This is a genomic window from Nesterenkonia sp. Act20 (assembly GCF_019173455.1).
Classification (GTDB): Bacteria; Actinomycetota; Actinomycetes; order Actinomycetales; family Micrococcaceae; genus Nesterenkonia.
Genome location: NZ_JADPQH010000001.1, coordinates 975447 through 1089379, shown reverse-complemented (window position 1 = coordinate 1089379; position 113933 = coordinate 975447). Strand labels below are relative to the sequence as shown.

The following is a 113933-nucleotide window of genomic DNA, read 5'->3' as shown; positions in this document are numbered from 1 at the left end:
CCTGGTCGAGACCGCCCGCAAGGCGCTCCCGCAGGATGTCAACGCCGCTCGAGTCTGAACCGGCACACCGTGAGAAGGCGCCGTCTCCTGTCGGGGACGGCGCCTTCTTCGTGCCTCGGCGGTTCTCCGGTGAGGTCCACCTCGGCGCCGCCCCCGCATCCCCCGTGCAGTAGGAGAAGATAGAGACATGTCTCAGCCCCTTGACCCCGAGCTCGTCGACAACCCCCGGTCCGACCGCGTGCGCCGCGTGGCGGGTCTTGCGAGCCGCTCCGCGCGGACCAAGCAGGGACTCTTCCTGGCCGAGGGGCCTCAGCCGGTGCGTGAGGCGCTGACGGTCTGGCTGCGCCAGTGGGAGCAGGAGCAGGGCGAGCAGCCCTTCCCGGCGCTGGACGCCCTCTTCTTCGACCCCGTCGCCCTGGAGAAGCATCCAGATGTGTTGGCGCTGCTGGACCGGGTGCGTGGGGTGCTCTTCAACCCCGAGATCAAGCTGCCCTCACAGGCCAGGATCTTCCTGCGTGAGGCCACCCCCGAGGTGCTGCGCGTGATGGGCGATGCCGAGACCTCTCAGGGCATGCTCGCCGTCTGCCGCATCCCGGCCAGAGTCTCGAAGCTCGAGGCACTGGATGCGCTCCTGGAGCAGCTCTCGCAGCGCGAGTCTCCGGCGCTGATCGCCTCCATGCTGCGTCTGCAGGATCCGGGCAACGCCGGCACGATCATCCGCACCGCCGATGCCGCGGGAGCCGGCGCCATCATTCTCAGCCCCGGCACGGTGGACCCCTGGAGCCCCAAGGTGGTCAGGGCCGCCGCAGGATCCCACTTCCACCTGCCGCTGTTCACCGGAATCGAAGCCTCGGATCTCGTCGACGCCGCACGGGCCCGCGGATTCCAGGTGCTCGCGGCAGACGGACGAGGGGAGACCTCTCTGCCAGAGGTCCAGCGCCCGGCGGCTCCCACGCTCTGGCTCCTGGGACACGAGGCGCACGGCCTCACCCACGCCGAGCGCGAGCTTGCCGATCAGCGGGTGTCCATCCCGCTCTTCGGCGCCGCGGAGTCGCTCAATGTCGCCACCGCCGCAACGGTCTGCATGTACTCCACGGCGATGGCGCAGCACGAGAGCCCCGCGGCCCCCGCCGCCGCTTCTGCTGAGACGCCTGTCCTCGCCGCACCTGAGGCTGATCCGAGCAGCACAGACTCATGAGCAGAGAGGCCGAGAACACCGGCTTCGACTGCATCCACTGCGGGCACCCGATCCCGAAGCAGCTCGGCGGCAGCTATCGCAACCACTGCCCGCGCTGCCTGTACTCCAGACATGTGGACATCAGCCCGGGCGATCGCGCCGCGGACTGCGGCGCACCCATGGAGCCGGTGGGTGTGGACCACACCGGGAAGAAGGGCTTCCTTCTCCTGCACCGCTGCACGGCCTGTGGGCAGGTCGATCGCAACCGTCTCGCGCCGGACGATGACATGGACCGAGTGATCGAGCTTCAGCGGCCCCGCTGAGCCAGGCTTCTCGGTTCAGGCGGGCTGGTTGGTGAAGGAGACTCCTGAACTGCCACGACGGTGGGAACCCACAACGTGCGTGTCCACCATGCCGATGGCCTCCATGAGGGCGAAGGCCGTGGTCGGGCCGACGAAGCGGAACCCTTCGGCTTTCAGGCGCTTCGCCAGCGCCGCAGACTCCGTCGATCGGGTGGGCACCTCCTCGAGCCTCCGCGGCACGGGGGTCTCCGCCGGCTTGAAGGACCAGATCAGCTCCGAGAGTCCGCCATCGGCTCGCAGGGCCAGCGTCGCCTGGGCATTGTTGATGGTCGCGGTGATCTTACCGCGGTGTCGAATGATGCCGGCATCGGTGAGCAGACGCTGGACATCCTCCTCGGTGAACTCAGCGACCAGCTCCGGGTCGAAACCGGCGAAGGCCGTTCGGAAGTTCTCCCGCTTGCTCAGGATCGTCGACCAGGACAGGCCGGACTGGAAGCCCTCCAGGCTCAGCCGTTCGAAGAGCCCGCGCTCCTCACGGATCGGCAGCCCCCACTCGGTGTCGTAGTACCGGCACATCATCTCGCTGCCCAGCGCCCACGGCGTGCGAGGTAGGCCGTCGGGACCGATCACCAGCCCGGGAGTCTGATTGGGGGCGGTGTCCTCAGGTGTCGCAGTCACTTCACCAGGCTACCTCCGACCCGCCACACGGTAGTTGTAATATGCAACCATGTAACGCAGATTGCTGGTAGAACAAGGGCATGACACAGCACAGCGAGGACCTCTTCTCCGATCTGGACCAATACATCACGCACCCCCGGCTCAGCGGTCTGGCGCTCAGCCCGGACGGAACGCGTCTGGTCACCACGGTCTCCGCAGTCAACTCTGCCGGGGACGGCTATGTCGGCGCACTCTGGGAGATCGATCCCACCGGTGCGGCACCGGCCCGCCGACTCACCCACAGTGCGCAGGGGGAGGAATCACCAGTATTCACCGCTTCGGGAGACCTCTATTTCACCTCGGCCCGGCCAGGCGTCGAGTCGCAGGAGAAGGACCCGGCGCTCTTCCGGCTCCCGGCAGCCGGCGGCGAAGCCGTAGAGGTGCTCCGCCGCGCGGGTGGCGTGACCCGGGTGCACTCTGCCGAGAACGCGGAGCTGACCTTGGTCAGCGCGCCACTGCTGCCCGGCGCCGCCACTGAGGAGGAGCAGCGCCAGCTGCATGCTGGCCGCAAGGATGCCTCCGTGGACGCGATCCTGTACACCGGCTACCCGGTTCGATTCTGGGACCACGACCTCGGTCCCGGACGCCCGAGCCTCTTCGCCCTGGACTCCTCGGTCTCAGCACCGCAGCACAAGGCCGACGACGGCGGCGCAGCCGACACCACTGACTCGCCGCAGGCGCGCCTGCGCCATCTCACCGCGGGCCTGGGTTCCCGATTCGGCGGTGAGGTGCAGCTGAGTCCGGACGGCACGGCCGCGCTGATCAGCATCACGATCCCGGAGGAGCGCGCATCGCAGCGCAGCGCGCTGGCCCTGGTGGACATCGCCACCGGAGAACGCCGGATCATCGCAGACGAGCCGGGCTATACCTTCAGCGCCGGGCCGATCAGCCCGGATTCCAGCAGCGCCGCCGTCGTGCGCTCCGCACAGCCGACCCCTGAGCAGGCCCCGCAGCCCCAGCTGCACCTGATGGACCTGCAGACTGGAGACCTGAAGCGGCTCGGCGGGGACGCGGATCTGTGGCTGACCCCTGCCGCCTGGCTTTCGGACGGCTCAGGGCTGCTCGCACTGGCGGACCAGGGAGGCCGTGGCCCGGTCTTCGAGGTCTCGGCGCAGACCGGCGCCGTGCGCCAAGTGACCACCGAGGATGCCGCCTACTCCGCGGTCCTCGCCGCCCCTCAGGGCAGGACCGCCTACGGGGTGCGCTCCAGCTATGCCCACCCCGAAGAGGTGGTCTCGATCGATCTGGACAGCGGGGAGACCAGGCGCCTCCAGAATCCCGCTCCGCGCCCCGAGCTGCCCGGCAGGCTCACAGAGGTGCAGAGCACCGGGACCGACGGGGCCCCCGTGCGCGCCTGGCTCGCGCTTCCCGGCGAAGCCTCCGCAGATCAGCCCGCTCCGCTGCTGCTGTGGGTCCACGGCGGCCCGTTGAACTCCTGGAACGCGTGGACCTGGCGGTGGAACCCGTGGCTGATGGTCGAACAGGGCTATGCGGTCCTGCTGCCGGACCCTGCGCTGTCCACCGGATACGGCCAGGACTTCGTCCAGCGCGGCTGGAACTCCTGGGGCGGGCACCCCTTCACGGATCTCATGGCGATCACCGACGCCGCCGAAGCTCGCGAAGACATCGACGCCACCCGGACCGCGGCGATGGGCGGATCCTTCGGCGGGTACATGGCGAACTGGATCGCCGGACAGACTGATCGGTTCTCGGCGATCGTCACCCATGCCTCGCTCTGGGCACTGGACCAGTTCAGCCCCACCACGGATATGGCCTTCTACTGGCGCCACGAACTCGATGAGACGATGGCGGCCGAGCACTCTCCGCATCACCACGTGGAGAAGATCGTCACGCCGATGCTGGTCATCCACGGGGACAAGGACTACCGGGTGCCGATCGGGGAGGGGCTGCGGCTCTGGTACGAGCTGCTGGCGAACTCAGGGCTTCCCGCCGATGCCGACGGGCAGACCCCCCACCGTTTCCTCTATTTCCCCTCGGAGAATCATTGGGTGCTCAAGCCGCAGCACGCGAAGCTTTGGTATCAGGTGGTCTTCGGCTTCCTCTCCGAGCATGTGCTCGGCGAGCCCCGCGCGCTTCCGCCAGAGCTCGGGCTCGCGATGCCCGATTCAGCGAAGCCCGAGGCCCGCTGACCGAGCGCGGGGCAGAACGCAGAAACGGCCCTGGGTCCAAGGACCCAGGGCCGTTCTGTGTGACGTGGAGAGTCGATCAGCTCCCGGCGGGAGTGAAGTCTCGGCTGCCCAGGTGCTCCGGGCGGGGTTTGGAAGCCGCGAAGGGCTCCTCCTCCGTGAGGTTCTCGACCGAGTTGTAGACGATGAAGACATTGGACCGGGAGTAGGGGGTCACGTTCCCGTTGGAGGCGTGCATGCAGTTGCTGTCGAACATGATGGCACCGCCTGCGGGCCCTTCGAGGACGTCGATGCCGAATCGGTCGGCGAACTCGGTCAGCGTGGCCTTGTCCGGCACGCCGGCCCCCTGCATCACCAGGGACTGCTCGTGGTTGTCGTCCGGTGTGGCGCCCACGGCACTGATGTAGTGCTTATGCGACCCGGGCATGATCATCAGCGGACCGTTGAAGGAATAGTTGTCCGTCAGCGAGATGGAGATCGACACCGCGCGCGGACCTGGCATGCCGTCCTCGGCGTGCCATGTCTCGAAGTCGGAGTGCCAGGTGAAGTCCTTGCCGGTGAAGCTCGGCTTGTAGTTGATGCGGCTCTGGTGGATGTAGACATCCGAGCCGAGGATCTGGCGGGCGCGCTCGACCACACGCGGGTCATGGGCGATCTTGGCAAAGATCTCGTTGGTCCTGTGGATGTCGAAGACGGAGCGCACCTCATCGGACTTGGCCTCGACGATGGTGCGATGGTCCTTCTTGACCTCGGGATCCTCGGCCAGTCGCTTGAGCTCGTTCCTGAACAGCTCCAGCTCATCGCCGCTGATGAGCTGATCGATGGTCAGGTAGCCCTTGTCCTCGAAGGAGCGGAGCTGTCCGCCGTCCAGCGGGCCGTCCTGTTCGGAGCCGTGGACCACGGGATCTTCGCGGGTGAGCACGGCGGGGCCGGTCTCACCACGGGTGGGGTAGCGGTCCACTGCGTCGGCGGGTGCGGTGTCGTGCCGGGTGCGTGAATTTCTGGTGACAGTCGTCGTCAAATGCAGACCTTTCGTGCGTTTCTTGAGGGATGTCTCTGGTTTCGTATGGATCCGGTATTCATCGCTCGTCGGCCCACTCCACGCCCCTCGAGGGACGTCGGTCACGAGATGGGGGCCGTTGCAAGCTGTCCTTCGACCGTAGCAGGACTATCTCACGGGGCAACCGAAACCTGTCTCAGCGGCGAATCTCGAAGCCGCTGCGCGGGAGCGAGGCAAGCTCCTCGGAGGTGGCTTCGCGCTGCGTGACCTCGGTGACCTGGGCCGATTCGGGACCCTCCTCGGCCCAGCGCAGCAATGAGTCCACGGCGGGGCCCGCGCCTCCGACGAGGAGCTCGACACCCCCGGATTCGGTGTTGCACACCCAGCCGACCAGGCCCAGGTCGTCTGCCTCGGTCTTCGCGGCCGCGCGGAAGGAGACTCCCTGGACGTCGCCGGAGATGTTCGCATGGGTTCCGACGGTGCAGCCCGACGGGGAGAGGGGCTGTTCGGACTCGGATGCAGAAACTGGTTCAGTCATGCGCCCAGTCAAACACCTGAGACCGGACCCCACCAGGGCCGGACCCCCGAACGCAGACCGGGTTCGCCGGGAAGGCGTCGGTCTAATCCTCCGCGTGGGTGTAGACCTGTTCCCCGTCGATCCACGTGCGCAGCACTCGGTTGCGGGTGTCCAGCGGGTCCCCGGACCAGAGTGCGAGGTCTGCATCCTTCCCCGGCTCCAGCGAGCCGATGCGGTCCGAGACCCCGAGGACCTCGGCCGGGTTCAGCGTCACCGCCTTCAGTGCCTCCGCCGGGTCCATGCCCTCCCGGACTGCAAGCGGGGCCCGCGCAGGCAGGCTGATGAGAACGCAACTCACTTCGACTCGCAGCTTAGGAGATCGGTGCCCGACGCAGGAGAATGGTTCCACGATGCATTCTCATGACCATGGCGGTTCATCCGCCGCGCCCGCCGACGGCGGAGGCTCGCACCGACGCCGGCTGGCGATCGCCTGCGCGATCACCGTGGGAATCGTGGTGGCGCAGGCCACCGGGGCCTGGCTGACAGGTTCTCTGGCCCTGCTCACTGATGCCGTGCATTCGCTCACCGACAGCATCGGCCTGGTGGTCGCGCTCATCGCGGCATCGCTGATGTTCCGCGCCGCCACCGCGCAGCGCACCTGGGGCTTCCGTCGCGTGGAGATCCTCGGCGGTCTGGCCCAGGCCGCCCTGCTGTTGGGCATCGGCATCTATGCCGCGGTGGAAGGCATCGCACGGCTCAGCTCCCCGCCCACCGTCATGCATCAGGAGCTGCTGCTCTTCGGCGCAGTGGGACTGCTGGGCAACATCGTGTCGCTGCTCGTGCTCTCCGGCGGACGCAGCGCGAATCTGAACATGCGCGCGGCGTTCTTGGAGGTCGCCGCCGACGCGCTGGGATCGCTGGGAGTCATGGTCGCCGCCGTCGTCATCTGGACCACAGGATGGCAACAGGCTGACGCTGTCGCAGCGCTTGTCATCGCCGCGCTCATCGTGCCGCGGGCGGCGCTGCTGCTGCGCGAGAGCGCCCGCGTCCTCCTGGAATTCACGCCGCGTGGACTCGACCTCGAGCAGGTGCGGCGGCATATGCTCGCCCAGGACCACGTCCAGGAGGTCCACGATCTGCATGCCTCGACGGTGGCCACCGGTCTGCCTGTCATCTCCGCCCATGTCGTAGTCGATGACGAGTGCTTCAAGGATGGCTGTGCCCCCGAGACGCTCAGCCGGCTCAAATCCTGCGTGGCCGAGCATTTCGATCTCTCCGTGGAGCACTCGACGTTCCAGCTGGAGACCCGCGGCATCGCCGCCAGCGAGACCCACACCCACGCCTGAGCCGACCGCGCGTGCCTGCCACCGACTCGTGGGGGAGAGACGCTCCCGGTAAGCTGTGCGGTCATGAGCATTCCACGTGTCAGTTCCTCCTCGCGCCGGACCGTGCTGCCCTGGACCGGGATTGCGCTGATCGCGGCTCTGGCACTGAGCGGATGTGGAGACTCCGCCGAGTCCGAGCCCGCCGCGCAGAACGAGGACGACGCTGCCCAGGTTGACGAGGACGCCGAGCAGGCGGGCGACGAGGCCGGAGACGACGACGGCGACGCGGCGGCCGACGAGGAGCCCTTCGCCACCGCCGAGATGACCGATATGGCGCAGAACGGCATCGGCACCGTGAGCTTCACCGAGAGGGAGGACGGAGTGCTGATCGAGGCGGAGGTCCATGACCTTCAGTCCGGTTTCCGTGGCATCGCGATCCACGAGAACGGGGTCTGCGAGCCGCAGTCCACCTCCGAGACCGGCGTGGTGGGAGACTTCGAGTCCTCCGGCGGGCATCTGGTGGGGAACGCGGAGGGCGATGCCGGCGTCGTCGAGGGTGAGGAAGCCCCCGAGTCCACCGAGCCCGACCTCGATGACCTCTCCGAGGAGGACCCGCTCCAGGAACCGGCACCCGTGGATCACCCCGACCATGCCGGTGACCTGCCCAATCTTCTGGTCAACGAGGACGGCACCGGGTGGCTGAGCGTGGTCAGTGATCGACTGGTTCCCGAGGACCTGCTCGCCGCCGAGGGCGCCTCTGTGATCGTCCACGCTGCGGCAGACAATCACGCCAATGTGCCGGAACGCTACAACGGCTATGGTCCGGATCAGGAGTCACTGACGAGTGGCGACGCGGGCGCTCGAGTGGCCTGTGGGGTTGTGGAGGAGCAATAGGGATCAGGTTGTAGCACGGAACCATCCGGCGCGCGGACAGTCGTCCAGCATGCAGACTCGATTGCTGAGTGATCGACTCGATGGATATAGTCAGTCACTGGTGTGCCGGGAAGTCTGGTCGGCGATTGAGCTTCACCGCGCCGTCATATCCGCACCGACTGGAGGCACCATGCATTCGCGAACGCCTTTCCTGCGCCTGGGTGCGCCGGCGGTGGCCCGCCGATGACCCTCACGGTGCTGCTCCTGCTGACTCTGGCCCTGGTGCCCATCTCCGTGCTGGTGCATCGCGCGCTGGGCCGGGACACCGGGTTCTTTGCCGCAGTGGCGCTGACCGGGATCGGAATATCCGCGCTGCCATGGATGCCCACATTGCTGGAAGGCGGCGTGATCCAGGAGCACCTGCCCTGGATCCCCACCATCGACGTCGGCCTGAGCTTCCGTCTGGACGGGCTTGCGATGGTCTTCCTGCTGCTGGTGATCTTCATCGGCGCCCTGGTGATGGCCTACTCGGCGCGCTACTTCTCCGTGCAGAAGAAGACCTCGGACTACTACCTGTGGATGCTGCTCTTCGTCTTCGCGATGAGCGGGATGGTGTTGGCAGATGACCTGATCCTGCTCTTCGTCTTCTGGGAGTTCACCACGCTGTGCTCCTTCTTCCTGATCAACCGTTCCGGAGAGAAGGCGCCCGCCCCCGCGCAGCGCACCCTGCTGATCACCGCCGCCGGCGGCCTGGGACTGCTGAGCGTGGTGCTGCTGATCATCGTGGAGACCGGCACCACCCGGATCTCCGAGGCGCTGACGCACAGCGCCTGGCAGGACAACGCCACCTTCACCTCCGTGGTGGCAGTGCTCATCGCCTTCGCCGCGTTCACCAAGTCCGCGCAGTTCCCCTTCCACCTCTGGCTGCCCGACGCCATGGTTGCGCCGGCTCCGGTCTCGGCGTATCTGCATGCCGCAGCGATGGTCAAGGCGGGGATCTACCTGCTCCTGCGCTTCTCGCCGGTGTTCGAGGACTCCACGCTCTGGCAGGTGCTGCTGATCAGCGCCGGGCTGACCACCGCACTGATGGGTGCGCTCTTCGCGCTCCAGCGCCACGACATCAAAGAGATCATGGCGTACTCCACCGTCTCGCAGCTGGGGTTCCTGGTCGCCGTCATCGGGATCGGCACACCCACTGCCCTGGTCGCCGCGACCATCCACGTGATCGCACACGCCCTGTTCAAGTCGGCGCTGTTCATGATGGTGGGCATCATCGAACATGAGGCGCATTCTCGTGACATCCGTCGGCTGCACGGGCTGAGCCGGACCATGCGCGTCTCGCTGGTCATCACGCTGATCTCATCGCTCTCCATGGCGGGTGTGCCTCCGCTGCTGGGCTTCGTCTCCAAGGAACACCTGCTGACAGGCTTCCTCTCCGCCGATATGCCGGCCCCGCTGACCTGGACGCTGACCCTGCTCGCGGTGCTCGCGGCCATCGGCACCTTCGCCTACTGCGGTCGGATCGTGCTCGGCGCCTTCACGACCTACACCGGAGCCGGAGCCAAGGACGAGGCGCATGAGCTGATCGACCCGACGGAATCCCATGAGGCCCCCGCTTCCTTCTACCTGCCCGCGCTGATCCCGGCCGCCGCCGGACTGCTGCTGGGCTTCGTGCCCTTCGTCTTCGACGGCCTGGTCACCCAGGCGGCCGACGCCGCCCACACCGAGACCTATGAGGCGCATTTCCTGCTCTGGCATGGATTCACCGTGGAGCTGCTGCTCTCCGCGGTGATCATCGTCGGGGGTCTGTTCGCCGTGCTGATGCGCGCGCGGCTGGACAACCTCATTCCCCGCACGCTGCTCCCCTTCACCGGCGTTCAGGTCGTGGAGGCCATGCGCTCCGGCGCGATCAACTTCGGGCGCCGCGTCGGGGACATCACCCGCTCAGACATGCATGGGCTGCATCTCGCCGCTCCGGGCATTCTGCTCGCCGGGCTCTTCATCGCGGGCCTGGTGAATGCTCCAGAGGTCGGGGAATTCGATCCGGGCCACACCCGCATGACGGACTGGGTGCTGATCATCCTGCTGGTCTGCTTCCTGGCAGGCACCGTCGTCTCGAAGAACCGGGCCGCCGCCGTGGTGCTGGCCGGTGGTGCCGGGTTCGTCGTCGCCGCCTGGTTCTTCGCCCTCGGCGCCGTCGACGTGGGGATGACCCAGCTGCTCGTGGAGATCCTCACCGTGGTGGTGCTGGTTCTGGTGCTGCGCAAGCTGCCCAAGACGTTCCACAAGATCACCCGCAGGCGCCAGTTCCTCGCCATCGCGGTGGCGCTGGGCTTCGGCGTGATGGCCTTCGGTGCCACCTTCGCGCTGACCGGGCGCCGCGGGCAGTCACCTGCCTCGCAGTGGTACATGGAGAACACCTACGAGACCACCGGCGCGCTGAACGTGGTGAACTCGATCCTGGTGGACTTCCGTGCGCTGGATACCTTCGGCGAGCTCACCGTGCTCGGCGTCGCGGGATTCGCGATCCTGGCGCTTCTGAACTCCGCGTTCTCCACCTCGGACAACGAGCCGCCCGACTCGCGGCAGTGGACCGGGACGCCGCTGGATCACGCCGGGGACAACACCACCGCGATGCGCAGCGTGTTCAACTGGATGGCGCCGTTCATCGTGCTGCTCTCGCTGATCCTGCTGCTGCGCGGCCATTACGACTCCGGCGGCGGATTCATCGCGGCCCTGGTGGCCGGCGGCTTCTTCGCGTTGCGCTACCTCGTCGCCCCCTCGGACTCCGCGGTCAAGCTGCGCTTCGACTATGCGCTGGTGATCGTCGGCGGCGTGGTGACAGGCGCCGCCATCGGACTGGCCGGCTACCTCGAGGGTTCCTTCCTCCGCCCCGTGGTGATCGCCGAGGGGCTTCCGCTGCCCTGGGGCTCCGACGCCGGCTTCTCCTTCACCACGGCGCTGATCTTCGACGTCGGCATCTACCTCGCCGTCATCGGCGCCGTGCTCGTCGCGCTGGACCGCCTCGGCCAGGCCCAGCGCTACCCGGCGGAGCTGCTTCAGGCACACCGCCGCGCTCACGGCACCAGCGAGGCTGAGCTGTCTACGCTGAAGGTCCCCGCGGGGTACCACGCGGACCCCGGGGACCTGCCCTTCGAGGTGCAGTCCGGTGAGGCTGCGCCGGGGATCCACGCAGACATCGAGCCGAAGGGGGTGAATGACCGATGAGCATCGCCATCGCCGTCGGACTGCTCACCGCTGCGGCCGTGTATCTGTTCATGCAGCGCGGCATGATTCGGATCGTGCTCGGGTTCGTGCTGATCAGCCATGCCGCGAACCTCGTGCTCTTCGCGGCCGGCAACACCGCCTTTCGCGGGGTCTCCTATATCGGCTCCGGGGATCCAAGCCAGCAGGCGGACCCGCTGCCGCAGGCCTTCGTGCTCACCGCCATCGTGATTGCGTTCTCCATCTCCATGTTCATGGTCACCCTGGCGATCACCACCACCACCGATGACGACACCGAAGATGTCGAGGCCTCACCGGCCCGGCTGCTCGCAGCGGACCGCGGTGATACCAACGACGCCGGCTACTACGGTCTGACCACCGAGTCTGGTGACATCGTGGTGGACCACGGCGAGGACGAGACCGGCGACCCCTGGCCGGAGAAGGCCTCAGGGGTCGAGAATTCCGAGCCGGCCGCCCCGAGTGCCGCAACGCCGGACGTCGCAGCCCCAGAGGCTGCCCAGACCAGGGAGGGGGAGACCCGATGATTCAGACGCTCCCAGCCCTGCTGCCCCTGCTGGTGGGCATCCCGCTGCTGCTCGGCGCGGTCGGCGTGGCGGTGCGCAAGAAGCGCATCATTCGCCATGTGCTCAGCCTGGGCACGCTGATCTCGATGTTCGGTTTCGCCGTCGTGCTGGTGATCGCCACCAGTGACGGCACCATCCTGGCTCATCAGGTGGGGCTGTGGGATCAGGGGATCGCCATCCCGTTCGTCGTGGACTCGCTGTCCGCGCTGGTGCTCATGGTCATGACCGTGCTCGCGATCGCCAGCGTGCTCTTCGCCATGGCCACCCATGAGGCGCGTGCCCGCTTCTTCCACCCGTTCGTGCTGATCCTCATGGCGGGGGTCTCCGGGGCGCTGATGACCGGAGACATCTTCAACCTCTTCGTGTTCATCGAGGTCATGCTGCTGCCCTCCTATGGTCTGCTGGCCATGATGGGTGCCAAGCTGGGGGCCCATGGCGCACGGATCTATGTCTCCGTGAACCTCTTGGCGTCGACCCTGCTGCTGGTGGGCATCGCGCTGGTCTACGCCACGGCAGGAACGGTGAACCTCGCGGAGCTGCATGGGGCGGCCAAGGAGGACCCCGCCGTCGCCCTGGCCGGGGGAGTCGTGCTGACCGCCATCTCTATCAAGGCGGCCGTGGTCCCGGTGCACGGCTGGCTCACCCGTACCTACCCGATGACCTCACCTGCAGTCACCGCGCTCTTCTCCGGGATCCACACCAAGGTCGCGATCTACGCGATCTACCGCATCTACTCGCTGCTCTTCGACGGCGACGAGCGGTTCCTCTGGGTGGCGCTGGTGATCACCTCGGTCACCATGCTCGTCGGTGTGCTCGGCGCGGTGGGGGAGAAGACCACCCGCTCGATCCTGGTCTTTCACATGATCAGCCAGATCGGCTACATCCTGATCGGTGTCGGACTCTTCACGATGCTCGGACTCACCGCGGCGATCTTCTATCTGCTCCACCACATGATCGTGAAGGCCTCGCTGTTCCTCTCCACCGGCGCCATTGAGGAGACCTACGGCACCGGCGAGATCGACAAGCTCGGCGGCATGCTCAAGCGCGAGCCGCTGATCGCGGTGACCTTCATGGTCGCCGCGCTCTCGCTCGCCGGGCTGCCGCCCTTCTCCGGCTTCGTGGCGAAGTTCGCGATCATCCAGGCGACGCTGGCCGAGTCCCACTACGCGGTGGCCGCGGTCGCTGTGGTGGTCTCGATCTTCACGCTGCTCTCCATGTTGAAGATCTGGACCGGCGTCTTCATGGGGGCCGAGCCCGACGACCTGCAGGAGCGCGCACTGACCTACCAGCAGCGCATGCATGGCAAGCGGTATCTGCGAGTGGAGGCCCAGGCCGAGACGCCCACACTCACTGTGGGTCCTCCGACCGCGACGACCTCCGCGGTGCTCGCGGGCAGACAGGCCGTGAAGGTGCCGTTGAAGCTGATCATGCCGGGGATCCTGCTGGCCTGCATCACGCTCTTCTTCGGGCTCGGGGCGGAGCTGCTGATGGGCTGGTCCGCCACCGCTGCCGAGAATCTGCTCAACCCGATGGACTATGTGAGGGCGGTGAACGGAGCATGATGAGCTGGCCCTTCCGGATCATCGGATTCCTGGCGTGGTATGCCAAGGAGTTCCTGCTGGCGAACCTTTCGGTCACCGCCGATGTGCTGCGTCCGCGTCGCCGGATGAAGATGCGTCCGGCCATCGTCGCCGTGCCTGCGGCCTCGCGGACCGACAGCGAATGGACGCTGATCTCCTCGCTGATCACGCTGACTCCCGGCACACTGACGATCACCATCTCGCGTGAGCATGGCATTCTCTACGTGCACGGCATGTTCGTGGATTCCCGGGAGCAGCTCGTGGCCGAGATCCAGGAGATGGAGGATCGGCTGCTGCACGCGATGCGCCGAGAGCCCGGAGACCTGTCACGTCCCACCGAACGTCCCGTGGTCCGTCCGCTCGACGAGGCCGCCCCGCCGTCGGGGACCCCCGGGGCGTCTGCGCACCCGCCCACCGGGTCAGGTGAGAACCCATGATCTCCGAATGGACCCTCGAGGTCGCCCTGTTCCTGCTGGCCATCGGGATGATCATCGCCTCCGTGCGAGGTTTTCTCGGACCCCGGACCATGGACCGTGCGGTGGCTGCAGATCTGATCTTCTTCGCCACGATCGGCTTTGTGGCCTTGATCGGACTGCGCACCGGCATCGACGCACTCTTTGACATCATCCTCATCGCCACGCTGCTGGGCTTCATGGCAGCCCTGTCCATGGCACGACTCGGGTCAGGAGGCCGTCGCTGATGGAACTCATCGACATCATCGAGGCCCTCGGCCTGGTGTTCATTTTCCTGGGCATCGGCACGATCGTCGTCTCAGCCATCGGGCTGTTCAAACTGCCGGACCTCTACCTGCGTGCTTCTGCGGTGGGAACCTCGGCGGGCCTCGGCGTCGCCTCCATCGTGCTGGGTGCACTCCTGATGGATTTCAGCGGGCTGAATCTGCTCAAGGCGGTCATCGCGATCATCGCGCAGCTGCTCACCTCCGCAGTGGGATCCATGGCCATCGCCCGAGCCGGATACCTCAACAACGCGCTGCCGGCTGAGATCACTCATATCGACGAGCTGAGGCTGACGCGGCGCAGTCCAGACAGGAGCTGATCCCCAGTTGGTGTTGTGCTGACATCCGGATAGTTTGAGTCCATGAGCACTGATTCGGACCCGCAGGGTCGACCATCCAATTCCGATACGCGCGAGCGCGTCGAAGGCGTCCTGCGGGCGCACCGCGAGCGTCGGCACCCGATTGAGGACCATGGGGCTCCCAGCTCCTCACCCACCTATGCAGATCAGCTGCAGGTCGGCACCATCTGGGCGGCCGCCGATCAGCCCTACATGGTCAAGAATCGTCAGCGCGAAGACTATGCGGAGGCACGGCAGGCCACAGAGGCCTCCGGTGCCGAGCGGAGGCTCAAGCGCCGCAAGCTCAAGTCGCCGACCAAGCTGACAGGGACCACCTGGAAGTACAGCATCAAGCGCACCTTCGCGGAGTTCGGCCGCGACGGCTGCACGGACCTGGCTGCCGGGCTGACCTACTACACGGTGCTCTCAGTGTTCCCGGCGCTCATCGCCCTGGTCTCCATGATGTCGGTGATCGGCCAGGGCGAATCCACTCGAGACTTTCTTCTGGAGACCGCCGCCGGTCTGGTCGAATCCGACACGATGCAGAAGGTCCGTCCGGTCATCGAACAGATCACCAGCGTCCAAGGGGCTGGACTGGGGCTGATCCTCGGCATCCTGACCGCCCTGTGGACGGCCTCGAACTACGTCAACGCCTTCTCCCGGGCCATGAACCGGATCTATGAGGTGGAGGAGGGCCGGTCGATCCTCAAGCTGCGCCCGTTCTTCTACGTCATCACCGCCGCCCTGATCGTCCTCGTGGCCGTCTCGGCAGTGCTGCTTGTGGTCTCCGGCCCGGTCGCTGAATCCCTGGGCAACACCGTGGGACTCGGCAGCACCGCGCTGACGGTCTTCAACTGGGCGAAGTACCCCGTGCTGCTGCTCGTCATCGTCCTCTGCATCGCACTGCTCTACTACGCCACCCCGAACCTGCGGCAGCCCGGTGTTCGCTGGATGTCGGCCGGGGCCGTGGTGGCGATCGTGGTGATGATCCTTGCCACCGCGGGTGTGGCGTTCTACATCACCAACTTCGGCAGTTACCAGGCCACCTACGGCGCGCTGGCCGGCGTGATCATCTTCCTGATCTGGATCTACATCATGAACCTCGTGATCCTGCTCGGGGCAGAGTTCGATTCCGAGCTCGAACGTGGACGCCAGCTGCAGAGCGGGATCGAGGCCGAGCGCACCATCATGCTGCCCCCGCGCGATATGAGCACGGCAGAGAAGAAGTCCAAGAAGTACGAAGAGCTGGTGGCTCAGGGACAGGCGCTGCGCGTCACCAAGGGAGAGACCTCGGATCCGGAGGCCTCCTGGCGGCGCTGAGGTGCGGCAGAGCCCTCCGCAGAGGTTTCGTAACAGTCTGACTTATTCGCAGGTCGGCGCCATCTACCGGTGGGTAGCAAGCCGCGAAGGCCCGTGTTAACACAGGGTTTCATCTGTTCGTGTGGCGGCGGTCACAACCTCTACGGCGAGTCCGGGATCCCGGGCTCTCCTCGGCGCCACGTCCACGTGATTCCGCGGCGGGGCTCTGATCGCTGAGCTTTTTCTGCTCGTGTTACAGGCTCGGCACGTCGCTGCGGCTGTGATCTTTCGCGTCGCGCAATGTGTGTCGCGGGTCAGGGTGTGGGAGCGCGTAGGAAATGAGTGGGACGCGCCAGGGTTAACGCAGGCTGAACTCAACCTGGGAAATCGCCCTGCTAGGCTCACTGCCACAGGTGACCCATACAACACTCTCGTACAGGTCTCCGATGTGCCCATGAAGCTCGCATTCCTCTGAGGAGAAACAGAATATGCACGTGAAAAACTCTTCCCGTCGCCGACGCGCGACGGGTGCGGTCGCCGTGACCGCAGCGGCAGCCCTGGTGCTGTCCGCCTGCGGCGGTGGCGATGACAACGGCGGCGGCGACAACGGCGAAGCTGCGCAGGGCGTCGAAGGCGGCGGCACCGTCTCCGCATACAACTGTGAACCGCAGTTCCTGGTGCCGGGCAACTCCACCGAGGTCTGCGGATCCTGGGTTCTGGACTCCCTGTTCACCGGACTGGTCCAGACCGATCTCGAGACCAACGAGCCCATGCCGGGCGTTGCTGAGTCCTGGGACACCGAGGACAACCAGACCTGGACCTTCACCCTGGGTGAGGACTGGACCTTCCACGACGGTGAAGAGATCACGGCTCAGACCTTCGTGGACACCTACAACTGGGTCGTCGATCCGGACAATGCGCAGCAGAGCGCGAACTTCTTCGACAACTTCGTGGGCTACCAGGAGGTCGTCGACGGCGATGCCGAGGAGATGGAAGGCGTCCGTGCAGTGGACGACTACACTCTCGAGATCGAGCTCACCGAGCCCTTCTCTCCGCTGCCCGACATGCTGACCTACACCGCGTTCTACCCGATGCCCTCGGTGGCCTACGAGGACATCGAGGCCTTCGAGCAGGCGCCGGTCGGCAACGGTCGGTACATGATGGACGGCGAGTGGGAGCACGACGTGCAGATCGCCGTCGAGCGCTTCGAGGACTGGGCCGGTGAGGATCCGGGTCTGCCGCAGCGCATCGAATGGAAGATGTACACCGATATCGAGACTGCCTACCTGGACGTGCAGTCCGGCAACCTCGACATCCTCGACGCCGCGCCGCCGAACCGCCGCGCGACCGTGGAGTCGGACTTCGGCGAGAACTACGCCGACTTCGACACCTCCTCCTTCACCTACATGGGACTCCCGCTCTACCAGGAGGAGTTCCAGGACGTGGACGTGCGTCACGCGCTGTCCATGGCGATCGACCGTCAGGCCATCATCGACGCGATCTTCGACGGCGCGCAGACACCTGCCGCGAACATCATCCCGCCGGCTCTCTCCGATGCCGGCGAGGGCAACTGCGAGTTCTGCGAGTACGATCCCGAGGCCGCTAAGGAGCTCTATGAAGAAGCTGGCGGCCCCACTGACCTGACCATCTACTTCAACTCCGGTGCAGGTCACGAGGAATGGGTGGAGGCAGTCTCCAACCAGTGGCAGCAGAACCTGGGCGTCGAGAACGTCGAGTTCGAGTCCCTGGACTTCGCCCAGTACCTGGCCCTTCATGACGAGAAGGAAGTCACCGGCCCGTACCGTCTGGGCTGGAGCCTCTCCTACCCCAGCGCGCAGTACGCCATGGAGCCCATCTACGCCACGGGGGCTTCCTCGAACTACGCGGGCTACTCCAACGAGGAGTTCGATGACCTGATCAACGAGGCCAACGCCGAGACTGATCCGGACACCGCAGCCGAGATGTACACCGAGGCCGAAGCGATCCTGCTCGAGGACATGCCGGTCATCCCGATGTGGTTCTCGAACTACCTCGTGGTGCACAGCGACCGGGTCGATGGAGATTCAATCTTCATGGACCAGGCCACCTACACCCACCTTGAGGACGTCGTCGTCACCGAGGAGTAATCCTCAACGGCACAGGCGCGGCCTATGCGGACACCGTGTAGGCCGCGCCTTTCCGTGTCGGATCGTCGATTCAGCAGAATCGCTCCGACTCCCTATCATTGATCGCGGCCTCGACCTCGGCATTGGAGAAGACCTCTCCGTCGAGCCAGTCGCTCGGTGCACCCGCGCCACCGCCCGTACCCACAAGGACAGCAATGACCCGCTATATCATTCGGCGTCTGCTCCAATTCGTTCCGGTCATCCTGATCTCCACGTTGATCGTCTACGCGCTGGTCTTCGCCATGCCCGGGGATCCCATCCGGGCCCTCGCCGGTGATCGCCCGATGAGCGACGCCGTCAGAGAGACGCTGCGCGAGCAGTACAACCTGGATGACCCCTTCTTCGTCCAGTACGCCAAATACCTCTGGGGCATCATCAGCGCTGGAGACTTCGGCACGACCTTCAACGGGCGCCCGGTCTCCGACCTGATCGCCCAGCGACTGCCCGTCACCGCGACACTCGCCCTGGTGACCTTCGTCATCCAGACGATCATGGGCATCATCGCCGGCATCCTGGCCGCGCTCTACCGCGACCGCTTCTTCGACCGATTCGTCCAGGTGGCCACGGTGACCATGGTGGCTCTGCCCACGCTGGTCATCGCCTTTCTCATGCAGCTGGTCTTCGGGCTGAACCTGGGTCTTTTCCCGATCGCCGGGATCAACGACGGCCTGATCAGCTATATCCTTCCGGCGCTGGCCATGGCCTCAGTGTCCACCGGCATTCTTGCGCGGTTGGTCCGCAGCGAGCTGCTGGATTCCCTGACATCCGATTACGTCCGCACGGCCACGGCCAAGGGCATGAAGCGCACTCGGGTGGTCACCCGCCACGGCCTGCGCAACTCCCTGATTCCCGCCGTCACCTTCATCGGCGCCGACCTGGCGAGCATGATGGCTGGGTCGATCGTCGTGGAGGCGATCTTCAACCTGCCGGGACTCGGTGAGCAGGTCTATCGTTCGATTCAGGCTCAGGAGGGCACCGTCGTCGTCGGCATTGTGACCCTCTTCGTGATCTTCTTCGTGCTGATCAACCTGATCGTCGACATCCTCTATGGCCTTCTCGACCCAAGGATCCGTTATGAGTGAGATGCATAAAGCCGAGGCGCGCACAGCGCCGATCGACTCCCAGCTGGAGACCTCAGGAAAATCAGAGCAGAAGACCGAGGAGGCCAGTCTGCTGGCCGACGCCTGGCGTTCCCTGCGCAGGAATCCCTGGTTCATCGTCTCGGCGGTGCTGCTGCTGATCTTCCTGACCATGGCAGTGTTCCCGCAGCTGTTCACCAACACCGACCCGCGGGAGTGCCTGCTCTCCAGAAGCCGACAGGACCCCTCCGGCGAATTCTGGTTCGGCACCGACGTTCAGGGCTGCGACTATTACAGCCGAGTGATCCACGGCGCGCGGAACTCCATCGCGATCGGGTTCATCGTTGCCATCGGCACCTTCATCGTTGCGGTGCTGCTCGGGCTGGTGGCCGGCTACTCCGGCGGATGGGTGGACGCCCTCATCTCCCGCATCACCGATATGGTCTTCGCCGTGCCTTACATCCTCGGGGCGCTGGTCCTGCTGAACGCACTCCAGGCCTTCCAGGCCCAAGGCGTGCGTGAAGTGTCCTTCGTGCTGATCATCTTCATGTGGCCCACGATGACGCGTCTGATGCGCGGCTCGGTGATCTCAGTGGTGAACTCCGACTTCGTGATGGCGGCTCGAGCCCTGGGCGCGGGACCGATCACGATCATGCGTCGGCATATCCTGCCGAACTCGCTGGGACCGGTCATCGGTTATGCCACGGTCTTCACCGGCATCATCATCGGCGCCGAGGCCGTGCTGACCTTCCTCGGCGTCGGCCTGCAGCTCCCGGCCATCTCCTGGGGCCTGCAGCTCTCAGATGCACGACAGTATCTGCAGACCTCACCGCACCTGTTGCTGTTCCCGGTGATCTTCGTCGGGCTCACGGTGTTCGCGTTCATGACCATGGGTGACGCCGTGCGCGACGCCCTTGATCCCAAATCCAAGAAGTGAAGGGCTGGATCTCATGACTGAATCCCAGACCTCGACCCGCATCGCCCCCGGCACCCGCCCCGGCGACGCCCCGTTGCTGGAGGTCAAGGACCTGCACGTGGAGTTTCGCACCAAGGCTGGCGTCGCGGAGGCGATCAACGGGTTGAACTTCACCCTGCACGCCGGCGAGACGCTGGCCATCCTCGGCGAGTCCGGCTCGGGGAAGTCCGTGACGGCACAGACCATCATGGGCATCCTGGACATGCCCCCGGGGCGGATCGCCGGTGGCGAGATCCGCTACCGCGGCGATGACCTGCTCACCATGAGTGAGGAGTCCAGGCGCAGGCTGCGCGGGGGCAAGATCGCCATGATCTTCCAGGACGCGCTCTCCGCGCTGAACCCCGTCATGCCGGTGGGCTGGCAGATCGCCGAGATGTTCCGCGTCCACCACGGCATGAAGCGCAAGGAGGCCAGGGTCAAGGCCGTGGAGATGATGACCCGAGTGGGCATCCCCGCGGCCGAGGAGCGTGCAGGGGATTACCCGCATCAGTTCTCCGGCGGCATGCGCCAGCGCATCATGATCGCCATGGCCATCGCCCTGGACCCGGATGTGCTGATCGCCGATGAGCCCACCACGGCCCTGGACGTCACGGTGCAGGCCCAGGTCATGCGACTGCTGAAGGACCTGCAGAAAGAGTTCAACATGGGACTCATTCTGATCACCCATGACCTCGGCGTGGTCGCCGACGTCGCGGACAAGATCGCGGTGATGTATTCCGGTCGTGTGATGGAGGCCGCGGACGTCTATGAGATCTACGGCAAGCCGGGACACCCCTACACCCAGGGTCTGCTGTCCTCGATCCCGCGGATCGACGACGAGGGCGGACGCCTGCGCGCTATACCGGGGCTGCCGCCGTCGTTGACTGACCTGCCCTCAGGTTGCCCGTTCAGCCCGCGCTGCGAATTCGCCACCGACCGGTGCCGGACCGAGCGTCCCGAGCTGCGACTGATCGCCGAGGGGCATCTCTCGGCCTGCCACTATGCCGAGGACGTCTACGCCGGCACCGCCACACGCACGCAGCGCCCGTCACCCACGGGCGCCGGCATGATCCCCGTCTCCGAGGAGGCACCAGAATGAGTCTCTCAGTACCCGCTGCGGCGGATCCGTTCGCGGACAAGAAGTCCGTGCTCCAGGTCGATGGCCTGGTCAAGCACTTCCCGATCACCCAGGGCATCGTGTTCCAGCGCAAGGTCGGCGCCGTCAAGGCGGTGGACGGCGTCAGCTTCAACCTGCGTGAGGGCGAGACGCTGGGCATCGTCGGGGAGTCCGGCTGTGGCAAGTCCACGCTGGCGAAGCTGCTGATGCGGCTGGAGGAGCCCGACGCCGGCAGCGTCAAGTTCCGCGGAGAGGACTTCCTCTCCGTCAAGGGAGATGAGCTGCGCCGACTGCGGCGCAAGATCCAGATCATCTTCCAGGACCCCTACACCTCACTGAACCCGCGAATGTCGGTGGGAGACATCATCGCCGAGCCGTTCAAGCTGCACCCGGAGGAGAAGCCCAAGCAGGGCATCCGCAACCGGGTGAAGGAGCTGCTGGACCTGGTGGGGCTGAACCCGGAGCACATCAACCGCTACCCGCACCAGTTCTCCGGCGGCCAGCGCCAGCGCATCGGGATCGCCCGCGGCCTCGCGCTGAACCCGGATGTCATCATCTGCGATGAGCCGGTCTCCGCACTGGATGTCTCAGTGCAGGCGCAGGTGATGAACCTGCTCGATGATCTGCAGAAGCAGTTCGGGCTCAGCTACATCTTCATCGCCCACGATCTCTCAGTGGTCCGGCACATCTCGGACCGGGTGGGTGTCATGTATCTGGGCAAGCTCGCCGAACTGGGCACGCAGGAGGAGATCTACAACGCTCCCGCCCACCCCTATACCCAGGCGCTGCTCTCCGCCGTGCCGCTCCCGGATCCCACGCTGCGCGGCGAGCGCGAACAGATCGTGCTCCAGGGGGACCCGCCGAACCCGGCGAACCCACCCTCGGGCTGCCGCTTCCGCACGCGCTGCTGGAAGGCCACGGAGATCTGCGCCACCCAGGAGCCCGAGCTGATCTCACGCGGTCGGATCACCCAGGCGGCCGCCTGCCACCACGCGGCGCCGAACGAGCGAGTGGCCCCTGCGCACCACTAGAACCGAGCCCTGATCTCCCTGGTGCAGCACGGCCAGGGCCCCTCATCCGCGAGACCGGTGATGCAACTCATTGCCGGTCTCGCGGTGTCAGGCCGTACACTTGAATGGTGTGGTCGCGACACAGCCGCGTTGCTGTGCGCTCTGACCCACCCGAATCCACACTGAAGAACACTGTTGAACCACGACGTGACGCGGACGAGTCAGCCCATGACGCTGACGTCCACGAAGTCACATCTCCTCTATGGAAGGCGTTGCCCCACTTATGACCACTGCCGCCGCTCGCGCACTTGCAGGCACTGACGAGCGCCAGGATCTGCGCAACGTCGCCATCGTCGCCCACGTCGACCACGGCAAGACCACGCTGGTCGATGCCATGCTCACCCAGACCAAGTCTGTCGGTGGCCACGGCGATCTCGAGGACCGGGTCATGGACTCCGGTGAGCTCGAGAAGGAGAAGGGCATCACGATCCTGGCCAAGAACACCACCGTGTTCTACTCGGGCCCCGCCGCCAAGGAGCGCGCGGGCACCGATGAGGTCACCATCAGCGTCATCGACACCCCCGGTCACGCCGACTTCGGCGGCGAGGTCGAGCGCGGCCTCTCCATGGTCGACGGAGTGGTCCTGCTGGTGGACGCCTCCGAGGGCCCGCTGCCGCAGACCCGCTTCGTGCTGCGCAAGGCACTGAATGCTCAGCTTCCTGTGATCCTGGTCGTCAACAAGACCGACCGCCCCGATGCACGCATCGACGGCGTCGTTTCCGACACCATGGACCTGCTGCTGGGCCTGGCCTCCGACGTCGCCGAGGAGAACCCCGAGCTGGACCTCGACTCCGTGCTGGACGTGCCCGTGGTCTTCGCCTCCGGCAAGGCGGGCCGCGCCTCCAAGACCCAGCCCGCCGACGGCGGACTGCCCGACAGCGAGGACCTCGAGCCGCTGTTCGACACCATCCTCGAGCACGTCCCCGCCCCCAAGTACGACGCCGAAGAGGTCCTCCAGGCCCACGTCACGAACCTGGACGCCTCGCCGTTCCTGGGTCGTCTGGCCCTGCTGCGCATCTTCAACGGCACGCTGAAGAAGAACCAGCAGGTCGCCTGGGCCCGCAAGGACGGCTCGCTGAAGACCGTCAAGATCACCGAGCTGCTCGCCACCAAGGGCCTGGAGCGCGTCTCCGCTGACTCCGCCGGACCCGGCGAGATCGTCGCCGTCGCCGGCATCTCCGACATCATGATCGGTGAGACCCTGACGGACCTGGACAACCCCAAGCCGCTGCCGAACATCGTCGTGGACGATCCCGCGATCTCCATGACCATCGGCATCAACACCTCTCCGATGGCCGGCCGCGTCAAGGGCGCCAAGGTCACCGCCCGCCAGGTGAAGGATCGCCTGGACAAGGAGCTCATCGGCAACGTCTCGCTCAAGGTGTTCCCCACCGAGCGTCCGGACACCTGGGAGGTCCAGGGTCGTGGTGAGCTCGCGCTTGCCATCCTGGTCGAGCAGATGCGCCGCGAAGGCTTCGAGCTGACCGTGGGCAAGCCGCAGGTCGTCACCCGGGAGATCGACGGCAAGCTGCATGAGCCGATGGAGAACATGACCATCGATGCCCCTGACGAGTTCATGGGCGCGATCACCCAGCTCATGGCTGCTCGCAAGGGCACGATGGTCACGATGACCAACAACGGCACCGGCTGGATCCGCATGGAGTTCCTGGTGCCGGCTCGAGGGCTCATCGGCTTCCGCACCAAGTTCCTCACCGACACCCGCGGCGCCGGCATCGCCTCCTCCTATGCGGCCGGCTACGAGCCCTGGAAGGGTGAGATCGAGTACCGCGTCTCCGGTTCGCTGATCTCCGACCGCACCGGCACCGCGACTCCGTTCGCGATGATCAACCTGCAGGAGCGCGGCACGTTCTTCGTGGACCCGCAGGAAGAGGTCTACGAGGGCATGGTCGTCGGCGAGAACGCTCGCCACGACGACATGGAGGTCAACATCACGAAGGAGAAGAAGCTCACCAATATGCGTGCAGCGTCTGCTGACTCCTTCGAAGGTCTGACCCCGCCCACCAAGCTGACCCTCGAGGAGTCCCTCGAGTTCGCCAATGAGGACGAGTGCGTGGAGGTCACCCCGCACTCCATCCGCATCCGCAAGGTCATCCTGAACTCTTCGGAGCGCATGAAGGAAACTCGTAAGAAGAAGAGCGCGGCACAGTAGTGTCCGCGGCGCAGGACACCGGGCATCCCGAGACCCCCGCGCGGCGACGCCGCTCCCTCAGCCCAGTGCTGATGGGAGTCTGCTTCTCCGCCGGGGTGGTCCTCGGGATCCTGGGCACCGTCCTGCACGGCAACATCCTGGTGCTCGGTTCCACCGAGACCGGCACGGTCATCCCCTGGGGTGCGCTGCTGGCGCTCGTGATGTGCCTGATGGCGCAGCTCTGGGCGGGGCTGAAGAGCGGGTCCCTGGCCGAACCTATGGTCATGGGCGTGACCACCTTCACGGTGGCCACCATCGCCTACCTCTGGCCCGGCCCCGATCAGCTGGTGGTCCCTTACAGCCCCGAGGCCATGGAGCTGCTTCCCGGCCCCACCCTGGCCTCGTTGATCTGGTGGCTGGGCGCAGCCGTGGTGACCCTGCTCGCAATGGTCCTGGTCAAGTGGATCGTTGTGCGGGACCGCGCCTCATCTCGGTAGACTCTAAGCACGCACTCGTAGAAAGACTGAGGAGTCCATGACGTACATCATCGCCCTTCCTTGCGTGGATCTGAAGGACAAGGCCTGCATCGATGAATGTCCTGTGGACTGCATCTATGAAGGTGACCGGATGCTCTACATCCACCCGGATGAGTGTGTCGACTGCGGCGCCTGCGAACCTGTCTGCCCCGTGGAGGCCATCTATTACGAGGACGACACCCCGGAGCAGTGGTCCGAGTACTACCGCGCCAACGTCGAGTTCTTCGACGACATCGGCTCGCCCGGCGGCGCCGCAAAGGTCGGACTGATCCCGAAGGATCACGAGATCGTCGCCGCCCTGCCCGTCCAAGAGCACTGACCATCCACCCCACCGGCCACCTCCGCGAAGGAAGCCATGCTCACTCTTCCTGAGTATCCCTGGGACGCGATGGCTCCCTATCTGGAGCAGGCCCGGGCTCACCCCGACGGTGCCGTGAACCTCTCCATCGGCACGCCGGTGGACCCCACGCCCGAGGTCATCCGGCAGGCCCTCGCCGGGGCTGCGGATGCACCGGGCTATCCCACGACCCACGGCACGCTCGCGCTGCGCGAGTCCATCTCCGGGTGGTTCGCCCGCCGTCGCCGGGTGCCGGATCTCGACCCCGAGCACGTCCTGCCCACGGTGGGATCCAAGGAGCTTGTGGCGTGGCTTCCCACCCTTCTCGGACTCGGCGCCAGAGCTGGAGCTGGAGCCGCCGACGTCGTGCTGCGCCCGCTGGTCGCCTATCCCACCTATGACATCGGCGCACAGATCGCCGGGGCGACGCCGATCGCCACCGATGACCCGTTCAGCCTCGACGAGGAGACGCTACAGCGGGTCAAGCTGATCTGGATCAACTCTCCGTCGAACCCCACCGGCGCGGTCGCCAGTCTCGAGTGGATGCGCTCGGTGGTAGCCCTGGCACGACGGATCGGTGCCGTGGTGGCCTCCGACGAGTGTTACGCCGAACTTCCCTGGGAGGTGGAGGGGGACGACGTCCCCTCGATCCTGGACCCCCGGGTCTGCGGCACGGATCCCGAGACCGGTGCCAGCGATCACCGCGGGCTGCTCGCGGTCTACTCCGCCTCCAAGCAGTCGAACCTCGCCGGGTACCGAGCAGCGTTCGCCGCCGGCTGCCCGGAGCTGATCGCCGGTCTGGTCAACACTCGCAAACACGCCGGCATGATCGTTCCGGCCCCGATCCAGGCCGCTTTGGCCGCCGCACTGGACGACGACGCCCACGTGAATGCTCAGCGCGAGGTCTACCGTCGGCGTCGAGAACTGATGGTGCCGGCACTGCAGGCCGCCGGGCTGCAGATCGAAGACTCCCACGCCGGGCTGTACCTGTGGTGCCGCTCCGCGACGACTGATCCCGCGCGGGCCACCGCCGAGGAGACCTGGGCCCTGGTGCGCGCCATGGCGGAGCGGGGAATCGTCGTCGGCCCTGGGGTGTTCTATGGCGAGCGCGGCAACGGCTACATCCGCGTGGCGCTGACCGCCACGGATGAACGGATCGTCGCTGCAGTTGCTCGACTGATGGGTTGACCGGCGTAGGTTACACCCAAATCCGTGAACCAGGACACAACTGGCAACCGGCCGTGACCTCACGGTAGGTTTGTCATGATGTCCCCCGAGTGTGTCTGATAAGGAGACCCATGACTGAGCAGACTCCTGCCCGCCTGAGCTACCAGGGGGGCGATCTGGAACTTCCCGTGCAGTCCTCAGTCGAGGGCAACGACGGCCTCGATATTGCTCCGCTGTTGAAGACCACCGGTGCGGTCACCTATGACCCCGGGTTCATGAACACCGCAAACGCCAAGTCCGCGATCACGTACATCGATGGCGATGAGGGCATTCTGCGCTACCGCGGATACCCGATCGAGCAGCTCGCGGAGCACTCCAGCTTCCTCGAGGTCTCCTACCTGCTGATCTACGGCGAGCTGCCCACTCAGACGCAGCTGACGGACTTCGACCAGGTCACTCGGCGCCACACCCTGCTGCACGAGGAGCTGCGTGACTTCTTCGGCGGATTCCCGCGCGATGCGCACCCGATGCCGGTGCTGTCCTCGGCGGTCTCCGCGCTGTCCACCTACTACCCGGACTCGCTGGATCCCTTCGACAAGGACCACGTGGAGCGCTCGACCTACCGGATGCTCGCGAAGGTGCCCACCATCGCGTCCTATGCCTATAAGAAGTCCATCGGACAGCCGATGCTCTACCCGGACAACAACCTCACGCTCACCGAGAACTTCCTGCGTGGCTGCTTCGGCGTACCCGCAGAGCAGTACGAGCTGGACCCGGACATCGTGAAGGCCCTGGACACGCTGCTGATCCTGCACGCGGACCATGAGCAGAACTGCTCCACCTCCACCGTGCGCCTGGTCGGCTCCTCGCAGGCGAACCTCTTCGCCTCGGTCTCCGCCGGCATCAACGCCCTCTACGGCCCCGCCCACGGCGGCGCCAACGAGGCCGTGCTGAAGATGCTGCGCCAGATCCAGTCCGGCGACGTCAGCCCGGAGGCCTTCATGGAGAAGGTTAAGAACAAGGAGGACGGCGTCCGGCTCATGGGCTTCGGACACCGCGTGTACAAGAACTACGACCCGCGTGCCCGCGTGGTCAAGGGTCTCGCCGATGACCTGCTCGCCAAGCTCGGCGGCGATGACGAGCTCTTCGACATCGCCCAGCGACTGGAGCAGAAGGCCCTGGAGGACGACTACTTCATCGAGCGCAAGCTCTACCCGAACGTGGACTTCTACACCGGGCTGATCTACAAGGCGATGGGCTTCCCGGAGAAGATGTTCACCGTGCTCTTCGCGCTCGGTCGGCTTCCCGGCTGGATCGCTCAGTGGCGCGAGATGATCGAGGATCCCTCCACCAAGATCGGCCGGCCTCGCCAGATCTACATCGGCGAGCCCGAGCGCAACTACCCAGGAGTCTGACCTCTTCCCCTTTTCGTTGAGCGGCGGATTCTCCGACCAGTTGAGTGCCTTCTAGGCCCTAACTACCCGGAGATTCCGCCGCTCAACGCGTGTGGGGCGTCAACGCGTGTGGGGCGTCAACGCGTGTGGGGCGTCAACGCGTGTGGGGGCGCCGCGCTCACTCGCGGGAGAAGCCGATCTCGACGGCGTCGTCGCTGACCTTATCCACGCGCTCCCAGCGTCCGGTGTCGCGCTGCCACTCGTGCGTTCCCGCGTGCACCGACTGCACGCCGTAGGTCTCTGCCGCCGCCACCGCCCACTGTGCCACCAGCCAGAGCGGGTCCCCGCGCTCGGCGGAGTCTCCATCGACCGGATCGTGGACCCCTGCGTCGGGGCCCACGTCCGCGATCGACACGCTCATCGAGCTGTTCTCTCCGGAGCCTTCGACGGCGATGGCCTCCTCGCCGAGCAGGTTCGGCAGCGTGGCCTGCAGCTCTTGGCTGAGGCCCTCCGCGTCGGGTCCGGGAACGTCGATCTGGCTGAGCTGGCAGGTCATCCCCAACGGCTGCATGCCGGTCAGCGGACGAGCGAAGGCACGCGCAAGCTCACCATGCTGCGGGTAGAAGCTGGAGTTGTGCGGACGGCTCAGCGCTTCGGCAGCCTCGTCCAGACCCAGCTCAGCGGACCACTGCGCCTCCGAGGCGCCCTCCCCGCGGCTGCTGTTCGAGAGCTCCTGATAGAACTCGTCCGCGGTCCGCGGCGTGGGATTCGAAGCGTCCACGGCATCCCACTGGGCACCGCCGGCGGCGAAGAGGATCGGCGCCGGCGCCTCGGCGGCCTCGTTCTCGCCGCTCTCCTCCGCGCCGGCATCTTCTGCGCCGCCACCGTTCTCGGCGCCCGCCTCCTCAGGATCTGCGCGGTTCTCCAGATCCGTCTCCTGCAGCGAGATCGCCAGCGCATCGATCGCTGCCTGCACCGGCATGTCCCGATCAGCGGCACCGGCGGCAAGATGGGCGGCAGAGTAGGTCTGCGCAGGAGTGAGCCGGTGCTCGGTCTCACCCACCGTCACCTGGCAGCGCTCATCGAGGAGGTATTCGTTCTCCTCGATGAACTGCCAGGCCCCGTATCCGGTGGCGGCGACGACGGCGGCGACCACCGTGATCGCCATGACCGCCCGGGCGCGGCGGCGACGCCGGTGGGCCTTGCGCGTGACGGCGATGGGAGGATCAGCTCGCGGGCTCATCAGGACCTCTCTGTGCTCTCTGCTCAGTTCTTGTGCAGAGCCGCATTGAGCTCCACCTTCTGGCCCTTGCGGGGGACTGCCTGCACCGCGCCGGTGACCGAATCCCGCCGGAAGAGCAGATTCGGCACGCCGCTGAGCGCGGAGGCCTTCACGGTGTCCTCCACGCTGCGGTCATCGCCGAGCACCGAGACCTTCGTGCCAGCTGTGACATAGAGGCCTGCCTCGACCACGCAGTCATCGCCGATCGAGATGCCCACACCGGAGTTCGCGCCCAGCAGGACCCGCTCGCCGAGGGTGATCTTCTCCTTGCCGCCGCCGGAGAGAGTGCCCATGATCGAGGCGCCGCCGCCGATGTCGGTGCCGTCGCCGACCACGACTCCTGCTGAGATGCGTCCTTCCACCATGGAGGTGCCCAGCGTGCCGGCGTTGAAGTTCACGAAGCCCTCGTGCATGACGGTGGTGCCCTCAGCCAGGTGCGCACCCAGCCGGACGCGATCGGCGTCGCCGATGCGCACGCCGGACGGCGTCACATAGTCGACCAGGCGGGGGAACTTGTCGATGGAGTAGACGCTGACGTGGCCGCGGGCGCGCAGGCGCAGCCGCGTGGTCTCGAACCCGGCCACCGCGCAGGGGCCGAAATTCGTCCACACCACGTTGCTCAGATGGCCGAAGATGCCGTCCAGGTTGATGGTCCGCGGCTTCACGAGCCGGTGCGAGAGCAGGTGCAGACGCAGCCACACATCCGAGGCAGAGGTCGCCTCAGCATCGAGGTCCGACTCGACAGAGACCAGCTGGATTCTCACCCCGCGGTCAGCGTCCTCGCCAGTGGCGGCCTGCAGGGCGGCGGTGAGTGCGGCGTCGTCGTTCTCGCTCAGCGGGGACAGAACGGGGTTCGGGAACCAGGTGTCCAGGACAGTTCCGTCGGCGGTCACGCTGGCAAGACCATGGCCAGATGCAATTCGGGATTCAGTGCTCATGGCCTCCATCCTACTTTTTCCCGCTGACCGCGGGTCCGACGGCGCCGCCCCGCGCGTTCCCCGCCTAGGCTGGAGACATGGATATCCGTGCCCAGCTCTCCGGCGACGTCGCCGTGCTCACCGAGGCGATCATTGCCTGCGAATCCGTCTCTGGAAACGAAAAGGCCTTGGCCGATGCCGTGGAGTCCGCCCTGACCGGGCTCAGCGGCCTGAGCCTGCACCGCGACGGCGACACCATCATTGCGCGCACCGACACCGGCGCGGGACAGCGGATCATCCTCGCCGGGCACCTCGACACGGTGCCGCTGCCGACCACGGAGGGGTCCCGCGGGACGGTCCCGCCGCGCTGGGAGGACGAGCAGGGCGAGGACGTCCTCTACGGCCGCGGCGCCACGGACATGAAGGGCGGAGTGGCGGTGCAGCTGAAGCTAGCCGACGACGTCGCGGCTCACCTGGACGCCGGGGGATCCCTGGATCGGGACATCACCTGGGTCTTCTACGACCACGAGGAGGTCGAGGCCAGCAGATCCGGACTCGGCCGGGTGCTGGCCAGCGTCCCCGAGCTGCTCGATGCTGATTTCGCTGTGCTGCTGGAACCCACCCACGGGGTAGTGGAGGGCGGATGCAACGGCACCTGTCGCTTCGAGGTGACCATCCCCGGGGTCGCCGCGCACTCCGGCCGCGCCTGGATGGGGACGAACGCGATCCACGATGCCGCCGGGCTGCTGGGCGTCCTGCGGGATTACGCGCCGCAGACCATCGGTGTGGAGGGGCTGGACTACCGCGAGGGGCTCAACGCAGTGCGGATCCACGGGGGAGTGGCCGGAAACGTCATCCCGGATTCCACCGTGGTGGAGATCAACTATCGCTTCGCCCCGGACAAGACCGAGGAGCAGGCCCACGCCCACGTCTACGAGGTGCTCTCCGGTGCGGGCATCACCCGGGATCAGGTGCGGATCACCGACAGCTCCGCAGCCGCTCGTCCGGGACTGGATCATCCCGCCGCGAAGGCGTTCGTCTCCGCGGTGGGTGGGGAGCCGATGCCCAAGTACGGATGGACCGACGTGGCCCGGTTCTCCGCCAGGGGAGTGCCTGCGGTGAACTTCGGCCCCGGCGACCCGCTGCTGGCGCACACCGACGACGAACACGTCAGCGCCGACGCGCTGCGGGCCTGTCACCAGGCGCTGCACCGCTGGCTGATGGGCGGCGTCCTCTAAGCTGAATCCATGACCGAACAGTCCAGCCCCGTCGCCGCGTCCACCCAGTCCTCCAGCTTCAAATCAGCACGGCCGGTCGCGCTGATCACCGGCGCGTCCCGAGGGATCGGCAAGGCCATCGCGGAGGAGCTGGGCCGGGAGCACCACATCCTGGTCGGCGGCACCAACCCGGAGACTGTGAACGCCGTGGTGCAGGCCCTGCCAAGCGCGGAGCCGTTCCTGGTCGATCTCACGGACCTCGACGCGATCGCCCCGGCGCTGGAGGCCGCGGGACTCAGCCGGCTGGACGTGCTGGTCCACTCCGCCGGACTGGCCTGGATGAACACGGTCGCAGAGACCTCCCCGGCGCAGTTCCAACAGATGTTCACCGTCAACGTCTTCGCCGTGGCCGAGCTGACCCGTGCCGCACTTCCGCTGCTGCGCGAGTCCTACGGCCAGGTGCTGAGCATCAACTCCGGGGCCGGGTACACCGCCGGGCCGGGCAGCTCCATGTACTCCGGCACCAAGTTCGCGCTGCGCGCGATGACCGACGCGCTGCGTGAAGAGGAGCGCGGGCGCGTCAAGGTGACCTCGATCCACCCCGGCCGCGTGGACACCGACATGCAGGTGGCCCTGCAGGAATCCATGGGGAACGAGAACTACGACGGCGGCATCTACATCTCCCCGCGAGCCATCGCCGAGGCGGCGCGCACCGTGGTCGACATGGAGGACGCCTCCATGGTCGAGACCCTCTCGATCCGACCCGTGCAGAAGTAGCGCCGGCGTGAGTGAGCAGGACTCGCTGAACGGGCCGGTCGAGATCATCGACCTTCCCAACGACCTGGTGGACGCCGCCGTCGTCCTCTGGCAACAGGTCGGCCTGACCAGACCCTGGAACGATCCGCACGAGGACTGTCGGCGCGCGCTCGCCGGAGCCGAGTCCACGGTGCTCGCGGCAGTGGACGCCCGCCACCGGCTGCTCGGCACGGTGATGCTGGGCCAGGACGGGCATCGGGGCTGGATCTACTACACCGCGGTGGAGAAGTCGCTGCAGGGTGGTGGGATCGGCAAGCGTCTGCTGGCCGCGGCGGAGGACTGGCTGCGCGCTCGCGGCGTTCCCAAACTCATGCTGATGGTGCGTCAGGAGAACGCGGAGGTCCAGGAGTTCTATCGGGGCCTGGGCTACACGGATCAGGACACCGTCGTGCTGGGGCGGTGGCTGAATTCCTGACCGTCAGATCGCAGGAGTCCAGGCGCGAAGCGCAGTGATCAGGTCCTGCGGATCCGCGCTGATGACCAGGGCGTCGCGGCGCGCGGGGGACATGAACCCCTCGGCCACCATGTGCTCGACCATTCTCAGCAGCGGGTCCCAGAACCCCTTCACGTTGTAGAGCCCGACGGGCTTGGCGTGCAGGCCGAGATACTGCCAGGTCCATACCTCGAAGAACTCCTCGAGCGTTCCCATACCTCCGGGCAGGGCGATGAATCCGTCCCCCAGCTCGGCCATCCGAGACTTGCGGGTGTGCATGTCTGGGACCAGCTCCAGCGACGTCAGACCCTGGTGGGCCACCTCCCGGTCCATCAGCACCTCAGGGATGACGCCGTGCACCTCGCCGCCGGCCCCCAATGCTGCATCAGCGAGGTGTCCCATCAGCCCGACCATGGCGCCGCCATAGACCACGCTGATCCCGACGGCTGCCAGCGCGGAGCCGAGCTCTCTGGTTTCTGTCGTGTACTCCGGGTCGGTTCCTGAGGCGGACCCGGTGAAGACGGTCAGGCTGCTGAACGCGGCTTGGGACGCGGGGGCACGCGGAGGAGTGCCTGCAGAGGCATCTGCCGGAGTGCCTGCGAGGATGTGTGCTGGGGTGCTTGCTGGGGTGCTTGATGGATCGTGGCTCACGAGGAGATGATGTCACAGCGCCCGTCGGCGTATCCGCCTCGGGATTTCCCAGCGACCCGGAACCCCTGCTAGACTTTTCCAGTCGCAATCCTCCATAGCTCAACGGCAGAGCACTCGACTGTTAATCGAGCGGTTGTTGGTTCGAATCCAACTGGGGGAGCAGATTCGCCCTCGCCCATCTGGGCGGGGGCGTTTTTCATGCCCTGTTTCGTGTCATAGTGTCCTTGGCGCGGCGCCGTCTGCCCGCACTGACCTGGCGAGCCTGATTCGGAGACTTGATGAGCACCCCTGAGACCCAGCCGTATGACATCGCCCGATTGATCATCTCGTGCCCGGATCAGCCAGGAATCGTGGCTGCGGTCTCAGAGCTCATCGCAGACATGGGCGGCAACATCATCAGCCTCGACCAGTACTCCACAGGCGTGGAAGGGGGGCGTTTCTTCCAGCGCACCGTCTTCCATCTGCCGGGTCTCGCCGCCGCCAAGCCCGATGTGGAGCAGGCGGTCCAGACGAAGCTTGCCGATCGCTTCTCCATGGACTTCTCGCTCACCGCCGCAGATCAGCCCAAGCGGGTGGCGATCTTCGCGTCTAAGACTGATCACTGCCTGCTGGACCTGCTCTGGCGCCACCGCCGCGGCGAGATTCCGATGGACATCGCAATGGTCATCTCGAATCACGCTGACCTCGCCGAGGATGTGCGGCCCTTCGGCATCCCGTATTTCCACGTGCCCATCGTCGACGGGGACAAGGCCGCCGCCGAGGCCAGGCACCTGGAGCTGCTGCGCGGGAATGTGGACATGATCGTCCTGGCGCGTTACATGCAGATCATTTCAGAGAACTTCCTGGAGGAGGTCGGCGCCCCGGTGATCAACATCCACCACAGCTTCCTGCCGGCCTTCATCGGTGCGGGCCCGTACCAGAAGGCCAAGGACCGGGGCGTGAAGCTCATCGGCGCGACTGCGCACTATGTGACCCGTGATCTCGATGAGGGCCCGATCATCGAGCAGGACGTCATCCGGGTTTCCCACAGCGACGACGTCGCCCAGCTCACCCGCTTCGGCGCCGACGTCGAGCGCGCTGTGCTCTCCCGTGCGGTGAAGTGGCACTGCGAGGATCGTGTGATCCGCAACGGCAGCACCACGATCGTCTTCTAAGCCGACCCCCTACGTTGAGGGGCGGAATCTCCGGGTATCTGACCCCGTTATCGGGCCAAACTAGTCGGAGAATCCGCCCCTCAGCGGTGGTGGTGGTGGCGGCGGGTCAGGAATCGATCACCTGCTGGCGCTCGGTGGAGGAGACCTGGATCTTGCGCGGCTGTTCAGCGGCGTAGACCCCGGCCACCCGGACCTTCAGCACCCCGGACTCGTAGTTCGCGGTGATGGCGTCACCGGAGACCTCGCTCGGCAGGGTGATCGTGCGGGAGAAGGACCCGTAGCGGACCTCGCGCAGCCCATCGGCCTCGGTCTGGCTGCGGCGCTCGCCGGAGACCGTCAAGGTGCGTCCGGTCAGTTCGACAGAGACGTCCTTGTCCGGATCGATGCCCGGAAGATCGGCGCTCAGCACCAAATCTTCGCCGTCCCTGTGGGCGTCTACCGGTGGAACGAAGCCGGATTGACGCTGCGTCGCGTCCATTGCCGGGGTGCGCATGGTGCGGAACACGTCATCGATGAGGGTGAACGGATCCAGGCGGGTCAGAGAGGTGTTCATCACAGCAATCAGCTCCTTCAACTCATTGCTCAACGGGTACGTTTCATGCCTTGCGGCATCGATTCCAACGGAACCTGCTCTGAGTATATTCCAAAGTTGAGCATGGTGCACTCAACTTTTTTCGACGCCGAACTGGAAGGGTGACCGGGTGCGCGCGTCAATCGGGCAGAACATGCTTGCGTAATAGTCCAGCCTCCGGCTGAGGGGAACCTGACCTGAGCTCGAAGAGTGGATTAGAGTGCGCTGGTGTCCAAGACGAAGAAACCACGCGTGCAGCATGTGCTCCGCGTCGAGACCAAGAAGCAGCTCAGCCCGCATATGATCCGGGTGATCTTCGGCGGCCCCGGCTTTGATGCCATCGAGTTCAAATCGGTGGGAGATTCTCCAGCGACGGACCAATACATCAAGCTGCTGTTCCTGCCGGACGCCCTCCACGAGGATGCTGGCGCGCAGCAGGACGTGGACCTGAGCCGCCCCTTCGACATGGAGGCGCTGCGCGAGCAGCTGCCCAGCGAGCTGATGCCGGTCACGCGCACCTATACGATCCGCCACGTGGATCACCTGAACTCGCAGATCTGGGTGGACTTCGTGGTCCACGGCGATGAAGGTCTCGCCGGAGTCTGGGCGCAGAACGCGCAGCCGGGAGACCTGCTCAGCTTCTTCGGTCCCGGCAGCGCCTACGCGCCGCGAGGCGAGGCCGACTGGCACCTGCTCGCCGGGGACGAGGCCGCCCTTCCCGCGATCGCCTCCGCCCTGGAGTCCATGGACGAGGACGCGCGTGGAGTCGCCGTCGTCGAGGTCCGGGATGAATCGGAGCGTCAGCCCTTGACCGTGCCGGCAGGCATGGACCTGGTGTGGCTGCACCGCGAAGCCGATTTCAGCCCGGAGACGACCATGCTCGCGGACTACCTCGAATCGCTGAGCATCCCCGAGGGTGATGTGCAGGTCTTCGTCCACGGCGAGCGTGAGCAGACCAAGCGGATCCGTCGCCTGCTGGTCGAGGACAAGGGCCTGCCGCGTAAGGGGATGTCACTCTCGGCATACTGGGCCCACGGGCGCATCGAGGACCAGTTCCAGGCGGAGAAGCGCACTCCGGTCGGGCAGATCGACCCCGACTGAGATCATCGACCCCGGCGGAGATCACCCCGCCGCTGGTGGAGGTCACCGTGTCGCGGCTCGCTCAACCGGTGACCCCGGCGCTGGTGCCGATCATCAGGGAGATCATCAGCACCAGGGCCAGCAGGATCACCGTGATGGCGGCGCAGAGCCCGGCCCGCTCACGGTGGCCTGCCAGCCGGAGGTCCTCCCTGTCACGCATCGACCCGGTGAGCAGCATGATCAGATCGATCAAGGTCCAGACGAACACCACGGTCATGCAGAGCAGCCCCAGAGTCTGCTGCGCCGCGACCAGAAGGACGACGCCGGCCAGGGTGGTCAGCAGCATGAGCAGCGCCGAGACGCGCCGGGTCAGATACCACCGATGGGCGCCGGTGGGGCCGAGGAAAAGTGTCAGGGCCCAAGCTGGCACAAAACGTTTCTTCGATGCCGGCTCAGACTCGTGCGCCAGCTGGTCAGCAGCCGTATAGGTATTGGCGTAGAGCTCTTCGAAATCGTACTGATCAGCCATATCCCTCATGGTATAGGTGGTAGTTTGTAAGCAACTCACCAGTCACCCACAAGCATGGAGGCGCTGACTTGTCTCAGCCAGAAACTGGCCGCACCACGGGCACGGCGCCCCGCACATCGCTGCTCGATGTGATCAAGGTCGTTCTGCGACTCGGCCCCAAGCAGATCAATGACGAGATCCAGCTGGCCATCAGCCAGATGAAGACCAAGGGCGTGGCCGCCGGCATCGCCGTTGCGCTCATGATCGTCGGAGCGGTGTTCCTCGCATTCCTCGTGGTGGCGCTCATCGTCGCCGCAATCGCCGCCCTCGCCCTGATCTTCAAGCCCTGGGCCGCCGCGCTGATCGTCGCGGGCGTCTTCCTGATCATTGCGCTGATCTTCGCGCTGATCGGGCTGTTCAAGCTCAAGAAGACCATGCCGCTGCTTCCTGAGGACGCCATCCGCGGGTTCCGGCTGGACCTTGGTGTGGCCCGTGAGGGCACCAGCTTCGACCCGCAGAGTCTGGACCGCGAGGACGCCGAGCGTCGTCGCGAGAAGGAGGAGTCCAAGCGGGCGGCCGCCGAGCAGGCCAAGAAGGACTCTAAGACCCCCGGCGCCGGCGAGCCCACGGCGCCGACCTACAGCGAGCTGCTGCGCCGGACTGCACTGCGCCGTGAACACCTCGCCTCGCTCCAGGACCAGATCACCACCGGGACTCGACAGATCAGCGAGACGGTGCGTGAGAAGACCAGCCGCGACAAGACCAGCCGACAGAAGCCCAAGCCCAAGCGCAGCGCAGGCACGGGCGGTGCGGCGAAGGCCGCTGCAACCCCGGCAGAGAGTCGCAGCCCGGGATCGACCGACTCAGCTGCTCACGAGTCCGCCGCGCACGCGGCCGGAGAACACGTGGCGGCGCGGTGGAAGCCGCTCGCCGTCGTCGCCGGGTCTGCCGCTGCCGGAGCAGTCTTCCTTCGCGAGCTTGTGAAGAAATAAACTGCGCAGGTGAGATTCATCGGTGCCGGGACCCGAGAGGGTTTCGAGTACACCATCCATGAGGGCTTCTGGACCGCGCCCAATGTCGTGACCGTGCTGCGCTTCCTGCTCATTCCGGTGTTCGTGGCGCTGGTCGCGCAGGATCGCTTCATGACGGCCTTCTGGGTCCTGGTGGCACTCTCAAGCACCGATTGGATCGACGGCTACATCGCGCGTCGCTTCGACCAGCTCAGCACGGTCGGGCGATGGTTGGACCCGCTGGCAGATCGGCTCTCACTGATCATCGTCACGGCGACGCTCGTGGTCTTCGACATCGCGCCCGTGTGGGTGGTGTTGGCGATCGTCATTCCCGACGTGATCCTCTCCATCAACACGTACGTGCTCTTCAAGGGTCCCCCGGACCTGGAGATTACCCTGCTGGGCAAGGTTCGCACCGCCTGTCTGCTGATCGGTCTGCCGTTGGCGCTGCTCGGTGCGAGCCTGCACCAGGGCATGTTCCCCGACATCGCCGTGGTGCTCCTGGCGGCGGGCTCGGGGATGCATATCATTGCTTCAGCCGACTACTTCATACAAGCCCAGAACAAGGCGCGGCGGCAGCGACGCGAACAACGCCGGCCGGGCATCGAGGAGGATTCGACCGCCTGATGGTCAACGATGTGCCCGCCGAGGCTCCCCGCAGTGAGCCCAAACTCCGCATCCTGATTGCCGCCGACACCTACCCTCCCGACGTCAACGGGGCCGCGGTCTTCGCCCATCGTCTCGCGAAGAACATGGCAGCCCGCGGCCACGAGGTCCATATCGCGGCAGCCCGCACCGGGCGTGGCCCGGACATGGTCGAGCACACCGAGGAAGCCACCGTGCACCGGTTCAGGTCCTTCAAGGCGCCGACCCACGAGTACCTCCGGCTCTGCCTGCCGTGGCTCATCGAGCCGGCTATGGCTCGGCTCATGGACGAGCTCCAACCCGACGTCGTCCACGTCCAGTGCCACTACATGATCGGCAAAGCAGCCATCGACGCCGCGGTCGACCGTGGTCTGCGCACCATCGCCACCAACCACTTCATGCCCGAGAACCTGGACCCGTTCCTGCCGTTCCCCGCCTGGTTCCGCCGAATCGTCGCCAAGAACTCCTGGCGCGATATGGGCAAGCTCATGGGCAAGGCGGCCGTGGTGACAACCCCTACGCCACTGGCGGCCCGCACCATGATGGAACGCGCGGGATTCAAGAACGTCCTGCCGCTGTCCAACGGCATCGATCTCGCGCACTACCGTGTGCAGCCCGGTGAGGTGCTGACCCGTCCCGAGCGGCCGACGGTGCTATTCGTCGGGCGGCTCGCAGTGGAGAAGAACGTGGATGTGCTGATCGACGCCATCGCAAAGACAGACCCGGCGCTGGACATCGGCCTAGACATCGTCGGCGATGGGGAGCAGCGCGACGTGTTGGCCGAGCAGATCGCCGCCCTCGGGTTGGGGGATCGGGTGCGCATGCGGGGGCACGTCTCGGAGGAGGATCTGCGTCTCGCCTACCTGCAGGCGGATATCTTCTGCCAGCCCGGCACTGCCGAGCTGCAGTCGCTGGTCTCCCTGGAGGCGATGTCCGCGGGCCTGCCGGTGGTGCTCGCCGACGCGCTGGCCCTGCCGCATCTGGTCGATCAGGGGGTCAACGGCTATCTCTTCGAACCCGGCAATGCCCAGGAACTGGCGGAGCGCCTGGTCAGTGTGCTCTCGCGTGATGCGTCGGAGCGGGCGGCGATGGGGGAACGCAGCCGAGAGATGGCGGGCCGGCACAGCATCAAGACCACGATGGATGCCTTCGAGAAGCTTTACCGCGGTGCCGACTGGGTGGAGAACCAATACAGGAACAGCGGCCAGTAGAGCATCCTGCGCTGAGCGGACTTTCGCCGACGCTGCCTAGTCCGGGGGAGTCAGGCGCAGCAGTCCCGCCCCGTCTCCGTCTTCGACGACCCAGATGCTTCCATCCGGCGCCTCTTCCACATCCCTGATCCGCGCGCCCATATCCCAGACCTGCTCTTCGCCGGCTGAGTCGCCCTCCAGGTCCACGCGCAGCAGCGCCTGACCGGAGAGCGCGCCCAAGAAGGCGTCGCCGGTCCAGTCGGAGAAGAGCTCGCCCTGATAGATCATCAGGCTGCCGGGGGAGATGGACGGCGTCCAGGAGGCGGCCGGCGCGGCGAAGTCATCGGCCTCGCTGTGATCGGGGATCTCACCCCCGCCGTACTGCGAGCCGTTCGACGCTTCGGGCCAGCCGTAGTTCTCGCCCGCCTGCAGGAGGTTGAGCTCGTCGCCACCCTCTGGACCCATCTCGGAGATCCACAGCTCGCCATCTTCGGCGAAGTCGATGCCCAGCGGATTGCGGTGACCCCAGGTGAAGATCTCCGCCGAGACGCCGCCCTCGTCCGCGAAGGGATTGCCGTCCGCGGGCTCACCCTCAGGAGTCAGTCGCATGACCTTGCCGAGCCCGCTGGCGAGATCCTGGGCCGGACTCATCTGCTGCCGGTCCCCGGAGGTGACGAAGAGGTGCTCGCCGTCGGGGCTGAAGGCCAGCCGATGGGAGAAGTGCCCGGAGCCGGAGGTCTTCGGACGCTGTTCCCAGATCACGGTGAGGTCCTCCAGCTCGGCCGAGGAGCCGGAGGCGACCAATCGCGCGTGACCGACGACGGCGCCTGTGCCGCCCTCACCGGAGGAGACCCAGCTCAGGTAGACTCGCTGGCTCTCCTCGAAATCAGGTGCGACGACGACGTCACCCAGACCGCCCTGGCCGTCGACGACGATGTCCTCGGGAAGCCCCTCCACGCTGATCTCGGGTGCCTCGGCTGCCTCGGCTGCCTCGGCGGAGTCTTCGGTGCTGCGGAGCAGGAGCTCGCCGGTGCGTGTGGAGATGAGCATCTGCTCGGTTCCGGGGAGGAACTCCAGCGCCCAGGGCGAGTCATAGCTGCCCTGCTCCTCGACGATGAAGGGTTCGCCGTCCTCGGAGGCGGCGCTTGAGTCAGAGTCCGATGGCGAGGCGGCATCTGAGGTTGAGTCTGAGCCCGACCCTGAGCTCTGGTCTGTGTCCGCTGAGGCGGAGGGGCTCGCCGCGCCGTCGTCGGAATCTGACTCGACACCCGGGTCTGCGTCCGCGCAGCCGGCGAGGAGGATCACGGTGCAGAGCCCGGCGGTGATGGCAGGAAGACGTCCCATGACCCGACCCTAGTTCATCGCCCCCGGGCCAGTCCTTGCGATGACGGCCGACGACGGAGGATGTTCAGGAGCAGTTTGTAGGGCGTCTGGGACTTGAACCCAGGACAAAAGGATTATGAGTCCTCTGCTCTAACCAACTGAGCTAACGCCCCTCGTGTCCTCCGCCGTACGGCCTGAACCGGCCAGCCGAGGACACTGAGACATACTACCGAGCCGGTCCGGCTAAAGCTGAACCCACACGGAGGCTCGGGCACGGGGATGTTCCTCGGCCTCCACCTCGATCGCGCTGAGCCCGTGCTCGGCCGGGAGTCCGGCGGCGAGGCTCTGCGCGATGTGCTCGATGATCACCTCGGTGGTGGTGAACCGGTCCTGAAGCTCCGCGAGCTCGTCCAGGTTCTTATAGCGCAGCGGCTCGAGGGTGCTGGCGAGCAGCTCCGAGGCTGCACCGATGTCCATCACAACCCCGAACTCGTTCAGGCCGTCACGGAAGAAGCTGGCCTGGATGCTCAGGGTCGCGCCGTGGAGGTTCTGGGCGGGCCCGAAGAACGGGTCGTTCAGGCTGTGCGCGATCATGATGTGATCGTCTACGGTCAGGCGGAAGCGGCTCATGGTTCTCCTTGAGGATTCGTCGTGGTGGGTGCGTGATGGAGGTGTCAGCCGAAGGCGTGATTCTCCGTCAGCGGGTAGTCGATGAGGTGCAGGATCTGGTCGCGTGTCCAGGGCGCCCCGGTGGCGACGTCCTGCATCACGCCGGGGAGCTCGGCCAGGGACGAACGACCGCTGATCAGCATGTCGAAACGCGGATCCAGCATCTCCAGCGCCGTGGCCAGACGCTGCCCTCGGGTCCGGCGCATCCTCCGTGAGCCAGGAATCTCGCCGACCTGGGTGGCGACGATCCGCAGCCGCCGCGCATGAAAGTCAGCGCCAAGAGCGATGTGCTGCTCTCCCGTGCCGTACCAGGACTGCTCCACGATCACGGCGTCGTCCCCGGCGATCTGCAGTGCGGTGGCCAGGCCGGCTGAACTCGCTGAACTGTGGAGCACCGCGTCGTTGTCCGCGGCGGCGTCCTCGGGTGCCACCGCGTCCAGACCGAGTTCACGGATGAACTCCCGACGCTCTGCGTCGATCTCCACGACCTGCAGGCGCTGCAGCGGCAGCTTCGAGGCGAAGAGCGCGGTGGTCAGACCGATCAGTCCGCCGCCGACGACGGCGACCCGGTCGCCCGCCAACACGGGTGCCTCCCAGAGCGCGTTGAGGGCGACTTCTCCGACGCCGGCGAAGACCGCGCGTTCGGAAGGGCAGTCCTCGGGCAGCACGTGACAGTCCGCCTCCGGCACGACCACATGTTCGCGGTGGCCGGCAAGGGTGAAGACCGTCCGGCCCAGCAGCTCCTCGCTGCCCTGACGGACCACTCCCACGTTGAGGTAGCCGTGCGAGACCGGGAAGGGGAGCTGGCCGAGCTGAAAGGGCGCCTGCATGATCGCGGCGACGTTCTCCGGGACCTCACCACGGTGCACGACCGATTCGGTGCCACGCGAGATCCCGCTGTGCAGCGTCTCGATGAGCGCCTCCCCGGAGCCGGCCTGCGGGAGGCGGACCTCACGCAGCGCGCCGGTGTGCGCAGCCTCCGTCCAATACTGGCGAGAGGTCCTGGGCAGTGCGGACGCACCCTGTTCGTCCTGACTGACACCGGTGACACGTGGCTGGCTCATGACTGTCATCATGCCAGAGCTGTCCACCCGAGATGATCTCAGGGGCTGTGCCAGAATCAGGGGGTGCTGAAGCTCTTCTTCGACTGCCGGTATACCCGCACCAGGGTCCACGACGGCATCTCTCGGTTCACCGCATCCCTTGTGGAGGCTGCCGCGCAGAAGGCCGATGTCACGATGCTGATCCATGACCCGGAGCAGCTGAACCTGTTGCCTGACCTGCCGCACCTGCGCATCTCTTCGCCCACCTCGGCGAGGGAGCCGTGGGTGGCCAGACAGCTGAACCCGCACCGACCGGATGTGGTGTTCTCGCCGATGCAGACCATGGGCGGCATCGGGCGCTCATATCCGCTGATCCTCACGGTGCATGACCTCATCTACTACGAGCACCCCACCCCTCCGAGGAACCTTCCCGCTTCGGTGCGGCTCGGGTGGCGGGCCTATCACTGGAGCTACCTGCCCCAGCGGCTCGTGCTCAACCAGGCCGACGCGGTGGCCACCGTCTCGGAGACCACCCGGGGGCTCATCCGCGAGCACCGCCTCACCCGCCGTCCGGTGGAGCTGATCTCGAACGCCCCGCCGACGGTTGCTCATCCACGAGACCCAGAAGCTTCCCCGAGCCGGGAGCTCGTCTATATGGGCTCCTTCATGGGGTACAAGAATGTCGAAGCCGTGATCGCGGGGCTGAACCGGCTCCCGGAATACAGGCTTCACCTCTGCAGTCCGATCGCGGCGAACCGTGAGGCCCAACTGCGCGCGCTCGCCGCGGATCCCGAGCAGCTGGTCTTCCATCACGGCATCTCCGAGCCGGACTACCGTGGACTGCTGCAGCGCGCGGCCGCGCTGGTCACGCTCTCCCGCGCAGAGGGCTACGGCCTCCCGGTCGTGGAGGCGATGGCCCACGGCACACCGTGCGTCCTCTCCGAGCTCCCTATCTTTCACGAGATCGGAGGGTCCGCAGTGGTCGAAGCAGGGGCACAGCTGGTGCCGCCTCAGGATTCCCCGGCCTTCGCCGCCGCGGTCCGGAGGCTCGAGGATCCGGCCCAGTTCGCCCGAGCCTCCGCCGCGGCACGACGGCGCAGCCTTGAGTTCTCCTGGTCGGCCTCGGCAGATCGCCTCGTCGCCCTGGGGGAGCGGCTTGCACACCGCCGTTAGTGGGTGACCTGAGGGTTCTCGGATGATCCGTCGCGGGCCGCACGCGCTGAGGCGACATCATCGACGACGACGACGATATGACGCACGCTGGCGATCAATGAGCCGTACATGGGCCAGGACTGACTCGGAAGCCCGTGACCCTCGGACAGCTGGGTAGACAAGGAGGTCAACCTCTCGTGCAGGGGCGCGACCTCTCGGTCTGGATCCGCGATCGCTCGGCCTGTCGCGCCGACGATCTCGGTCCACTGCTCGCGGAAGTCCTCGTCCCAGTCGCCTTCGGAGTACGAGGCCTCGCGCAGAGTCCGGGCAAGGTGGCGCAGGTGCGAGACTCCCTCGTCGGCGCGTTCGAGGATCTCCTCGTAGCTCGCCTCATCGGCGTTCCAGCTGCTCTGCGTCAGAGAAGTTTTCCCCTGATGCCCACGGGGATTGGCGCGGCGCGACTCCCTGGCGAAGCGCACCACCGCCCAGGCCGAGTTGAGCTCCTGGGTCATGGATTCGGTCTCCTGGAACCACGACTCTGCCTTGTCGGTGTCCCAGGAGTCTGAGAATTCCTCGGAGATGCTGACCAAGACGCTTCCCATGCGCTCGTTGACGCTGTCTACGTACCGACCGGCCTGCTTGTCCCGCAGCGGAGGGAGGATCAGCAGGTTGACCAGGACTCCTGCGGCCACGCCGATGGCGACTTCCAGGATGCGGTCGTTCAGCAGCGGGGCCTGATCATCGAAGCCGCTGCCGAGGACGAAGATCGCAGTGGTGGCGATCGCGACCCCTTCGTCACGGATCCACGAGATCCGGGCCGCAGTGACGCCGACCAGCAGAGCGAGCGCAAACGTCCAGAGGCTCACCCCGAGGAAGTAACCGATGAGAAAGGAGAGACCGACACCGAGGCTGGATGCGATGGTCGTCTGGATGCCTCGGGAGAGTGAACGGTGCACCGTTGCATGAACCGTGAGCAGAGCGGTCCAGGGAGCAAGGAAGGCCAGCTCCGATTCCAGCACCGCCGTAGAGATCCACCAGGCGAGAGTGCCGGCGATCACGGTCTTGATGATCTGCAGCACATCGGTGAGAAACTCCGGGCGCTGGAACAGCGTTCGAGCCTGGGTGGTGCGCGCGCGCAGAGCGGGCATCCGCTCAGGCTTGCCGTTCTCGTCAGGCTGAGGCTGCTGACCGTGCTCTGTGGATCGTCGGGACACTCGTGCTCCTTCTGTTCAGACGTTGATGAGATCACTGGGACGGTCTAGACATTCTGGCACTGCTCTTGGGCAGGGAACAGGGGCGGTCATGAGGCTCGGTGGAGGGTCACTGCTGTCCCAGCGGAAGCAGCACCGACGGTTCGAGGTCGCCGGTGAGCAGCAGCGGGTTGATGTACTCCCCATGCAGCCGCACACCCCAGTGCAGGCAGGACGCTTCGCAATGCCCATTCCCCGGTGCGGTCAATCCCACCTCAGTCCCTGCGGAGACCGCAGCGCCCACCTCGAGGATCGTCTCCACCGGTTCAAAGGAACTGATGTAGCCCCCGCCGTGGTCGATCGAGAGCACAGGGCGGTCCACCACCCTACCTGCGAAGCTGACCTGACCATCCGCCGGGGCGCGGACACTCGTGCCGAGGGCCAGGGGTCCCAGATCCACCCCGCGATGACCAGCGCCCCAGGGAGCGGGTCTTTACCGCGAGAGAATTCTGGGTAGTCAAGAAAGATGTCAGGTCAACTCGATACGGCTAGGTCGACAGCGACGCAATGGCTCCGTTATCGGCCCATTGGATACTGAGCTCCGGGTGATCCAAGGCTTCGGATATTGTGAGCCTCTAGAACCTATGTTGGCACACGACGCGCTGATATCTTCTTAGTCCCACGTTCCGGCTCCCGCCCCAATGAGGTCTGGTCATGTCCACCAAGAAGACTCCATTGCCCGACGATCAGGTCCCCGGTGAATCCAAGTTACTGCGGCGTTGCTACGAGGAATCTAGGCACACGGTGCCCGAGCTCGCTGAGCTCACCGGATTGTCGACCGCAACCATCCACATCGCGATGCAGGGGTTCCGATACCGCCAGGGAGAGGTGCGTCGAGCGGTGCCCCACCCGGATACGCTGGCGAGGCTTGCAAGCGCGTTGCGGATATCTCCTGGGCAGTTACGTGAGGTCAACCGCACCGATGTCCTGGACATGCTTACGGAGGCATCTGAGGACCAGTTGACTGTTGCCGAGCATAAAGCCCGAGCTGTCGGCTACGACGCACTGGAACGTCAGGTGCTGGCCGTGTTCTCCACCGACGAGCTGCGTGAGGAGATCGCGCGCCGAGAGCCGTAGCGGGGCTCGTCTGAGACGGGATGAATTGTTTGAATCGTCCGAGGATTGGCTCGGTGGGGACCACTGCGCGATGATGACGTTGCCTGTGTGTAGCCTGAACGGATGGATAAAGCCCGTTCGTTCGAGGAGATCTACCGCCAAGCTGACCAGTTCGTCTTGAACTGGAAGGACGCTGCCGGGGACGAGCGGCAAGAGGCTCAGATGTTCGTGCGAGATCTCCTCTCCGTCTACGGTCTCTCGGGGTCTCGCGCCGCGCTCTATGAGCGTCGCGCTCAGAGATCCTCCACCGGGGCACAGGGCTACATCGACGCGCTGGTCCCGGGGATCCTCGCGATCGAGATGAAATCTGAAGGGAAGAGTCTCGCCAAGGCCGAGGAACAGGCCCTGGATTACCTCCAGGGGCTTCCAGACGCAGAGTTCCCCGGTTGGGTGCTCACAAGCGACTTCAAGACCTTCCGTCTGCTCAACCTCAAAGAAGGCAGCGACACCCACGCCGCAGAGTGGGACATCCAAGACTTTCATGAGCACGCCGACAAGCTGTCGTTCCTGGCTGGGTATGGCCAACGGGTCCTCTCCTTCGAGGAGCGGGAGGCCGCGTCGGTCAAGGCGGCCCAGCTCATGGCCTCGCTCTATGAAGGACTGTCCGACTCTGGGTATGACGACCACTCGGCCAGCGTGTTCCTGGTCCGATCACTGTTCATGCTCTACGCCGACGACACGGCCCTATGGGGCGAACGAGACCTCTTCCTAGAGTTCCTGGAGAACCGCACCTCTGAGGATGGTGGAGACCTCGGTTCCCAGATGAATCTCCTCTTCCAGGTGCTGCGCACTCCCGTGGAGAAGCGACAGAAGAACATCACCGGGCTCTTGGCCAGGTTCCCGTACGTCAACGGCGGCCTATTCGAAGAAGTGGTCGAGATCCCCTTCTTCGACGCCGACATGCGAACCCACCTCATCGAGGCCTGCTACTTCAACTGGTCAGCCATCAGCCCCGCGATCTTCGGTTCCCTCTTCCAGGCGGTCAAGGACAAGGCCGCTAGGCGTGCCTTGGGAGCGCACTACACCACCGAGAGGAACATCCTTCGGGTCATCGGACCGCTGTTCCTTGATGAGCTCAAGGCTGAGTTCGAAGCGAAGAAGGACTCCGTACAGGGGCTGCGGAACATGCGCAGCCGGCTCGGTGAGATGCAGTTCCTCGACCCGGCCTGCGGCTGCGGAAACTTCCTGATCATCGCCTACCGCGAGATGCGGGCACTGGAGCTGCGCATCATTGAACGGATCCAAGAACTCGATCAGGGTCGCAAGTCGACCTCGGTGCTGGACCAGGGCTTGTTCTTCCTGGGCGACCAGGTCAGTGTTCGGGTCAGGAACTTCCACGGGATCGAACTGGAGGACTGGCCCGCCCGCATCGCCAACACGGCATTGCACCTGGTGGAGCACCAGGCGAACCAGGAGATGCAAGCCCGCCTCGGGACTGCCCCTGAGTTGCTGCCTCTGGACAAGGTCGAGACCATCCATACAGGCAATGCGCTGCGCACCGACTGGAACGACATCGTTGCTCCCACGGACACTCTGGTTGTCCTGGGGAACCCACCGTTCATCGGAATGAACGGCATGAGCAGAGAACAGCAGGAAGACAACCGCGAGATCTTCACCCTGGTCGACAGCACAGGACTTCGTCCTGGTCGCCTCGACTACGTCGCCTGCTGGTACGCGAAGACGATGGACTATCTCAAACAGACCAGATCAGCCCGCGCCGGCTTTGTCTCGACCAGCTCTCTCACCCAAGGTGAGCAGGCCCGCACCATGGTGCCCCTGCTTGAGCGCAACGGGTATGAGATCGACTTCGCGCATCAGACCTTCAGATGGACATCAGAAGCCCCGGGAGCGGCCTCAGTCCACTGTGTGATCGTCGGTTTCTCGGCGACAGAACGGCCTGACCGACGACGCCGACTATTCACATACAGCCACATTGCGGGCGAGCCTATTGAGAAGTCGGCTAAGCGGATCAACTTCTATCTCGCAGAGGGCCCCAACGTAGTTCCTAGCAAACTGCGTGAACCCGCTACGGCGGGTATGCCAAACGCTCATAAAGGAAGTCAGCCCACCGATGGAGGGCATCTGCTCGTTGATGAGGGCGAGTACGACGAGGTGGCCGCGGACCCTCACGCGAGTCCGTATTTGCGACGCTTCGTGCAAGGGCGGGACATGCTGCAAGAACAGGAGCGCCGGTGGTGTCTCTGGCTGAAGGACGCGAACCCTTTGGACCTGCGTTCCTCAGCCATCCTGCGACACCGAATCGAGGGCGTTGAAAAGTCGCGTAGCGCTTCCAAGACTCGGTCTGTACGTGAGTTCAATAATTCGAGAGCGTTCACGCAAGACCGTCAGCCAGATACTAGCTATTTCGCTCTGCCAGAAGTTTCCTCATCGAACCGCGAATGGATACCCGGACGGATGTATGGTCCGGAGGTCATCGCCGGTAATAAGCTCATCATCTTCCCAAAGGCTCAACCCTGGCACGCCGCACTGCTGCAATCGTCCATGTTCATGGCATGGATCAGCACGTTTGCTGGTCGTCTCAAATCAGACTTCGCGCTCTCGCCGGCACTCTCCTACTTCCCTATTCCGTGGCCGAACGTATCCCATGACCTCGAAGAAGACCTGACCGACGCCTGGCACGCCATCGCTGACACCAGGAGCCGGTACGAGGGCGCCACGCTTGCGGACCTCTACGATCCCTTGGCCATGCCCGACCCGCTACGGAAGGCGCATCGCGAGTTGGACACGGTCGTCGATAGATCTTTTGGTGTCCGTCGCAGGCTCAGCGACAACACAGAGCGTCTGGAGGTCCTGCTCAAGCGCTACGCCGCATTCTAGAAAGGCGGGTCGACCGAGGACCAAGTGCATGACTTGCCGGTCCAGACCTGTCCTACCCTGTCCTCCCTGGAGAAGACGGGTGTCCAAGTGCTACTGTGAAGGCACAACCCCTGTTCCTCTGGATCAGGCCCAAGGCCCCGCACTCGTGTGGGGCCTTGCTTTTTGCCACGACGTGGGCCGATGCACCGGCTTCCTCGTCGCCTGGACGACGTCGGGAAGCTGGTTGCGCTCCGCGTAGGACGGGTGCAGATACAGGCTGAAGTCGACGCCGGCCTGATCGTAGAGCTTGGTCCTCGCATCCCGCGGATACAGCGCTCCCACCCGGACCCCGAACCTCTCCTTGGCCACCTTGATCGGGTGTGCCAGGTCTGAGTCGGAGGAGATCACGACGTAGGTCTGGGCGAGCTCGTCGAGTGAGTCCATGAGCAGCTGCGTCGCGAGCTTCACGTCCGAGCCCTTCTCCTGGACCTTGTAGACGTGGTGGTAGGTCAGCGGAGGCTGCTCCTTGCCGTCGACGTACTCACGGGCATGCCCGTTGTGCACGGCGAAGAGAGAGTCGTCGTGGACGGTGAGGCGATCAAGCGTCTTCAGGGCCCGGATATAGGCGTCTTGTCGGTAGGGCGCCTGCGGATCCTCCGGGTTCATCTTCCCCTTGATGCGTGCCGTGAAGTAGTGGACATGCTGCACATCGAAGTCGTGGAGGACGTCGTCGAAGAGCGCGACCAGGTCGAGCCACTTGTTCTCGGGCCTCTTCTCTAGCTGTCCCTTGTACAGATTGAACCCGTCGACGTAGACGATCGCCGTCGGTTTTCCCATCTCTCAAGCATGACTGATGAATTGATCACTTCGTCTAGCAATCGAGCCATCTATCTATCGGGCCATCTATGGAGCTATCGAGCTATCGGGCTATCTGAGTTCGCCTCTCTGCTATGTTGCGACTAATACAACTCGGGAGGGATCTCATGACTGTCGATCTGGATGCTGTGTACCAGGCTCGCTGGAAATATCTGCGTGAGAGTTCATCTCAAAAGTTCTTCAACCCTGATCGGCACACTCCGCTCCTGGAGTATCTTGACGCCATCTTTCCATCCGTGCCGGTTGACGAATGGGTGCATGACGCTCGTATTCCAAAAGAAGTTCAGATTGATCGAGGGGGTACGGATAAGCGTCGAAGCTTCATGCCGGACTACCGCTCGGAGTCTGAATCCTTAATCGTCGAGTTCGACGGGCGCCAGCATTATCAGGACCTGAAGCGCATTATTAAGGACCAGGAGGCTGACGCGTTTTACAGGTCGCTCGGATATAACGTTGTCCGGATCCCTTATTTCGTGCAGCTCTCGTCTGTCAATATTGATCACTACTTCGATGTAGTTCTCCCTGACATGTGCGAGTTGCGCTACTCGTTCTACGACTCCGAGGACAACATCGGAATATCCCCTGGGGCGATGAGCCTGGCTGGGTTCGAGCGGTTTAGGCGGGAATACGCTACTCTCCCATCTGACACCAGGCAGGCTATCGATGCAGACCTAGGCGAGCTCCGACGGGAATGTCCCGCAGCTGTTCCTTTTCCGTGGAAATAGATTCCAGCTGATGGTTCCAAGCAGGAGTAATATAGGCGGTCTGTCACACTGGGCGTTATTCCGGCGGATCCGAGGAGTGAAGAAGCGCCTCTACCCGCTTTAAGACTCGGATCTGCGCCGGGTGGTAGACCTCAACTACCGCATGCGCTAGACCATTGCCGGCAGTTTAGGGGTAATACGGTGAGGCCTCCAGTGGAGCGGCCGGCCAGAGCTGATCTTTCCTTTGGCGTTAGATCATGGAAACCACCCGCCTTGCTAGATGGTCGACCTCATCTTGAACGGCGTCTTCGGGAACCTGATTAAAGTCTTCGTCGATCTGTCGCTCTTCCTCCGAGCTAGTCAGCAACATGCGTTCCTGGCTGCTGACTAGCTCGGGACTGAAGAATCGTTACTGTGTGTCCTGTAGGGGCTGGGGGCCCTGACTGACATTCCCTTGTTGCGTAGAATCTAGGCGCATGCAACTCCTCAGTCAATCTGTCGGCCTGGGCAAATACGGCAGTAATCGTCGCGGGACCATTAGGGCGTGTCTGAGACATTAGTAGGTTTTTGAGACACCTAGAAGACTGTTTGGTGCCTACTCCAGGGGTAGCGGAGATGGCAAGGTTCCTGCAGTTTTCCGTGGCGCGTCGTGGACCCCGGACTAACCTGGTTCCGTGCAGCTTTAGGAAGTCGAGGTCGACCCACCACGCACCCGGGGGAACTCGGACGTCTGCCTGATGATGACGCTTGCGTCAACTAGCGCCCCACGGTTAGATTAGGCTCAGTTCGAGAAGTGTCTGACCTAGGGGCACGCTGGTTCATGACCAAGCACTTCACAGAACCGGTTGATCTGGGTTCGAGTCCTGGCGGCTCCATTGGAGACGTAGCTTAATTGGTAAAGCCACCGGCTGTTTTGCGAAGAGGAGTTGACCTAAGAGGTCAGCTCCTCTTTGTTTTGAGTTACACCCGTTCGGGTTTTGGCAGCTTCTAGTTCGACTTTCGTGAGGCTTAAGGGTCCGTAGTGCCTTCTCGAGATCCCGAGTAGCTGTCTGCTTTGCTGGGAGGCGTTGCCTGGCGTCCGGTTGTCTAACCAGTCCAGTACCGCGATGTCTGCCCAGGTGCTTCTCGGCAGTGCTCGTTGCAATAGGCGGTTAGCCTCTTCGGCGAGACGCTTCGTGACGGCCAGGATGCCGATAAGTTCCGAAAGACCAAGTCGTACTTCATCACCCACCTGGTAGGCAGGCAAGCTGGTCTTTGTGATGGTCTCCCACACCTCAAGAGCCCGTGCGTCGGTTGATGCGACAGCGTTAACAAGGGCTGGACTCGCCTTCGCTCCGTTGTGTATGTGGGTGTTTCTTGCCAGCCTAACCAGATGAAATAGATCCAATGAGTCTGTGCTGAAACGTCCACCAGTCGCCGATTGAATTGCTTCATGAGCATTGACAGCCCTAACGTTCCTCGAAATATTGCCAAGGGTCGTCAGATTCTGCTCCAGGAGCTCGAGCATTCCGACTAGCAAGTGCTCTTGCAAAGCAATCACCTGTGGAACGGCAAGAACTCCAAGCAATGTCTCGGCTTCGTCAAGGACTTCCCGCGCTTTGTCTGTTCTCAGATTGAACCGACGGACGTGCTCAACGCCAGGAAAGATTTCGCTCATGAGCAGGTTGGAACCGCTGGTGAGCGTCAGCGTCTGCGACGCGAGCTTCGACCCAGCGAGTAGACCCATCATGGTGTCATTGGTTTGCACCCGCTGACGTTGGTGTTCCCGGTACTCGGGGTAGTGCACTATTCCCATCAGTCGATAGTTTCACAAGGGCCTTGGTCTGTGGTGACCGTGGGCCCTGCCCTGCCACGGATTGCGTAGCCACCATTCAGCGTTCATAGGTCGGTAACGATCGGCCTCGACCACGCGAGAACACGCGCCGGACGCACCGCCGAAAATTTGAAGACCTGTAGTCGGCCCCTGGAGTCGAAGCTCTTTCTGGCTCTCGCAGGAACCGCTGAGTTTATGGGATAGGAAGTTGAATTTTTATTTATGTCCAAAGCACCCACGTGTCTCATAGTCTGCCGCATTAGGATGGATGTGTTAGGAGGGTGCTGACCGTGACTGCCCCCAAAGTGCTCCTCGATACGAATATCGTTATTGCTCATGTCAACGACGAAGATGTCGACAACATCAACGCCGAAGCCGCACACCAGCTCATCGACCTCGTCTTACGCCTGGGCTTCATCCCGACAGTAAGCCATGGAACAGTAAGCGACTTCGACCGGGTGGAAGGAGCGAGGCAACAGCGTCGTTACGACCGTCTCAAGCATTATCTGGTTCTCGAAGGAGTTCCACTCAATCCGGATGTCACTGAGGTCTTCCCCTGGGCGCCAAGGGTCCAGGACTGCGCTGATATGGAAGTTCTTTCTGCCCATGCCAGTGGAGTGAGCTCATGGCTAGTCACCGAAGACCGACGGATGCGGCGACGGGCCGAACGAGCTGATCTTGCCCCTACGCTTTCCATCCAAGATGCGCTGGACTTCTTCTCGAATCTCCTCGATCCGGGCCTCGACCATGTTCCCGACGCGAATCAGGTGGAGGCCTATAGGTTGAATCTATCGAGCCCCTTCTTCGACACATTAAAAGCGGACTACTTGGGTTTCGAGAACTGGTGGCGAAGTAAAGTCGTGGCGGGTGGACGTACCTGCCTCGCACTTGGGGATGAAGAGTCTTTTGAAGGTCTAGCTGTGCTAAAACCTGAGCTTGACCAACACCCTCACGGACTTGGATCCTCCGTTCTCAAGGTGTGCACGTTCAAGGTGGAGGATGGCCAAGCCGGGAACCGGCGTGGGGAGCTGCTACTCCGTGCTGTCATCGATCACGCACGGCACAAGCATTTTCAGCAGCTGTACCTCAGTGCGCTTGAGGACAAGGAGCCACTTCGGAACTGGTTGCCCAGGTTCGGTTTCTCCGAATTGGAGGACAGAAACGAGAAGGGTGAAATTCTCTTCGTCAAGGATCTTGTCCCCGGTGCGAATTTGGCTACGCTCCACCCGTTAGAGGTAGCTAAGCGTTACGGGCCAGGAGTCGTTCGTGTGGAGCGCGCCTATGCGGTACCTATTCAGCCGCAGTTCCATCGCCTGCTGTTCCCCGACATCGAAGAGCAGCAAGCGATCTTGCCCAACGAACCATGCGGCAACGCTATTCGGAAGGCGTACTTGTCCAGGTCCGGGATAAAGCGACTTGTCCCTGGGGATCTTCTAGTCTTTATCCGCACCGGAGGAAAAGGGTTGACGGGTCCCACGGCGGTGGGGGTCGTGGAATCTGTGGACCGTTCTGATGATCCTTCGGAGATTGCGGAAGCGGTGACAGGGCGAACGGTCTACTCTTACCGTGACATTCAGAAGCTATGTGATTTGAGTTCTGTGTTGAGTGTACGATTCCGTTTCGATCGTCGTGTGGACAAGATCTGGTCTATGGCGGATTTCGCGACTCACGCAGGTATGGCCACCGCGCCTCAATCCATCGCCAAATTCTCAGAGGAGGGAACTTGCTGGATACGGCACCAACTGGACGCGTCGCTCTGATGTCTATCCATCCCGTTTACGCAGAGCAGATCCTGTCAGGGCAAAAGCGCGTGGAGTTCCGGAAGCGGCCTGTCGCTGGAGATGTCACCCATGTGTTGATCTACGCCACGGCCCCCGTTCGAAGAGTCGTTGGTGTCTTCAGCGTAGAGGAACAAGTGTCAGAGTCACCACGAGAGCTTTGGGGGGCTTTCAAAGAGGTGGGTGGGATCGCCTACAGGGATCTCATGAAGTATTACCGTGGGCACTCCGTAGGCACTGGAATCCGAGTGAAAATGGCATATACGGCTTCGACTCCTCTGTGTCTGGCCGAAGATCTAGGCATCAACCATCCGCCCCAGAGCTACCTGTATCTCGAGGCCGATCTGGCTCACCGAGCCCTTTCGCTACTGCTTCCGCAGTTGACCGACACTAAGGTCGCCGCAACTTCGCTGGCGACCGTGTCGGCGTAGCTGACTGGGCACGCCTCGAACTTTCCGGGTTCACAACTAGGGATGCGGGTGGCTGGCCGGCCATGGAGCTCGAAATCGATGCTCCTCGCCATTACGGCACAGTCGGGTGGGTGAGGAACTTAGGCCTCTGGCTGCGCCCGCTGGAGCTCCCGGTAGACGGTCGCGCGGGAGACATCGAACAACTCTGCTAGCTCAGACTGGGTATGCGTTCCTGCTTTATGGGTCGCGAGAAGGTGTTTCCGCTTCGAGGGGGAGAGCTTGGGCTGCTTCCCGCGCAGACGCCCTTTCGATTTCGCAATCGCCATGCCCTCTCGAGTTCGAGCCCGGATGAGGTCGGCCTCGAATTCCGCCACCATGCCCAGGACGTTGAAGAGCAGTCGGCCCACCGCATCGTTGGGATCATAGAGACTGCCGCCGATACTCAAAGTCACGCCCTTCGTGGTGAGTTCATCGGCGATGTTCCTAGCATCAGGCAGGGATCGAGCAAGGCGGTCGAGCTTCGTCACGACCAGGGTGTCGCCGGAGCGGACGGCTGCGAGGGCTTCGCGGAGCCCGGGTCGGGTGCGGTTGGTGCCGGTGAGTCCGTGGTCGACGTAGACCTGATCGGCGTCGACCCCGAGGTTGATGAGGCCTTCGCGTTGGGCAGTGAGGTCTTGTCCGGTGGTCGACACGCGGGCGTATCCAATTTTAAGTCCAGTCATGCCCTCAAGTGTTGCAGATAGGGGACCTTCATCGTGCTTTAAATCGTTCGGGGTAAACGTGCACTCTGAGCCCAGTATCTGTATGGGCCGGTTTTGGGGTGGGGGAGTGCACGGTGAGCGACCGGCTTACGGGCACTGCCCCACGCCCAGTCCAGCACTGTTTTCGAATGCCCCGTACCCTTCGATCTCTTGAGAAGGTCATCGGTCGCTGATTGTCACGGAGGTCTGCTCGGCAAGGGCGGTCTTGTCCCGGTGGCGAAAGATCTAACTCAGTGTCCCCAGGATGGCCGCAGCGTCCGTCGAGTCCCGTAGAGCGGGTCACCAGACCGGCCGCGATGCTCGCGGGTGTCCTGTTGGACTCGCTGTTGGCATCGACCCAGGGCGTCTCCTGCGAGGGCGACCACTTGGAAGGGACCCATCACCGCCGTGGCGGGGGAGTTCACGGCACGCGCCGCAAACCGAGACGAATGTGATTCGGATCATACCCGCTTGACTCTGCAAAGCATTTAGATAGTCTAACTATCAGTTGTTTCAAATTTTTACTACTGGCTCGTTCTCGTTGGTCACCTTGCACCGGTAGGACCCGAGAACTGAAACTAAGGACCGTTCCCCGTCATGCCTGAACAAGATCGGGCGAAAATCACGGCTGTGATCCCCGCCCACAATGAAGTCGGCGCACTTCCAGGAACGATCGCCTCGCTTCGCGCGCAGACCCGCCAGCCTGACCGGATTCTCGTGGTGTCCGACGAATCCACCGACCACACCGTGGCGATTGCTGAAGCATTTGGCGTGGAGGTCATGGAGACCGTTGACAACACTGCACGAAAGGCCGGCGCTCTGAATCAGGCCCTAGAAATCGTGGAGCCCCAGGGATTCGTGTTGGTCATGGACGCTGATACGCAGATCGTCCCCGACTTCATAGAGCGCGCATTGGAAGAGCTCAGGGACCCTGTCGTGGGCGGGGTGGGAGCAGTGTTCTACGGTGACCGACCCACCGGCTACTTGGAGCTGTGTCAATATCTCGAATGGGTGCGGTACGCCGAGCAGCTTGAACGCACCGGCAAGACATTCGTCATGTCGGGGACCGCGGCGCTGATCAGATGGGCCGCATTGAAAGACGTGGAGTCCCGATTCGGATCGATTTATGACGAAGCGACGATCACCGAAGACATGCGTTTGACGATGACGCTGAGGGAGTGCGGATGGCAGGTGCGTTCCCCCGCCGAGTGTCAGAGCACGACTGAGACAATGCCCAATGTGCCGACCTTGTGGCTGCAGCGGCGACGGTGGTACCTCGGAGCTCTTCAGAACATCTCTGAGATGGGCTGGACTCGCGTGACCCAGCGCTACATCGTCCAACAGTTCATGCTGGCTCTCTCGGTCGTATTGATGAGCACCTTGGTTGTCCTGACCACGGCGTCGTACGCCATCAATGGTTTCGTGTGGGTGGAGCCCGCGTGGTTGCTGATCGGTGGCATCTTCGCACTCGAGCGTGTGGTCACCGTCTGGGACCAGCCCTGGCGCTACCGCATCTTCGCCGCCCTCGTGCTCCCTGAACTGATCTACGCCCTGATCCTGCAGAGCGCTTACGTCGGTGCGGTGTGGCAGAAGCTGAATTCCTCACAGGGGGTGTGGGCCCACCTGGGCGCACCCCGCATGACAGAAGGCGGAGTATAGATGTACGGAGCCGATATGACCCAGGCCTCTCAGATTGCCCTCTCCGGATTCGTTGCCTTCGGGGTGGGATGGAATGTGCTCGCGGTGGGTGTGCTGCTGATGGCGACACTCACCATGGCAACTATTGTGTCGGTGATCGTTCACCGGCTGCGCAGCTCTCCATCTGTTGCCTCTCAAGGTGTCCGGCAGCGGGCGGTTCGCAGCCCGCGTTGAGGCACTGACTCTCGTAGGCAGATGTCCGATGGACCGCGTCTCGAGTGCGTCGACGGCGAGGGGGTTTCGCACAGTGGCGTCTCGGAGACCTCCCCTAGAGGGGCACGTCTCCGACGCAGCACCTCAGGTGCCGACCCCTCAGGAGTCACTCACCTTCCAGGGGCTCCACGTCAAGCAGCCTGGACACGTGAGCCAGTGATCAGGGACGGGGTCAGATGGTGACTCAAGAATCCCGTCGGACCACGACTACAGTGACATCGTCGAGGGCCTGAGTTTTTCGGGCACGTCGTAGGGTTTCCTGCACGGCCCCGTCGACGCTGTATTTGGCAAGGAGTCCATCGGCCTGGCTGAAAGGGTCCTCCAGGTCGAACAGGTCCAACACTCCGTCGCTGCAGCACATGAGCGCATCACCGGGGTGTAGCTGGGCGGTGCCGAGCTCGTGGGGTTGACCCATGCCCATTGCCAGCGGCAGCCCGGTGGAGTTCAGATGCTCCCAGCTGCCGTTGGCACGGCGAATGAAACTCAGGCTATGCCCACCATCGACATAGCTGACGTGGCCGGATGCGGTGTCGAGGTCGGCGCAGAACAGGGTGACGAACATGTTCAAGTCCCCGACGTCCTGCTCGAGAAGCGCGTCAGTCTCCGAGACGGTGGCGAGCAGTGAACGCCCAGGGGTGGTGCGCATGGACGCCCGGACTGCCGAGGCGATGATGCCAGCGCCGGTGCCTTTGCCCATGACATCAGCCAGGGTGACGCGCAGGCGACCCTCTCGGAGTACCACGTCGTGGAAGTCGCCCGAGACGCAGCCCGCGGGAACGGTGCCGGCCGTCACCGTATAACCGGCCGGCTGGGGCAGTTCGCGAGGGGTCAGCGCGCGCTGGATGACAGCGGCGTGGTCGAGCTCCTGCTGCTGGGCCAGCTCGGTCTGGACCCAGTGGGCAAGATCTTCCAGCAAGTCGCGCTCATGCTCATCGAGCTGTCGCGGCTTGGTGTCCATCAGGCACAGGGCCCCTACATGTTCGCCGCCGGGGGCCTCAATGGGGTGTCCAGCGTAAAAGCGAAGATTCGGGGCCTCAGTGACATAAGGGCTGGACGCGAATCTCTCGTCTTCTTCGAGATCCTCGATGACCAGAGTCTTATTCTGGTTGATGGTGACTTCGCAGAACGCGCCTTCGCGGGGCTCTTCTGGGGCATCGAAACCGGCCGAGGATTTGCTCCACTGGCGCTCTCGATCTAAGAGATTCACGCTGACCATCGGCACGTTGAAGATCTGCTGGGCCATCCGCGTGATTCGGTCCACGCGCTCATCGGGCGGAGTGTCGAGGACATTGAGTGAGTCAAGTGCGAGTTGTCTGCGTGCTTCATTCAGCACAATGTGCCCCCATTCGCCATGCAGACACGTGTCCACTTTGTTCATGTCAAAAGTTAGCACGGGAAAATGCTTTTAGAGACTTTTGTCCATAGTTTGGTTGTTTCGAATTCAAGCGAGACGCTGCGACTGCTCCCTGGTCACTCCTGGAGGGGCGCGTCGCTGGAGTTGAACGGTGTCTCGTGGAACCCATGGCAACCGGTGGGCTCCCCGGAGAAGAGCCCTCCCACTGAATCGTTTGGCGCGCCGCTCGGGGCGTCTCGCCTCGAGGGGACGCGAGATTCGTCTCTGGCGGGTGTGGACCGGAGCCGTCTTGGTGGTGCTGTTGTCGGCCCATCTTGTAGCCGATACCGGGGCCGAGGAATGCTCCAAGGGCTATCCACGGTAGTTGTCCTGTGAACACGGTGAGCACCGCGCCGCCCAGAAGCCGGAGTATCAATCCCTTCTCCCAGGATTCTATTGAACGCCAGGCGTCTTTTTTGAACAGCCTGGGTCTGCTGACGATTTAGTCGACCCCTGGCCTGGGGTCGCAGCCCCTAATTTGGTGCTCGCTGAGGGTCCGGCTTGCGGGCACTCGAACTCCCGTCGAGGGCCCGATGCGCGCTGAGGGATCGGCTTGCGCGCAGCGATAGCGATCCTTCAATGGACGGGAGGGGTGCCGCTACATCGCTTTCGCCGAGATCGACGCGGAGAAAATTACGGTCACCCCGATGGGCGTCTTCGAACGCTGTGTCGCTAGGTCCTCTGAACGTGGAGTCACAGTCGAGTGCGACATGTTCGGCAGCGGGGTCCGATCTGCCGCAGGGATTCGGCTTACTCGGGGCTGTCGAATCTTGCCATAATAATCACACTGTCATCGTCATCGCCCGCACACTCAGTCGGGAGCCCGGCTTCAACCGCATACGAGTCCGATGCGTCCGAAGCTAACCCTGATCCCCAGACCTCTTCACCAATGCGGATCAGTCCAGACGGGGTCCTGATTCCCTGGTCACCTTCCACGTCAACACCTTCAGGAAAGACGACTGGCCTGAGAACGCCCGAACCGTCAGTGGGTTCAACGCCATAGCAAACCCCTTCAATCAGGGCGAGCCGTCCACCGACAGCCATCTCTGCCCCTATGGCTGAGGTGTCGGCGGTGTAGACCGTCGGTGACGTTGGCATTTCGGCGTCCGGGGTACCCGGCGTTTCGGAATCGGCCGGCGAAGGAGTTGGGTTTTCTTGATCCTCAGTCGGTTCAGATCCGCAGGACGCCAGTAGAGGGAGGGCTACGAGCGCTGCTACAGCTAATCGCGTTGATCGAGACATCCCGAATTGTCCTCTCCGGTGGGTTAGTTCGTCAGGGTACAGATCGGCATCGAATTTTGCGACTGTTGGATGGGCGTGTAAACAGATCGAATCTTCGACTCGAAACCGTAGGCGAGGCTGCGGAATCTCCGGGATTTCAGTGTGGACAGTCATGGCGGTCAGTCCAGCGTCCCTCATCACTGCGAGTCACAGACTCCAGTTGGTCGGAGACCAGGGATTGCCCTGTGAGCGAATCGCTACCACTGCCCGATAGTCGGGCGTCTTTCGGGCTCAAATACTCCAGTTGTGCACTCGATGCACGCCGGGGGACCGGCTTACGGGCACTGTGCAGCGTCAAAGAACAACTACCGTGCATCACCGAGAGCGGAGATCCCACCACGGCGTCCCTCAGCGACGCTTCTCGCTAGCCATCCTGGTTTTTCAGTGGCTCAGGCACCGCGTTCAAGCCTCCGGCGAGGCTGACGACGTTAGAGAACCCCATCTGCCGCAGCGCATCCGCAGCCAGAGCCCCTCGGTTACCACCATTGCAGTAACAGACCACAGGAGCACCCTTATCCGGCAGATCGGTCTCAGCGCGCTCCGAGAACTTATCCAGGGGGATATTCACCGCCCCTGCCAAATGTCCCTGGGCATACTCGTCCTCTCCGCGGACATCCATCAGGATCTGATCCGCATGGTCTGGTCGAAGCGCGTCCTCGGCTGACACCTCGCTGATGCGGGCACGAGCCTGCGCTGTTCGACGCAGGAAATCCTCGCTGTCGGTTCCAGTCATGTTGTCTCTCATCCTTTCGGTCAATGAGTCGATGCAGTTCGGTGTGCGATAAGTTCGATGCGCTCGGCGATCTCGCAAAAGACCCGCTCATAGGCGTCCTGAGACTGGGATCGTCCTGGATTGGGCACAGCCCAATGACGACGACCACCTGTCCTGCTCACGGGTGGAAGCTCTTCATAGGCGCGGTCACACAAGACGATCGTCTCCACCCCCGGCTGGTCCGCTGCGACAGGACTTGGCGTGTGTGCGGAGAGATCCACGCCGAAGCTTTGGGCGACCTCAACCGCTTTCTCAGACACCTGCGGTGCCGGGTGAGTCCCTGCTGAGCTGGCTCGCACCCCCTTAGATCCTTGCTGCCTGTCACGGTTCCAGAGGGCCGCGGCAAACGGAGACCGCGCAGAATTTCCCGTACAGATGAAGACAACCTCTCTCGAATCCGGAGAGTCGCCTGCTGAGCGGACGCGTTCCCAGGACAACATTCTGTGCACCTCTGGCCTCAGTCGCACGTAGCTTCGCCGTCGATCACCTTCAGAGCGCAGCCGATCCACCACACCTGCTCGTTCAAGCACCCCAAGATGATGAGCCAGCAGGTTTGAAGAGACCCCCAGAGCTTCGCGGAGTTCTGAGGAGGACAGATCCGAGTCCATGACCAGGTCCGTGATCCGCAGACGCATCGGATCTGCCAGGGCAGCATGTCGCGAGACCCGGTGCCCCAGACTCACACCCGATGCATCCCGCAGGGATGGTTGCTCAATGTTCATTGAGGCAATATTGACTGAAGCGTCCAGCCTTGGTCAAGATGAACGTCGTGACTACCGCAGCGCCGCAGCCAGCCCCTAACCGCACACTCCCCGGCAATCCGTGGGAGGTCTTCGTCGTCTTCCTTCGCCTGGGGCTGACCAGCTTCGGTGGGCCCGTCGCACACTTGGGCTACTTCCGGGAAGCGTTCGTGGAGCGGCGTAAATGGTTGAGCGAGAAGGCCTACGCGGACCTGGTCGCGCTGTGCCAGTTCCTGCCCGGTCCGGCGTCCTCCCAGGTAGGCATGGCGCTGGGACTTCAGCGAGCCGGGTATCTGGGCATGTTCGCCGCGTGGTTCGCGTTCACCATGCCCTCCGTCGTGTTGCTCGTCGCCTTCGCCTACGGCATCAGCACCGTGGGCGATCTCTCTGAGGCCGGGTGGGTTCATGGACTGAAGGCCGCAGCGGTTGCGGTGGTCGCTCACGCAGTCCTCGGGATGGCCAGAACCTTGACACCAGATGCCCCCAGGGCCTCCATCGCCGCTATGGCCATGATCGTGGTTCTGCTGCTCCCGAGTCCGTTCATGCTGGTCCTCGCGATCGCCGTCGCGGGTGTCATCGGCCTGGTCTGGCTGAAGCCAGACTCCGATCAGCCGAAACCAGAGGATGCGTTCACAGTCCGAGTATCGAAACGGGCTGCCGGTCTCTCCCTCGGTCTGTTCGGGCTGCTGTTGGCCGCGCTGCCGGTGGTGGCGTCTCTGACAAGCAATGGCTACGCGACGCTGACTGATCTGTTTTACCGAGCAGGCTCTCTAGTATTCGGTGGTGGACACGTCGTGCTTCCGCTGCTTCAGGCCGAAACCGATGGACTGGTCCCGGCAGAGACATTCCTGGCGGGATACGGCGCGGCCCAGGCCGTGCCGGGGCCGCTGTTCACCTTCGCCGGGTTCTTGGGTGCTTCCACGACCGAGGGGCCCACCGGGGTCAGTGGCGCACTGATCGCCACGGTCGCGATCTTTCTACCCGCTGCCCTGTTGGTGATCGGGGCTCTTCCGTTTTGGGAGACCCTGCGCAGCAACAGGCACGCCCGCAAGGCGCTGCTGGGGGTCAACGCCGGTGTCGTCGGGGTGCTCGCGGCGGCTTTGTATGACCCGGTCTTCACCGCTGGGGTCCTCGACGTCGGGCTGAACGCCCTTCTCCTGGCTGTCGCGGCGTTCGTCGCTCTCAATAGCTGGAAGACCCCAGCCTGGGCGGTCGTCCTGGCAGCTGGCCTACTGGGATGGATCATCCTCTAGAACGTTCCCACCGAGTGGATCCATACCTGAGAGTCACACGGGACGTAGTGATCTGTTCACAGGGCCGAAGGTCGCGCCGATGCCCGTAAGCCGGTCCTCTTACGGGCATGCATCCTCCCATTGAGAACTCAGTGCACGCTGAGGGGTCCTCTACCGTGCGTGTACTTCTCCACTTTCCCGCTGCCGATTGCTAACTCCAGGGAGTACGCAGGCGACGACCACGGCGTATCCAAGAAAGCTCTCTAGTGTTGTGAGTACCTCTTGAAGGTGCGAGTGATTCAGTAGACCCCGCGTTCGGAAACAGTGTTCCCCTCACACTCCGGCCGCGGGGTCTACGCGTACCTTCGGGCGCGCGCGTGATCTCGGCGCCAGGACAGTGGGCAGCATTCCCCAGCGTCCACTCCGACATCCCCCTCGAACGTTCTTCAGCGCAAACTTGTGCAGAGGCGTCTCCCGACTCAGGGTGAGTACACGAACACTGCCGAGACCCGTCTCAGGATCAGCCGTAGACCTCAGGTCGATTCGATCGACGAGCTAGTCGGACTCACCTCGACCAGGGCAGCCACGTGGTTCAGCGCCCAGGTCAGACTCACCGTCATGTGGGCGAATGCCTCCAGTGGCGCCATTCCATCGATGCCGAGCCTGGCGCGAGCCGCGCCGGCGTTTGACCCGCCAAGGTGAGCGACCCCTCCTGCGGAACGAAAAGCCTGGAGGGCGGCGAAGACCTCTGCAGCGTCTTGAGTGTCACCCAACGACGACAGCAGGCGGCGCAGGAGTGCGATTGACTTCTCACCAGACTCGCTTCCACCAAGGAACTTCTTCAAAGGTGCAGGATCTATTCCGTCGACCAGTGACTTGGTGAGAATGATCGTCGGAGCGGTCAGTGCAGACGGGTCGTTGCTTGTCGGGCCAAGGAGCGCCTCGAACTCGGTAGCCGCCTGAGGATCAAGGTCGCGCCAGACCGGTGAACCGAGCAGCCCACGGGTCGCGTCGGCTGCCCTGTGTCGGGCTCGCCGAAGGTCGCCCCCCGGGTCCGGTGACCCAACGGACTGGTTCAAGAAGTCTCGCCGGAATCGCCCCTCGTCCATCTCCCCCTCGGGAGGGACATTGTGAGCGAGCCAGTGTGCCTGTTCACTCTCGGATAGTGCACCTAGTTCGCCGAGGTAGACCTCAATCAGTCCAGCAGTGTTGGTGCTGATGTCGAGGCCCCAGAGATCCAGGCACGAGATGCGATTGGCCGTCACCTGGTAGCGGTTGGGTTCGCTCGCATATCGGTTGAGCACTTCGCGGCTGAAGTAAACGGGAGTCATCGAATGCAGCCGCGAGCTGTCCTCATTGTCGCCCAGCATCCTGGGGTTGCACGTGTGACGCCGAATGTCGCCAGTACGAGCGTCGATCGCGTAGATGTACTCGAGGTAGCTCTTATCCGCGTTCCGCGCATCGACCCGGCGCATGCGTGAGGTGGCCGCGCCGGTCACGACGTACTTACCCATCAGGCTCGAGAATGCCGTTGCTTCGCTGAAGCCGTCATCCTCGATCGCGAGCCAGTCGAGGTTGGACCAGGTCGTGCGGTGGTTGTCGTCGACTCGTGCGAACGGCTTGATCTCGTCGGTCGTGAGGAGTGTGTAATCCTTCTGGACGAGCAGTTCACGCCCGGACGCGGCCAGGAACGTGCGCATCTCCAACGCCGAGACATCGACCTTCCACTCGTCCATGGAGATGGAAATCCTGATCAGCTCGACGCTGCGCCCTGCCGAGTCGAAGTAGGACCAGCCGCAGTCGCTGGGGAACGCGTCCCAGTACCAGAGGAAGGTGGGTGTGATTTCGAAGGTGGGGAGCACGAACCCGTGGTGCTCACGGACAGCAGAGAAGAAAACCAGCCCGCTGTCACCGTGTCGGCTGGCGGTCAGACCATCCGAGAATGTCCCGTCGCTCCAGACCTCCACCTGGCCGATGTCACTTCGCCCCGACCAATGGGTACCCGATCTCAAAACATGGTCTCGGGACTCGGCGTCGATGAGGACGCAGTGAGTGCCGCCGTACATGTCATCGGAGTGATGGAAATGTTCCTCAATGGTGAGCCAACCCATCGGGTCAGGACAGATGCGTAGAAGTTCCGCTCCCGGCCAAAGCCCTGTGGGTAGTCGCCGTCGGGAGGAGCCCAGAGGAGTCCTAGAGTCGGCGGGCCGTCCTGAACTTCGTAACCCGGGATCGAAGGAATGTGCATGCTCCAAGTATGCGATAGAGCATTGAAACTCTGTCGTTTCAGGTTTCGCTTGGCTGCTGCCGAAATCTTGCCGCCCGGCTCGGAGATCCTCGAGCGTTCTTCAGCTCAACTCGTCCAGAGGCGTCGCATCCGCTGTCTTGCAACCAAGGGCTGCAAGACCGATATTCAGAAAGATGTTATTCAAGGTCAGTGCCACTTAATCAGGACCCTGAAGCGACAGCTTCATTCTCGACCGAGGCATTTGATAGTGGAACATTCCGTCCGAAAAGTCAGTTCTGACATGGACACAGTTGCCGGAGAAGCGATGTGTACGGCTAAGTTTGTACTATGGGTCATCTTCCAGCTAAGACTATTGCGGCGACACTTCGTGGGATCCAAACCAACGATTTCGTCCTGCCAGCCATCCAACGTGAATACGTCTGGAAGCCATCCCAAGTCGTACGACTATTCGACTCAATCCTCCGTGGGTACCCAATCGGTAGCTTTCTGGCCTGGCGTATCGACCCGGAGACGAGCGAGAAGTTCAAGTTCTACGGCTTCATGAAGGACTACTCACAGTTCGACAACCGTCACAACCCAGACCTGGATCTGCCTCAGAAACAGATCACCGCAGTTCTCGACGGCCAGCAGCGTCTCACGTCACTCAACATCGGGCTGCGTGGCTCCTATGCGGTGCGCGAGAAATACGCCCGACATAACAGCGCCCGCGGCTACCCAGCGCGACGTCTATACCTCAACGTACTTGGAGAAGCTCCGTCGAACGAGGCTGGCCTGCGCTACGACTTCCGTCTCCTCACCGACGAGCAAATCCGCGACTCAGACGGCGATACCTCGCACACTTGGTATCCCGTGACGAAGATTTTCAACGCCACCAACCCCATGGACACGATGCAGGATCTTGCGCAGCTCGGCCTGGGAAACAACGGGTTCGCTATCCAAGTGCTCGGGGATCTATTCAACGCGGTGCATGCCAAGGAAAGCCTGCAAATGTACGAGGAGACCGATCAAGACGTAGAGCGTGTCCTCGACATCTTTATCCGAGTCAACTCCGGCGGCACCACGCTCTCGTACAGCGACTTGCTGCTGTCGATCGCGACAGCGCAGTGGAAGGAGCGCGATGCTCGCGACGCCATCCATGGTCTCGTTGACTCACTCAATAACACTGGGGCAGGGTTCAGCTTCTCCCAGGACGTAGTTCTGAAGGCCGGTCTTATGCTTGCCGGTATCAACGACATCGCCTTCAAGGTCAAGAACTTCACGACCGAGAATATGACAGTCCTTGATCAAGAGTGGGACGAAATCGGAGACTCCCTGAAACTCGCAGCCGGACTACTCAGCGACTTCGGCCTCTCCGACGCAACGCTATCTGCGAAGAGCGTCATCATCCCGGTGGCCTACTACTTGCATTCGCGGGGGCTGGGAGACGGGTACCGGGTCGCGGTCGCTCAGAAATCGGACCGTGCAATGATGCGTGCGTGGGTTCTGCGGTCACTCATTGCCCGCGGGATCTGGGGCTCCGGATTGGACACGTTACTTCGAGACCTCAGAGCCGTACTCCACGAGCATGGTCAGAACGGCTTCCCAGTCACCGAGCTCGAGCGCGCCATGGCTGCACGCGGTAAGTCCCTGGCGGTCTCCGACGAGCTAGTGGAAGACATTCTCGACCTCTCCTACGGCGGAGCTCGAACCTTCGCCGTGCTCGCGATGTTGTTCGACCATGTGGATACCCGTAACCAATTCCATGTCGACCATGTTTTCCCCAAGGCGCTGCTGAATTCTAAACGTCTGCGCAGTCAAGGATTCTCGGCGGAGGACATAGAGGCGATGGGGGAGCGCCGTGATCTCTTGGCGAACCTGCAATTGCTGCCAGGCCCAGAGAACATCGAGAAGTCCGCGACGGCTCCGTCTGAATGGGCTGCCCACGCGTATCCAACACCTGATGCTATGGACAGCTACTTGTCGCTCAACGAGCTCACGACCCTCCCGCACGATGCCCACGCTTTCGTGGACTTCTTCGAGGCCCGCCAGGCTGCCTTAGCGGAGCGTATCCGCCGCAAGTTGTCCTCAAGCGTCGCGACATCGGCCACTGTCGAGGGTGATGAGCAGCTTGGCGGGTCAGAGCTGGATGCAGCAATGGAGGGATAGGCAAGACCTCTGTGGAGATTCGGTCTACCGGGCAGGGTCCTCTGGGCTTCACTGCCGTCAAGGTCATTCCGAAGGGCCACCTCTACCTTCTGGATCATTTTGAACCCCCTCGAAAATGCTGAGCCAAGATGTGAGTGCTTTATTCGCTGTGGGACCTCAGGAGGGATCGGTCCTGCAGCGACGAGAAGACCCACAGGTGGTCATCAGAACTGAAGGAGAACTAATGGACTCACTCGCAGAAGATAACCGCCAGGAAGTCACCGTGCGTCGTTTGGGCACAGGGGACTCTGAGCTCGCGGTCTTCAACTTCGAAGGGGGGCTACGCGAAAAGATTCTTTCGAGCTTTCGCGAGGGATACCTGACTCATGGGAGCTATGTGCCGGGGGCCAAAGCGGTATCGGCGCAAGGCGCGATGTCTCTTACCGTCGCGGGAGCGGCAGCCGGTACCACCGGGGTCTCGGCGGCTTTGTCCCCGACGCTCTATATAGCCACTGCTAACCCGTCCACGCTGATGGAGCTTGGAAACGGTGTAGGTAGCGCAGTGATGGGTGCTGGTGGAATTGTCGGTCAGGCGCCGTTCGTCGCTGTCCCGATTGCGCTGCCGATTATCGCCCCAATAATGGCTGTCCAGGCGCTCAATACCGCAGTGATCATGCAGCAGTTCAAGCAGGTCGACCAGAAGCTGGACTCGATCAAGACCACACTGGATGACGCGATTTCCAGGATCGAGGCGACCCACGTAGGGGAGCTGTTCGCTGCCTCGAGGGTCGTCGATGATGTCTATCAGCAGTACAGCCTCGAGGGATCATTCTCCAACGACATGCTCATCCGCCTGGCGTTGGCAGAGCGTGACATGGGCGCGCTAGCCGCCAGATTCCGCCATCTGGTGAAAGACCGAGACGTCACTACTTTCGATGAGACCACCAAGTTCGCTCAGGTGAAGTACGACGATCACAGTGCGATGTTGGCGTCGTTGACGCAGCTGCGAGTCTCCTACCTCCGGGTGTGTGTCGATATGCAGGAGAATCCCCATTCGGTGAGTTCGTCTGTCGAGCACCTTAAATCAAGCATCGACGAGGGCATCGAATTCTGGCAGTTTCTACTCAGTCGCTCACAAAGCCTCAAGGACAAGGTGACCGAGCTCAAAGACCAGCTCGGAGGTATGAGCTGGCGCCAGCGCAATCTGCCCCGTGGCGAGGGTTCGTCAGTCGCGAAGGATCTCGCGAATGTAGAGAGTGCCTACACCTCGACAATGGAAGGCGAACGCGAGCTCATGAGGGAGTACACCTTGCTCATTGACTCTGCCAGTAAGACGCGAAAGGCGCTTGATTCGTCCAACCCGTCAGATGCTGAGAGCGCTCCGACTCTCGTGTATTGGCAGGACGAGGCGGGTCAGCATGCGTTTGTCACGGAGAAACCCTTGATCTCCTAGAACATCCCTTAGCTCGCCACTCGACAGTGGTGCGTGAAGCACCAGCACGCACTGTGACCCAGAAACCGGGTCGAGAGGATCTCAACTCAATGACGATGAATAAGAATAAGGAATCGATAATGAATCATAGAAACTGGTCCTCTGCTGTGGCGCTCATAGGAGTTCTTGCTCTTAGTGGTTGTGGTTCGACAGAGGAATCCGCGGAGACACAATCTGACAATGCTGGGGACTCGGCGAGCACGACGGCATCGGAGCAGGACCAGACTCCAGAGACCGCGACGGAAGTAGCCGAGGCCGTGACCGAGGCAGTCGGTTCTGCCACCGAAGTAACTGAGGTCACTGAGGACAATGACCCCAACGACCTGATCGGTCGCCCTAACGGTTATACGGGGGCAGCCGTTATCGCTGACGAAGGTGGAGAACCCAGCGAGGACCTCGGTGTCGACACGGGCGCGACTGTTGAGCAGTGGGGCAGTGAGAGCGATGCACAAGCCCGGTCAGATTACATCCAAGAGATCCAGAAAGAAGGTGGCGGTATTCTCGGATCGGAGTGGAACTATCTCCACGGTGAGTTCCTGCTTCGAGTCTCCGGTGAGTTGAAGCCTTCAACGGCCGATGAGTATGAAGCAGCCTTCAACGAACTCTTCTAGAGCCGCAACACCCTGGGCACCCACTGAGCGGCGGGTCTGTCGCACCGATAGGTGACAGTTTGACGGGACCTACAGTTTAGTTTCCCACCGCCCTTCGCTAGCCGATGGCCTTCATGGAAGGCTGATCACCACGCCACGCCCGTATCCTCCAGGGTTCAGGACCCGCGCTATCTCTCTCCTGCGCGAGGGCCGACAGGTCAGGCACACGGCAGCCGATCTGGGCACTGGCAGGAGTGAACGGTGGACGGCCCGGAGGTCGCTCCGATCCCTAATAAGCGCGTTCGTGACTGGATTGCGGACCGCACCACCGAGGAAGGGGGAGTCAGCCTCTTCACAACTTCGAGCCGAGACTACAACCGCTACTTGGAGTTGCTCGAGGCCTGGGGAGCCCCATCCGGCAGGACGCGGGGGCCGAAGTCTGAGCACACACCTTCCGTCGCCGTTGCCAACCATGTGGACCATGCCCTCGGCATGGTGCGCGTCGCCAGCCGCTGCGAAGTTCCGGGACCGGAATCCCAAGACTTTCACCAGGCGCTGTTCGGAAGCCAAGATCACACCTGAGCTAAGCGGCAAGTGATGGCGTGATCATGAGTCTCAAGAATGGTGGGCATGTCTCACAAACTCATGCTTCCCGGAAATGCGTGACCTCTTGTGTGAGGGAAGAAGCCCCGCAACCCCGTCAGAGACACCTGGAGCGGGTGTCCAGACGTACCCCACGCTCGGATTCGTTGTTTCGGAGGCGTACCCGGGGAGCCTGATTTGTTGTCAGCGAGGTCCAGCGCGAGTTCAGCTGAACCCATGTCCTGACTGACGGTCCTTGCCATTCCGGTCAATCTCTGCGACACGCTCAGCAAGAGTTCGCCGTCGCGCTGCGGCAGCCTCACGCCTTGCCTCTGCCAGCTCCTGGTCGCGACCTCTTCGGGCCTGATGGACTTCTCGGGATCGACGCAGGCTGGCATTGGGGCCATCTGCGAGCTCAGGCGCGACCAGTAGATCTTCCTGTTCAATTTCGGGAACTCGCAGGCCCTCGTGCGCACCGTGGGGGTTGGTCCGGACAGCGCCGCGGCGGGGCTCTTGTCGATGTCGGCCACGGCCTTGATCCGCTCCCTGTGCAGCGGTGGGGGTGGCCGAGAGGTCATGCTGATCTCCCACCCGCTCGGTGCCCTTGGCCGGCGTTTCGCCTCGGCTCTTCGAGTGGGTCGATTCCTGAGCATGCTCACGTCTGGGGTCTTCGAACACAGGCCCTTCCGCGACTCCGAGCTGAATCAGTTCAGGTTGCACGGCCCGGAGCGACTGTCTCTTCTCCCTCTGCAGATTGAGCAATCTGTTGCGCTCTAGGGAGGACTCGACATCCTCGACGCGGTAGCCCTCACCAAGCTTCGTTCCACGCCGGCGGTGGGCCCTGGCGGGCTCCTGCAGTTCCCCGTTGGAGTCTGCCAGCATCATGCCGTAAGTGACGTCTTCACCGCGACGACTGATCGTGACACCCCGCTCGCGACCCACTGTGCTCAGCTCCGCCCATCCGATCGAGCGGGGGTCGTTGAAAGAGTTCACGACGCGAGACTCGAGCTCCAGCTCGCAGAACCTCTCCTTCGGGGGAGTGACTCCGATAGCTAGGGCGCCACTACGGGTTGCCTCGTTCAGCTCGTACCTTTCGTACTCACGCTGCTGTCGGGCCTCACGCACCTGCTCAGGAGTCTGCCGCCCCGCGTGGTCGACATGGTGACGAACCTTGACTGAGCTTTCCGCAGCACTGATCCGGCGCCCCAGCTGAGACGGGCTGAGGCCAGCCGGTGCGGCGTCCTCGATTTGCCAGCGACGCATTGCCATCTCGGCCTCGACCGCCATTGCGATCTGGCGCATGAACGCTGGTTGCTCGAATCCCTGCTCCGCCAGGACCCGGTCATGGGCGACGATCATCCTCGACGGCGTGAAGACGTTGGAATCGATGCTCTTCCCTGTCTCGGGGTGAACGGCACCGAAGATTATGTGATTGTGAACCATCCCTGATCGGCCGCTTATCTCTGTCGCGATCAGAGCTGGGTGCCCCGGGGCCCTGTCGTGAGCGAACGCTCTGCCGAGCTCATTCGCCCTTGTCCATGAGCTTGGATCATCCGGGTCGAGTTCCTCGCGCCCGAAGCTCTGAACCGCTGAGTACGCCTGGATGTATTTGGCTTCGTAGACAGCCTCGCCCCAGCGATCGCGCGCGATGACGGGGTCGCCGTTCTTGTCGCGCAGAGTCTTCCCATCCTCGTCTACAGCCTGCCTCGGACGGAGACCGTCTTTGCCGTGGGCGAGACGGATCTCCTGGAGTTGTTGTTCGAACCGAGGCACCGTCGCGTTGATGGCGGAGATGGCCACAGCACCCTTCTTCGCATAGTTCTGTGACGCTCCTGATCGGCGTGTGCTCTGCGCCGATGCCGTCGCCATCAGGAGCCCTGAGCCTCGACGAAGTCCAGGAGGCGCTCTTCCATTCGGACGACAGCGGTCTTGGACTCTTGGACGGCTGTGAATGCCGCACGGACTTCATCCCCGGTGATGCCCTCGTTGAAATTCAGCTTCCGCATGACCGTGTAGAGGGAGCCCTGGGAATGAGAGAGCCGGTTCTGACATTCGGTGAGTCCGTTCCAGAGGTCGGCTGGGACGTCCACAAAGGTCGATGCCGTGGCCAGCTGTTCCGGTTGTCCTGCCATCACGCGGGCGGTCTTCTCATTCGCGGTCAGGAGAAGTCGAAGCCCTTCGGAGAATGGAACCTTCTCCATCGGGACTCCTCGGAGGTGAGCAAGCGCTTCTCGCATGGCCTCGACGGATGCTTCCTCGGACGGGCTGAGTCGGATGGAACGACGCGCCCCGAAGTTCATAGGTTTCGACCTCCGGGTCTTCGTTCCGGTCACGGTGTCCACCTCACTGAAATAGGTCAATTGATACGCGTAGAAATCGGTATCAGTATACGTTTCAAGTCTCCCTTCAAACAAGTCAGTCACAGGATGTATTCAGATCTCGACTTGACCTGGAACCACACCCGTTTCCGAGTTCGAGAACCACTTTGAAACGTATGACAAATAACCTCGCCTTCGGCTCGCTCCCGGCCTGGGCCGGACGTTTCAGCGGTTCCTCCACCTGCGCACTCGCCTTCGGCTCGGTGCTCGGGGGAGCCTCCTCCTTTTACTGCTTGAGGACGGCCGCGGGTCCACGGAAGATCTGTGCGTTCCCTGGAGCCGCACGCAAGACAGATAAGGTGAGTGTCTGGGTTGGATCTCCCTGGTCCGACCCGGACACTCCCTCGTTCAGGCACGCTCGCCGCGGTCGGGATCCTCGCGCTGGCGTCGCTGGAAGTCGTTGACCAGCACCTCGAACTTCGCCGCGAGCTTCCCGATGCGGATCGATTCGTCCTTGTCGGTACTGACCATGACAGTCTCGCCACGCTTGTCCTTCACGGGCTGACCGTCCTTCATCCGGGGAGTCTTCTCAGGTCCGATATCGAAGAGGTCATACAGCATCTCCACGAACTCGGCCCGGGTGCGTCCGGCGTGCTTGACTGCCGTCTCGATGTTCTGGTCGTAGGCGTCCTGCATCTCCTGCGCCGCCTTGAGCTGGGCAGCGATCTGTTCCGCGCGTGCCTTAGGGTTGAACTTCATCGTCATGGTGACTGATCTCCTAGATCGGGTTGAGGTTGAACTTGCTTAGAACTTCGCTGTTCCACTCGTGGCGAGAACGTCGTCGTTGCTGCTGCAACTCGGGGTTCGCGCTTAGCGGTTCGCTGGCGACTCTGCGAAAAAGTGCCGTGCGGCTCACCTCCCCTCCGTTGAGCGAGCGGTCTGGTGCCACGTGCAGTCGGGGTCGTCGCACCCAGCCTGCTCGCGGTGAGCCCTGCTCACCTCAGGCCACGGCTTCTCAGAGCGGTAGCAATCGAGCCAGTCCCGGCCTTGGTCTGAGGCCTGTGCCAAGACCGGCACCGGCTTCGCCTCGGGAGTGATCTGGTGGGGGAACTGCAGTGCCTCCAGCACAGCCTTCTCGGCCTCGTCTGCGCGGTGCTCGGGGACGCTGAGCACGATCTCGTCGTGGACGACAGCGCGGAGGCAGGGAAGGAGCCAGGTAGGCAGTCGAAGAATTCCCTGCATCATCAGGTCCCGCGCTGTGCCCTGACCGATGTGCGCTGGCGCCTGGGTGTACTCCTTGCCCGGCGCCACCCGCATCCGCCGACCGAAGGCGTTGCAGATGATCTGCTTCTTACCTTCCTCGCGGATCTGCCGCTTGAAGCCAGCCAGGGCAGGGAACTGTGCGTCCAGTGCCGCCAGCTGACGGCGAGCGTCCTGTTCGCTGATTCCGGCGTTCAGGGCCAGGCCAGCGGCTCCCATTCCGTAGGTCGTTGCATGCGTGATGGCCTTGGCGTCAGCGCGACGAGGGTGCTGGCCCGCTTGACGGTTCCAGCCCTCTTCCCCGAAGACGGCGGCGGCCATCTCTGAGTGCATGTCTTTGCCAGGTTCCAGAGCGGCGATATAGCCCGCATCCTGTGCGTGGATCGCGATGGCGCGGGCGTCAACCTGTGCCAGATCGGCTCCGATGAGAACGTCGCCCACATCAGGAAGCAACATCGCTCTCTCGCACACGTTGCTGCGATCTCTTTTTCCAAGGACCGTCAGTCCGGGCTTGGTCACCGAGATTCTCCCCGTGGCCTGTCCGGCGCTGACACTGGGGTGGATACGCCCATCGATGCTTGTGTGGTCCAGCAGCGTCTGCGCCATTGATCTGTCGCCGTTGAAGGACCGCAGAGCCTGACAGAGGGCCACCAGGGCTTCATTGTCCCGGTGCTGTGCTTCGAGCTTCTCGAGTGCTTCCTTGCCTGTGGCCAGCGCGCCCTTTTCCGTGCGTGGAGGTTCGATGCCGAGCTGCGAGAAGGCCTTCTCGAGGCTCAGTTTGCCTGCCGTGGTGGTGTGTGGCTTCTTTCCGTCCAGGGGCAGCCCGAACTCTCGGTGCAGGAACTCTTTCTGCTCTCTGAGCCGCGCCTCACGCTCGGCGACCAGCCGCGTCACCAAGTCCACGTCCACGCGGAAGCCCTGCTTGCTGATGTGGTTCAACCGCCACATGACCTTGTGCTCACGCCAGAGGTAGTCATCAATCACGAGGTGCCGGGAGAGCTCGCGGACAAGGTGAACGTCCTGGACGAGGTAGCGGACATAGTCCGGGTGATTCACAGGGATCTGGTCGTAGCCGCCGTGCTCCCTGGCCAGAGCCTTCAGCGCCGAACCACCTTCGCCGGCGACTTTGCCCACGCCCAGGACTCGCCGACACACAGCTTCCAAGTTGTAGCGCTGGACGTCAGCCTTGCCGGAGAGAGGCGGATCGTTCTGTCGGGCGACCAGCAGCGTGTCCACGACGCGGTTGGCCGCCACGAGGCTGGTCAGGTCCAGGCCGTGATACCGCTCCAGGGCCGCCAGGTCGAATCCGAGCACGTTGTGCCCGACCACGATGTCGGCCTGCTGGACGACCTCCACCACCGAAGCGATGTCCGTGGTGGTCACCACGTCTGCGTCACCCACGGCGAAGCCGGCCAGCCGGACAAAGCCCGGGCCGTAGTCCCACAACCGGTCGGCGTCAGCAGTCTCCAGGTCGAGGTAGACAATTCCGGCCATCAGCTCCCACCCCCGAGCTCCGAGATGGTCGTGCCTTCCATCTCGGGCATGGCACGGGCTGCAGCTACGGTGAATCCATTGCGGTCCTGGTACTGAATGGTTTCGTCAGGACCTGCGCCAGCCGCTGGCCGTGAGACCCGGCTGGCGGGGACGGAGTTTGACGGAGCCTCGCCGCTTCCGTCGACCGACTCTGCGGCGGCACCCGTACTGAGCCGCTCGACGACGTAGGCCTTCTTCTTGCCGTGGATCGTGCCGTCAGCCTTGATGCGAAGGTCGCCGTACCACTTCCGGTGCAGACCGTAGTACATAGAGAGCTTCCGAGCAGCGAGCTTTTCCCAGGACATATCGTATGGCGGTGGGGCGTCATCGACATCTTTCCGAGCCTGGACCAGCACGTCACTTACAGAGAACCTCTGTCCCGCAGGGAACTTCTCCTCGACCCACTCCCAGTGCTCACGGTTGTCGACTGCCTCGGAGTCCGTGGTTTCACGGACTTCCATGACGTTGCCGAGGAAGTCCTCGAACCCGGCCAGGTGCAAAATCCCGCCCACAACTGCCTGCCAACGGGAGAAGCTGGCGAAGCCGAAGTCTTTCGGCGCCGCCGGCTGCCCCCGGTCGAACCAGGCACGGATCAAGGTGAGGCAAGCCCTCAGCAGCTCGCGGCGATGCTCGGGGATCCAGGTACCGAGGTCGAGTCGGAAGTTGTCCCTGTTCTCGAGATTGGGTCGGTCCGAGCTCAGTCGAATGGGGCAGACTCGCCGTGCCATATCGGCTGGCACCTGGACGTTATTGCCTGAGGCAAAGAATGTCATCAGGTTCGGCAGGTTCAGGGCCCTGGACTTGCCCAGCTCACGACTGCTGTAGATCCGGGAGGTCAGTGCCGCGCTCAACTCCCGTGAGTCCAGGCAGCATTCCTCTTCCTTCTGGACTTCGTCGAGGACAAACGTGAGGTTATTTCCCAGATAGGAAGCGGTCAGCCGCTTGCCCATCTCCGCACCTTCTGAGGGAGCGGGCTGTACCGGTGCCGAGGTCCCGAAGTTCACCAGATGGATGACCTCGATGGCTTCGTTCTTTCCGACACCGCGCTGGATCCCGTCGAACAAGTACATGGGGGTCGGACCGGTGAAAGCACGGAGAGGAGGGGTCAGCAGTGCGGCGATGGCGTTGGTCTGGTCTGCCACCTCCTCGAAGACCCAGCCGTCATAGCCACCGGCGCCATCCATCGCGAAGAGATCATCGCGAAGCAGGTTCCGTGCCGAGGCGATGTCGGTGTCAGAGGGATGCTCCGGGACGTCGATACCGATGACGTCGTCCGTCAGCTCCATGACGAGTTTCGTCTCCTCGTCGTATCCGTTCTCTGCGAGAATCGTGCCGTCGGGCCGCACCACGGGAGACCGTGAAATACCGGCGAGCAGAGGGAACTCGTCCCATCGGTCCGCAACCACACCGAGCAGCGCCCTGGGGACCTCGACGTCGCCGCCTTCTTCCCCTTTTATCGTCCGGGGCCGTGTGACCTGCAACAGTTCGTTGTGCAGACCGTGAAGGTCCAGCTCTGCGGATTGGAGCTCATCATCGGTTCGACGAAGTCGAACCAGGCTTCCACCGACCCGGAAGACACTTTTCCCAGCACGTTGATCCTTCAGGGCGCCGACCAGCTCGCGAACCACCCCCAGACGGTCACCGTCTATGTTGACCACGACGCGCTTGTCTCCAGACGCCTCATCCTGTTTCCGGATGTTCTTACGTCGTTGAGCGGCACGCAGCTTTGTCAGGTCGCCCTTAGTCAGGTCAGCAGGCTTGGACTTGGCGTTGTTCACCCAGCTCTTGAGTAGCCCTGAGCGTTTGCCTTCGTCATGGGGCTTCAGCACGTCGTCCAGACCGTCCTTGCCGCCACCGGGAAGCTGGGCGAACTTCACACTCTTGGCACCGTAGTTCGAACATGCTTTACCGAGCGCATCTGCTCCATCGAAGACCTTCGCGTTGGTCCCCGCGTCAGCGTCAGGAACGATGACGACGTTCTGGTCGTGGACCTCGGCCAGATGTGATGTTGGAGCGCCGTGTTCGTCGCCCTCACCGGCGACCAACCAGGACCAGATGCCGGTGATCCGGTAGATGCTCCAGTCTGCAGGGGCCCACGCCAGTGCGGCCAGGGCCTGCTTCACGCCTTCGACGATGAGCACGACGCTGGGATTCTCCACCTGCCGCAGAACCGGGAGCTTAGGGGGATTGGACTCCGTCTTGGGGGAGACATACTTCAGCACATCTCCATCCGCATCGGTCACGCTTCCTGGCGCAGGTTTCACCTGCCCGGTCGCAGAGCCGTCAGGGTGCTGCATCGGATACACCAGCGCAGGAAGGGCATCGTCGCCGTGCATCGTGATCCACTGTGCCCATATGGGTAGCTCGGATCGGGTGCGGGCTGTGTGGACGCACTGCTCAGCTGCCACTGAAGGGGGAATTGCGCTGTCGAACAGCTCCTGAGCGTGTTCCTCCGAAAGATTCACATAGCCGCTGAGATGAGCTGTTAATGCGAAGTGAGAAGGAGTATCGTGATTGGTATCTTCCGTAGCCCTGGAAGTGAGATGTATGTCGGCCCCTCGGTTCTCCGCCGGGGGGCTTTCTCTGTAGAGATCATCCATGCTGACCACCCCCAGCAGGAGCCAGCATGCCGGCGAGCTCGGCGCGCTTGTCAGGAGGGAGCGGGGGAGTGGCGTTCAGCGCGGACGCGATCTGGCGCCGGGTGGTTTCGAAGAGATCAGGCTCCCCGCGCTTCGCAGCCGCCTTCTTGGCGGGCAGGGCTTCGAGGTCCTCGCGGCGGACCACGTACTTGCCCTGCTTGAACACGGCAGGAAGTAGATCGCGTTCAATGTCGCGGCGAAGAGTCTTCCAGCAACCGAAGACCCGCTCGTCGTCCTCATTGCGGATCTCGGCGGCACGATGGAGATCGAGCTCTTCAGGTAGGGCAGTTGTCACGGCGCACTCCTCTAGGGAAAGAGGAGTGCTTCGGAAACCGAACCCCGGGTTCCCTTGTCGCCGTTACCGATCTGCACTTACAGAATCGGTGGCCCGGGCGTGTCTCCGGACCAACGTAGCCATGAGCGTGACAACACTCTTGTTGTAATCCAGAACTATAACAACTTATACCAAGCTTGTACACCCACCTGTGGACACGCTAAAACCGGTCGGAACGGTGGAGGGAGCACGGAGGGTAAGTCCAGACGATCTGGAGGGCCCCGCCAAGGCCCTGCCCTCCCGTTATTCGTTGAAATTTCAGACATTTCGGAATATTGGAGGGCAGGGAGGGCAGCACTAGAAGGGTTCGGTCCCTACAGGCGTGTGCGTGTACAAGGAGACAGACAGCGAGTTGGGATAGCCCTCTATGTCTCTTAGTACTGGTTACTGCCCTCCATGCCCTCCCAAGAGAGAATATCTCTGTCATTCCAGGGCTGCAGCGGAGGGCAGAGGTTTTGCCGCTTCCCTCCACTTGCCCTCCCCGAAGGTTGTTGCCCTCCATCGGCTCAAGGTGTGCACCGGGAGGTCTGTAAGTGCCGTGACTTCGAAGACGTGACCATCTCCTGGGGGAGGACGGAGAATAGCCCCATGACGACCCATGAGAACCCCGAGCAGCAGAGCGTCCGTGAGATAGCTCGTCAGCTGAACAGCGCCTTGGGCCCTCTACTCGTGGCGACCCTCGCGGGACACCAGGACTTGCGCACCCCTCACGAGTGGGCACGCGTCGACGGACGCGCACCCTCCCCAGAGGAGCAGGGGCGGCTGCGTCTGGCCCACCGTGCATGGCGGACGGTCTCCGAGGTCGAGGGGGAGGACGTCGCCCGCCACTGGTTCATCGGGGGCAACCCCTGGCTGGGGGATACCACGCCGCTCACGGCGATCCGTCTGCTGCGCACCCGGGAGGTGATGAGAGCAGCCACGGCAATAGTCGCGGAAGACTTCTCCGGCTGATCAGGGGATAGCGGCGAGGAGACCCCTGCACCGGGCTCGTCAAGGTGCAGAATAGCCCCATGACGACCCATGAGAACCCCGAGCAGCTGAGCGTCCGCGAGGTAGCCCGTCAGCTGAACAGCACCCTCGGGCCCACGCTGGTCGCGGTCCTGACAGGAACCCCGGACAGGACGATCAGCCACCAGTGGGCCCGGCTCGACGGGCCAGAACCGTCACCGGAGGCCCAGGAGCGTCTGCGACTGGCACACCGAGCATGGAGGACAGTCTCCGGCGCCGAAGGCGAGGACACAGCGCGGCTGTGGTTCATCGGGGAGAACCCATGGCTGGGGGAGACGTCGCCGATCGAGGCGGTCAGTCAGATGCGGACGAGAGACGTCATGGTCGCAGCCACCGCCATGGTGGAAGACACCTTCTCCGGATGATCTGGGGGAGAGCAGCGAGTAGACGCGCTGAGACACCCCTGAGACCCGTTTCATCGAGGATGCCACCGACTCCCTCTGGGACCCGTGATGAGCGCTGTACGCCGCTCAGACAGCGTCAGGGTGGGGTTCTCCCAAGGACGGTCATTGGCGCCCACACAGGCAGCTCGGAGGGGTGGCGGTGACAGGGTTCGGCGTCGATAATCGAGGAACACCGAAGGGGAGTGCTGATGCCCACCACCAAGGAGCAGTACGCCAAGAAGAGCAAGGCCGAGATGTTCCACATCCTGCGCCGCGAGATCCTGACAGCGCGCTTGAGGGCCACGGTGGACAAGCAGCTGCACCGCCCGACCCCGGATAAGGTGCGGAGGGTGGCCGCGATGGAGCTTCCACCGATCCTGAGCCCAGAGCCGGGAGATCCATGGGGGAGGAGGTACTGTGGCTGCTGCTGTCCAGAGGAACTATGACCCGAACAACCGGGATGAGGTCCAGGCGGTGCTTCGTCGAGAGATCCGCGCTGCGCGACTGAAGGTTACTCTCGACCGGCAGCTGCACCGACCGACCTCCGACGCGGTCAAGCGCCTTGCCGCGCTGGACCTGCCGCCGTTCGTCGATGAGCGTCGGACCCGGAATGTGGACCAGGATCACTAGGACGGCGCCCATGAGATGCACGCCGAGCCGTCCTGAGCGTACTGGAGAGCAGATGTTCGACACCCTGCCGCGATAGATCCTCGCAGCATGCCTGAAGATCGCTGGATGCACGACAAGGTCGCCCAACTTCATGGGCGGTGAATAGTCTGGCGGCGATGGACCTGCTGCCGGCCGAGTAGGTGATGCCCTGTTCAAGTATGCGGCGGTCTGAGTCAGAGCAGAGAGCGATTTCTCTCATATCCCTTGTACGGTGAATAGCCCCGCCCCGCACCTTGTAGAGCCGTTCGCTGGGGGGAGAGGGCCGGTAGTCGTAGACACCGCCTGCCGGAAGGACGCTCGTGATGACTCGTAGGCGGATGTTGGGAAGGATAGGCCCGTGACCCCACCCCCAGGTCAGAGCATGACCGTCGCCGAGCTCAGCCCGGTCATCTACTCCGCCGGCCGAGTCTTCGACGACCTCTCTGCAAGCAGCGAGGCTACCGAGGAGTTCCTCCGGGCCGGAAGCTCGATGTTCATCCGGTCCAGAGCCGACCTGGCGCTGCTGGAAGATCTCCGGGACATCGCCCAGCGGATCCTCGACCACGCCGGGGCAGGTCGTGGCGTTGACGCTGCGCTTGTGTGCGATCTGAACGCGACGATCACGCGCAGCGGGCCTCTGCACCCGGGTCAGTTCAGACGAGATGACCAGAGCATCGGCGTGCGCACCCGCTACGGGATCCACACACCGCCAGCCATCGAGGACGTCGAGCTGCAGGGCCTCATCACCGGTGCCCAGGAGTCCGGGTCGGTGCGGGAGCAGGCGCTGAGTCTGTTCGTTGCGATCGCCAAGGCGCAGCCGTTCGAGGACGGCAACAAGCGCACGGGGATCTTCACGGCCAACACGCTGCTGGTCAGCGAGAAGGCAGGAGCGATGCTCACCGTGCCCGTCGGAGTGGTGCACGGGGTCGAACTGAGCGGGAGGTTCAACGATCTGCTGGCCCGGGCCTACCTCTTCGAAGAGGACGACGGTCTCAAGACTCTTCTGCGAGCTCACGGGTTCGTGGCCACGAGGTGACGGTGGGGCGTCAGACCACTCTCTATGAGCCGCTTCTCCACTTACGTCCACCGGCCCGTGAGGTGCGCTGGGCAGAGGCCCAGGCCTGAGCGTCGACGAGGAAATAGTGCGCATCGAGGTTGCCGAGCAGACCTCGTGAGCCTGCAGAACGAGCGCTAGAATCTGTTGACTAACTGCTCGGTCGCGACGGAAGGTGCTGGGCATAGTGGAGATGAGAGACAGGGACACCGCCCAGGAGAAGCTCGACCTCCTGAACCAAGACCCTCAGACTCGACTGCTCACCGCGGGTGAGATGGCTGAGTACGTCGACAAGAGCCGCAACTGGCCCTCTGAAGCCGCACGCAATGGACGACTGATCTCCGCCAGGCACGCTGAGGCGACCTACTACCCCGCCTTCCAGATCGACCCGGTGCACCGAGAGACCTGGGACTGGGTCTCGACCATGGCGAGGATCCTGGTGAACGAGGGAACCAGCGGCAGGTCCTTCACCCTGTGGGCAGCGACCCCCTCACCGCGCTTCGACGGCGATACTCCGGCGATGCACACCGGCGACCCGGACTTCATGGCCAAGGCGGCGGGTGACCTGGCTGAACTATGAGTCTCTCCCCCACTTACGCCCACCGGCCCGTGTGGTGCGCTGGGCAGAGGCCCAGGCCTGAGCGTCAACGAGGAAATACTGCGCATCGAGGTTGCCGCGCCGTTGCTGCTCACGAGGAAGCTGTCTCTGGGCAGAGATCTCTTCCATCCGGCTGCCGTAGGGCTCAGTCACCTCGCACCCGATGTGGTGATTGTCGTACGCCCAGGCGGTGGCGACGCTCAGAACCCGCTCCGCCTGGATCCGGCGGGCCTCTTTCACGGTCATAGGCCACCACTCGATCCGCTCAAGGTCAGCCAACAGCGAGCCCTCGTCGCGGTACCGGTGGGGTCTCTTGGGCTTCTGGGCCACGGCTTCGCCGTAGGAAACCTTCCACGAGCCGCCGGCCGCGGTGATCCGGGTCGGGAGAATCCAGGGCGTGCGGCGTGGGCCGGGGTGCATCTGTGGGCGAATCCGGACCGCCGGAGGGATCCACTCAGGGTGCCCGCGGTAGTTGAGCGGCGCCGTCGGACGCCAGAACCACTCCAGGTCCTCATCGTCGTCGAGGTCCGTCGCGACCCACCCCCGAGAGAGCAGCGTGGAGCCCACATGGGTGCTCAGCAGCCGGTGGGATTCCTTGATGAAGCGGATCTCGTCGTCGGCCGAGGAGCTCATGACGTCGCGCGCAGGGCCTGGATCTCAGTGAGCAGCCGGTCACGTTCAGCCACCACCATCTCCAGAGCGCCTTCGGCCCGAGCTGCCTGGAGTCGAGCTGTGTTCAGCTCCGCAGCCTGCTCGTCAGTACGGGAAGCGGCCGCCCGCTCCGCCTCGGCGACGGCGGCCTTCAGCTGCTCGATCGTGGTCCCGGCCTCGGTGAGGTCGTTGCGGAGGGTCTCGACCTCGGTCGTGAGGGCCTCGATCCGGGCCGCAGACTCGGTCTTGAGCTGCTCGATCGTGGCTTCGGCAGCATCGAGATCCCGAAGCGTAGCCGTAGACGCCTCCTCCTCAGCATCACACTGGGCGGTGAGCAGCTCACGCTCGGCGTCGAACTCAGTACGAGCGAGGTCCGCGGCCTCCTTCCACGAGGCGGCATTGCGAGCCCGCACGCGTTCAGGCATCTCCGAAGTCTTGACCGCGGAGACAGCGTTCCGGTTCCACGCCCGCGCGGCCTCGGCCGCAGCGTCGGCCCCAACCTGGGCCGTTTCACGCACAGAGCGGGAAGTGACGGCCTCCCCTGCTGTGGCGAGGGCCTCGGCGGCTTCGGCGGCGCGGCGCTGCGCCTCGGTCTGGGGGGTCTGGTTGGTGTCCATACCCCCCCATAGTAGCAGTAAGGTGCGCTACAGCACAAGATAGCGCACCAGGCGTAGCAAATAGATGTGCTGTAGCGCTACAGGTGTACCTAGTGTTATCTGTACCTGGTGATACAGGTTTTGCAACAGGTTGTTACCGAAACGTCCTGATCACATCGCGACCACGCCTCAGAGGGCCCAGCGCGCCCCGCAAACAGGCCTTTTGACGGTGATCTGGTGTTGATTCCCCGCGACATGGCAACGATGCAGCGCAACTCCCGAGCGAACACTGTCACTGGACTAGTTGACCCCGGTGCCGGGGTGTGACGCCAGAGAGAAGGTAGGCAGCTGCCCAGATGGAGGCCTGCCCACCACGCACGAGCACATCCGCACACAGGAAGGCCCCCACGCCAGAGGGCTCAGGGAGAAGTGATGAGCAGTCAGTCCATCTGGTCCATCAAACGCAGAGCATCGCGAGTCGCCTGATTCAGCGGCCGTTGGGGCACCTGGGTCCGAGACTCCAGGCCGAAGCGCAGATCTAAGGCCCGCAGGACGCTGAAGATCTTTCTCGCGTCGGGGGCGTTCAGGTTCCCGGTCTCCAGGTCTATGAGCCATCGACGCGAGACGAGCGCGCGCTTACTTAGCTCCAGCTGGGTCAGACCGGCTTCCCGGCGCTCCTGGCGCACCGCCAAGCCGAGCTCGTAAAGGTTCTGCAGGAACATCATAAATGTTACGGTACCTGCACTTTCATGAAAGTGCACGCTGCGTAACATCGGGACCGGAGGCGCCACCGGGGGTGATGCGTTTGCACGCGTCGATATCAGCCCGACCCCGCACCGGGATGATGGCGACCTGATAGCGAAGTGAGGTCGAGTTGTTTTCGAGGTGAAAGGGACTCGCACTCACATCGCAGGCGAGCTGCAGTGATTGGACGGGTTGGGCGTCAGGGCCTCGCACTGTAAAGACTGTAAAGGAGAAAAAAGTTGCCAGATACAATTAGGCTCTGATCGCGCGACCGCAGCGACGGGGTCGCCTCCAGCCGGTCCTGCGCGGATCCAGCGTCGATCTCGTGTCGATCCTGTCGCGCCGCTGCACCGATCGAGCGCAACCCGAGACATTGCGAGGCGCATTCTCCTAGCGATTACACGCACCATCGTTTCGATATCGCATCGGCGCGCGAGCCCCACAACGCATGACTTATATAGCTTATAGAACTTGTATAACTTGTATAAGAAAAAAAGTTGCCTAGAGCAACGACACCCCGACCATGCGGCGCCAGATCGAGGGCTTCGGTGCCGGTACCTCGGCCGGCGCGGGCTGGGGCTCGGGTGTAGAAGCAGGCTGCGCATGAGGAAGCTGGGTCATCGGGGCGGCTGTCGCGCTGGGAGTCGCCTCAGCCGGGCCAGTTCGTGGCGCTGGGCCTCGATGAGACGATCACGCTCTGCGGCCTGGGCCTCGGCCACCGCGGCCCGCGGCTCCGCCTGATGCAGCTGCTCGGTCAGCTCCGCGATCCGCTGTTGCTCAGCGGAGGTCACCGGGGAGCCTAAACACGCTCTTGAGCCTCGTGCTCGTCGTAGCGACGCGCACGGGCGAACTCAGCGGCGTCGGGGAGAGACATCTCGGCCAGACGGCGGACAGGCCCTGGGGTCTTGTGCCCCAGCGCCTCATCCAGCGCGACGGTGACCCGCGCGCCCAGGATCTCGCGGTGCAGAACCTTCAGACCACGCACCCGAGGGATCTCAGGGCCGTACTGAGCATGTTCCATCTCAAGCCTGGTGGGCAGCTTCATCTCAGCGAGCCGTCGGGTCGGGCCTGGGGTCTCATGCTCCAGCTCTTTATCCAGCGCGACGGTGACCCGCGCACCGAGGATCTCGCGGCGAAGCCGCTGCAGCCCGCGCACCCGAGCGACGTGGCTCTCTGGAGTCTCCATAGGCCCAGTATCGCGCTGCGGAAGCTCCTCAGGAAGACTCGACCGACACTGCCCCAGATGCCGAGGCGAGAGGGTGACCCTGCTACACCAGGTCAGACATGGGCCTGAGCCCCGGGGCCCTCATCTTCCAGCCTCGCCCGCTCGATCTCGCTCGTGTGGGGAGCTTCATCTCGGAGAGCATCAGTGTGTTGGCCGGGGTCTCGCGATCGAGGTGCTTGTTCAGCGTGACAGTGACCTGTGCGGACAGGATCATCCGACGCAGCAACCTCATTGCCCGCCACCGAGGCAGGTCTGGTCCGTACTGGGCAAGCTCCAGATCGTACTCGGTAGGCATCTTCATCTCGGAGAGTTGCAGCGTCGTGGCCGGGGTCTCGCGGCCCAACTTCTTGTTTAGCGCGACGGTGACCTGAGCGCTCAGGATGTACCGACGGAGCTGGACCTGGGCCAACCACTGCTCAGTGGGGTTCTCTGGGGTCCCCATCTATGAGTCACGCCCCAGCCGCAGCTTCAGGAGTATGTCCAGCTTCAGGAGCGTCAGGTCACGCTGGAAGCGGTCGAGAGCCCTCAGATAGGCACCCGTGCTCAAGGGACCGTCTTCCAACTCCGCCAACTCCGCGTCACTGGGCATACGTTTCCACCCGACGCGCCGGCCCAGGATCACCTCGAAGGTCGCATCATCCATCGCGGCCAGACGCTGGATCCACACCGGGGTCTCCTCGCCCCGAGCCTTGTTCAGCCCAAGCGCGACCCGGGCGCCGAGAATCTCGGCACGCAGCTTGTCGTGCTCGTGGTGGTACTTCTGCGCAGCCACAGACATCGTCATCTGCCTAGTATCGCGCTGGAGATGCCCTACGTGGAAGACAAGAGTTGCGGCGTCCACGCGGCCCCCCAGGGGCACACCCAAGTCAGCTCGCGGGCGCTGCCTTCCACCCCGCTCTCAGGTAGACGGTGTCCGGGTTGAAGGCCGGGATATCCCGCTTGTGCGGGCCCAGTCGACCGACTTTGCCGATGGTCATGCTCAGTCCAAAAGACTCGAGGGTTCGAAGCAGTTCGCGCTTACGTTCCAGGGATGCGGCCTCCCATGCTTCACGCGCCCCCGCGCCAGCGAACTCTTGCATGGACTCAAGGGGCTGAGCTTGGCGGAGCTCCAACTGAGCTTGTTCCAGCTCGGGTCGCTTCCGGGCGTTGAATCGGTCGAACTGCTCGACGGTCATCTTGGCCTCAGCCCACCGGTCTGCCGCCAGCTCCATCTCAGCCTTGATCGTTTGGACCCGTTCGCTCGCACGCGTCAGCGCGGCGTCGTCTCCCCCGAAGAGGTCCACCCCTTCGCGCGCCAGAAGCTGGATGACGTACTCCGTGACCATGTAATCGAGAGCCTCGCGGTTCTGGCTGGCACCTTGGCAACCCGGCGGCGGGCAGCGGTAAGCCTCGGGACGCGGGTACTCGTACAGCTTGGTGGAGCCATCGGCCATCTTCACCCGGCTTCGCCCCACGGACCCGTACTGACGGCGGGTCGGCTGACCGCAGTACTCACACTTCAATATGCCGGACAAGAGATAGCGCTGCGGGGTGCCGCGATTAACGACCCGTTCGGGATCCGTCAGCCTTTCCACCAATCGGTTGTAGGTGTCTTCGTCCAGGATGGGGGTCCAGTTGCCCTGGCGGAGCACGCCGTTGTGTTCCTGATAGCCGATATTTATGGGGCGAATCAGCATCCGCCGTACGTCCTTTGAACGCCATCCTCGGCTCGGGCGGCCCGTGGGGATTACACGTCTGTTCAAGTCCTGGGCGATGGTGTGCAGGTTGGCCTCTTTGCCACGTTCTTTACCTAGCGCCCGGCGAGCACATTCTTCGACGATGGCTTGCTCGGCCTTGTTGAGGACGAGGTCGTGAGTCCTGTTGCCGGTCTCGTCGAGCCTCCAGTCCCAGCCGTAGGGGCGTCGGCCCATATACCGTCGGGACTCCGCGATCTCCCGCATCTTGCGCTTCAGGCGCAGCGACATCTGCTCGGCCTCTAACCGTGCAATGGTGCCCTTCATCCGGGCCATGGCTCGTCCGCTAGGAGAAGACAGGTCGATATCGGTGGTGACCGAGGCCAGTTTCAGCTCTAGACGGTCCGCCCACCCGATGACATCTTCCAATTCGCGTGGTGTGCGGGTGAGACGGTCCACGTCGTACACGACTATGGCCTTCACGCGACCCGCCTCGATGTCCCGCACCATGCGTTGGTATTGGGGTCGAACTTTGGAGCGAGTTGCCGAAATGTCGTTGTCCTCATAGACGTCGTAGATCGACCAGCCGTTCTTCTCCGCTTTCTCCTCGCAGTCCTTGCGCTGTCGAGCCACGCCGAGGCCCAGGTCCTCAGAGTCCTTGGAGATTCGGACATAGATTGCTGCCATGACGGAGTGTCCACTCATGTCTATTGATCTTAGTACGTTCTAAAGACCTGCACCCCAGGGCGAGGGCGGCACCGCAAACGGTCGAAGCTCCTCGGCCTGGACGGGCATCCGCCAGGGGCTGTCCGCAGGCTGGCCCGCGAAGGACCGTGCGGGGGAGGAATTCGCCGCAGGAGCGGGACCAGCGGAGGCCGGAGAGGATGCCAGCACCGCCGCCAGCAGCAGCCCCGAGAGTCTGCGCAGCGCAGTGCGCACGTTCTGACTGAGGTTCATGACACGAGCCTGCCGGTTGCGCGTGGCCCGCCGGTGGCACGGCCCCCGATCGGGGGATGGTCAGCTGCTTCGCGCGGGGGGAGCGACGGTTGGGGAAAACACCGTCAAGCCGCTAAGCTGAACCCCAGCAGTTGACACTGGTGTGCCTATGCACGCCTGGATCAGCTGACTACGCGCAGAGACTGCCCGAGCAATCGGGGTGATTCTCATCGGTCCGCATCCCAGGAGTCCCGTCAGGACTCCCGGTGCGGCGAGGATCGCGGGAGATCTCCCTTCTCTGCCAGGAGCCCGAGAAAACCGGGCCATTGTCCAACCGAGAATCCCAGCCGGAGCTGCACCAGGTTCACCCTGCGTGTTCCAAGCCCGGCATTGAAAGGAAATACCATGCCTGTCGTCACCATGCGCCAGCTGCTCGACTCCGGCGTCCACTTCGGACACCAGACTCGCCGCTGGAACCCGAAGATGAAGCGCTTCATCTTCACCGAGCGCAACGGTATCTACATCGTTGACCTCCAGCAGTCGCTGTCCTACATCGACAACGCCTACGAATTCGTCAAGCAGACTGTCGCCCACGGCGGTTCGGTCCTGTTCGTCGGTACCAAGAAGCAGGGCCAGGAAGCCATCGCCGAGCAGGCCACCCGCGTCGGCCAGCCGTACGTCAACCACCGTTGGCTCGGCGGCATGCTGACCAACTTCCAGACGGTCTCCAAGCGCGTCCAGCGCATGAAGGAGCTCGAGGAGATCGACTTCGACGATGTCGCCGGCTCCGGTCACACCAAGAAGGAACTGCTGCTGATGCGCCGCGAGCTCACCAAGCTGCAGTCGAACCTCGGTGGTATCCGCAACCTGACCAAGACTCCGTCCGCCATCTGGATCGTCGACACCAACAAGGAGCACCTTGCCGTCGACGAGGCCAAGAAGCTGGGCATCCCCGTGATCGCCATCCTCGACACCAACTGCGATCCCGATGACGTCAACTACCCGATCCCGGGCAACGACGACGCCATCCGGTCCGTGGACCTGCTGACTCGCGTGATCGCCGACGCCGTGGCCGATGGCCTCATGGCTCGCGAATCCAAGCGCGGCGGCGGCTCCGGCACTGCCGCAGAGCCGATGGCCGAGTGGGAGCGTGAACTGCTCGAGCAGCACGCCACCGAGCAGACCGCGACAGCCGAAGCGCCCGCGCAGGCTGAGCAGACCGCCGAGGAGCCTGCACAGGCCGAGCAGGCTGCAGAAGCACCCGCCGCAGAGTCCACCGAGTCCACCGAAGCTTCGGCTGAAGAAGCCAAGTAAGAGAGGAACTGCGTTTCTATGGCGAATTACACCGCTGCTGATATCAAGGCCCTGCGCGAGCGCACCGGAGCCGGCATGATGGACGTCAAGAAGGCCCTCGACGAGGCCGACGGCGACGTCGACAAGGCCATCGAAGGCATCCGCATCAAGGGTCTCAAGGGCGCCGCCAAGCGCGAGGGACGCTCCGCCGCAGAGGGCCTGGTCACCGCCAAGGTCGTCGACGGCACCAAGGGCTACCTGATCGAGGTCAATGCCGAGACCGACTTCGTCGCAAAGTCCGCGAAGTTCGTCGCCCTGACCGACACGGTCCTCGCGACCGCAGTCGCTCATGACGTGGACACCGTGGAAGCACTGCTCGAGGCTGAGGTCGACGGCAAGAAGCTCTCCGACGTCGTCACCGAAGAGGGTGCGATCCTGGGCGAGAAGGTCGTCGTGCGTCGTCTTGCCAAGCTGGAAGGCGCCTTCGTGGACGCCTACCTGCACAAGACCTCCAAGGACCTTCCGGCACAGGTCGGCGTGCTCTTCGCCGTCGACGGTGACTCGGACGAGGCCAAGCAGGCTGCCCACGACATCGCCGTGCACGCCGCCGCGCTGTCCCCGCAGTTCCTGACCCGCGACGAGGTCCCCTCCGAGACGGTGGAGAACGAGCGCCGCATCGCCGAGGAGACCGCCCGCGCCGAGAACAAGCCGGAGCAGGCCATGACGAAGATCATTGAAGGACGCACCAACGCGTACTTCAAGGACAACGTGCTGGTCGACCAGCCGTTCGCCAAGGACCCGAAGAAGACCGTCACCCAGGTCCTCGAGTCCGCCGGCGCCTCGGCCAAGGGTCTGGCTCGCTTCCGCGTCGGGGCCTGACACGCGATACTGCTGAACTGAGCGTCGCGGCCCACTAGACTGGTCGCGATTCATCAGTCCAGACGTCAAGGGGGTGACCACTTCACACGAGGTGGTCACCCCCTTTTCTGTGCGCACACCGCTACACACCACTCCACAGTCACCCAGCCCGCGTTCGACGCCGTCCCGCCCACAGCCCCGACACTCCTGGAGGAACTCCATGACCGCACAGACCCCCCCACACCGCCGCAGAGTGCTCCTGAAGCTCTCCGGAGAAGTCTTCGGCGGAGGTGCCGTGGGCGTCGACCCGGCCACGGTCCGCGGGATCGCTGAGCAGATCGCGGCGGTCAAGGGACAGGTGGAGGTCTCCGTCGTCGTCGGCGGCGGCAACTTCTTCCGCGGCGCTGAGCTCTCCAAGGCGGGCATGGACCGCGCCCGCGCCGATTACATCGGCATGCTGGGCACCGTGATGAACGCGCTCGCCCTGCAGGACTTCCTGGAACAGGCCGGACAGCCCACTCGAGTGCAGACCGCCATCACCATGGGCCAGGTCGCCGAGTCCTACATCCCGCTGCGTGCGGTGCGACATATGGAGAAGGACCGCGTCGTCGTCTTCGGTGCCGGCGCCGGCATGCCGTACTTCTCCACCGACACGGTCTGTGCGCAGCGCGCCCTCGAGACCCGCTCCGACATGGTGCTGATGGCCAAGTCCGGCGTGGACGGGGTCTACACCGCAGACCCCAAGACCACTCCCGATGCGCAGAAGCTGGAACACCTGACCTACACCGACGCCCTGCGCAGGAACATCCGGGTGATGGACCAGACCGCGATGACCATGTGCAACGACAACGACCTCGACATGCGTGTCTTCGGCATGGAGGGTGAGGGCAACGTGACCCGCGCCCTGCTGGGCGAGGAGATCGGCACGCTGGTCACGCCCTGACCTGGCGCTGCCCCATTAGACTGAACCCCTACGCGATCCTCAACGTCATACCCGACGTCGTTCAATAAGTCGTCCAATAAGGAGACCCCCGTGATTGATGAGACCCTGGCAGACGCCAAGGAGCAGTTCGAGCGAGCCATCGAGGCGACATCGGTCGACTTCAGCACCGTGCGCACCGGCCGGGCCAACCCCGCGCTCTACTCCCGCGTGCTGGTCGACTACTACGGCTCCGCCACCCCGCTGCAGCAGCTGGCATCCTTCTCCACCCCGGACGCCAAGACCATCCTGATCACCCCGTTCGACATCTCGGCGATGCGCGACATCGAGCGGGCGCTCTCCGACTCCGAGATCGGCGCGAACCCCTCCAACGATGGCAAGCAGATCCGCATCACCATCCCGGACCTCACCGAAGAGCGTCGCAAGGAGTACGTGAAGCTGATCAAGTCCAAGGGCGAGGATCACAAGGTCTCGGTGCGCAACACCCGCCGCAAGTCCAAAGACGTGATCGAGAAGGCCATCAAGGATGGCGAGGTCGGCAAGGACGACGGCGAGCGTGGCACCAAGGAGCTCGAGAACCTCACCAAGACCTACATCGAGAAGATCGATGAGATGAGCAAGCGCAAAGAGGCGGAGCTGCTCGAGGTCTGATGACGACCAAAGCAGGGAGGAACCTTCCCGCGGCCATCATCACCGGCGTCGTCCTGCTGGTACCTGCACTGCTCGGCATCTTCTTCTTCGAGCTGATGCTGATCTTCGTCTGGACGATCCTGCTTTCGATGGGCGTCTGGGAGGTTGCGCGCGCCCTCGAGACGCGCGTCGCACCCAACGGACAGCAGCTGCGGCTGCCCAAGATCCCGCTGTTCCTCGGGGCCATCTCCATGCCCACCGCCGCCTATTTCGGCGGAGTGGAGGCGCTGACCCTGGCGCTCATGGTCACCGGGCTGGCCATCATCGTCGCGGCGGCGCTCTGGAGGGTCCGCGACCCAGGTCGCTCCATCCTGGCCTCGGTGTTCGTGGCCAGCTGGGTGCCGTTCATGATGTCCTTCGCGGTGCTGCTGCTGAATCTGGACCAGGGGGACTGGCGCCTCGTCGTCGTCGTGCTGCTGGTGGTCTCGAATGACACGTTCGGCTATATCTTCGGCGTGTTCTTCGGCCGGCACCCGATGGCGCCGAAGGTCAGCCCGAAGAAGTCCTGGGAAGGCTTCGGCGGCTCTCTGCTCGGCGCCACCGGAGTCGGGGTGCTGGCCTCCTGGCTGATCTTCGACGAGCCGCTCTACGTCGGCGCGGTCCTGGCGATCACCGTGGTGATCGCCTCCACCGCTGGCGACTTCTCCGAGTCGATGGTCAAGCGCGAGCTGGGCATCAAGGACATGTCTCGACTCCTCCCAGGTCACGGCGGGGTGATGGATCGGCTCGACTCGCTGGTCTTCGCCATGCCCACCGCGTTCTTCGTGGTGGTCGCGCTTAACGGCGATGCCGGCGGAGTTCCATTAGGCTTATGACCATGGCGAACGAGACCGCACTTTTCACGCTCCTCGACGACGGGGAGCAGGGGTACAACCGGCGCGAGGTCGACGAGTTCATGGGACGGGCCCGCGTGGCCTATGACTCTGGTGAGGGCATGGCCCTCTCAGAGATCCGTGACGTGAGCTTCTCGATGACCGGCGGCGGCTATGACCCCGCAGAGGTCGACGGCGCGCTGGACCGGCTGGAGGATGCCTTCGCCGGGTCCGAACGCGATAAGTACATCGAGGCCCATGGCGAGGATGCCTGGTATGAACTGCTCGCCGAGCGAGCCGCGCCGCTGCGCGGACGTCTGGCGCTCCCCGACGGCAAACGCTTCCGCGAGCCGGCGCACTCCTCCTCCAACGGCTACCGCAAGGAGCAGGTGGATGAGCTGTGCCGCCAGCTGGAGCAGTACCTCGACGGCGAGAACCCGATGAGTGTGGACGAGGTCCGTACGATCACCTTCACCGGAGCCCACGGCCACAACGGCTACGACGAGGCCCAGGTGGACGCCTTCCTGGACAAGATGACCGAAATCATGGCCTCCGTCGGCTGATCAGCACGTCTTCGCCTGATCTCCTCTCGCTGAGCGGCGGAATTTACGGGTACCTCATGCGGAAGTAGGGCCCAACTGCTCGGAGAATCCGCCGCTCAAGGTGGGACGGGGTGAGTTTCCCCAGGGTCCGCCCCTGCGGCGTACCCGTCTCCGTTCTCCACAGAGCGTGCCCGCTCGCAGCGGGCCCAGGCCGTTCCGCGTGGACTGGGCCATGTGGAACTGCTCAGCAACCCTCCCGATCGTCGACGCCGGCCCGCCGTGTTCATGCCTGCAACGGGCCGCCGCCGGGCGGGACTGCTCGCCCAGGAGCTGACCCGCCGAGACCTCGAACACTCCGTGGCCAACGGTCTGATGCGCCGTGTCGCCCATGGGATCTACACCGGGACGGGGCTTCCCGGTGCTGCGGAGTTCCTTGGTGCGGCGGAGTTCCTTGGCGGGTCGGAAGTCTCCGCACATCACGCGCTGCTGCAGGGACTTACCGAGGACTCCGACCGAGTGATCAGCTTCGACACTGCGGCGGTGCTGTGGGGTCTGCTGCCAGGAGAGCCGGGCCCGCCGTTCCATGTCACGAGTCCGCGGGATGGGCCACGCGTGGAGCGGCCGGGTCTGGTCCTCGGTCACCGGATCGAGGTCCCCGAACAATTCATCGTGACACGCGGCGGCGTCCGGCTCACCCACCCGGCATGGACCTGGCTGGATCTCGCGCTGAACCGGCCCCTGGAGCAGGCGCTCATTCTCGGTGACCGTGCGGTGCGCCGCCCACGGCACGAGTACGGGGAATTCGGCGAGCCCCTGGCTACGCTGTCCGAGCTGCGCCGCGCCGTCGTCGTCCGGGGTCGCACCAAGGGGATCCGGGCGGCGCGTGAGGCGCTGGAGCTCATCCGCGTCGGGTCCGACTCCCCGCAGGAGACGCGGCTGCGCTATTACATGCACCTGGCGGGACTGCCCGAGCCGCGTGTGAACCCCCTGATCAGCCACCCCAGCGGCTATCCCTGGTTCGAGCCGGATCTCGCAGTGGAGAAGTTCAAGGTGTCCATCCAATACGAGGGCGAGGACTTCCACTCATCGCCCGGGAGTGTCCGCAAGGATGTGCGCCGCAGCGAGATCACCGAGGAGCTGGGCTGGATCGAGGTCCGGATCACCCAGGACCACATGGCAGATCAGGGCCGACTCGCCATCGCGCGGATCGAACGAGCCCTGCTGCAGCGCGGATGGCGTCCGCTGCGCCTCCCCACACACAGTTGAGGGGCGGATTCTCCGAACATCTCATGCGGCAAACGGCATGAAGTGCTCGGAGAATCCGCCCCTCAGCGCGGGGGGGGGTGGGCGAAGGAGCGGCTTAGTGCTCCGTGGCCTTCTCTGCGCCCACACCGGTGAGCGAGCGGATCTCCATCTCGGCCTGCTTGGCCGGGTCCTCCGCCACCTTCGAGGTCAGCGAGCCGATCCAGCCCAGCAGGAAGGCCAGCGGGATCGAGACCAGTCCCGGGTTGGTGAGCGGGTAGATCGCCAGATCCACATCCGGGAAGAAGGAGGTGTCGCGACCCCAGACCACCGGGGAGAAGGCGATCAGCAGCAGCGCCGAACCCAACCCGCCGTACATGGACCACAGCGCACCACGAGTGGTGAAGCGCTTCCAGAACAACGAGAACAGGATCGTCGGCAGATTCGCCGAGGCGGCCACGGCGAAGGCGAGCGCGACCAGGAAGGCCACATTCTGCCCCTGTGCGCCGATGCCGCCGAGGATCGCGAGGATGCCCACCACGATCACGGTCATGCGTGCTGCCTTGACCTCACCGGCGGAATCCAGCTTGCCCTTCTTGATGACCTGGGCATAGACATCGTGAGCGAAGGAGGCCGAAGCGGTGATGGTCAGACCGGCGACCACCGCGAGGATCGTAGCGAAGGCGACGGCGGCGATGAAGCCCAGCAGCAGCGTGCCGCCGAGTTCATAGGCCAGCAGCGGTGCGGCCGAATTCTGCCCGCCCGGCGCTGCCAGGATCGTCTCGGTGTCCAGCAGCGCCGCGGCGCCGTAGCCCAGCACCAGGGTGAACAGGTAGAACGCGCCGATCAGCGCGATGGCGACCACCACAGACTTGCGGGCGTCCTTGGCAGTGGGCACCGTGTAGAAGCGGATCAGCACGTGGGGCAGGGCAGCGGTGCCCAGCACCAGGGCGATCCCGAGGGACATGAAGTCCAGTTTGGTGAACAGGTCCGCGCCGTACTGCAGACCGGGCTCGAGCAGAGCCTCCTCGCCGGTGTTCTCCACGGCCGAGCCGAGCAGCTCGGAGAAGTTGAAGCCATAGAGCGCCAGCACCCAGATGGTCATCACGGCCGAGCCGATGATCAGCAGGGTGGCCTTGATGATCTGCACCCAGGTGGTGCCCTTCATGCCGCCGATGAACACGTAGAAGATCATCAGCGCACCGACCACGGCGATGATCAGCGACTGACCCACCCCTGAATCGATGCCCAGCAGCAGCGAGACGAGCGCGCCGGCGCCCGCCATCTGCGCCAGCAGGTAGAACAGGCAGACGGCCAGCGTGGAGATCGCCGCGGCGATCCGCACTGGCTGCTGCCGCAGGCGGAAGCTGAGCACATCGGCCATGGTGAACTTGCCGGTGTTGCGCATCAGCTCGGCGACCAGCAGCAGGGCGATCAGCCAGGCCACCAGGAAGCCGATGGAGTAGAGGAAGCCGTCGTAGCCGTAGACCGCGATGGCACCGACGATGCCCAGGAACGAGGCTGCGGAGAGGTAGTCTCCGGCGATCGCCGTGCCGTTCTGCGTGCCGGAGAAGGAGCGCCCGCCCGCGTAGTAGTCGGCGGCGGTGTTGTTGTTCTTCGAGGCGCGGATCACGAAGAACAGCGTGACGCCGACGAAGACGACGAAGATGGCGATGTTCGCCAGCGGGCTGCCGACATCGGAGCCGGCCTCAGCAGCGGCACTGGCCAGCGGCGCCGCCGTGGCGTTCGCGGTGATCAGGGAGTTCATCAGTGCTTCTCCTCCTCAGGCAGGCCTGCGCCTCTGGCTTCGAGCTCGAGCCGGATGGCCGAGGACTTCGGGTCCAGCTTGGAATTGGTGAACCAGACGTAGAGTCCGGTGATCAAGAAGGTGGTCAGGAACTGTGCGAGCCCCAGGATCAGGCCGAGGTTGATGTTTCCCCACACCTTGATGGCCATGAAGTCTGGGAAGAACGCTGCCGCAATCACGAAGGCGATGTACCAGAGTAGGAAGAACGCCGTCATCGGGAAGACGAAGCTTCGGTGCGTTGTGCGAAGCTCCTTGAAGTCTTCTCGCTGCTGCACCTCCCGGTAGTCAACGGGCCCCGCATGCGGGGCATTGACGTCAGTCATGGCTGGTCCTCCTAGGTCGTCTCGGCTCGCTCACACGAGCCAGGTTCACGGATGTATGTCTCCACCCTGCAGTGTGACCCGGGTCACGATCAGCCATTTTCGAGGGTCGTGCGATGAGCGGTGCTGAATTAGCGATGAGTGGTCGGTTCGTGAGCTGTGCAACATTCACGCCCCGCCCCTCATAGGATGAACACGATGAATTCACTGGCGGCGCTTGCCCCCTTCGTACTCGCCCTGGCCCTGGTGGCCGGGGTGGTCTGTGCTGCCGTGCTGCTGTATCGAACCCACCAAACCGACGCCGCGGACGACGACGCCGGCCGATCCCGCACGGGGGAGTCGGTCATCAGCCCCGAGATCCGCGCTGAGCTGAGCGAGGCATCGGTGGATGAGGCGATGCGGCGTCAGCTGGTGGAGGCGGAGTTGCGCTCACTGCGCGCGCAGATCTCCCCGCATTTCATCTACAACAGCCTCAACGCCATCGCCGCGACGATCCCAGCGGATCCGGTGCGCGCCCGCGAGCTGGTCCTCGACTTCGCCGACTTCACGCGATACAGCCTGCGTGCGGAGGGCGATTTCACGACGCTTCGCGAGGAGCTCGCGGCGATTGAACGCTACGTGCTCTTGGAGAAGGCGCGCTTCGGTGATCGGATCCAGGTCAAGTTGCAGATCGCGCCGGAGGTGCTCGGCGTGCAGATTCCGTTCCTCGCCGTGCAGCCGCTGGTGGAGAACGCGGTGCGCCACGGGGTGGATTCCGAGACCGGTTCAGGCACCGTCTGGCTGCGCGCTGCGGACGCCGGGACCCACGCGGAGATCAGCGTGGTGGACGATGGGCAGGGCGCCGAACCTGCAGCGATGCGGGAGGTGCTGCACGGCGAGGCTGGCAATGCCCATATCGGCGTGCGCAACGTGGATCTCCGGCTGCGTCAGGCCTACGGGGCCGAGGCAGGCCTGGTCGTCGAGACTGCTCCGGGGGCTGGGATGCGAGTCTCCATGCGCATTCCGAAGTTCCAGCCCGGCCAGCTCCCTCCGCAGAGTTCGCAGACGTCCGAGACCTCTCCGACCCCGCGGCCAGCTCAGGACGACTCATGATGGACGCCGCACCCCTCACCCGAGGCCTCACTGTGCTGGTGGTCGATGACGAACCGCTCGCGGTGACCCAGATGGAATGGCTCCTTGCGGCCGAACCCCAGGCAGGGGAGGTCTTCACCGCGGCTGACGCGCGCGCCGCAGAGCAGGTGTTGCAGACCCAGCAGGTTGATGTGGTGCTCCTCGACATCCACATGCCGGCGATGAGCGGACTGGCCTTGGCGCGGCGACTGCGCGAAGAGATTCCGGACGAGAGGGCGGGAGCAGACGGCGCTTCGCGCACCAGCCCCCAAGTCGTATTCGTGACCGCCGACGCCCATCCCGCGGTGGAGGCCTTCGAACTGGAAGCTCGGGACTACCTGCTCAAGCCCGTGCGGGCAGAGCGGCTCGCGGAGGCGTTGCGCCGCGCGGCCACGGCGCAACAGACGCCGAGGCAGGAGCACGCTGATCCGGTGCGAGTCTCGGTGCTGCAGGGAGACTCCACCGTGCTCGTCGCCCTGCAGGACATCCGCTGGGTCCAGGCGCACGGGGACTACGCGCGGCTGCACACCCAGGCCGGGACGTACCTGCTGCGCGCGCCGCTGGCCGAGCTGGAGGAGCAGTGGCAGGTCCACGGGTTCCTGCGCACGCACCGGTCCTCCCTGGTGAACCTGGCCCACGTCCGACGGGTGACGCGGCGACAGGGACGGATGCTCGTGGAGGTTCCCGGTGCGGAGCTCGAGGTCAGCCGCCGTCTGATGTCGCAGGTGCGCGAGCGGCTCGAGGAGCGCAGGCTGTGAGCTCGCCCGAGGAGCCCTCCCCGGGCGCGTGGAGCGAGGAGCCCTCCCCGGGCGCGTGGAGCGCGGTGCGCGGTCCGCAGGCGGTGCCCAGTGTGCGTGAGGCCCTGCTCAGCCGCGGCCAGGCGGCAGAACACGCCCTGGGCGCGGAGCAGGGAAACCTCTCGCGCGCCGAGGCCGATGCCGCGGTGCGCCGACTCATGCGAGCCCAGCTTCGGTTGGCCCTCGTCCTCGGCGTGGGATTCTTCGTGGTGCTGGTGCTCGTGGGGCTGTTGCTGACCGCCACTCCGGTCGGCGAAGTGCTGTTGGCCGGTGTGCCGCTGGCCTGGGTGGTGCCCGGTGTGGGCTTCTTCCCGTTGCTCCTGGGAGCTGCCTGGTTCTTCCAGCGACGGGCCGAGGCCAATGAGCGGCACTGGGCCGTGATGGTCGGGCTCATCCCAGCGGCCCAAGACGTCGACGGCGAGCCCCGATGACTGGGGAACAGATCACCGTCCTGTTCGCCGTCGGGGCCGTCTGCGCGCTGACGCTGTTGCTGGGAAGCCCTGGCCTCTCCCGGAGCACCGGTGACTTCTTCGTGGCCTCGCGCCGGGTGCCGCCCTGGATGAACGCCTCGGCGATCGCCGGGGAGTTCCTCTCTGCCGCCAGCTTCCTCGGTGTGGCCGGGCTGATCCTGGCGCACGGGACCTACGGGCTGTGGTTCCCGGTGGGCTACACCGCCGGATTCCTGATCCTGCTGCTCTTCATGGCGGCACCGCTGCGCCGCTCAGGGGCCTATACGCTGCCGGACTTCGTGGTGCTGCGCTTCCGCTCGGCGCTGATGCGCCGGATGACGGTGATCGTCGTCGTCGCCGCCGGGTGGCTCTACATCGTCCCGCAGCTGCATGGCGCCTCGATCGCGCTCTCCGCCACCGGCGGTGCCCCCGGATGGGTGGGCCCGCTGCTGGTCTCCCTGGTCGTGCTCTTCGTGGTGCTCACCGGCGGCATGCGCTCGGTCACGCTGGCGCAGGCCGTGCAGTACTGGGTGAAGCTCACCGCGCTGCTGGTGCCCACCGTGTTCATCCTGCTGCAGGTCGGACTGTGGGATCGACTTCAGCTGCCAGCCTTCGACGGCGCGTGGTCGACCTCGCTGGCAGCGTTCGGTCCAGCAGGGGAACCGTGGGCCGAGTTCTCGCGCAGCACCTCGGTGCTGCTGGCCCTGATGATGGGCACCCTCGGCCTGCCACACGTGCTGGTTCGCTTCTACACGAATCCCGACGGCGCGGCGGCCCGAAGGACCACGACGGTCCTGATGGGTCTGCTGGTGCTGTTCTATCTGCTGCCCGTGGTGCTGGGCATCGTCGCCCGCATGGTCTGGGGAACATCTGCCGCCGCAGGCGAGATCGCGCGCAGCGGCGGACTCAGCCACGACACGGCGATCCTTCGACTGCCTGCCGCGGTCTTCGATGGGCTCTCCAGCGACCTGCTCACCGCGCTGATCGCGGGTGGAGCCTTCGCCGCCTTCCTCTCCACCACCTCGGGTCTGGTCGTCTCGGTCTCCGGGGTGCTCTCCCAGGAGTTCTTCTCCGGGACGGTGCGCGGCTTTCGGCTGGGCGCGCTGCTGGCCATCGCCGTGCCGCTGGCAGTGGGGACCGTCACCTCCGAGCTCGCCCTCGCCGGAGCAGTGGCCATGGTGTTCACCTTCACTGCCTCGGCCCTCGCCCCGGTGATGCTGCTGGGCGTGTGGTGGCGCGGCCTGACAGCCCAGGGCGCGATCTGGGGCATGGCGGTAGGTGCCGTGGGCTCGCTGTCCGCCCAGGTGTTGGGTCTGACGCTGGGGGAGGGGCCGGTGCAGCCCGGGGCGCTGCAGCTGCTCGTGTCCCCCGCACTGTGGTGCGTTCCGCTGGCCTTCGCCGTGACCGTGGTGGTCAGCAGGTTCGGGCACGGGCAGCCACCGGCCCATACCGACGCGGTGATGCTCCGGCTGCACACTCCGGAGGTTCCCGCGCGGCAGGACCGGCGATGACGGCTCAGCGCAGGCGAGGCTCCCCGGGGTAGCGCAGCCCGATCTGTGCGCGGATCTCATCCAGGGTTCCCATGATCTTCACCGAGTCGTCCAGGGTGAGCAGCTCGCCCTCCAGCTGGCCGCGAGTGACGTAGTGCTCGGCGGCGATGGCCTGATGCTGCATGCCGACGCCCTGCCGGGGCGTCTCGAAGCGCTCGACGACGGTGCCGTCGGTGGCGGTGTGGGTGAAGTCCGTGGAGGTGTACCAGACCCCGTCGACGTCGATCCGTCCCTTCGTCCCGACGATATGCGCCGTGTTCGGGCCTTTGCCACGAGAAGAGGTCATCGTCGTGGACAGTGCTCCCGAGAGGTGGGTCATCACAGTGGCCACCTCGGTATCGGCGCCGGTGGCGCCGAAGTGCGCGGCTGCCTGGACGCTGATCGGCTCCCCCAGAATGTCCCAGGCGAAGGAGATCGGGTAGATGCCCAGATCGAGCAGGGCGCCGCCGCCGAGACCCAGAGCGTTGATCCGATGCTCCGGATCGGTGGGCATGGACTGAGTGTGGTCGGCGAAGACGGTACGCACCTCACCGATGCCGCCGGAGGCGATGATCTCGTGGATCCGGCGCATGTGCGGCAGATAGCGGGTCCACATCGCCTCCATCACGAGCAGCCCCTTGTTCCGCGCGAGGTTGCGCAGCGCGACGGCCTCCGCACGGTTGAGCGTGAACGGCTTCTCCACGAGCACGTGCTTGCCCGCCTCCAGCATCATGCCTGCCGTCTCGCGGTGCATGGGATGCGGTGTCGCCACGTAGACGATGTCGATCTCCGGGTCCGCTGCGAGTGCCTCATAGGAGCCGTGGGCGGTGGGGATCCCGTGGGTCGTGGCGAAGCGCTGCGCAGATTCGGGGGAGCGCGATCCCACGGCCCTCACGTCCAGACCGGCGAGCTGAGCATCGCCGGTGAACTGCGCGGCGATGAAGCCGGTGGCGAGGATGCCCCAGCGCAGTCCGGGGGTGCTCGGGGAGGAGGTGGACTCGGGTGATGTTGTGTGGCTCACAGTCATGGCCTGAGAATACACCGAGGAGGAGTTTCGTCTCACACGGCAGAGACGGACAGAAGTCCGCACAGCGGCAAACCCTAGGGTGGCACCCCAGGGTGCCCCAAGGGGTATGGACAATAGTCTCTATTACGCACCACGGCCCGCCGGTCCTTCCGCCGGCGGGCCACCCTTTGCAGGATCGCCTGCTCGAGACCCGGGATGTCCTCTCATGTCTGTTTCCTCTGAATCAGCCCTGCCCACGTCGGCGCCTCATGCCCGCCCGTCCGCACCCGCCACCGCCGCTTCCCCCGCGGCGACCTCGGCAGCACCCAAGCGTCGCCGCCAGCTCGGCGCAGAACGCCGGACCGAGCCCCTGCCCGTGGTTCACCCACGCCCGAGCGTGCGGCGCATCGTGCTCAGCCGCGTGGCCATCCTGACCACCATCCTGGCCTGGGTCGGCTACATCATCTCCACCGTGCTCTGGCAGTTCCTGGAGTACGGGTCACAGAACTTCCGCTTCACCATGGAGACCGTGGGGTATCTGCTGGTGGTGACCATGCTGACCTTCTCCGCGCTGATGTATCTGGTGGCGCGGCATGGGGCGCTGCTGCGATTCCGCACCCACCGTCGCGCCTGTCGGGTCGAGCTGGATGCGCACTTCGGCGGTCACAGCACCGTCTCCCAGCGCTCCGAGAATGATGCGCCCATGGTCGTGCTGGTGCCCTCCTACGCGGAGGAGCCCAGCGTGGTCCGACAGACCCTCTGGTCCGCCGCCCTGCAGGAGTATCCCGAGATCCACGTCGCGCTGCTGATCGACGACGCTCCCGATTCGGACAGCCCCGCACTTCAGGAGACGAGAGCGCTCGCGGCCCAGATCGAGGCCGCACTGGAGCAGCCAGCCACGAGGATGCGCGATGCGCAGACCGTCTTCGAGAGGATGCTCGATGAGCAGCATCAGGTGAACTCGCTCCAGGCCATGATCCTGGCCGGACACTACGCCTGGGGAGGGGAGTGGCTTCGGTCGATGGCCGCTCAGGAGCAGCGTGTGGACCACGTGGATGACTTCTTCTGCACCCAGGTCCTGGGAGGCCTGGCCGCCGAGCTGGAGCTCACCGCCGACGCTCTGGAGATGGCCGCCGAGTCCGGAGAGCTCCCCAGCACCGAGCGCATGCTGCAGATGCACCGCAGGCTTGCCTGGATCTTCAGTGCCAAGCTCAGCAGCTTCGAGCGCAAGCGCTTCACCAACCTCTCCCATGAGGCGAACAAGGCGATGAACCTCAATGCCTACCTCGGACTGCTCGGCGGGGACTACACGATCGAGCAGGGATTCACGGGTGCCTCTCTGCAGCCGGCGCAGCCGGGCGTGACCCCGGATCTCAGCGTCCCCGATGCAGAGTTTGTGCTGACCCTCGACGCCGACTCGCTGCTTCTGCCGGAGTACTGCCTGAGACTCGTGCACCTGCTGGAGCAGCCGGGCAACGAGCGCATCGCCGTGACGCAGACGCCCTATTCCTCCTTCCGCGGGGCCGGCTCCCGGATCGAACGCCTGGCAGGCGCCACCACTGACATCCAGCACCTGCTGCACCAGGGCATGAGCCATGCAGGAGCCACCTTCTGGGTCGGCGCCAACGCGGTCATCCGCACCGCGGCGCTCAAGGACATCGCCGAGGCCAGCTGGGAGAACGGTGTCCTGGTGCAGCGCTTCGTGCAGGACCGCACGGTCATTGAGGACACCGAGTCGAGCATCGACCTCGGAGCCCACGGTTGGACGCTGCAGAACTACCCCGAACGGCTCTCCTACAGCGCAACCCCGCCAGATTTCGGTTCCCTGGTGGTCCAGCGCCGACGTTGGGCCAACGGCGGGCTGCTGATCCTGCCCAAGCTGCTCCGTGAGCTGCGTGCGCGCCGTCGTCGTGGGGAGCAGATCCGGCTGAGCGAGGTGCTGCTGCGGCTGAACTACATGGCCTCGATCGCCTGGGCGTCGCTGGGGCTGATCTTCCTGCTCGCCTACCCCTACGACTCCCGCCTGCTCAGCCCGCTGATTCTGCTCGCCGCGGTGCCCTACTTCCTGACCATGGGCGCTGACCTGCGCCAGTGCGGTTACAAGTTCACGGACATCTTCCGCATCTACGGGTTCAACCTGATCCTGCTGCCGGTGAACCTTGCCGGGGTCATCAAGTCTCTGCAGCAGGCGCTGACCGGGGAGAAGATCCCCTTCGCCCGCACTCCGAAGGTGAAGAACCGGACCGCCGCACCGTGGCTGTATGCCGTGGCACCGGTGCTGATCGTCGGATTCTCGGTGCTCACACTTGCCCGGGACATCGGCCAGCAGAACTGGGGCAATGCCGCCTTCGCCGCATTCAACGCCTTCTGGGGCACCTGGGCCTTCCTCGCCTACATCGGACCGTGGAACGCCTTCGTGGACGTGGTGCTGGCAGTGCGCGGATGGTTCTACGTGGAGAAGAAGTCCGAGTCGCGCCGCAGCGCCAGGTCGGCACGGAAATCGAACTCGCAGGAGTCTGCGGAGCAGAACCTGGATTGGCGAGTCGTCCTGGACGAGGGGGCCATCGGGTCGCTCTCCGCCCAGCGCGACCAGCGGCAGCCTCAGCCGCAGCTCATGCCGCAGCCTCAGCTCAAGCCCCAGACACCGCCGCCGCCGTCGTCGTCGAAGCAGCTCGTGGTCTCCATGGAGACCACGCGCCGCCAGGAAGCCAGCTCTTCTAAGCAGAACAGCATCATGAAGGACGCAGCATGAGCGCCACGGCACGTCTGTCCCCCTGGCGAGTCATTCTCGCCGTCGTCATTCTTCTGGCCACTGCGGTGGCCGGCGTCGTAGGAGTCCGCATGTATGAGGCTGGGGCTTCGCAGGAATCGGCGCCGCGCTGGTTCGCGGGCTATGTGGACGTGACCGCCACGCCGAGCTACGCCTTCGAAGAGGGGTCACCGGATGCGGAGGGCAACACCTCCGACGTCGTGCTGTCTTTCATCGTGGCGGACAAGGATGGGACCTGCACGCCGAGCTGGGGGACCTATTACGGCCTGGATGAAGCAGGTCAGGAGCTGGACCTCGACCGCCGCGTCGAACGGCTCCGCGAACAGGGGGCCGGGGTCGTCGTCTCCTTCGGAGGCGCCATCAACGATGAGCTCGCCACGGTCTGTGATTCCCCCGAGGAGCTTGCCGATGCCTACCGCCAGGTGATCGAGCGCTATGACCTCGACACCATCGACCTGGACATCGAGGGGCCTGCGCTCACGGACGCCAAGAGCAACGCCCTGCGGGCCGAGGCCGTGGCCTCGCTGCAGGCCGAACGGCGTGCCGAGGGCAAGCCGCTGGCGGTCTGGCTCACGCTCCCCGTCATCCCCAGCGGTCTGACCGCCGAGGGTCGTGACGTGGTCAGCGGCATGTTGGACTCCGGCACAGATCTCGCCGGGGTGAACCTGATGACCATGAACTACGGAGAGGCCCGGGAGTCGCGGAGCATGTTCGACGCCTCCGCGGCGGCCATGCGCGCCACGCACCGCCAGCTGGGCATCCTCTATGACCAGGCGGGCATCCCGCTCAGCGACTCCGCCCTGTGGGGGAAGCTGGGCGCCACCCCGATGATCGGACAGAACGACGTGCCCGGTGAGATCTTCGATCTGGACGACGCCGAGCGACTCCACGACTTCGCCGTGGAGAACGGTGTGGGCCGGATGTCGACGTGGTCACTGAACCGCGATGCGACCTGCGGGTCGAACTACCCAGACATCACTCGAGTATCGGATGCCTGCAGCGGCGTCGACCAGGGTGAGAAGCGCTTCGCCGAGGTGCTCAGCAAGGGGTACACCGGCCACGCCGCCGAGGCTGCCGACGCATCCACCGAGCCGGACCCGACCGCTGCCGCGCCGGCCGAGGATGATCCAGAGACAAGCCCCTATCCCATCTGGAACAAGGAAGCCTCCTACCTCGAGGGCACCAAGATCGTCTGGCACCGCAATGTCTATGAGGCGAAATGGTGGACCCGAGGAGAGCTGCCGGACAATCCGGTGCTCGAGGAGTGGGACACCCCCTGGGCGCTGATCGGTCCGGTCCTTCCCGGCGAGACGCCCGCCCCGGTCTTCACCGTCGAGAAGGGAACCTACCCGGAGTGGAAGGGCAATGCCTCCTATGACAAGGGGGACAGGGTGCTCTCCGAGGGCACGCCCTATGAGGCGAAGTGGTGGACCGAGGGCGACAGCCCGGACGCGTCTGTAGCCGACCCGGACAGCTCGCCCTGGGTGCCGCTGACCGCCGAGGAGGTCGAGGCCGACATCGCCGAGGAGTCCTGATGGGGCGTGCCGGTCAGGCCGCCGGTCAGACGTGGATCCCGGGTGAGAACCCTGGGACCTGGTCCGGCGGGCTGATCCGCTGCGACGCCACGGCGGCGGAGGTCCAGAGCTCCCGGCGAGAGGAGATGCCGAGCTTGGGCAGGAGATTGGACACGTGGTACTCCACTGTCTTGATCGAGACGAAGAGGTTCTCCGCGATCTCCCGGTTGGTCCGTCCCTGGGAGATCAGATAGGCCATGTCTCGCTCGCGCGGTGTCAGGGAGGCGTAGCGGCCCGCCACGGAGAGGAGCCTGCTCTTCACGTCACTGAGCTCCGGCGCGGCCCCCAGCTGCGCGAAGATGTCGCGTGCGGCCTCGAGCTGCTCCTCGGCCTCCGCGTGCTCACCGCGCTGACGGTGCACCACGCCGAGCGCATGATGCAGCCGTGCGCGGATGTGTGGGAACTCCGCGGCCAGCCAGATCGACGCCCGATAATCCTGCACCGCAGAATCCAGGTCCCCTCGCTTCGCGGCGAGCTTGGCCTGCAGCGCAAGCGGATGGCCGTAGGGCAGCGGCAGCCCCGGCCGCTGCGCCACCTTCTGGGTGAAGTGTTTCAACAGGCGTTCAGCCTCTGCCAGACGTGCCCGTCCGGGGTTCTCCAGGTCCACCAGTGCACCGATCTCCAGCGCGCGCCAACCGATGAGGCCAACCGAGTCCGCCCACGCGTAGAGCCTGGTGCGGCGGAAGTCGGCGATCACAGCGAGCGCACGCTCGTGGTCGCCCGACATCCGGGCCGTCCATGCCAGCGCCGTCATCACGTTGTAGAGCGGCAGTGCGCTGGACGTCGTGACGTGATGGGTCAGCCAGTCCACATGCTCGGCCGCGGCGGTCTCATCGGCATGCGCGACGGCGACCATCGCCAGCACCGCATGTGAACTCGCCAGACCGCGCCAGTCCCGCGTGGTCCCCGCCATGGCGATCACCCGTTCAGCGCGCAGAATCGCATCCGACCAGCGTCCGAGATGGAACTCCATCACCGCCTGTTCCGCCATGCCACGCTGCGCTGCCGCCGGCACCACCTTCTGGTGCCGGCCCTCCTCCGCGCGTTCCAGGTCATCCAGCGCAGCGGCAGTATGGCCCGCATAGAAGTGCACCCGCCCGCGGAAGTAGAGCGCGTCGGTGTGTTCTGCCGTGTCGGCGGCCTCGATCAGAAAGACGTCCAGGCAGCTGATGGCCTCCTCGATCGCACCGGTGTTCCACAGGGCGTAGACCTCGTGCATGACCATCACCCGAGCCATGACCTGGTCGATCGGGCTGTTCGGCACGATGCCGAGTTCACGGGCCTGAGCCACAGCAGCCTGCGCCGCCTGTTCATTGGCGGCGGCGATCTCCACGCTGCACAGCAGGATCAGCATCCGCCAGCGAACGATGTCCTCGAGGAGCTCCTCCTCGCGCGGACTGCGCAGCTGGGCGAGCAACAGGCTGCGTGCCTCGTCGAGATGCCCGGTGAAGAAGGCCATGCCGGCTCGCAGGAAGGCTGCGAGCGGGACGTCCCCGAGCACGTCGATCTCCGCGAACAGCTCGATGACGCCCGGCGGGCTCTCGGCGAGACCCATGGTCAGGCCCGCGGAGATCAGCAGTCTGCGTCGGTCCTCTCCCCGGCTGACGCGCATGGCGAGTGCGAGGTACTCGGCGCTTCCCGAGTAGTCGCCGTCCTGCAACGCGGTGGCGCCCTGGGACTCGAGCTCCTGGGCCAGCCCCGGGTCCCTGCCTGGTGTGGCTGCGGCAAGGTGCCTGGCCCGCGCGAGTCCAGTCGTGCGTTGGGCCAGCAGCAGGTGGATCAGGTGCAGGCGTGCTGGAGTGATCAATGCCTGGGCGGCCTCACTCCAGGTCTGATCGGCGAGCTGGACCTCGCGTCCATTGCCGGTGAGGATCGGACTGAGTGCGTCCAGCAGAGAGTCCGTCTGCAACGCCTGGTCCTCCTCCGGGGCGAAGGAACGCAGGGTCTGAGCCGCGACGTCCGCGAGCTCTTCTGCACGCGCGTGGCGGCCGTCGAGCGCGAGGACCTCCAGGAATGTTCGCAGGGGAGGAGTCAGATGTTCCACGTCCGATCGCAGAAAAGACGTGGGGATATCAGAGGTGGAGACCTCATCCGCTGTGCGGCACGTGGCTGCCAGACTCACCGCGATGCCGGGGTTGCCGGCTGAGCGGCTGTGGATGCGGCTGAGCATCTCCTCACTGAGCCGGTGGCCGTGGACCTGGAGCAGCTTGGCCATCTCAGCGCGGGTGATGCCCCGCAGGGTGATGCGGGTACCGGTGCGGGCCGCGGCTCGGGCGAACCGCCGTGCGAGGGGGTCCACCGTGGGGGAGACGGTCATCAGCAGCAGCACGGTGCATGTCGCTTCGGGGTCGAAGGCGCCCGCCTCCAGCAGCTTGACCAACCCGGCGTGGACCTCTGGGCCGGCGAGGTGAAAATCCTCAGCCACCAGGCAGTACGGGCCCGAGCCGTGGCGTCGCAGCGCCTCGCACACATCCTCACCGGACTCGACATCGGCGAAGGAGACCACGGTGAGGCCCGCCGAGGCCGCTCGGGCGCGGGCTTCTCCGGCCAGTGCGGTCTTGCCCGAGCCGATCGTGCCCTCGAGGAAGCAGATGGTGCTGCGTCCAGCGCGGGCGCTGTAGATGGCGCTGAGGATCTTGGCGCGCTGAGCATCTCGACCGATGACGCCGTGAGGACCCTCGACTTGCATCGTCGTGAACCCCTCCGTTTCAGTGGGCCACGGTTAGACGCACTAACCAAATAGTAGACTCCAGTTCAGCCTCGTCAAGACCAGGTGTCACTCTTCGACAACTGCTGCCCTGTCGGCATGAAACGGTCGGCTTGAAACACGGACGCGCCAGAGGAGGAGGCGGCTGCGCACCGGGGACGTGTGGGTCCGCTCAGCTCAGCTGCAGGATCTTCTCCTGCACGACCTTCGCGCGCACATTGGAGAAGCTCGACTCTTCGCCGACCTCGGAGAAGCCGAGGGACTCGAGGATCTTCAGCGTGCCCAGATTGTCCACCACGACCCGCGCGGTGACGGGGCGCTCAGGGAACTCGGTGAGGAACTTCTCCACGGCCTCAGTGGTGATGCCCTGCCCCCAGAAGCGCTTCTCGATCCAGAAGGTGATCTCCCGACTGGACTCATCCTCGAAGGCGGCGATGGAGCCCACCGGCTGACCGTCACGGTCGATCGTGCGCACGACGGTGTCATCGGAGTTCAGCAGCTCACCCCAATGATGGTCGAACACGCTGCGGTCCTTGGGATTGGTGGAGGCGAAGGCGGCCATATGGGCGGCGTCGGCGTCCTGCTGGAAGATGAAGAACTGTTCCAGATCCTCGGTCTCCACTTTGCGCAGCGTGATCATCGGTGAGGCTCCTTCATCGGCTTGTGGCCGCGTGGGTCTGCATCTGGTGTGCCCCCAGACTACTGTGCGCTCACATCACGGGCGAGCTGGTGCGCCACAGTGCGCACCGGCTCGCGCCCCATGCTTCGCGGGTGACCTGGTGCGCCATAATGGAGGAATGGCTTCCCCCAAGCGCCGCGTGGCGATCCTCGGTTCCACCGGTTCCATAGGAACCCAGGCCCTTGAGGTCATTGCCGCCCACCCTGACCGCTTCGAGGTCGTCGCGCTCGCGGCCGGGACGAATGCTGCACTGCTGGCCGACCAGGTCCGCGCCACCGGCTCTCGCATCGCCGGGATCGCCGACGCCGGGGCGGCCGGTGAGCTCGAAGCCGCGCTGCGGACCACCGAGGGTGCGCAGAAGACCGAGATCCTCACCGGAGACGAGGCGGCGGTGCAGATCGCTGCGGAGTCCGGGGCCGACGTCGTGCTCAACGGCATGACCGGTTCCATCGGCCTGCAGCCCACCCTGGCGGCTCTGAACTCGGGTGCCACCCTCGCCCTGGCGAACAAGGAATCCCTGGTGGTCGGCGGTGCGCTGGTGGCACAGGCGGTGCAGCGACCGGGCCAGATCATCCCGGTGGACTCGGAACATTCTGCGTTGGCCCAGGCCCTGAGCTCGGGACGCCACGAGCGGGGCCTCTGCTCACTGCCAGCATCAGGAGCCGCGGCGCTGAGCGGCGCCTCCGAGGTGTCCCAGCTGATCGTCACCGCCTCGGGTGGACCCTTCCGCGGCTGGGATCCCGCGGCGCTCGCGGACGTGACCCCCGCTCAGGCGCTCAAGCATCCCAATTATTCGATGGGCCGCGTGGTGACCACCAACTCGGCGACCATGGTCAACAAGGCGCTCGAGGTGATCGAGGCGCACCTGCTCTTCGACATTGGTCTGGAGGAGATCGAGACCGTGGTCCACCCGCAGCAGTGGATCCACTCGATGGTCCAGTTCTGCGACGGCTCCACCATCGCCCAGGCCGGGAGGCCGCGGATGTTGATCCCGATCGCGCTCGGCCTGTCCTGGCCGGAGCGGCTCTCCGAGGTGGACGCGCCGATCGATTGGACCCAGGCCATGCAATGGGACTTCGAGCCGCTGGATCATCGTGCGTTCCCCGCCGTCGCCCTGGCCAAACAGGCCTGCGCCGCCTCGGACACGCATATGGCGGTCTATAACGCCGCCAATGAGCAGGCGGTGGAGGCATTTCACGAGGGTCGGCTCAGCTTCCCCGGGATCGTCTCCACTGTGGAGGCCACCCTGGAGCGCTACACACCCTCCACCGGCACGCTCACCCTCGCGGAGGTCCTCGAGGCTGAGATCTGGGCTCGACGTGAGGCCGATGCGCTGATCAGTGCTGCGACCGTGCAGGCGCGCGCATGATCGCGCTGCTGATGATCCTGGGGGTCCTGCTGGTCGCGCTGGGCATCGCGCTCTCTATTGCCCTGCATGAGGTCGGGCATCTGCTGCCGGCGAAGCTCTTCGGCGTCCGGGTGACCCAGTACATGATCGGCTTCGGCCCGACCCTGTTCTCACGGAAGCGCGGTGAGACCCAGTACGGGGTCAAGGCCATTCCGCTGGGCGGCTATGTCGCGATGATCGGGATGTACCCGCCCCCGGATGAGACGGGGACGGTGAATCACCCGGCAGACCAGAAGGAGTCGGAGACAGCCGAGAAGGCTGCGGCAGAGACCTCTGGTGCTGCCGACTCTGCCGACTCTGCTCCGCGGGACCCCTATCTCAGCGAGGTCGGCGCGCAGTACGGCGCACCTGCCTCCGCTGCGGAGAACGCGGGGGAGGCCCCTGCCGGGAACGCGGCAGGGGCCACCACGACCAAGACGGTCCGCTCCCAGTCCACCGGGCTCTTCCAGCAGATGTCCGCCGACGCCCGTGAGGTCGCCGCCGAGGACCTTCAGCCCGGGGACGAGCAGCGCATGTTCTACAAGCTGCCGACCTGGAAGCGAATCATCATCATGCTCGGCGGGCCGGCGATGAACGCGCTCATCGCGCTGGCATTGACCGCCGGGATCGTCTCCGTGCACGGCACCGCGCAGCCCAACACCACGGTGAACGAGGTCTTCGAGTGCGTGGTCTCCGCAGATGAGACCGACGCCGCCGAGGCGGCGCAGAGCGAATGCGGTCCCGACGATCCAGCCGGGCCCGCCTATGAGGCAGGCCTGCGACCCGGCGATGAGATCCTCGCCTTCGACGGGCAGCCGGTGGATGAGTGGGATGAGCTCACCGGACTGATCCGTGAGTCCGCAGGGGAGTCCAGCAGCGTCACCTACCTGCGCTCCGGTGAGGAGCGCAGCACCACGCTGACCCCGATCCTCACCGAACGTCCGATCAGCGATGGTCTGGGACGAGCCCAGCGCGACGACGACGGCGCACTCATCACCGAACCGGTGGGCTTCATCGGTATGGGCGCCCAGCAGGAGATGGTCCAGCAGCCGTTCTGGGAGGCCGGCCCGGTGGTGTGGGAACAGTCCAAGGCGGTGGCCGGCGTCGTCGCGAACCTGCCGGTGCGTCTGTATGACGTGGCCGTGTCCACCTTCACCTCCGCCGAGCGGGACCCCGACGGGCCGCTCTCGGTGGTGGGTGTGGGCAGGATCGCCGGCGAGCTCTCGGTCCAGGAGGAGATCCCGCTGGAGTCCCGCTTCGCCTCGCTGCTGTCCCTGGTGGCCGGGGTGAACGTGGCGCTCATGGTCTTCAACCTCATCCCGCTGCTCCCGCTGGACGGCGGTCATGTGGCCGGGGCCCTCTATGAGAGCCTGCGCCGTCGGCTTGCCAAGCTGCTCGGGCGCCCGGATCCGGGGCCGTTCGACATCTCCAAGCTGCTGCCGCTGACCTACGTCGTGGCCGTGATGATGCTGGCCATGGGCGTGCTGCTGATCTACGCGGACATTGTGAACCCGATCCGTCTCTTCGATTAGCCGGGCACTTCGCGAGCGGTACGATGGGAAGGTCGGATCACCCCGACGTCGTCCGTGAGAATCCAGCGTCCGCGAGGACCTTGGAGCAACTGATCCATCAGGAGAGTCTGTGCCCGCCATCAATCTCGGAATGCCCTCCGCGCCGCCGCCAGTGCTGGCCCCGCGCCGGAAGACGCGCAACTTCCAGGTCGGGTCAGTGGGTGTGGGCAGTGACCACCGCGTCTCTGTGCAGTCGATGACGACCACCAAGACCCACGACATCAACGGCACCCTGCAGCAGATCGCAGAGCTCACCGCCTCCGGCTGCGACATCGTGCGTGTGGCCTGCCCCACGGACAAGGACGCCGAGGCGCTGAAGATCATCGCGGCGAAGTCCCAGATCCCGGTGATCGCCGATATCCACTTCCAGCCCAAGTACGTGTTCGCGGCGATCGACGCCGGCTGTGGCGCGGTCCGCGTGAACCCGGGCAACATCCGGCAGTTCGACGACAAGGTCGGCGAGATCGCCAAGGCCGCTGGCGACGCCGGAGTCTCGCTGCGCATCGGTGTCAACGCCGGTTCGCTGGACAAGCGCATCATGGACAAATATGGCAAGGCGACCCCCGAGGCGCTGGTCGAGTCAGCCGTCTGGGAGGCCTCGCTGTTCGAGGAGCACGGCTTCCACGACTTCAAGATCTCGGTCAAGCACAATGACCCGGTAATCATGGTCCAGGCGTACCAGATGCTCGCCGAGCGCGGGGACTGGCCGCTGCATCTGGGCGTGACCGAGGCCGGTCCCGCCTTCCAGGGCACGATCAAGTCCTCGGTGGCCTTCGGCACGCTGCTGGCTCAGGGCATCGGAGACACGATTCGGGTCTCGCTCTCCGCCCCGCCGGCCGAAGAGGTCAAGGTCGGAAACCAGCTGCTGGAATCGCTGAACCTGCGTCCGCGCAAGCTGGAGATCGTCTCCTGCCCCTCCTGTGGGCGCGCCCAGGTGGATGTCTACACCCTGGCGGACGACGTCACCGCCGGACTCGAGGGCATGACCGTCCCGCTGCGCGTGGCAGTCATGGGCTGCGTGGTCAACGGTCCGGGAGAGGCGCGCGACGCCGACCTCGGCGTGGCCTCCGGCAATGGAAAGGGTCAGATCTTCGTCAAGGGCGAGGTGATCAAGACCGTGCCCGAGGACCAGATCGTGGAGACGCTGATCGAAGAGGCCAACCGGCTGGCTGAGGAGATGGAACGCGAATCCGATGGAGATGCTCAGGCAACGAGTGCCCCTGTGGTCTCCGTCAGCTGACGCTGCGGCAGCCCGAGTGCACCGCGCGACCCGCGGCGAAGTCCGCGTGCTCACCCACGGGGACACCCCTGCCCTGCACCGGCTGCTCGCCACCGATCCGGTGGCGCATGTCTCGGTGACCACCACCGTGCGTGCCCGGCAGAGTGCTGGTCCCGGCCGGGGCCGCAACAGCGCCGTGGTGATGGGCATCGACGGTGAGAACGGGCTCGAGGCCGCCTGCTGGGCGGGAAGCAACATCATCCCGGTGGCCGCGACGCCGGAGCATGCTGAGCTCTTCGGTGTGGCGGTGGGTGCGCTGCGCCGCCGCGTGGCCTCGATCTACGGGGAGGCCGAGGCCGCCGTCGAACTCTATGACGCCACCGGCTGGACCGACGCGCGTGATGTCCGGCCCGAGCAGCCGCTGATGTCCATGACCGAGGCCTCCGCGATTCCGCCGCTGCCTGCGGCGCGGCTTTCAGCGCCGGAGGACTTCTCCCGGGTGGAGAAGGCCAGCGCCGCGATGTTCACCGAAGAGCTGGGGTTCTCGCCCTATGCCCAGGGAGCGAGTCAGTACCGCGAGCGGGTGCGGGGGCTCATCGATGCCGGACATTCGATCATCGCTGAGGATCCTGAGACCGGGGAGATTGCGTTCAAGGCCGAGTTCGGCGCCGTCAGCCCCGAGGTGGTGCAGGTCCAGGGTGTCTGGGTACGGCCGAGCTTCCGTGGACAGGGGCTCGCCGCGCCTGGAATGGCTGCCGTGGTGGAGCACGGCCTGAGGCTGGCGCCCACGGTGAGTCTCTACGTGAACAGCTACAACACCGCGGCGATTTGGACCTACCAGCGCGTCGGATTCACGCAGGTGGGGACCTTCGCGACCATACTGTTCTAGATGACTTTCTTCCCCTCTTCCTCTGCCTCTGCTGCTGGCGCGCCTCCGCGGCGCGCCCGCGCCGGCATCACCCTCGGACTGCTCGCCATGGTGCTGCTCACCGGATGTGAGACGGCGACGGTGGAGGACTCCACGGAGCCGGCAGCCGACGCCGGCACCAGCGCAGGGGACTCCCAGGCGCAGGCGCCTGAGCCCACGGGGAACCAGCTTTCGCATGAAGAGATGCGCGCCCAGCTCGAAGCCAGGTACCCAGAGGCCACGCTGACCGACACCGATGATTATTGGTCGGGTCTGCGGGACATCGAGACCGAGCTGCAGAAGCTGGTGGTCGATCCCCCGGAGTGCAAGCAGTACGTGGTGCGATCGGCCGTGCCAGTGCCCGCCGGGGCGCTCGTGGCCTTCGCCGACGGGTCGGGCGGCTCCGCTGGTTCTGCGCCCGGCGGAGAGGCGGAGACCGGCGGCGACGCCGAGACCGGAGACGCGGAGCCGGAGGCTTCGGATTCTGGCTCTGGCGCAGCCGTCCAACTGGCCAGCACCGAGGAGGACTCCGCGGACGGGTCCGACAGCGAGGATTCCGACGGTGAAGAAAGTTCCGGCGATTCTGCCGAAGACGCGGACACCGAAGATTCCGAGCAGGACGGGGAGGACTCGGAGGAGGAGCCTGAGCCGGTGACCGTGGATCTCCCTGCCGAGCGCCAGGCCGTCATCTACACCTTCCCTGACTGGCGCGCCGCCGAATCCCACTTCACCGCCGAGCAGGATGGTCTGGATGAGTGTGATTCCTACACCGCGCAGCGCAGCGCTGATGATGCTGTCGAGACCT

General features: G+C 64.4%; 108 protein-coding genes, 2 tRNA genes and 1 pseudogene (2 of these 111 cut by a window edge). 68 read left to right on the top strand and 43 right to left on the bottom strand.

What is annotated here, in order from left to right:
- The 3 genes from rplT to IY716_RS05055 form a co-directional block, all read left to right on the top strand.
- Window positions 1-58, top strand: the end of a protein-coding gene (gene rplT, locus IY716_RS05065) for a 50S ribosomal protein L20 (protein ID WP_192591000.1). It extends 323 nt beyond the left edge of the window; the window shows 58 of its 381 coding nt (coding positions 324-381); the start codon falls outside the window, past its left edge; the stop codon is at window positions 56-58.
- 129 nt (window positions 59-187) lie between these two features.
- Window positions 188-1198, top strand: a complete 1011-nt coding sequence (locus tag IY716_RS05060) for an RNA methyltransferase (RefSeq protein WP_218220484.1) — start codon at window positions 188-190, stop codon at window positions 1196-1198.
- Window positions 1195-1500 (top strand): RNHCP domain-containing protein, encoded by a 306-nt coding sequence (locus tag IY716_RS05055; protein WP_218220483.1) that lies wholly within the window; start codon window positions 1195-1197, stop codon window positions 1498-1500. The genes IY716_RS05060 and IY716_RS05055 overlap by 4 nt, the downstream gene beginning before the upstream one ends.
- A gap of 15 nt (window positions 1501-1515) precedes the next feature.
- Here the strand turns inward: IY716_RS05055 and IY716_RS05050 are convergent, their stop codons facing one another.
- Window positions 1516-2157 carry a DNA-3-methyladenine glycosylase I gene (locus IY716_RS05050; RefSeq protein ID WP_369699595.1) on the bottom strand — a complete coding sequence of 214 codons (642 nt, stop codon included), beginning with the start codon at window positions 2155-2157 and terminating at the stop codon, window positions 1516-1518.
- Window positions 2158-2237: 80 nt separating this feature from the next.
- On the opposite strand from IY716_RS05050, the gene IY716_RS05045 reads away from it, so the two are divergent.
- Window positions 2238-4346, top strand: coding sequence for an alpha/beta fold hydrolase (locus tag IY716_RS05045; protein ID WP_218220482.1), 2109 nt, complete (start codon window positions 2238-2240; stop codon window positions 4344-4346).
- Between the two features lie 76 nt (window positions 4347-4422).
- Here the strand turns inward: IY716_RS05045 and thpD are convergent, their stop codons facing one another.
- The 3 genes from thpD to IY716_RS05030 form a co-directional block, all read right to left on the bottom strand.
- A complete protein-coding gene (gene thpD, locus IY716_RS05040) occupies window positions 4423-5364 on the bottom strand; it encodes an ectoine hydroxylase (RefSeq protein WP_255316432.1) in 942 nt (313 codons plus the stop codon).
- A 175-nt stretch (window positions 5365-5539) separates the two neighbouring features.
- Window positions 5540-5881, bottom strand: coding sequence for an acylphosphatase (locus IY716_RS05035; RefSeq protein ID WP_218220481.1), 342 nt, complete (start codon window positions 5879-5881; stop codon window positions 5540-5542).
- Window positions 5882-5963: 82 nt separating this feature from the next.
- The gene (locus tag IY716_RS05030; RefSeq protein ID WP_369699594.1) at window positions 5964-6218 is read right to left on the bottom strand and encodes an amidohydrolase family protein; all 255 of its coding nucleotides are present in this window, start codon (window positions 6216-6218) and stop codon (window positions 5964-5966) included.
- A gap of 52 nt (window positions 6219-6270) precedes the next feature.
- Between IY716_RS05030 and IY716_RS05025 the strand changes: the two genes are divergently transcribed.
- The 19 genes from IY716_RS05025 (at window position 6271) to IY716_RS04935 (ending at window position 27810) form a co-directional block, all read left to right on the top strand.
- A complete protein-coding gene (locus IY716_RS05025; protein WP_218220480.1) occupies window positions 6271-7206 on the top strand; it encodes a cation diffusion facilitator family transporter in 936 nt (311 codons plus the stop codon).
- A gap of 63 nt (window positions 7207-7269) precedes the next feature.
- Entirely contained in the window at window positions 7270-8079 is an 810-nt protein-coding gene (locus IY716_RS05020; RefSeq protein WP_218220479.1) for a superoxide dismutase family protein, read from the top strand.
- A 222-nt stretch (window positions 8080-8301) separates the two neighbouring features.
- Window positions 8302-11286, top strand: coding sequence for a DUF4040 family protein (locus tag IY716_RS05015; RefSeq protein ID WP_218220478.1), 2985 nt, complete (start codon window positions 8302-8304; stop codon window positions 11284-11286).
- A complete protein-coding gene (locus tag IY716_RS13995) occupies window positions 11283-11828 on the top strand; it encodes a cation:proton antiporter subunit C (RefSeq protein WP_218220477.1) in 546 nt (181 codons plus the stop codon). Before IY716_RS05015 ends, IY716_RS13995 begins: the two co-directional genes overlap by 4 nt.
- Entirely contained in the window at window positions 11825-13429 is a 1605-nt protein-coding gene (locus tag IY716_RS05005) for a monovalent cation/H+ antiporter subunit D family protein (RefSeq protein ID WP_218220476.1), read from the top strand. Before IY716_RS13995 ends, IY716_RS05005 begins: the two co-directional genes overlap by 4 nt.
- A complete protein-coding gene (locus IY716_RS05000) occupies window positions 13429-13884 on the top strand; it encodes a Na+/H+ antiporter subunit E (protein ID WP_218220475.1) in 456 nt (151 codons plus the stop codon). Before IY716_RS05005 ends, IY716_RS05000 begins: the two co-directional genes overlap by 1 nt.
- The gene (locus IY716_RS04995) at window positions 13881-14147 is read left to right on the top strand and encodes a monovalent cation/H+ antiporter complex subunit F (protein WP_218220474.1); all 267 of its coding nucleotides are present in this window, start codon (window positions 13881-13883) and stop codon (window positions 14145-14147) included. The genes IY716_RS05000 and IY716_RS04995 overlap by 4 nt, the downstream gene beginning before the upstream one ends.
- Window positions 14147-14503, top strand: a complete 357-nt coding sequence (locus tag IY716_RS04990; protein WP_255316431.1) for a monovalent cation/H(+) antiporter subunit G — start codon at window positions 14147-14149, stop codon at window positions 14501-14503. Before IY716_RS04995 ends, IY716_RS04990 begins: the two co-directional genes overlap by 1 nt.
- Window positions 14504-14545: 42 nt before the next feature.
- The gene (locus IY716_RS04985) at window positions 14546-15841 is read left to right on the top strand and encodes a YihY/virulence factor BrkB family protein (RefSeq protein ID WP_218220473.1); all 1296 of its coding nucleotides are present in this window, start codon (window positions 14546-14548) and stop codon (window positions 15839-15841) included.
- A 473-nt stretch (window positions 15842-16314) separates the two neighbouring features.
- Window positions 16315-17946: an ABC transporter substrate-binding protein gene (locus tag IY716_RS04980; protein WP_218220472.1), complete on the top strand. Its 1632-nt coding sequence runs from the start codon at window positions 16315-16317 to the stop codon at window positions 17944-17946.
- 194 nt (window positions 17947-18140) lie between these two features.
- Window positions 18141-19067 (top strand): ABC transporter permease, encoded by a 927-nt coding sequence (locus IY716_RS04975; RefSeq protein ID WP_218220471.1) that lies wholly within the window; start codon window positions 18141-18143, stop codon window positions 19065-19067.
- Window positions 19060-20001, top strand: coding sequence for an ABC transporter permease (locus tag IY716_RS04970; RefSeq protein ID WP_255316430.1), 942 nt, complete (start codon window positions 19060-19062; stop codon window positions 19999-20001). The genes IY716_RS04975 and IY716_RS04970 overlap by 8 nt, the downstream gene beginning before the upstream one ends.
- 13 nt (window positions 20002-20014) lie before the next feature.
- Window positions 20015-21118, top strand: coding sequence for an ABC transporter ATP-binding protein (locus IY716_RS04965; protein ID WP_218220469.1), 1104 nt, complete (start codon window positions 20015-20017; stop codon window positions 21116-21118).
- Window positions 21115-22167, top strand: coding sequence for an ABC transporter ATP-binding protein (locus IY716_RS04960; RefSeq protein WP_218220468.1), 1053 nt, complete (start codon window positions 21115-21117; stop codon window positions 22165-22167). The genes IY716_RS04965 and IY716_RS04960 overlap by 4 nt, the downstream gene beginning before the upstream one ends.
- Before the next feature lie 262 nt (window positions 22168-22429).
- Complete coding sequence (typA, locus tag IY716_RS04955; RefSeq protein ID WP_218220467.1) at window positions 22430-24376, top strand: translational GTPase TypA; 1947 nt, start codon at window positions 22430-22432, stop codon at window positions 24374-24376.
- Complete coding sequence (locus IY716_RS04950; RefSeq protein WP_218220466.1) at window positions 24376-24852, top strand: hypothetical protein; 477 nt, start codon at window positions 24376-24378, stop codon at window positions 24850-24852. The genes typA and IY716_RS04950 overlap by 1 nt, the downstream gene beginning before the upstream one ends.
- Window positions 24853-24889: 37 nt before the next feature.
- Window positions 24890-25210: a ferredoxin gene (gene fdxA / locus IY716_RS04945; RefSeq protein ID WP_218220465.1), complete on the top strand. Its 321-nt coding sequence runs from the start codon at window positions 24890-24892 to the stop codon at window positions 25208-25210.
- Between the two features lie 36 nt (window positions 25211-25246).
- Window positions 25247-26416 (top strand): succinyldiaminopimelate transaminase, encoded by a 1170-nt coding sequence (gene dapC, locus IY716_RS04940; protein ID WP_218220464.1) that lies wholly within the window; start codon window positions 25247-25249, stop codon window positions 26414-26416.
- 110 nt (window positions 26417-26526) lie between these two features.
- Window positions 26527-27810, top strand: coding sequence for a citrate synthase (locus IY716_RS04935; protein ID WP_192590976.1), 1284 nt, complete (start codon window positions 26527-26529; stop codon window positions 27808-27810).
- Between the two features lie 157 nt (window positions 27811-27967).
- Here IY716_RS04935 and IY716_RS04930 read toward each other — a convergent pair whose 3' ends face one another.
- Both IY716_RS04930 and dapD read right to left on the bottom strand, forming a co-directional pair.
- Window positions 27968-29032, bottom strand: a complete 1065-nt coding sequence (locus tag IY716_RS04930) for a hypothetical protein (RefSeq protein ID WP_218220463.1) — start codon at window positions 29030-29032, stop codon at window positions 27968-27970.
- A gap of 23 nt (window positions 29033-29055) precedes the next feature.
- Entirely contained in the window at window positions 29056-30009 is a 954-nt protein-coding gene (gene dapD / locus IY716_RS04925) for a 2,3,4,5-tetrahydropyridine-2,6-dicarboxylate N-succinyltransferase (protein WP_218220462.1), read from the bottom strand.
- Between the two features lie 77 nt (window positions 30010-30086).
- Here dapD and dapE point away from each other — a divergent pair, with 77 nt between their 5' ends.
- The 3 genes from dapE to IY716_RS04910 are packed head-to-tail and all read left to right on the top strand — an operon-like array spanning window position 30087 to window position 32436.
- Window positions 30087-31226: a succinyl-diaminopimelate desuccinylase gene (gene dapE, locus IY716_RS04920; protein ID WP_218220461.1), complete on the top strand. Its 1140-nt coding sequence runs from the start codon at window positions 30087-30089 to the stop codon at window positions 31224-31226.
- Between the two features lie 9 nt (window positions 31227-31235).
- Window positions 31236-31982: an SDR family oxidoreductase gene (locus IY716_RS04915; protein ID WP_218220460.1), complete on the top strand. Its 747-nt coding sequence runs from the start codon at window positions 31236-31238 to the stop codon at window positions 31980-31982.
- 7 nt (window positions 31983-31989) lie between these two features.
- Window positions 31990-32436: a GNAT family acetyltransferase gene (locus IY716_RS04910; RefSeq protein WP_369699593.1), complete on the top strand. Its 447-nt coding sequence runs from the start codon at window positions 31990-31992 to the stop codon at window positions 32434-32436.
- A gap of 3 nt (window positions 32437-32439) precedes the next feature.
- Here the strand turns inward: IY716_RS04910 and IY716_RS04905 are convergent, their stop codons facing one another.
- A complete protein-coding gene (locus tag IY716_RS04905; RefSeq protein WP_369699592.1) occupies window positions 32440-33105 on the bottom strand; it encodes a TIGR00730 family Rossman fold protein in 666 nt (221 codons plus the stop codon).
- A gap of 88 nt (window positions 33106-33193) precedes the next feature.
- On the opposite strand from IY716_RS04905, the gene IY716_RS04900 reads away from it, so the two are divergent.
- Window positions 33194-33265: transfer RNA gene (locus IY716_RS04900), tRNA-Asn, on the top strand.
- A gap of 118 nt (window positions 33266-33383) precedes the next feature.
- Window positions 33384-34259, top strand: coding sequence for a formyltetrahydrofolate deformylase (gene purU, locus IY716_RS04895; RefSeq protein WP_218220459.1), 876 nt, complete (start codon window positions 33384-33386; stop codon window positions 34257-34259).
- 106 nt (window positions 34260-34365) lie between these two features.
- Here the strand turns inward: purU and IY716_RS04890 are convergent, their stop codons facing one another.
- Window positions 34366-34812: an Hsp20/alpha crystallin family protein gene (locus tag IY716_RS04890; protein ID WP_218220458.1), complete on the bottom strand. Its 447-nt coding sequence runs from the start codon at window positions 34810-34812 to the stop codon at window positions 34366-34368.
- A gap of 246 nt (window positions 34813-35058) precedes the next feature.
- Between IY716_RS04890 and IY716_RS04885 the strand changes: the two genes are divergently transcribed.
- Window positions 35059-35931, top strand: a complete 873-nt coding sequence (locus IY716_RS04885; RefSeq protein ID WP_369699591.1) for a siderophore-interacting protein — start codon at window positions 35059-35061, stop codon at window positions 35929-35931.
- Window positions 35932-35992: 61 nt separating this feature from the next.
- Here the strand turns inward: IY716_RS04885 and IY716_RS04880 are convergent, their stop codons facing one another.
- Window positions 35993-36439: an NINE protein gene (locus IY716_RS04880; RefSeq protein ID WP_218220457.1), complete on the bottom strand. Its 447-nt coding sequence runs from the start codon at window positions 36437-36439 to the stop codon at window positions 35993-35995.
- Window positions 36440-36507: 68 nt separating this feature from the next.
- Here IY716_RS04880 and IY716_RS04875 point away from each other — a divergent pair, with 68 nt between their 5' ends.
- From IY716_RS04875 to IY716_RS04865, 3 genes are read left to right on the top strand one after another with little or no spacing between them, the layout of a single operon-like run.
- On the top strand, window positions 36508-37410 hold the full coding sequence (locus IY716_RS04875) for a phage holin family protein (protein WP_218220456.1): 903 nt from the start codon (window positions 36508-36510) through the stop codon (window positions 37408-37410).
- 9 nt (window positions 37411-37419) lie between these two features.
- The gene (locus tag IY716_RS04870) at window positions 37420-38055 is read left to right on the top strand and encodes a CDP-alcohol phosphatidyltransferase family protein (RefSeq protein ID WP_218220455.1); all 636 of its coding nucleotides are present in this window, start codon (window positions 37420-37422) and stop codon (window positions 38053-38055) included.
- Complete coding sequence (locus IY716_RS04865) at window positions 38055-39284, top strand: glycosyltransferase (protein ID WP_218220454.1); 1230 nt, start codon at window positions 38055-38057, stop codon at window positions 39282-39284. The genes IY716_RS04870 and IY716_RS04865 overlap by 1 nt, the downstream gene beginning before the upstream one ends.
- Before the next feature lie 36 nt (window positions 39285-39320).
- Here the strand turns inward: IY716_RS04865 and IY716_RS04860 are convergent, their stop codons facing one another.
- From IY716_RS04860 to IY716_RS04845, 4 genes are all read right to left on the bottom strand, one after another.
- On the bottom strand, window positions 39321-40607 hold the full coding sequence (locus IY716_RS04860) for a PQQ-dependent sugar dehydrogenase (RefSeq protein WP_218220453.1): 1287 nt from the start codon (window positions 40605-40607) through the stop codon (window positions 39321-39323).
- 78 nt (window positions 40608-40685) lie between these two features.
- A tRNA-Ile gene (locus IY716_RS04855) sits at window positions 40686-40759 on the bottom strand.
- A gap of 70 nt (window positions 40760-40829) precedes the next feature.
- Window positions 40830-41216 carry a 6-carboxytetrahydropterin synthase gene (locus IY716_RS04850; protein WP_218220452.1) on the bottom strand — a complete coding sequence of 129 codons (387 nt, stop codon included), beginning with the start codon at window positions 41214-41216 and terminating at the stop codon, window positions 40830-40832.
- Window positions 41217-41260: 44 nt separating this feature from the next.
- Window positions 41261-42319, bottom strand: coding sequence for a zinc-binding alcohol dehydrogenase (locus IY716_RS04845; RefSeq protein ID WP_218220451.1), 1059 nt, complete (start codon window positions 42317-42319; stop codon window positions 41261-41263).
- Between the two features lie 66 nt (window positions 42320-42385).
- On the opposite strand from IY716_RS04845, the gene IY716_RS04840 reads away from it, so the two are divergent.
- Window positions 42386-43471 carry a glycosyltransferase gene (locus tag IY716_RS04840; protein WP_218221404.1) on the top strand — a complete coding sequence of 362 codons (1086 nt, stop codon included), beginning with the start codon at window positions 42386-42388 and terminating at the stop codon, window positions 43469-43471.
- On the opposite strand, the gene IY716_RS04835 is transcribed toward IY716_RS04840, so the two are convergent.
- Both IY716_RS04835 and IY716_RS04830 read right to left on the bottom strand, forming a co-directional pair.
- Complete coding sequence (locus tag IY716_RS04835) at window positions 43468-44664, bottom strand: aromatic acid exporter family protein (RefSeq protein WP_369699590.1); 1197 nt, start codon at window positions 44662-44664, stop codon at window positions 43468-43470. The genes IY716_RS04840 and IY716_RS04835 overlap by 4 nt on opposite strands.
- A 106-nt stretch (window positions 44665-44770) precedes the next feature.
- Window positions 44771-45100, bottom strand: coding sequence for a M23 family metallopeptidase (locus tag IY716_RS04830; RefSeq protein ID WP_218220450.1), 330 nt, complete (start codon window positions 45098-45100; stop codon window positions 44771-44773).
- 254 nt (window positions 45101-45354) lie between these two features.
- Between IY716_RS04830 and IY716_RS04825 the strand changes: the two genes are divergently transcribed.
- Window positions 45355-45777: a helix-turn-helix transcriptional regulator gene (locus tag IY716_RS04825; protein WP_218220449.1), complete on the top strand. Its 423-nt coding sequence runs from the start codon at window positions 45355-45357 to the stop codon at window positions 45775-45777.
- Between the two features lie 102 nt (window positions 45778-45879).
- Window positions 45880-48654: a DNA methyltransferase gene (locus tag IY716_RS04820; RefSeq protein ID WP_218220448.1), complete on the top strand. Its 2775-nt coding sequence runs from the start codon at window positions 45880-45882 to the stop codon at window positions 48652-48654.
- Between the two features lie 123 nt (window positions 48655-48777).
- On the opposite strand, the gene IY716_RS04815 is transcribed toward IY716_RS04820, so the two are convergent.
- Window positions 48778-49470, bottom strand: coding sequence for an NYN domain-containing protein (locus IY716_RS04815; protein WP_218220447.1), 693 nt, complete (start codon window positions 49468-49470; stop codon window positions 48778-48780).
- Window positions 49471-49616: 146 nt separating this feature from the next.
- Between IY716_RS04815 and IY716_RS04810 the strand changes: the two genes are divergently transcribed.
- On the top strand, window positions 49617-50234 hold the full coding sequence (locus IY716_RS04810; protein WP_218220446.1) for a DUF559 domain-containing protein: 618 nt from the start codon (window positions 49617-49619) through the stop codon (window positions 50232-50234).
- 910 nt (window positions 50235-51144) lie between these two features.
- On the opposite strand, the gene IY716_RS04805 is transcribed toward IY716_RS04810, so the two are convergent.
- Entirely contained in the window at window positions 51145-51942 is a 798-nt protein-coding gene (locus tag IY716_RS04805) for a hypothetical protein (protein WP_218220445.1), read from the bottom strand.
- 374 nt (window positions 51943-52316) lie between these two features.
- On the opposite strand from IY716_RS04805, the gene IY716_RS04800 reads away from it, so the two are divergent.
- Window positions 52317-53786, top strand: coding sequence for a PIN domain-containing protein (locus IY716_RS04800; protein ID WP_218220444.1), 1470 nt, complete (start codon window positions 52317-52319; stop codon window positions 53784-53786).
- 568 nt (window positions 53787-54354) lie between these two features.
- On the opposite strand, the gene IY716_RS04795 is transcribed toward IY716_RS04800, so the two are convergent.
- Window positions 54355-54936 carry a recombinase family protein gene (locus IY716_RS04795; RefSeq protein ID WP_218220443.1) on the bottom strand — a complete coding sequence of 194 codons (582 nt, stop codon included), beginning with the start codon at window positions 54934-54936 and terminating at the stop codon, window positions 54355-54357.
- A 290-nt stretch (window positions 54937-55226) separates the two neighbouring features.
- Window positions 55227-55367, bottom strand: a pseudogene (locus IY716_RS04790) (ISL3 family transposase); the annotation flags it as partial.
- 184 nt (window positions 55368-55551) lie between these two features.
- Here IY716_RS04790 and IY716_RS04785 point away from each other — a divergent pair.
- Together IY716_RS04785 and IY716_RS04780 are read left to right on the top strand one after the other, a co-directional pair.
- The gene (locus IY716_RS04785) at window positions 55552-56613 is read left to right on the top strand and encodes a glycosyltransferase family 2 protein (protein WP_218220442.1); all 1062 of its coding nucleotides are present in this window, start codon (window positions 55552-55554) and stop codon (window positions 56611-56613) included.
- Window positions 56614-56628: 15 nt separating this feature from the next.
- Window positions 56629-56826 carry a hypothetical protein gene (locus IY716_RS04780; RefSeq protein ID WP_218220441.1) on the top strand — a complete coding sequence of 66 codons (198 nt, stop codon included), beginning with the start codon at window positions 56629-56631 and terminating at the stop codon, window positions 56824-56826.
- 223 nt (window positions 56827-57049) lie between these two features.
- On the opposite strand, the gene IY716_RS04775 is transcribed toward IY716_RS04780, so the two are convergent.
- The 3 genes from IY716_RS04775 to IY716_RS13990 form a co-directional block, all read right to left on the bottom strand.
- On the bottom strand, window positions 57050-58243 hold the full coding sequence (locus tag IY716_RS04775; protein ID WP_218220440.1) for a PP2C family protein-serine/threonine phosphatase: 1194 nt from the start codon (window positions 58241-58243) through the stop codon (window positions 57050-57052).
- 1660 nt (window positions 58244-59903) lie between these two features.
- Window positions 59904-60272, bottom strand: a complete 369-nt coding sequence (locus tag IY716_RS04770) for a rhodanese-like domain-containing protein (RefSeq protein ID WP_218220439.1) — start codon at window positions 60270-60272, stop codon at window positions 59904-59906.
- Between the two features lie 20 nt (window positions 60273-60292).
- Complete coding sequence (locus IY716_RS13990) at window positions 60293-60946, bottom strand: ArsR family transcriptional regulator (RefSeq protein WP_369699670.1); 654 nt, start codon at window positions 60944-60946, stop codon at window positions 60293-60295.
- 125 nt (window positions 60947-61071) lie between these two features.
- Between IY716_RS13990 and chrA the strand changes: the two genes are divergently transcribed.
- Window positions 61072-62304: a chromate efflux transporter gene (gene chrA / locus IY716_RS04760; protein WP_218220437.1), complete on the top strand. Its 1233-nt coding sequence runs from the start codon at window positions 61072-61074 to the stop codon at window positions 62302-62304.
- A gap of 512 nt (window positions 62305-62816) precedes the next feature.
- On the opposite strand, the gene IY716_RS04755 is transcribed toward chrA, so the two are convergent.
- A complete protein-coding gene (locus IY716_RS04755; RefSeq protein ID WP_218220436.1) occupies window positions 62817-64394 on the bottom strand; it encodes a hypothetical protein in 1578 nt (525 codons plus the stop codon).
- A gap of 464 nt (window positions 64395-64858) precedes the next feature.
- Between IY716_RS04755 and IY716_RS04750 the strand changes: the two genes are divergently transcribed.
- The 4 genes from IY716_RS04750 (at window position 64859) to IY716_RS04735 (ending at window position 69319) form a co-directional block, all read left to right on the top strand.
- The gene (locus tag IY716_RS04750) at window positions 64859-66676 is read left to right on the top strand and encodes a DUF262 domain-containing protein (RefSeq protein ID WP_218220435.1); all 1818 of its coding nucleotides are present in this window, start codon (window positions 64859-64861) and stop codon (window positions 66674-66676) included.
- Between the two features lie 223 nt (window positions 66677-66899).
- Window positions 66900-68108: a hypothetical protein gene (locus IY716_RS04745; RefSeq protein WP_218220434.1), complete on the top strand. Its 1209-nt coding sequence runs from the start codon at window positions 66900-66902 to the stop codon at window positions 68106-68108.
- Window positions 68109-68197: 89 nt separating this feature from the next.
- Entirely contained in the window at window positions 68198-68758 is a 561-nt protein-coding gene (locus tag IY716_RS04740) for a hypothetical protein (protein WP_218220433.1), read from the top strand.
- A 240-nt stretch (window positions 68759-68998) separates the two neighbouring features.
- Window positions 68999-69319, top strand: coding sequence for a hypothetical protein (locus tag IY716_RS04735; RefSeq protein WP_218220432.1), 321 nt, complete (start codon window positions 68999-69001; stop codon window positions 69317-69319).
- Between the two features lie 225 nt (window positions 69320-69544).
- Here the strand turns inward: IY716_RS04735 and IY716_RS04730 are convergent, their stop codons facing one another.
- From IY716_RS04730 to IY716_RS04705, 6 genes are all read right to left on the bottom strand, one after another.
- Window positions 69545-71119: a relaxase/mobilization nuclease domain-containing protein gene (locus IY716_RS04730; protein WP_218220431.1), complete on the bottom strand. Its 1575-nt coding sequence runs from the start codon at window positions 71117-71119 to the stop codon at window positions 69545-69547.
- A gap of 68 nt (window positions 71120-71187) precedes the next feature.
- Window positions 71188-71520, bottom strand: coding sequence for a hypothetical protein (locus IY716_RS04725; protein ID WP_218220430.1), 333 nt, complete (start codon window positions 71518-71520; stop codon window positions 71188-71190).
- Between the two features lie 525 nt (window positions 71521-72045).
- Window positions 72046-72402, bottom strand: coding sequence for a hypothetical protein (locus IY716_RS04720; protein ID WP_218220429.1), 357 nt, complete (start codon window positions 72400-72402; stop codon window positions 72046-72048).
- Between the two features lie 147 nt (window positions 72403-72549).
- A complete protein-coding gene (locus IY716_RS04715) occupies window positions 72550-74391 on the bottom strand; it encodes a DNA polymerase (RefSeq protein WP_218220428.1) in 1842 nt (613 codons plus the stop codon).
- Entirely contained in the window at window positions 74391-76673 is a 2283-nt protein-coding gene (locus IY716_RS04710; RefSeq protein ID WP_218220427.1) for a DUF3854 domain-containing protein, read from the bottom strand. The genes IY716_RS04715 and IY716_RS04710 overlap by 1 nt, the downstream gene beginning before the upstream one ends.
- 349 nt (window positions 76674-77022) lie before the next feature.
- Entirely contained in the window at window positions 77023-77364 is a 342-nt protein-coding gene (locus IY716_RS04705) for a hypothetical protein (RefSeq protein ID WP_218220426.1), read from the bottom strand.
- Window positions 77365-77991: 627 nt separating this feature from the next.
- On the opposite strand from IY716_RS04705, the gene IY716_RS04700 reads away from it, so the two are divergent.
- The 6 genes from IY716_RS04700 to IY716_RS04675 all read left to right on the top strand — a co-directional run bounded on the left by IY716_RS04700 (window position 77992) and on the right by IY716_RS04675 (window position 81076).
- Window positions 77992-78354: a hypothetical protein gene (locus IY716_RS04700; protein WP_218220425.1), complete on the top strand. Its 363-nt coding sequence runs from the start codon at window positions 77992-77994 to the stop codon at window positions 78352-78354.
- Window positions 78355-78413: 59 nt separating this feature from the next.
- Window positions 78414-78776, top strand: coding sequence for a hypothetical protein (locus IY716_RS04695; RefSeq protein ID WP_218220424.1), 363 nt, complete (start codon window positions 78414-78416; stop codon window positions 78774-78776).
- Window positions 78777-79003: 227 nt separating this feature from the next.
- The gene (locus IY716_RS04690) at window positions 79004-79240 is read left to right on the top strand and encodes a hypothetical protein (protein ID WP_218220423.1); all 237 of its coding nucleotides are present in this window, start codon (window positions 79004-79006) and stop codon (window positions 79238-79240) included.
- On the top strand, window positions 79212-79424 hold the full coding sequence (locus IY716_RS04685; RefSeq protein ID WP_218220422.1) for a hypothetical protein: 213 nt from the start codon (window positions 79212-79214) through the stop codon (window positions 79422-79424). Before IY716_RS04690 ends, IY716_RS04685 begins: the two co-directional genes overlap by 29 nt.
- Before the next feature lie 376 nt (window positions 79425-79800).
- Window positions 79801-80478, top strand: coding sequence for a Fic family protein (locus IY716_RS04680; protein WP_218220421.1), 678 nt, complete (start codon window positions 79801-79803; stop codon window positions 80476-80478).
- A 211-nt stretch (window positions 80479-80689) separates the two neighbouring features.
- Window positions 80690-81076: a hypothetical protein gene (locus tag IY716_RS04675; RefSeq protein ID WP_218220420.1), complete on the top strand. Its 387-nt coding sequence runs from the start codon at window positions 80690-80692 to the stop codon at window positions 81074-81076.
- Here IY716_RS04675 and IY716_RS04670 read toward each other — a convergent pair.
- From IY716_RS04670 to IY716_RS04630, 9 genes are all read right to left on the bottom strand, one after another.
- Window positions 81071-81727, bottom strand: coding sequence for a hypothetical protein (locus tag IY716_RS04670; RefSeq protein WP_218220419.1), 657 nt, complete (start codon window positions 81725-81727; stop codon window positions 81071-81073). The two genes, IY716_RS04675 and IY716_RS04670, sit on opposite strands and share 6 nt — an antisense overlap.
- On the bottom strand, window positions 81724-82362 hold the full coding sequence (locus tag IY716_RS04665; protein WP_218220418.1) for a DNA-binding protein: 639 nt from the start codon (window positions 82360-82362) through the stop codon (window positions 81724-81726). The genes IY716_RS04670 and IY716_RS04665 overlap by 4 nt, the downstream gene beginning before the upstream one ends.
- 419 nt (window positions 82363-82781) lie before the next feature.
- On the bottom strand, window positions 82782-83066 hold the full coding sequence (locus tag IY716_RS04660) for a helix-turn-helix domain-containing protein (RefSeq protein WP_218220417.1): 285 nt from the start codon (window positions 83064-83066) through the stop codon (window positions 82782-82784).
- Between the two features lie 636 nt (window positions 83067-83702).
- The gene (locus tag IY716_RS04655; protein WP_218220416.1) at window positions 83703-83876 is read right to left on the bottom strand and encodes a hypothetical protein; all 174 of its coding nucleotides are present in this window, start codon (window positions 83874-83876) and stop codon (window positions 83703-83705) included.
- 8 nt (window positions 83877-83884) lie between these two features.
- On the bottom strand, window positions 83885-84271 hold the full coding sequence (locus IY716_RS04650) for a hypothetical protein (protein ID WP_218220415.1): 387 nt from the start codon (window positions 84269-84271) through the stop codon (window positions 83885-83887).
- An 82-nt stretch (window positions 84272-84353) separates the two neighbouring features.
- Complete coding sequence (locus IY716_RS04645; RefSeq protein WP_218220414.1) at window positions 84354-84752, bottom strand: hypothetical protein; 399 nt, start codon at window positions 84750-84752, stop codon at window positions 84354-84356.
- Window positions 84753-85094, bottom strand: a complete 342-nt coding sequence (locus tag IY716_RS04640; protein WP_218220413.1) for a hypothetical protein — start codon at window positions 85092-85094, stop codon at window positions 84753-84755.
- Window positions 85095-85176: 82 nt separating this feature from the next.
- Window positions 85177-86670 (bottom strand): recombinase family protein, encoded by a 1494-nt coding sequence (locus IY716_RS04635; protein ID WP_218220412.1) that lies wholly within the window; start codon window positions 86668-86670, stop codon window positions 85177-85179.
- Between the two features lie 39 nt (window positions 86671-86709).
- Entirely contained in the window at window positions 86710-86940 is a 231-nt protein-coding gene (locus IY716_RS04630) for a hypothetical protein (protein ID WP_218220411.1), read from the bottom strand.
- 384 nt (window positions 86941-87324) lie between these two features.
- Here IY716_RS04630 and rpsB point away from each other — a divergent pair, with 384 nt between their 5' ends.
- The 7 genes from rpsB (at window position 87325) to IY716_RS04595 (ending at window position 93320) form a co-directional block, all read left to right on the top strand.
- Window positions 87325-88233 carry a 30S ribosomal protein S2 gene (gene rpsB, locus IY716_RS04625; RefSeq protein ID WP_218220410.1) on the top strand — a complete coding sequence of 303 codons (909 nt, stop codon included), beginning with the start codon at window positions 87325-87327 and terminating at the stop codon, window positions 88231-88233.
- Between the two features lie 18 nt (window positions 88234-88251).
- The gene (tsf, locus tag IY716_RS04620) at window positions 88252-89091 is read left to right on the top strand and encodes a translation elongation factor Ts (protein ID WP_218220409.1); all 840 of its coding nucleotides are present in this window, start codon (window positions 88252-88254) and stop codon (window positions 89089-89091) included.
- 199 nt (window positions 89092-89290) lie between these two features.
- Entirely contained in the window at window positions 89291-90013 is a 723-nt protein-coding gene (pyrH, locus tag IY716_RS04615; RefSeq protein ID WP_218220408.1) for a UMP kinase, read from the top strand.
- Window positions 90014-90103: 90 nt separating this feature from the next.
- Window positions 90104-90661: a ribosome recycling factor gene (gene frr / locus IY716_RS04610; RefSeq protein WP_218220407.1), complete on the top strand. Its 558-nt coding sequence runs from the start codon at window positions 90104-90106 to the stop codon at window positions 90659-90661.
- The gene (locus IY716_RS04605) at window positions 90661-91515 is read left to right on the top strand and encodes a phosphatidate cytidylyltransferase (protein ID WP_218220406.1); all 855 of its coding nucleotides are present in this window, start codon (window positions 90661-90663) and stop codon (window positions 91513-91515) included. Before frr ends, IY716_RS04605 begins: the two co-directional genes overlap by 1 nt.
- Before the next feature lie 2 nt (window positions 91516-91517).
- Window positions 91518-92075, top strand: coding sequence for a DivIVA domain-containing protein (locus tag IY716_RS04600; RefSeq protein ID WP_255316428.1), 558 nt, complete (start codon window positions 91518-91520; stop codon window positions 92073-92075).
- Between the two features lie 213 nt (window positions 92076-92288).
- Window positions 92289-93320, top strand: a complete 1032-nt coding sequence (locus IY716_RS04595; RefSeq protein WP_218220404.1) for a hypothetical protein — start codon at window positions 92289-92291, stop codon at window positions 93318-93320.
- Window positions 93321-93414: 94 nt separating this feature from the next.
- On the opposite strand, the gene IY716_RS04590 is transcribed toward IY716_RS04595, so the two are convergent.
- Both IY716_RS04590 and IY716_RS04585 read right to left on the bottom strand, forming a co-directional pair.
- The gene (locus tag IY716_RS04590) at window positions 93415-95064 is read right to left on the bottom strand and encodes a cation acetate symporter (protein WP_218220403.1); all 1650 of its coding nucleotides are present in this window, start codon (window positions 95062-95064) and stop codon (window positions 93415-93417) included.
- On the bottom strand, window positions 95064-95426 hold the full coding sequence (locus IY716_RS04585; RefSeq protein ID WP_218220402.1) for a DUF485 domain-containing protein: 363 nt from the start codon (window positions 95424-95426) through the stop codon (window positions 95064-95066). The genes IY716_RS04590 and IY716_RS04585 overlap by 1 nt, the downstream gene beginning before the upstream one ends.
- Window positions 95427-95621: 195 nt before the next feature.
- Here IY716_RS04585 and IY716_RS04580 point away from each other — a divergent pair, with 195 nt between their 5' ends.
- From IY716_RS04580 to IY716_RS04565, 4 genes are read left to right on the top strand one after another with little or no spacing between them, the layout of a single operon-like run.
- Window positions 95622-96515: a sensor histidine kinase gene (locus IY716_RS04580; protein ID WP_369699589.1), complete on the top strand. Its 894-nt coding sequence runs from the start codon at window positions 95622-95624 to the stop codon at window positions 96513-96515.
- Window positions 96515-97291, top strand: a complete 777-nt coding sequence (locus IY716_RS04575) for a LytTR family DNA-binding domain-containing protein (RefSeq protein ID WP_218220400.1) — start codon at window positions 96515-96517, stop codon at window positions 97289-97291. Before IY716_RS04580 ends, IY716_RS04575 begins: the two co-directional genes overlap by 1 nt.
- Window positions 97288-97761 carry a hypothetical protein gene (locus IY716_RS04570; RefSeq protein ID WP_218220399.1) on the top strand — a complete coding sequence of 158 codons (474 nt, stop codon included), beginning with the start codon at window positions 97288-97290 and terminating at the stop codon, window positions 97759-97761. Before IY716_RS04575 ends, IY716_RS04570 begins: the two co-directional genes overlap by 4 nt.
- Complete coding sequence (locus IY716_RS04565) at window positions 97758-99290, top strand: cation acetate symporter (RefSeq protein ID WP_218220398.1); 1533 nt, start codon at window positions 97758-97760, stop codon at window positions 99288-99290. Before IY716_RS04570 ends, IY716_RS04565 begins: the two co-directional genes overlap by 4 nt.
- Window positions 99291-99294: 4 nt before the next feature.
- Here the strand turns inward: IY716_RS04565 and IY716_RS04560 are convergent, their stop codons facing one another.
- Window positions 99295-100335 (bottom strand): Gfo/Idh/MocA family protein, encoded by a 1041-nt coding sequence (locus IY716_RS04560; protein ID WP_218220397.1) that lies wholly within the window; start codon window positions 100333-100335, stop codon window positions 99295-99297.
- Window positions 100336-100540: 205 nt separating this feature from the next.
- Between IY716_RS04560 and IY716_RS04555 the strand changes: the two genes are divergently transcribed.
- Both IY716_RS04555 and IY716_RS04550 read left to right on the top strand, forming a co-directional pair.
- Window positions 100541-103066: a glycosyltransferase family 2 protein gene (locus IY716_RS04555; protein ID WP_218220396.1), complete on the top strand. Its 2526-nt coding sequence runs from the start codon at window positions 100541-100543 to the stop codon at window positions 103064-103066.
- Complete coding sequence (locus IY716_RS04550) at window positions 103063-104619, top strand: carbohydrate-binding protein (protein WP_218220395.1); 1557 nt, start codon at window positions 103063-103065, stop codon at window positions 104617-104619. The genes IY716_RS04555 and IY716_RS04550 overlap by 4 nt, the downstream gene beginning before the upstream one ends.
- Window positions 104620-104644: 25 nt before the next feature.
- Here the strand turns inward: IY716_RS04550 and IY716_RS04545 are convergent, their stop codons facing one another.
- Both IY716_RS04545 and IY716_RS04540 read right to left on the bottom strand, forming a co-directional pair.
- A complete protein-coding gene (locus IY716_RS04545; RefSeq protein WP_218220394.1) occupies window positions 104645-107347 on the bottom strand; it encodes a LuxR family transcriptional regulator in 2703 nt (900 codons plus the stop codon).
- A 190-nt stretch (window positions 107348-107537) separates the two neighbouring features.
- Window positions 107538-108005 (bottom strand): GNAT family N-acetyltransferase, encoded by a 468-nt coding sequence (locus IY716_RS04540; RefSeq protein WP_218220393.1) that lies wholly within the window; start codon window positions 108003-108005, stop codon window positions 107538-107540.
- Window positions 108006-108162: 157 nt separating this feature from the next.
- Between IY716_RS04540 and dxr the strand changes: the two genes are divergently transcribed.
- The 5 genes from dxr to IY716_RS04515 form a co-directional block, all read left to right on the top strand.
- Entirely contained in the window at window positions 108163-109413 is a 1251-nt protein-coding gene (gene dxr / locus IY716_RS04535) for a 1-deoxy-D-xylulose-5-phosphate reductoisomerase (RefSeq protein WP_218220392.1), read from the top strand.
- Complete coding sequence (locus IY716_RS04530) at window positions 109410-110963, top strand: site-2 protease family protein (RefSeq protein ID WP_218220391.1); 1554 nt, start codon at window positions 109410-109412, stop codon at window positions 110961-110963. Before dxr ends, IY716_RS04530 begins: the two co-directional genes overlap by 4 nt.
- Before the next feature lie 130 nt (window positions 110964-111093).
- Window positions 111094-112242: a flavodoxin-dependent (E)-4-hydroxy-3-methylbut-2-enyl-diphosphate synthase gene (ispG, locus tag IY716_RS04525; protein WP_225939838.1), complete on the top strand. Its 1149-nt coding sequence runs from the start codon at window positions 111094-111096 to the stop codon at window positions 112240-112242.
- Between the two features lie 16 nt (window positions 112243-112258).
- Window positions 112259-113110: a GNAT family N-acetyltransferase gene (locus IY716_RS04520; protein WP_369699588.1), complete on the top strand. Its 852-nt coding sequence runs from the start codon at window positions 112259-112261 to the stop codon at window positions 113108-113110.
- On the top strand, window positions 113111-113933 hold the 5' portion of the coding sequence (locus IY716_RS04515; protein ID WP_218220389.1) for a hypothetical protein. Its footprint extends 236 nt past the window's final position; 823 of the gene's 1059 nt are visible here — the first part of the coding sequence; the start codon lies at window positions 113111-113113; its stop codon lies off the right edge, out of view.

Coding starts and splice junctions, on each gene's coding strand:
- IY716_RS05060 (WP_218220484.1), top strand. CDS start 188: ATGTCTCAGCCCCTTGACCCCGAGCTCGTCGACAACCCCCGGTCCGAC.
- IY716_RS05055 (WP_218220483.1), top strand. CDS start 1,195: ATGAGCAGAGAGGCCGAGAACACCGGCTTCGACTGCATCCACTGCGGG.
- IY716_RS05045 (WP_218220482.1), top strand. CDS start 2,238: ATGACACAGCACAGCGAGGACCTCTTCTCCGATCTGGACCAATACATC.
- IY716_RS05035 (WP_218220481.1), bottom strand. CDS start 5,881: ATGACTGAACCAGTTTCTGCATCCGAGTCCGAACAGCCCCTCTCCCCG.
- IY716_RS05025 (WP_218220480.1), top strand. CDS start 6,271: ATGCATTCTCATGACCATGGCGGTTCATCCGCCGCGCCCGCCGACGGC.
- IY716_RS05020 (WP_218220479.1), top strand. CDS start 7,270: ATGAGCATTCCACGTGTCAGTTCCTCCTCGCGCCGGACCGTGCTGCCC.
- IY716_RS05015 (WP_218220478.1), top strand. CDS start 8,302: ATGACCCTCACGGTGCTGCTCCTGCTGACTCTGGCCCTGGTGCCCATC.
- IY716_RS13995 (WP_218220477.1), top strand. CDS start 11,283: ATGAGCATCGCCATCGCCGTCGGACTGCTCACCGCTGCGGCCGTGTAT.
- IY716_RS05005 (WP_218220476.1), top strand. CDS start 11,825: ATGATTCAGACGCTCCCAGCCCTGCTGCCCCTGCTGGTGGGCATCCCG.
- IY716_RS05000 (WP_218220475.1), top strand. CDS start 13,429: ATGAGCTGGCCCTTCCGGATCATCGGATTCCTGGCGTGGTATGCCAAG.
- IY716_RS04995 (WP_218220474.1), top strand. CDS start 13,881: ATGATCTCCGAATGGACCCTCGAGGTCGCCCTGTTCCTGCTGGCCATC.
- IY716_RS04990 (WP_255316431.1), top strand. CDS start 14,147: ATGGAACTCATCGACATCATCGAGGCCCTCGGCCTGGTGTTCATTTTC.
- IY716_RS04985 (WP_218220473.1), top strand. CDS start 14,546: ATGAGCACTGATTCGGACCCGCAGGGTCGACCATCCAATTCCGATACG.
- IY716_RS04975 (WP_218220471.1), top strand. CDS start 18,141: ATGACCCGCTATATCATTCGGCGTCTGCTCCAATTCGTTCCGGTCATC.
- IY716_RS04970 (WP_255316430.1), top strand. CDS start 19,060: ATGAGTGAGATGCATAAAGCCGAGGCGCGCACAGCGCCGATCGACTCC.
- IY716_RS04965 (WP_218220469.1), top strand. CDS start 20,015: ATGACTGAATCCCAGACCTCGACCCGCATCGCCCCCGGCACCCGCCCC.
- IY716_RS04960 (WP_218220468.1), top strand. CDS start 21,115: ATGAGTCTCTCAGTACCCGCTGCGGCGGATCCGTTCGCGGACAAGAAG.
- typA (WP_218220467.1), top strand. CDS start 22,430: ATGACCACTGCCGCCGCTCGCGCACTTGCAGGCACTGACGAGCGCCAG.
- fdxA (WP_218220465.1), top strand. CDS start 24,890: ATGACGTACATCATCGCCCTTCCTTGCGTGGATCTGAAGGACAAGGCC.
- dapC (WP_218220464.1), top strand. CDS start 25,247: ATGCTCACTCTTCCTGAGTATCCCTGGGACGCGATGGCTCCCTATCTG.
- IY716_RS04935 (WP_192590976.1), top strand. CDS start 26,527: ATGACTGAGCAGACTCCTGCCCGCCTGAGCTACCAGGGGGGCGATCTG.
- IY716_RS04930 (WP_218220463.1), bottom strand. CDS start 29,032: ATGAGCCCGCGAGCTGATCCTCCCATCGCCGTCACGCGCAAGGCCCAC.
- dapD (WP_218220462.1), bottom strand. CDS start 30,009: ATGAGCACTGAATCCCGAATTGCATCTGGCCATGGTCTTGCCAGCGTG.
- dapE (WP_218220461.1), top strand. CDS start 30,087: ATGGATATCCGTGCCCAGCTCTCCGGCGACGTCGCCGTGCTCACCGAG.
- IY716_RS04915 (WP_218220460.1), top strand. CDS start 31,236: ATGACCGAACAGTCCAGCCCCGTCGCCGCGTCCACCCAGTCCTCCAGC.
- purU (WP_218220459.1), top strand. CDS start 33,384: ATGAGCACCCCTGAGACCCAGCCGTATGACATCGCCCGATTGATCATC.
- IY716_RS04890 (WP_218220458.1), bottom strand. CDS start 34,812: ATGAACACCTCTCTGACCCGCCTGGATCCGTTCACCCTCATCGATGAC.
- IY716_RS04880 (WP_218220457.1), bottom strand. CDS start 36,439: ATGGCTGATCAGTACGATTTCGAAGAGCTCTACGCCAATACCTATACG.
- IY716_RS04865 (WP_218220454.1), top strand. CDS start 38,055: ATGGTCAACGATGTGCCCGCCGAGGCTCCCCGCAGTGAGCCCAAACTC.
- IY716_RS04860 (WP_218220453.1), bottom strand. CDS start 40,607: ATGGGACGTCTTCCTGCCATCACCGCCGGGCTCTGCACCGTGATCCTC.
- IY716_RS04850 (WP_218220452.1), bottom strand. CDS start 41,216: ATGAGCCGCTTCCGCCTGACCGTAGACGATCACATCATGATCGCGCAC.
- IY716_RS04845 (WP_218220451.1), bottom strand. CDS start 42,319: ATGAGCCAGCCACGTGTCACCGGTGTCAGTCAGGACGAACAGGGTGCG.
- IY716_RS04825 (WP_218220449.1), top strand. CDS start 45,355: ATGTCCACCAAGAAGACTCCATTGCCCGACGATCAGGTCCCCGGTGAA.
- IY716_RS04820 (WP_218220448.1), top strand. CDS start 45,880: ATGGATAAAGCCCGTTCGTTCGAGGAGATCTACCGCCAAGCTGACCAG.
- IY716_RS04815 (WP_218220447.1), bottom strand. CDS start 49,470: ATGGGAAAACCGACGGCGATCGTCTACGTCGACGGGTTCAATCTGTAC.
- IY716_RS04810 (WP_218220446.1), top strand. CDS start 49,617: ATGACTGTCGATCTGGATGCTGTGTACCAGGCTCGCTGGAAATATCTG.
- IY716_RS04805 (WP_218220445.1), bottom strand. CDS start 51,942: ATGATGGGTCTACTCGCTGGGTCGAAGCTCGCGTCGCAGACGCTGACG.
- IY716_RS04795 (WP_218220443.1), bottom strand. CDS start 54,936: ATGACTGGACTTAAAATTGGATACGCCCGCGTGTCGACCACCGGACAA.
- IY716_RS04785 (WP_218220442.1), top strand. CDS start 55,552: ATGCCTGAACAAGATCGGGCGAAAATCACGGCTGTGATCCCCGCCCAC.
- IY716_RS04780 (WP_218220441.1), top strand. CDS start 56,629: ATGACCCAGGCCTCTCAGATTGCCCTCTCCGGATTCGTTGCCTTCGGG.
- IY716_RS04775 (WP_218220440.1), bottom strand. CDS start 58,243: ATGAACAAAGTGGACACGTGTCTGCATGGCGAATGGGGGCACATTGTG.
- IY716_RS04770 (WP_218220439.1), bottom strand. CDS start 60,272: ATGACTGGAACCGACAGCGAGGATTTCCTGCGTCGAACAGCGCAGGCT.
- IY716_RS13990 (WP_369699670.1), bottom strand. CDS start 60,946: ATGCGTCTGCGGATCACGGACCTGGTCATGGACTCGGATCTGTCCTCC.
- chrA (WP_218220437.1), top strand. CDS start 61,072: ATGAACGTCGTGACTACCGCAGCGCCGCAGCCAGCCCCTAACCGCACA.
- IY716_RS04755 (WP_218220436.1), bottom strand. CDS start 64,394: ATGGGTTGGCTCACCATTGAGGAACATTTCCATCACTCCGATGACATG.
- IY716_RS04750 (WP_218220435.1), top strand. CDS start 64,859: ATGGGTCATCTTCCAGCTAAGACTATTGCGGCGACACTTCGTGGGATC.
- IY716_RS04745 (WP_218220434.1), top strand. CDS start 66,900: ATGGACTCACTCGCAGAAGATAACCGCCAGGAAGTCACCGTGCGTCGT.
- IY716_RS04740 (WP_218220433.1), top strand. CDS start 68,198: ATGACGATGAATAAGAATAAGGAATCGATAATGAATCATAGAAACTGG.
- IY716_RS04725 (WP_218220430.1), bottom strand. CDS start 71,520: ATGGAGAAGGTTCCATTCTCCGAAGGGCTTCGACTTCTCCTGACCGCG.
- IY716_RS04720 (WP_218220429.1), bottom strand. CDS start 72,402: ATGACGATGAAGTTCAACCCTAAGGCACGCGCGGAACAGATCGCTGCC.
- IY716_RS04715 (WP_218220428.1), bottom strand. CDS start 74,391: ATGGCCGGAATTGTCTACCTCGACCTGGAGACTGCTGACGCCGACCGG.
- IY716_RS04700 (WP_218220425.1), top strand. CDS start 77,992: ATGACGACCCATGAGAACCCCGAGCAGCAGAGCGTCCGTGAGATAGCT.
- IY716_RS04695 (WP_218220424.1), top strand. CDS start 78,414: ATGACGACCCATGAGAACCCCGAGCAGCTGAGCGTCCGCGAGGTAGCC.
- IY716_RS04690 (WP_218220423.1), top strand. CDS start 79,004: ATGCCCACCACCAAGGAGCAGTACGCCAAGAAGAGCAAGGCCGAGATG.
- IY716_RS04675 (WP_218220420.1), top strand. CDS start 80,690: ATGAGAGACAGGGACACCGCCCAGGAGAAGCTCGACCTCCTGAACCAA.
- IY716_RS04670 (WP_218220419.1), bottom strand. CDS start 81,727: ATGAGCTCCTCGGCCGACGACGAGATCCGCTTCATCAAGGAATCCCAC.
- IY716_RS04665 (WP_218220418.1), bottom strand. CDS start 82,362: ATGGACACCAACCAGACCCCCCAGACCGAGGCGCAGCGCCGCGCCGCC.
- IY716_RS04660 (WP_218220417.1), bottom strand. CDS start 83,066: ATGATGTTCCTGCAGAACCTTTACGAGCTCGGCTTGGCGGTGCGCCAG.
- IY716_RS04650 (WP_218220415.1), bottom strand. CDS start 84,271: ATGGAGACTCCAGAGAGCCACGTCGCTCGGGTGCGCGGGCTGCAGCGG.
- IY716_RS04645 (WP_218220414.1), bottom strand. CDS start 84,752: ATGGGGACCCCAGAGAACCCCACTGAGCAGTGGTTGGCCCAGGTCCAG.
- IY716_RS04640 (WP_218220413.1), bottom strand. CDS start 85,094: ATGACGATGTCTGTGGCTGCGCAGAAGTACCACCACGAGCACGACAAG.
- IY716_RS04635 (WP_218220412.1), bottom strand. CDS start 86,670: ATGGCAGCAATCTATGTCCGAATCTCCAAGGACTCTGAGGACCTGGGC.
- IY716_RS04630 (WP_218220411.1), bottom strand. CDS start 86,940: ATGAACCTCAGTCAGAACGTGCGCACTGCGCTGCGCAGACTCTCGGGG.
- rpsB (WP_218220410.1), top strand. CDS start 87,325: ATGCCTGTCGTCACCATGCGCCAGCTGCTCGACTCCGGCGTCCACTTC.
- tsf (WP_218220409.1), top strand. CDS start 88,252: ATGGCGAATTACACCGCTGCTGATATCAAGGCCCTGCGCGAGCGCACC.
- pyrH (WP_218220408.1), top strand. CDS start 89,291: ATGACCGCACAGACCCCCCCACACCGCCGCAGAGTGCTCCTGAAGCTC.
- IY716_RS04605 (WP_218220406.1), top strand. CDS start 90,661: ATGACGACCAAAGCAGGGAGGAACCTTCCCGCGGCCATCATCACCGGC.
- IY716_RS04600 (WP_255316428.1), top strand. CDS start 91,518: ATGGCGAACGAGACCGCACTTTTCACGCTCCTCGACGACGGGGAGCAG.
- IY716_RS04590 (WP_218220403.1), bottom strand. CDS start 95,064: ATGAACTCCCTGATCACCGCGAACGCCACGGCGGCGCCGCTGGCCAGT.
- IY716_RS04585 (WP_218220402.1), bottom strand. CDS start 95,426: ATGACTGACGTCAATGCCCCGCATGCGGGGCCCGTTGACTACCGGGAG.
- IY716_RS04580 (WP_369699589.1), top strand. CDS start 95,622: ATGAATTCACTGGCGGCGCTTGCCCCCTTCGTACTCGCCCTGGCCCTG.
- IY716_RS04575 (WP_218220400.1), top strand. CDS start 96,515: ATGGACGCCGCACCCCTCACCCGAGGCCTCACTGTGCTGGTGGTCGAT.
- IY716_RS04565 (WP_218220398.1), top strand. CDS start 97,758: ATGACTGGGGAACAGATCACCGTCCTGTTCGCCGTCGGGGCCGTCTGC.
- IY716_RS04560 (WP_218220397.1), bottom strand. CDS start 100,335: ATGACTGTGAGCCACACAACATCACCCGAGTCCACCTCCTCCCCGAGC.
- IY716_RS04555 (WP_218220396.1), top strand. CDS start 100,541: ATGTCTGTTTCCTCTGAATCAGCCCTGCCCACGTCGGCGCCTCATGCC.
- IY716_RS04550 (WP_218220395.1), top strand. CDS start 103,063: ATGAGCGCCACGGCACGTCTGTCCCCCTGGCGAGTCATTCTCGCCGTC.
- IY716_RS04545 (WP_218220394.1), bottom strand. CDS start 107,347: ATGCAAGTCGAGGGTCCTCACGGCGTCATCGGTCGAGATGCTCAGCGC.
- IY716_RS04540 (WP_218220393.1), bottom strand. CDS start 108,005: ATGATCACGCTGCGCAAAGTGGAGACCGAGGATCTGGAACAGTTCTTC.
- dxr (WP_218220392.1), top strand. CDS start 108,163: ATGGCTTCCCCCAAGCGCCGCGTGGCGATCCTCGGTTCCACCGGTTCC.
- IY716_RS04530 (WP_218220391.1), top strand. CDS start 109,410: ATGATCGCGCTGCTGATGATCCTGGGGGTCCTGCTGGTCGCGCTGGGC.
- ispG (WP_225939838.1), top strand. CDS start 111,094: ATGCCCTCCGCGCCGCCGCCAGTGCTGGCCCCGCGCCGGAAGACGCGC.